The sequence below is a fragment of the Mycobacterium sp. IS-3022 genome (assembly GCF_001500065.1).
In the GTDB taxonomy this organism is placed as follows: Bacteria; Actinomycetota; Actinomycetes; order Mycobacteriales; family Mycobacteriaceae; genus Mycobacterium.
In genome coordinates this window covers 280306-393127 of record NZ_LQIN01000023.1, presented here as the reverse complement: position 1 = coordinate 393127, position 112822 = coordinate 280306, and the positions used below count along the sequence as shown (strand labels likewise).

Annotated in this window: 116 protein-coding genes, 4 tRNA genes and 1 pseudogene (2 of these 121 running past the window's edge); 61 read left to right on the top strand and 60 right to left on the bottom strand. The window is 66.8% G+C overall.

All coding sequences use genetic code 11. The features are described from left to right. Positions 1-1733: the 5' portion of an aspartate--tRNA ligase gene (aspS, locus tag AU188_RS16315; RefSeq protein WP_059164697.1), read on the bottom strand. 46 nt of this gene lie to the left of the window's left edge; the window shows 1733 of its 1779 coding nt (coding positions 1-1733); it begins with the start codon at positions 1731-1733; its stop codon lies beyond the left edge, outside the window. A 78-nt stretch (positions 1734-1811) separates the two neighbouring features. Here aspS and AU188_RS25990 point away from each other — a divergent pair, with 78 nt between their 5' ends. Continuing rightward, complete coding sequence (locus AU188_RS25990) at positions 1812-1991, top strand: hypothetical protein (protein ID WP_059164696.1); 180 nt, start codon at positions 1812-1814, stop codon at positions 1989-1991. An 18-nt stretch (positions 1992-2009) separates the two neighbouring features. On the opposite strand, the gene AU188_RS16305 is transcribed toward AU188_RS25990, so the two are convergent. Then, positions 2010-3548 (bottom strand): carboxylesterase/lipase family protein, encoded by a 1539-nt coding sequence (locus AU188_RS16305; RefSeq protein WP_172799516.1) that lies wholly within the window; start codon positions 3546-3548, stop codon positions 2010-2012. Between AU188_RS16305 and ypfJ the strand changes: the two genes are divergently transcribed. From ypfJ to AU188_RS16280, 5 genes are all read left to right on the top strand, one after another. Further along, positions 3547-4443: a KPN_02809 family neutral zinc metallopeptidase gene (gene ypfJ / locus AU188_RS16300; protein ID WP_059164695.1), complete on the top strand. Its 897-nt coding sequence runs from the start codon at positions 3547-3549 to the stop codon at positions 4441-4443. The genes AU188_RS16305 and ypfJ overlap by 2 nt on opposite strands. After that, positions 4436-6082 (top strand): DUF885 domain-containing protein, encoded by a 1647-nt coding sequence (locus AU188_RS16295; protein ID WP_059164694.1) that lies wholly within the window; start codon positions 4436-4438, stop codon positions 6080-6082. Before ypfJ ends, AU188_RS16295 begins: the two co-directional genes overlap by 8 nt. A 40-nt stretch (positions 6083-6122) precedes the next feature. Continuing rightward, the gene (locus AU188_RS16290; RefSeq protein ID WP_059164693.1) at positions 6123-6797 is read left to right on the top strand and encodes an MBL fold metallo-hydrolase; all 675 of its coding nucleotides are present in this window, start codon (positions 6123-6125) and stop codon (positions 6795-6797) included. Between the two features lie 89 nt (positions 6798-6886). Continuing rightward, positions 6887-7633: an SDR family oxidoreductase gene (locus AU188_RS16285; RefSeq protein WP_059164692.1), complete on the top strand. Its 747-nt coding sequence runs from the start codon at positions 6887-6889 to the stop codon at positions 7631-7633. A 14-nt stretch (positions 7634-7647) separates the two neighbouring features. Continuing rightward, positions 7648-8469 (top strand): mycofactocin-coupled SDR family oxidoreductase, encoded by an 822-nt coding sequence (locus tag AU188_RS16280; RefSeq protein WP_156426710.1) that lies wholly within the window; start codon positions 7648-7650, stop codon positions 8467-8469. Positions 8470-8563: 94 nt separating this feature from the next. Here AU188_RS16280 and AU188_RS16275 read toward each other — a convergent pair whose 3' ends face one another. Then, complete coding sequence (locus AU188_RS16275; protein ID WP_059164690.1) at positions 8564-9460, bottom strand: acyl-CoA thioesterase; 897 nt, start codon at positions 9458-9460, stop codon at positions 8564-8566. An 81-nt stretch (positions 9461-9541) separates the two neighbouring features. Between AU188_RS16275 and AU188_RS16270 the strand changes: the two genes are divergently transcribed. The 4 genes from AU188_RS16270 to AU188_RS16255 all read left to right on the top strand — a co-directional run bounded on the left by AU188_RS16270 (position 9542) and on the right by AU188_RS16255 (position 14007). Then, positions 9542-10201, top strand: coding sequence for a TetR/AcrR family transcriptional regulator (locus tag AU188_RS16270; RefSeq protein ID WP_059164689.1), 660 nt, complete (start codon positions 9542-9544; stop codon positions 10199-10201). Positions 10202-10310: 109 nt separating this feature from the next. Then, complete coding sequence (locus tag AU188_RS16265; RefSeq protein WP_059164688.1) at positions 10311-11534, top strand: amidohydrolase family protein; 1224 nt, start codon at positions 10311-10313, stop codon at positions 11532-11534. A gap of 74 nt (positions 11535-11608) precedes the next feature. Next, entirely contained in the window at positions 11609-12754 is a 1146-nt protein-coding gene (locus tag AU188_RS16260) for an acyl-CoA dehydrogenase family protein (protein ID WP_059164687.1), read from the top strand. After that, entirely contained in the window at positions 12751-14007 is a 1257-nt protein-coding gene (locus AU188_RS16255) for an acyl-CoA dehydrogenase family protein (RefSeq protein ID WP_059164686.1), read from the top strand. The genes AU188_RS16260 and AU188_RS16255 overlap by 4 nt, the downstream gene beginning before the upstream one ends. On the opposite strand, the gene AU188_RS16250 is transcribed toward AU188_RS16255, so the two are convergent. Then, positions 14004-15017 carry an Rv2578c family radical SAM protein gene (locus AU188_RS16250; RefSeq protein ID WP_059164685.1) on the bottom strand — a complete coding sequence of 338 codons (1014 nt, stop codon included), beginning with the start codon at positions 15015-15017 and terminating at the stop codon, positions 14004-14006. The genes AU188_RS16255 and AU188_RS16250 overlap by 4 nt on opposite strands. Before the next feature lie 159 nt (positions 15018-15176). Between AU188_RS16250 and helR the strand changes: the two genes are divergently transcribed. Beyond that, positions 15177-17354 (top strand): RNA polymerase recycling motor ATPase HelR, encoded by a 2178-nt coding sequence (gene helR, locus AU188_RS16245; RefSeq protein ID WP_502687620.1) that lies wholly within the window; start codon positions 15177-15179, stop codon positions 17352-17354. A 27-nt stretch (positions 17355-17381) separates the two neighbouring features. On the opposite strand, the gene AU188_RS16240 is transcribed toward helR, so the two are convergent. After that, on the bottom strand, positions 17382-17801 hold the full coding sequence (locus AU188_RS16240) for an Rv2576c family protein (RefSeq protein WP_156426709.1): 420 nt from the start codon (positions 17799-17801) through the stop codon (positions 17382-17384). 131 nt (positions 17802-17932) lie between these two features. Here AU188_RS16240 and AU188_RS25555 point away from each other — a divergent pair, with 131 nt between their 5' ends. Together AU188_RS25555 and AU188_RS16230 are read left to right on the top strand one after the other, a co-directional pair. Further along, positions 17933-18463, top strand: a complete 531-nt coding sequence (locus tag AU188_RS25555) for a hypothetical protein (RefSeq protein WP_172799515.1) — start codon at positions 17933-17935, stop codon at positions 18461-18463. Between the two features lie 18 nt (positions 18464-18481). After that, positions 18482-19126, top strand: coding sequence for a carboxymuconolactone decarboxylase family protein (locus tag AU188_RS16230; RefSeq protein WP_059164684.1), 645 nt, complete (start codon positions 18482-18484; stop codon positions 19124-19126). Here the strand turns inward: AU188_RS16230 and hisS are convergent. Both hisS and AU188_RS16220 read right to left on the bottom strand, forming a co-directional pair. Then, the gene (gene hisS, locus AU188_RS16225) at positions 19123-20388 is read right to left on the bottom strand and encodes a histidine--tRNA ligase (RefSeq protein ID WP_059164683.1); all 1266 of its coding nucleotides are present in this window, start codon (positions 20386-20388) and stop codon (positions 19123-19125) included. The two genes, AU188_RS16230 and hisS, sit on opposite strands and share 4 nt — an antisense overlap. Positions 20389-20397: 9 nt before the next feature. Beyond that, positions 20398-21072, bottom strand: a complete 675-nt coding sequence (locus AU188_RS16220; RefSeq protein WP_059164786.1) for an MBL fold metallo-hydrolase — start codon at positions 21070-21072, stop codon at positions 20398-20400. A gap of 102 nt (positions 21073-21174) precedes the next feature. Here AU188_RS16220 and AU188_RS16215 point away from each other — a divergent pair, with 102 nt between their 5' ends. Further along, entirely contained in the window at positions 21175-22038 is an 864-nt protein-coding gene (locus tag AU188_RS16215; RefSeq protein ID WP_059164682.1) for a peptidylprolyl isomerase, read from the top strand. Next, a complete protein-coding gene (locus AU188_RS16210; RefSeq protein WP_059164681.1) occupies positions 22038-23045 on the top strand; it encodes a peptidylprolyl isomerase in 1008 nt (335 codons plus the stop codon). Before AU188_RS16215 ends, AU188_RS16210 begins: the two co-directional genes overlap by 1 nt. A gap of 14 nt (positions 23046-23059) precedes the next feature. On the opposite strand, the gene AU188_RS16205 is transcribed toward AU188_RS16210, so the two are convergent. The 8 genes from AU188_RS16205 to AU188_RS16170 form a co-directional block, all read right to left on the bottom strand. Further along, a complete protein-coding gene (locus tag AU188_RS16205) occupies positions 23060-23353 on the bottom strand; it encodes a DUF4333 domain-containing protein (protein ID WP_059164680.1) in 294 nt (97 codons plus the stop codon). 98 nt (positions 23354-23451) lie between these two features. Continuing rightward, positions 23452-25803 (bottom strand): RelA/SpoT family protein, encoded by a 2352-nt coding sequence (locus AU188_RS16200; protein ID WP_059164785.1) that lies wholly within the window; start codon positions 25801-25803, stop codon positions 23452-23454. Between the two features lie 45 nt (positions 25804-25848). Further along, entirely contained in the window at positions 25849-26442 is a 594-nt protein-coding gene (locus AU188_RS16195) for an adenine phosphoribosyltransferase (protein WP_502687619.1), read from the bottom strand. Next, on the bottom strand, positions 26397-28064 hold the full coding sequence (locus tag AU188_RS16190) for an ABC transporter substrate-binding protein (RefSeq protein ID WP_082686659.1): 1668 nt from the start codon (positions 28062-28064) through the stop codon (positions 26397-26399). Before AU188_RS16190 ends, AU188_RS16195 begins: the two co-directional genes overlap by 46 nt. A 5-nt stretch (positions 28065-28069) precedes the next feature. After that, complete coding sequence (gene secF, locus AU188_RS16185) at positions 28070-29326, bottom strand: protein translocase subunit SecF (RefSeq protein ID WP_059164679.1); 1257 nt, start codon at positions 29324-29326, stop codon at positions 28070-28072. A 3-nt stretch (positions 29327-29329) separates the two neighbouring features. Next, the gene (secD, locus tag AU188_RS16180) at positions 29330-31105 is read right to left on the bottom strand and encodes a protein translocase subunit SecD (RefSeq protein WP_059164678.1); all 1776 of its coding nucleotides are present in this window, start codon (positions 31103-31105) and stop codon (positions 29330-29332) included. A gap of 78 nt (positions 31106-31183) precedes the next feature. Continuing rightward, positions 31184-31519, bottom strand: a complete 336-nt coding sequence (yajC, locus tag AU188_RS16175) for a preprotein translocase subunit YajC (protein WP_059164677.1) — start codon at positions 31517-31519, stop codon at positions 31184-31186. Positions 31520-31657: 138 nt separating this feature from the next. Then, the gene (locus tag AU188_RS16170) at positions 31658-32497 is read right to left on the bottom strand and encodes an alpha/beta fold hydrolase (protein WP_059164676.1); all 840 of its coding nucleotides are present in this window, start codon (positions 32495-32497) and stop codon (positions 31658-31660) included. Positions 32498-32554: 57 nt separating this feature from the next. Here AU188_RS16170 and AU188_RS16165 point away from each other — a divergent pair, with 57 nt between their 5' ends. Beyond that, positions 32555-33019 (top strand): MarR family winged helix-turn-helix transcriptional regulator, encoded by a 465-nt coding sequence (locus AU188_RS16165; protein ID WP_059164675.1) that lies wholly within the window; start codon positions 32555-32557, stop codon positions 33017-33019. Here the strand turns inward: AU188_RS16165 and AU188_RS16160 are convergent. Together AU188_RS16160 and AU188_RS16155 are read right to left on the bottom strand one after the other, a co-directional pair. Then, positions 33016-33324 carry a cytochrome P450 family protein gene (locus AU188_RS16160; protein ID WP_059164674.1) on the bottom strand — a complete coding sequence of 103 codons (309 nt, stop codon included), beginning with the start codon at positions 33322-33324 and terminating at the stop codon, positions 33016-33018. The genes AU188_RS16165 and AU188_RS16160 overlap by 4 nt on opposite strands. A 230-nt stretch (positions 33325-33554) precedes the next feature. Continuing rightward, the gene (locus AU188_RS16155; RefSeq protein WP_059164782.1) at positions 33555-34310 is read right to left on the bottom strand and encodes a hypothetical protein; all 756 of its coding nucleotides are present in this window, start codon (positions 34308-34310) and stop codon (positions 33555-33557) included. A gap of 73 nt (positions 34311-34383) precedes the next feature. On the opposite strand from AU188_RS16155, the gene AU188_RS16150 reads away from it, so the two are divergent. Together AU188_RS16150 and car are read left to right on the top strand one after the other, a co-directional pair. Next, positions 34384-35010, top strand: a complete 627-nt coding sequence (locus AU188_RS16150) for a maleylpyruvate isomerase N-terminal domain-containing protein (RefSeq protein ID WP_059164673.1) — start codon at positions 34384-34386, stop codon at positions 35008-35010. Positions 35011-35144: 134 nt separating this feature from the next. Continuing rightward, positions 35145-38663, top strand: a complete 3519-nt coding sequence (car, locus tag AU188_RS16145) for a carboxylic acid reductase (RefSeq protein ID WP_059164672.1) — start codon at positions 35145-35147, stop codon at positions 38661-38663. A gap of 24 nt (positions 38664-38687) precedes the next feature. Here car and AU188_RS16140 read toward each other — a convergent pair whose 3' ends face one another. From AU188_RS16140 to ruvC, 4 genes are read right to left on the bottom strand one after another with little or no spacing between them, the layout of a single operon-like run. Beyond that, complete coding sequence (locus AU188_RS16140) at positions 38688-39326, bottom strand: hypothetical protein (protein ID WP_059164671.1); 639 nt, start codon at positions 39324-39326, stop codon at positions 38688-38690. Between the two features lie 11 nt (positions 39327-39337). Then, entirely contained in the window at positions 39338-40402 is a 1065-nt protein-coding gene (ruvB, locus tag AU188_RS16135) for a Holliday junction branch migration DNA helicase RuvB (protein WP_059164670.1), read from the bottom strand. After that, a complete protein-coding gene (ruvA, locus tag AU188_RS16130; protein ID WP_059164669.1) occupies positions 40399-40986 on the bottom strand; it encodes a Holliday junction branch migration protein RuvA in 588 nt (195 codons plus the stop codon). The genes ruvB and ruvA overlap by 4 nt, the downstream gene beginning before the upstream one ends. Further along, on the bottom strand, positions 40983-41549 hold the full coding sequence (gene ruvC, locus AU188_RS16125) for a crossover junction endodeoxyribonuclease RuvC (RefSeq protein ID WP_059164668.1): 567 nt from the start codon (positions 41547-41549) through the stop codon (positions 40983-40985). Before ruvC ends, ruvA begins: the two co-directional genes overlap by 4 nt. A gap of 160 nt (positions 41550-41709) precedes the next feature. On the opposite strand from ruvC, the gene AU188_RS16120 reads away from it, so the two are divergent. Then, positions 41710-42939 carry a mechanosensitive ion channel family protein gene (locus AU188_RS16120; RefSeq protein ID WP_059164667.1) on the top strand — a complete coding sequence of 410 codons (1230 nt, stop codon included), beginning with the start codon at positions 41710-41712 and terminating at the stop codon, positions 42937-42939. Positions 42940-42958: 19 nt separating this feature from the next. Here the strand turns inward: AU188_RS16120 and AU188_RS16115 are convergent, their stop codons facing one another. Both AU188_RS16115 and AU188_RS16110 read right to left on the bottom strand, forming a co-directional pair. Beyond that, on the bottom strand, positions 42959-43717 hold the full coding sequence (locus AU188_RS16115) for a YebC/PmpR family DNA-binding transcriptional regulator (RefSeq protein WP_059164666.1): 759 nt from the start codon (positions 43715-43717) through the stop codon (positions 42959-42961). 84 nt (positions 43718-43801) lie between these two features. Then, on the bottom strand, positions 43802-44236 hold the full coding sequence (locus AU188_RS16110; RefSeq protein ID WP_059164665.1) for a hypothetical protein: 435 nt from the start codon (positions 44234-44236) through the stop codon (positions 43802-43804). Positions 44237-44313: 77 nt separating this feature from the next. On the opposite strand from AU188_RS16110, the gene AU188_RS16105 reads away from it, so the two are divergent. Continuing rightward, positions 44314-45525, top strand: coding sequence for an acyl-CoA dehydrogenase family protein (locus AU188_RS16105; protein ID WP_059164664.1), 1212 nt, complete (start codon positions 44314-44316; stop codon positions 45523-45525). A 65-nt stretch (positions 45526-45590) separates the two neighbouring features. On the opposite strand, the gene pdxT is transcribed toward AU188_RS16105, so the two are convergent. The 11 genes and pseudogenes from pdxT to AU188_RS16050 form a co-directional block, all read right to left on the bottom strand. Beyond that, on the bottom strand, positions 45591-46175 hold the full coding sequence (pdxT, locus tag AU188_RS16100) for a pyridoxal 5'-phosphate synthase glutaminase subunit PdxT (RefSeq protein ID WP_059164663.1): 585 nt from the start codon (positions 46173-46175) through the stop codon (positions 45591-45593). Beyond that, positions 46172-47008, bottom strand: a complete 837-nt coding sequence (gene tesB / locus AU188_RS16095) for an acyl-CoA thioesterase II (protein ID WP_059164662.1) — start codon at positions 47006-47008, stop codon at positions 46172-46174. The genes pdxT and tesB overlap by 4 nt, the downstream gene beginning before the upstream one ends. 10 nt (positions 47009-47018) lie before the next feature. Then, the gene (pdxS, locus tag AU188_RS16090) at positions 47019-47927 is read right to left on the bottom strand and encodes a pyridoxal 5'-phosphate synthase lyase subunit PdxS (RefSeq protein ID WP_059164661.1); all 909 of its coding nucleotides are present in this window, start codon (positions 47925-47927) and stop codon (positions 47019-47021) included. Positions 47928-47993: 66 nt separating this feature from the next. After that, positions 47994-49024, bottom strand: a pseudogene (locus tag AU188_RS16085) (NUDIX hydrolase). Next, complete coding sequence (locus AU188_RS16080; RefSeq protein ID WP_059164660.1) at positions 49021-50223, bottom strand: glycosyltransferase family 4 protein; 1203 nt, start codon at positions 50221-50223, stop codon at positions 49021-49023. Before AU188_RS16080 ends, AU188_RS16085 begins: the two are co-directional and overlap by 4 nt. Continuing rightward, positions 50223-51161 (bottom strand): phosphatidylinositol mannoside acyltransferase, encoded by a 939-nt coding sequence (locus tag AU188_RS16075; protein ID WP_059164659.1) that lies wholly within the window; start codon positions 51159-51161, stop codon positions 50223-50225. Before AU188_RS16075 ends, AU188_RS16080 begins: the two co-directional genes overlap by 1 nt. Then, entirely contained in the window at positions 51158-51832 is a 675-nt protein-coding gene (gene pgsA / locus AU188_RS16070) for a phosphatidylinositol phosphate synthase (protein ID WP_059164781.1), read from the bottom strand. Before pgsA ends, AU188_RS16075 begins: the two co-directional genes overlap by 4 nt. Beyond that, the gene (locus AU188_RS16065; protein WP_172799525.1) at positions 51829-52404 is read right to left on the bottom strand and encodes an ATP adenylyltransferase; all 576 of its coding nucleotides are present in this window, start codon (positions 52402-52404) and stop codon (positions 51829-51831) included. Before AU188_RS16065 ends, pgsA begins: the two co-directional genes overlap by 4 nt. Before the next feature lie 26 nt (positions 52405-52430). After that, complete coding sequence (gene thrS / locus AU188_RS16060) at positions 52431-54485, bottom strand: threonine--tRNA ligase (protein ID WP_059164657.1); 2055 nt, start codon at positions 54483-54485, stop codon at positions 52431-52433. A gap of 64 nt (positions 54486-54549) precedes the next feature. Beyond that, on the bottom strand, positions 54550-54969 hold the full coding sequence (locus AU188_RS16055) for a TIGR02611 family protein (protein WP_059164656.1): 420 nt from the start codon (positions 54967-54969) through the stop codon (positions 54550-54552). After that, on the bottom strand, positions 54966-55595 hold the full coding sequence (locus AU188_RS16050; RefSeq protein WP_059164780.1) for a PaaI family thioesterase: 630 nt from the start codon (positions 55593-55595) through the stop codon (positions 54966-54968). Before AU188_RS16050 ends, AU188_RS16055 begins: the two co-directional genes overlap by 4 nt. A gap of 93 nt (positions 55596-55688) precedes the next feature. Here AU188_RS16050 and AU188_RS16045 point away from each other — a divergent pair, with 93 nt between their 5' ends. Next, the gene (locus AU188_RS16045) at positions 55689-56186 is read left to right on the top strand and encodes a DUF1990 domain-containing protein (RefSeq protein WP_059164655.1); all 498 of its coding nucleotides are present in this window, start codon (positions 55689-55691) and stop codon (positions 56184-56186) included. Positions 56187-56317: 131 nt separating this feature from the next. Then, positions 56318-57019 (top strand): GAF and ANTAR domain-containing protein, encoded by a 702-nt coding sequence (locus AU188_RS16040; RefSeq protein ID WP_156426708.1) that lies wholly within the window; start codon positions 56318-56320, stop codon positions 57017-57019. An 8-nt stretch (positions 57020-57027) separates the two neighbouring features. On the opposite strand, the gene AU188_RS16035 is transcribed toward AU188_RS16040, so the two are convergent. The 3 genes from AU188_RS16035 to AU188_RS25330 all read right to left on the bottom strand — a co-directional run bounded on the left by AU188_RS16035 (position 57028) and on the right by AU188_RS25330 (position 59409). Next, positions 57028-57828 (bottom strand): alpha/beta hydrolase, encoded by an 801-nt coding sequence (locus AU188_RS16035; RefSeq protein WP_172799514.1) that lies wholly within the window; start codon positions 57826-57828, stop codon positions 57028-57030. Continuing rightward, positions 57825-58700, bottom strand: coding sequence for a L,D-transpeptidase (locus AU188_RS16030; RefSeq protein WP_059164653.1), 876 nt, complete (start codon positions 58698-58700; stop codon positions 57825-57827). The genes AU188_RS16035 and AU188_RS16030 overlap by 4 nt, the downstream gene beginning before the upstream one ends. A 235-nt stretch (positions 58701-58935) precedes the next feature. Further along, positions 58936-59409: a hypothetical protein gene (locus tag AU188_RS25330; RefSeq protein ID WP_059164778.1), complete on the bottom strand. Its 474-nt coding sequence runs from the start codon at positions 59407-59409 to the stop codon at positions 58936-58938. Between the two features lie 376 nt (positions 59410-59785). On the opposite strand from AU188_RS25330, the gene AU188_RS16020 reads away from it, so the two are divergent. Continuing rightward, complete coding sequence (locus AU188_RS16020) at positions 59786-60187, top strand: phage holin family protein (protein WP_172799513.1); 402 nt, start codon at positions 59786-59788, stop codon at positions 60185-60187. After that, a complete protein-coding gene (locus tag AU188_RS16015) occupies positions 60184-60513 on the top strand; it encodes a DUF3618 domain-containing protein (RefSeq protein ID WP_059164651.1) in 330 nt (109 codons plus the stop codon). Before AU188_RS16020 ends, AU188_RS16015 begins: the two co-directional genes overlap by 4 nt. On the opposite strand, the gene AU188_RS16010 is transcribed toward AU188_RS16015, so the two are convergent. Next, positions 60510-60926 carry a pyridoxamine 5'-phosphate oxidase family protein gene (locus tag AU188_RS16010; RefSeq protein WP_059164777.1) on the bottom strand — a complete coding sequence of 139 codons (417 nt, stop codon included), beginning with the start codon at positions 60924-60926 and terminating at the stop codon, positions 60510-60512. The two genes, AU188_RS16015 and AU188_RS16010, sit on opposite strands and share 4 nt — an antisense overlap. Positions 60927-61182: 256 nt before the next feature. Here AU188_RS16010 and AU188_RS16005 point away from each other — a divergent pair, with 256 nt between their 5' ends. From AU188_RS16005 to AU188_RS25325, 10 genes are all read left to right on the top strand, one after another. Beyond that, positions 61183-62292, top strand: a complete 1110-nt coding sequence (locus AU188_RS16005) for a tyrosine-type recombinase/integrase (RefSeq protein ID WP_059164650.1) — start codon at positions 61183-61185, stop codon at positions 62290-62292. A 161-nt stretch (positions 62293-62453) separates the two neighbouring features. Continuing rightward, positions 62454-62633 (top strand): helix-turn-helix domain-containing protein, encoded by a 180-nt coding sequence (locus AU188_RS16000; protein WP_059164649.1) that lies wholly within the window; start codon positions 62454-62456, stop codon positions 62631-62633. After that, positions 62630-63010, top strand: coding sequence for a hypothetical protein (locus tag AU188_RS15995; RefSeq protein ID WP_059164648.1), 381 nt, complete (start codon positions 62630-62632; stop codon positions 63008-63010). Before AU188_RS16000 ends, AU188_RS15995 begins: the two co-directional genes overlap by 4 nt. Before the next feature lie 271 nt (positions 63011-63281). Next, positions 63282-64964: an AAA family ATPase gene (locus AU188_RS15990; RefSeq protein ID WP_059164647.1), complete on the top strand. Its 1683-nt coding sequence runs from the start codon at positions 63282-63284 to the stop codon at positions 64962-64964. 617 nt (positions 64965-65581) lie between these two features. Then, positions 65582-65911: a hypothetical protein gene (locus AU188_RS15980; RefSeq protein ID WP_156426706.1), complete on the top strand. Its 330-nt coding sequence runs from the start codon at positions 65582-65584 to the stop codon at positions 65909-65911. A 15-nt stretch (positions 65912-65926) separates the two neighbouring features. After that, on the top strand, positions 65927-66268 hold the full coding sequence (locus tag AU188_RS15975) for a hypothetical protein (RefSeq protein WP_059164644.1): 342 nt from the start codon (positions 65927-65929) through the stop codon (positions 66266-66268). Between the two features lie 566 nt (positions 66269-66834). Then, positions 66835-67185 (top strand): hypothetical protein, encoded by a 351-nt coding sequence (locus AU188_RS15970; RefSeq protein WP_059164643.1) that lies wholly within the window; start codon positions 66835-66837, stop codon positions 67183-67185. A 510-nt stretch (positions 67186-67695) separates the two neighbouring features. After that, positions 67696-68040, top strand: coding sequence for an HK97 gp10 family phage protein (locus AU188_RS15965; RefSeq protein ID WP_059164642.1), 345 nt, complete (start codon positions 67696-67698; stop codon positions 68038-68040). Continuing rightward, the gene (locus AU188_RS15960) at positions 68040-71486 is read left to right on the top strand and encodes a hypothetical protein (protein WP_059164641.1); all 3447 of its coding nucleotides are present in this window, start codon (positions 68040-68042) and stop codon (positions 71484-71486) included. Before AU188_RS15965 ends, AU188_RS15960 begins: the two co-directional genes overlap by 1 nt. 318 nt (positions 71487-71804) lie before the next feature. Further along, positions 71805-71969: a hypothetical protein gene (locus AU188_RS25325; protein WP_156426705.1), complete on the top strand. Its 165-nt coding sequence runs from the start codon at positions 71805-71807 to the stop codon at positions 71967-71969. A 51-nt stretch (positions 71970-72020) separates the two neighbouring features. Here AU188_RS25325 and AU188_RS15955 read toward each other — a convergent pair. After that, positions 72021-72095: transfer RNA gene (locus tag AU188_RS15955), tRNA-Val, on the bottom strand. Between the two features lie 43 nt (positions 72096-72138). On the opposite strand from AU188_RS15955, the gene AU188_RS25805 reads away from it, so the two are divergent. From AU188_RS25805 to AU188_RS26055, 6 genes are all read left to right on the top strand, one after another. Next, positions 72139-72267, top strand: coding sequence for a hypothetical protein (locus AU188_RS25805; RefSeq protein WP_286137508.1), 129 nt, complete (start codon positions 72139-72141; stop codon positions 72265-72267). Between the two features lie 106 nt (positions 72268-72373). After that, positions 72374-72446 (top strand) — tRNA-Gly (locus tag AU188_RS15950). Between the two features lie 27 nt (positions 72447-72473). After that, positions 72474-72544, top strand: a tRNA-Cys gene (locus AU188_RS15945). A 13-nt stretch (positions 72545-72557) separates the two neighbouring features. Further along, positions 72558-72632 (top strand) — tRNA-Val (locus AU188_RS15940). A 339-nt stretch (positions 72633-72971) separates the two neighbouring features. Continuing rightward, on the top strand, positions 72972-73643 hold the full coding sequence (locus tag AU188_RS15935; RefSeq protein WP_059164640.1) for a thermonuclease family protein: 672 nt from the start codon (positions 72972-72974) through the stop codon (positions 73641-73643). After that, positions 73631-74170, top strand: coding sequence for an excalibur calcium-binding domain-containing protein (locus AU188_RS26055; RefSeq protein WP_502687618.1), 540 nt, complete (start codon positions 73631-73633; stop codon positions 74168-74170). The genes AU188_RS15935 and AU188_RS26055 overlap by 13 nt, the downstream gene beginning before the upstream one ends. 314 nt (positions 74171-74484) lie before the next feature. On the opposite strand, the gene AU188_RS15925 is transcribed toward AU188_RS26055, so the two are convergent. The 3 genes from AU188_RS15925 to AU188_RS15915 form a co-directional block, all read right to left on the bottom strand. Continuing rightward, positions 74485-74757, bottom strand: a complete 273-nt coding sequence (locus tag AU188_RS15925) for a WGxxGxxG family protein (RefSeq protein ID WP_059164776.1) — start codon at positions 74755-74757, stop codon at positions 74485-74487. A gap of 975 nt (positions 74758-75732) precedes the next feature. After that, positions 75733-76335 carry a hypothetical protein gene (locus tag AU188_RS15920; RefSeq protein ID WP_286137507.1) on the bottom strand — a complete coding sequence of 201 codons (603 nt, stop codon included), beginning with the start codon at positions 76333-76335 and terminating at the stop codon, positions 75733-75735. Positions 76336-76577: 242 nt separating this feature from the next. Further along, positions 76578-76868, bottom strand: coding sequence for a hypothetical protein (locus tag AU188_RS15915; protein ID WP_286137506.1), 291 nt, complete (start codon positions 76866-76868; stop codon positions 76578-76580). 253 nt (positions 76869-77121) lie between these two features. Between AU188_RS15915 and AU188_RS25320 the strand changes: the two genes are divergently transcribed. Both AU188_RS25320 and AU188_RS15910 read left to right on the top strand, forming a co-directional pair. Next, entirely contained in the window at positions 77122-77292 is a 171-nt protein-coding gene (locus AU188_RS25320) for a hypothetical protein (protein WP_156426704.1), read from the top strand. A 132-nt stretch (positions 77293-77424) separates the two neighbouring features. Continuing rightward, entirely contained in the window at positions 77425-77844 is a 420-nt protein-coding gene (locus AU188_RS15910) for a hypothetical protein (RefSeq protein ID WP_059164636.1), read from the top strand. 5 nt (positions 77845-77849) lie between these two features. On the opposite strand, the gene AU188_RS15905 is transcribed toward AU188_RS15910, so the two are convergent. Then, positions 77850-78203: a helix-turn-helix transcriptional regulator gene (locus AU188_RS15905; protein ID WP_059099872.1), complete on the bottom strand. Its 354-nt coding sequence runs from the start codon at positions 78201-78203 to the stop codon at positions 77850-77852. Positions 78204-78279: 76 nt separating this feature from the next. On the opposite strand from AU188_RS15905, the gene AU188_RS15900 reads away from it, so the two are divergent. Genes AU188_RS15900 through AU188_RS15875 form a run of 6 tightly spaced genes read left to right on the top strand, consistent with a single transcriptional unit; the run spans position 78280 to position 81722 of the window. Then, a complete protein-coding gene (locus tag AU188_RS15900) occupies positions 78280-78768 on the top strand; it encodes an SRPBCC family protein (RefSeq protein ID WP_059164635.1) in 489 nt (162 codons plus the stop codon). Between the two features lie 32 nt (positions 78769-78800). Then, positions 78801-79526, top strand: coding sequence for a Clp protease N-terminal domain-containing protein (locus tag AU188_RS15895; protein WP_059164634.1), 726 nt, complete (start codon positions 78801-78803; stop codon positions 79524-79526). Positions 79527-79561: 35 nt separating this feature from the next. Further along, positions 79562-80044 (top strand): RNA polymerase sigma factor, encoded by a 483-nt coding sequence (locus tag AU188_RS15890; RefSeq protein ID WP_286137505.1) that lies wholly within the window; start codon positions 79562-79564, stop codon positions 80042-80044. Then, positions 80041-80634: a methylated-DNA--[protein]-cysteine S-methyltransferase gene (locus AU188_RS15885; RefSeq protein WP_059164632.1), complete on the top strand. Its 594-nt coding sequence runs from the start codon at positions 80041-80043 to the stop codon at positions 80632-80634. Before AU188_RS15890 ends, AU188_RS15885 begins: the two co-directional genes overlap by 4 nt. Positions 80635-80690: 56 nt before the next feature. Next, positions 80691-81182, top strand: coding sequence for a hypothetical protein (locus tag AU188_RS15880; RefSeq protein WP_059164631.1), 492 nt, complete (start codon positions 80691-80693; stop codon positions 81180-81182). A 6-nt stretch (positions 81183-81188) separates the two neighbouring features. Further along, positions 81189-81722 carry a GNAT family N-acetyltransferase gene (locus tag AU188_RS15875; RefSeq protein WP_059164630.1) on the top strand — a complete coding sequence of 178 codons (534 nt, stop codon included), beginning with the start codon at positions 81189-81191 and terminating at the stop codon, positions 81720-81722. A 48-nt stretch (positions 81723-81770) separates the two neighbouring features. On the opposite strand, the gene zapE is transcribed toward AU188_RS15875, so the two are convergent. Further along, positions 81771-82808 carry a cell division protein ZapE gene (zapE, locus tag AU188_RS15870; protein WP_059164629.1) on the bottom strand — a complete coding sequence of 346 codons (1038 nt, stop codon included), beginning with the start codon at positions 82806-82808 and terminating at the stop codon, positions 81771-81773. A 34-nt stretch (positions 82809-82842) separates the two neighbouring features. Between zapE and AU188_RS15865 the strand changes: the two genes are divergently transcribed. The 4 genes from AU188_RS15865 (at position 82843) to msrB (ending at position 87062) form a co-directional block, all read left to right on the top strand. Continuing rightward, the gene (locus tag AU188_RS15865) at positions 82843-83625 is read left to right on the top strand and encodes a pyrimidine reductase family protein (RefSeq protein ID WP_059164775.1); all 783 of its coding nucleotides are present in this window, start codon (positions 82843-82845) and stop codon (positions 83623-83625) included. Between the two features lie 36 nt (positions 83626-83661). Further along, complete coding sequence (locus tag AU188_RS15860; RefSeq protein ID WP_059164628.1) at positions 83662-85227, top strand: alpha/beta hydrolase; 1566 nt, start codon at positions 83662-83664, stop codon at positions 85225-85227. Positions 85228-85233: 6 nt separating this feature from the next. Continuing rightward, on the top strand, positions 85234-86577 hold the full coding sequence (aftC, locus tag AU188_RS15855) for an arabinofuranan 3-O-arabinosyltransferase (protein ID WP_059164627.1): 1344 nt from the start codon (positions 85234-85236) through the stop codon (positions 86575-86577). 71 nt (positions 86578-86648) lie between these two features. Further along, positions 86649-87062, top strand: a complete 414-nt coding sequence (gene msrB, locus AU188_RS15850; protein ID WP_059164626.1) for a peptide-methionine (R)-S-oxide reductase MsrB — start codon at positions 86649-86651, stop codon at positions 87060-87062. A 71-nt stretch (positions 87063-87133) separates the two neighbouring features. Here msrB and AU188_RS15845 read toward each other — a convergent pair whose 3' ends face one another. From AU188_RS15845 to hemE, 4 genes are read right to left on the bottom strand one after another with little or no spacing between them, the layout of a single operon-like run. After that, positions 87134-87445, bottom strand: a complete 312-nt coding sequence (locus AU188_RS15845; RefSeq protein ID WP_156426703.1) for a hypothetical protein — start codon at positions 87443-87445, stop codon at positions 87134-87136. Between the two features lie 39 nt (positions 87446-87484). Beyond that, the gene (hemQ, locus tag AU188_RS15840; protein ID WP_059164624.1) at positions 87485-88180 is read right to left on the bottom strand and encodes a hydrogen peroxide-dependent heme synthase; all 696 of its coding nucleotides are present in this window, start codon (positions 88178-88180) and stop codon (positions 87485-87487) included. Positions 88181-88184: 4 nt separating this feature from the next. Continuing rightward, positions 88185-89540, bottom strand: coding sequence for a protoporphyrinogen oxidase (locus tag AU188_RS15835; protein ID WP_059164623.1), 1356 nt, complete (start codon positions 89538-89540; stop codon positions 88185-88187). Next, positions 89537-90601, bottom strand: a complete 1065-nt coding sequence (gene hemE / locus AU188_RS15830; RefSeq protein WP_059164622.1) for a uroporphyrinogen decarboxylase — start codon at positions 90599-90601, stop codon at positions 89537-89539. Before hemE ends, AU188_RS15835 begins: the two co-directional genes overlap by 4 nt. 165 nt (positions 90602-90766) lie before the next feature. Here hemE and AU188_RS15825 point away from each other — a divergent pair, with 165 nt between their 5' ends. Beyond that, entirely contained in the window at positions 90767-91303 is a 537-nt protein-coding gene (locus tag AU188_RS15825; protein ID WP_231740335.1) for a DUF3000 domain-containing protein, read from the top strand. Positions 91304-91305: 2 nt separating this feature from the next. Continuing rightward, the gene (locus AU188_RS15820; RefSeq protein ID WP_059164621.1) at positions 91306-92580 is read left to right on the top strand and encodes an HRDC domain-containing protein; all 1275 of its coding nucleotides are present in this window, start codon (positions 91306-91308) and stop codon (positions 92578-92580) included. Here AU188_RS15820 and AU188_RS15815 read toward each other — a convergent pair. The 4 genes from AU188_RS15815 to nhaA are packed head-to-tail and all read right to left on the bottom strand — an operon-like array spanning position 92577 to position 97961. Then, positions 92577-93488, bottom strand: coding sequence for an alpha/beta fold hydrolase (locus AU188_RS15815; RefSeq protein ID WP_059164620.1), 912 nt, complete (start codon positions 93486-93488; stop codon positions 92577-92579). The genes AU188_RS15820 and AU188_RS15815 overlap by 4 nt on opposite strands. Before the next feature lie 13 nt (positions 93489-93501). Further along, positions 93502-94698 carry a prolyl oligopeptidase family serine peptidase gene (locus AU188_RS15810; RefSeq protein ID WP_082686655.1) on the bottom strand — a complete coding sequence of 399 codons (1197 nt, stop codon included), beginning with the start codon at positions 94696-94698 and terminating at the stop codon, positions 93502-93504. Positions 94699-94741: 43 nt separating this feature from the next. Continuing rightward, the gene (dxs, locus tag AU188_RS15805) at positions 94742-96655 is read right to left on the bottom strand and encodes a 1-deoxy-D-xylulose-5-phosphate synthase (protein ID WP_059164619.1); all 1914 of its coding nucleotides are present in this window, start codon (positions 96653-96655) and stop codon (positions 94742-94744) included. 28 nt (positions 96656-96683) lie between these two features. Further along, positions 96684-97961, bottom strand: a complete 1278-nt coding sequence (nhaA, locus tag AU188_RS15800; RefSeq protein WP_059164618.1) for a Na+/H+ antiporter NhaA — start codon at positions 97959-97961, stop codon at positions 96684-96686. Positions 97962-98095: 134 nt separating this feature from the next. Between nhaA and AU188_RS15795 the strand changes: the two genes are divergently transcribed. From AU188_RS15795 to AU188_RS15780, 4 genes are read left to right on the top strand one after another with little or no spacing between them, the layout of a single operon-like run. Next, positions 98096-99019 carry an ABC transporter ATP-binding protein gene (locus AU188_RS15795; RefSeq protein WP_286137503.1) on the top strand — a complete coding sequence of 308 codons (924 nt, stop codon included), beginning with the start codon at positions 98096-98098 and terminating at the stop codon, positions 99017-99019. Beyond that, positions 99016-100644: an ABC transporter permease gene (locus AU188_RS15790; RefSeq protein ID WP_059164616.1), complete on the top strand. Its 1629-nt coding sequence runs from the start codon at positions 99016-99018 to the stop codon at positions 100642-100644. The genes AU188_RS15795 and AU188_RS15790 overlap by 4 nt, the downstream gene beginning before the upstream one ends. A 40-nt stretch (positions 100645-100684) precedes the next feature. Next, the gene (locus AU188_RS15785; RefSeq protein WP_059164615.1) at positions 100685-101128 is read left to right on the top strand and encodes a CBS domain-containing protein; all 444 of its coding nucleotides are present in this window, start codon (positions 100685-100687) and stop codon (positions 101126-101128) included. Positions 101129-101133: 5 nt separating this feature from the next. Then, positions 101134-102423: an ArsB/NhaD family transporter gene (locus AU188_RS15780; protein ID WP_059164614.1), complete on the top strand. Its 1290-nt coding sequence runs from the start codon at positions 101134-101136 to the stop codon at positions 102421-102423. Here the strand turns inward: AU188_RS15780 and AU188_RS15775 are convergent. Next, positions 102420-103286, bottom strand: a complete 867-nt coding sequence (locus AU188_RS15775; RefSeq protein ID WP_216636188.1) for an SAM-dependent methyltransferase — start codon at positions 103284-103286, stop codon at positions 102420-102422. The two genes, AU188_RS15780 and AU188_RS15775, sit on opposite strands and share 4 nt — an antisense overlap. A 118-nt stretch (positions 103287-103404) precedes the next feature. On the opposite strand from AU188_RS15775, the gene AU188_RS15770 reads away from it, so the two are divergent. Next, positions 103405-103869 carry an Rv1443c family protein gene (locus AU188_RS15770; RefSeq protein ID WP_059164772.1) on the top strand — a complete coding sequence of 155 codons (465 nt, stop codon included), beginning with the start codon at positions 103405-103407 and terminating at the stop codon, positions 103867-103869. On the opposite strand, the gene AU188_RS15765 is transcribed toward AU188_RS15770, so the two are convergent. From AU188_RS15765 to AU188_RS15755, 3 genes are read right to left on the bottom strand one after another with little or no spacing between them, the layout of a single operon-like run. Then, entirely contained in the window at positions 103851-104609 is a 759-nt protein-coding gene (locus AU188_RS15765) for an Rv2686c family ABC transporter permease subunit (RefSeq protein WP_059164613.1), read from the bottom strand. The genes AU188_RS15770 and AU188_RS15765 overlap by 19 nt on opposite strands. Continuing rightward, complete coding sequence (locus AU188_RS15760) at positions 104606-105346, bottom strand: fluoroquinolone export ABC transporter permease subunit (RefSeq protein WP_059164612.1); 741 nt, start codon at positions 105344-105346, stop codon at positions 104606-104608. The genes AU188_RS15765 and AU188_RS15760 overlap by 4 nt, the downstream gene beginning before the upstream one ends. Then, entirely contained in the window at positions 105343-106248 is a 906-nt protein-coding gene (locus AU188_RS15755; protein ID WP_059164611.1) for an ABC transporter ATP-binding protein, read from the bottom strand. Before AU188_RS15755 ends, AU188_RS15760 begins: the two co-directional genes overlap by 4 nt. A gap of 134 nt (positions 106249-106382) precedes the next feature. On the opposite strand from AU188_RS15755, the gene AU188_RS15750 reads away from it, so the two are divergent. Then, on the top strand, positions 106383-106871 hold the full coding sequence (locus tag AU188_RS15750) for a GbsR/MarR family transcriptional regulator (RefSeq protein WP_059164610.1): 489 nt from the start codon (positions 106383-106385) through the stop codon (positions 106869-106871). On the opposite strand, the gene AU188_RS15745 is transcribed toward AU188_RS15750, so the two are convergent. From AU188_RS15745 to AU188_RS15730, 4 genes are read right to left on the bottom strand one after another with little or no spacing between them, the layout of a single operon-like run. Then, entirely contained in the window at positions 106826-107305 is a 480-nt protein-coding gene (locus AU188_RS15745; RefSeq protein WP_059164609.1) for an MSMEG_6728 family protein, read from the bottom strand. The two genes, AU188_RS15750 and AU188_RS15745, sit on opposite strands and share 46 nt — an antisense overlap. 4 nt (positions 107306-107309) lie before the next feature. Then, entirely contained in the window at positions 107310-109418 is a 2109-nt protein-coding gene (locus AU188_RS15740) for a catalase (protein WP_059164608.1), read from the bottom strand. Between the two features lie 19 nt (positions 109419-109437). Then, positions 109438-110640 carry a class I SAM-dependent RNA methyltransferase gene (locus tag AU188_RS15735; protein WP_059164607.1) on the bottom strand — a complete coding sequence of 401 codons (1203 nt, stop codon included), beginning with the start codon at positions 110638-110640 and terminating at the stop codon, positions 109438-109440. Positions 110641-110672: 32 nt separating this feature from the next. After that, a complete protein-coding gene (locus AU188_RS15730) occupies positions 110673-112667 on the bottom strand; it encodes an APC family permease (RefSeq protein WP_059164606.1) in 1995 nt (664 codons plus the stop codon). Between the two features lie 86 nt (positions 112668-112753). Between AU188_RS15730 and AU188_RS15725 the strand changes: the two genes are divergently transcribed. Next, positions 112754-112822, top strand: the 5' portion of a protein-coding gene (locus AU188_RS15725) for a potassium channel family protein (protein ID WP_059164605.1). Its footprint extends 603 nt past the window's final position; 69 of the gene's 672 nt are visible here — the first part of the coding sequence; it begins with the start codon at positions 112754-112756; its stop codon lies beyond the right edge, outside the window.

Genomic DNA, 112822 nt, shown 5'->3' with positions numbered 1-112822 from the left:
TCCTTGCGCTGTTGCGCGGTGATCGGGGCGGGTGCACCGGTCAGCGGGTCGACACCACCGCCGGACTTCGGGAACGCGATCACTTCGCGGATCGAATCCGCCCCCGCGAGCAGCGCAGTGGTGCGGTCCCAACCGAATGCCAGCCCGCCGTGCGGCGGCGCGCCAAAGCTGAACGCTTCCAACAGGAATCCGAACTTCTCCTCGGCTTCGGCCTTGTCCAATCCCATCACCGCGAACACTCGCTCCTGAATGTCGCGGCGGTGGATACGGATTGAGCCTCCGCCGATCTCGTTGCCGTTGCACACCACGTCGTAGGCGTCGGCCAGCACACTGCCCGGGTCGCTCTCGATGCGGTCCTCGAACTCCGGCTTCGGCGCGGTGAACGCGTGGTGCACCGCGGTCCACGCACCGGATCCGACCGCGACGTCGCCGTGAGCCGTCGCGTCATCGGCGGGCTCGAACAGCGGCGGGTCCACGATCCAGGTGAACGCCCACGCGTTCGGGTCGATCATGTCCAACCGCTTGGCGACCTCGATGCGCACAGCGCCCAGCAGCGCCCTCGAACTCTTCGCCGGACCGGCGGAGAAGAACACACAGTCGCCCGGCGATGCGCCGACATGGGCGGCCAGGCCGTCGCGTTCGGCATCGGACAGGTTCTTGGCGACCGGACCGCCGAGCGTGCCGTCCTCGCCGATGAGCACGTAGGCCAGTCCTCGGTGCCCGCGCTGCTTGGCGAAGTCCTGCCAGGCGTCCAGCGTGCGTCGGGGTTGAGTTGCGCCGCCGGGCATGACGACGGCCCCGACGTACGGCGCCTGAAACACCCGGAACGGCGTGTCCCTGAAGTACTCGGTGCACTCGACGAGTTCGAGTTCGAAGCGCAAATCGGGTTTGTCCGAACCGAATCGGCGCATCGCATCGGCGTACGTCATCCTCGGCAACGGCAGGGGCACGTCGTAGCCGATCAACCCCCACAGCGCGGCGACGATCTCCTCGGATACCGCGATCACGTCCTCGGCGTCGACGAAGCTCATCTCCAGATCCAGCTGGGTGAACTCCGGCTGACGGTCGGCGCGGAAGTCCTCGTCGCGGTAGCAGCGCGCAATCTGGTAGTAGCGCTCCATGCCCGCCACCATCAGCAGCTGCTTGAACAGCTGCGGGCTCTGCGGCAGGGCATAGAACGATCCCGGCTGCAGCCGGGCGGGCACCAGGAAGTCGCGGGCGCCCTCCGGTGTCGAGCGCGTCATCGTCGGCGTCTCGATCTCGACGAAGTCGTGACGCGCGAGCACTTCACGGGCGGCGGCATTCACCTTGGAGCGCAACCGAATCGCGTGCCCTGGACCGTCGCGGCGCAGGTCGAGGTAACGGTACTTCAGCCGCGCCTCCTCACCGGCCTGTTCGTCGAGCTGGAACGGCAGCGGTGCGCTCTCCCCCAGCACGGTCAACGACGTCGCGTTGACCTCGATCTCCCCGGTGGGAATCTCCGGGTTGGCGTTGCCTTCGGGACGGATCTCCACGACGCCGTCGACCGCGATGCAGAACTCAGCGCGCAACCGGTGCGCCGCCTCGAGCACGCCGGCCTCGCGGAACACGACCTGCGAGACCCCCGACGCGTCGCGCAGGTCGATGAAGATGACGCCACCGTGGTCGCGGCGGCGCGCCACCCAGCCGGCCAACGTCACCTTCTGGCCGGCGTCGGTGGGCCGCAACGATCCGGCGGCATGACTGCGCAACACTGAAAACTCCTGAGGAAATCGCCCGACGAGACAACTGCCCAAGTGTAGAGGGGGCGATTCCGCCGGTACGTTGGCGCTGTGGATGAGCGCTCGCGCCAAGACCGTGTGCGGCTGCGGACTCCGGCGCGCCTGGTGCTTCCCGATACCGCCGCCGCCAAGCTCGGGATGACCCTTGGCCGGCCGCTGATGGCCTGGATGTTCCAGAAGTTCCTCTACAACTTGCGCGACTACTCGGCCAAGAGGTTCACCACCGCGTGATCCGCGCCGGGCAGACGCTCAGTACAGCCCGGCCCACGCCCGGCGACGCTCGGCGTCGGGGTCCTCGACGATGTCGTCGCGGGCCGACATGATGATGCGGGTGTAGCGGTGCTCGGTGTCGTACACCGGCCAGTCGTGCCCGCTGGACCACCGGATCTCGCCGGTTTCCCACCCCTTGGCGGCGAAGTCCAGCCAGGTCCGCTGCATGCGCCGTCCGACTGACGGCTGCAACCGGCGGCCGAGTGGGTGCATCTTGCGGCCGAGGTACGACGTGTAGCTGTGTTGAATGTGCACGATCTCGCTGCCGTGGGTCGCCCCGAGGCCGAGCATCCGCAGGCTGAAGCCGACGTGGTCGAAGCGGTACATGTGCGTCGGAGCGTGGCCGCTGTAGGCGTCGGCGAACGCCCAGGCCGGTCCGCCGAACATCACGTCGGAGCCGAATGCGATCAACGCCCTGCGGCGCGGATAGTCGGGATATGCGGCCAGCACCCGCTTCTTGGCGTCCGGGGCGACGCGCTCGAAGTAGGCGTCGATCGATGCGCGGGTGGTCGGCAGCATCGGCGGTTTGGTCCAGGCGAACATCGACGCTTCGTGGCTGTTGGTGCCGATGATCAGCGGCACCCGCGGCAGCCTGCCGTCGCGGGCGGCGTCGACCGGATGACTCGGCAGCAGGTCGCCGCCGTAGGTCAGCCCGTAGAGCAACGTCGGCGTGGTGGCGGCACTTTCGAGTTGCAGGCTGCCCGCGGCGCGACGCAACTGGCGCTGCGGTAGCCGCTTGACCTCGGCGACGGGCACGCCCAGGCGGCGCAGGAACTCGTGGGCCTGGTTCGCCCGGGCCTCCCGGTCGGCGATCAGCGGCAGTGCCGGGCTCTGCGCGATCGCCCGGGTGAACAACCCCTCGGCGGCCGGGCTGGCGAGCAGTGCGAGCACCGACGTGCCACCGGCGGACTCACCGAACACCGTCACGCGGGCCGGGTCGCCGCCGAACGCCGCGATGTGGTCACGAATCCAACCGAGCGCGGCGATCTGGTCCCGCAACGCGAGATTGTCGTCGAACCCTTCGCCGAGGTCGCCGAGCTCGAAACCACCGAAGACGCCGATGCGGTAGGTGATGTTGACGACGACCACGTTGCCGTTGGCGGCCAACCGTGAACCGTTGTAGAGCTGAAACTGCCCGGCGCCGTAGACGAAGGCACCGCCGGGGATCCACACCATCACCGGCAGCGATGCGCTGGTGTCCGGAGACCACACCGTCAACGTCAGGCACGCTTCGTCGCGCACCTTGGGGTCGTCGCGGCCGCCGCCGACAAACGATTTGCCCTGCGGTGGCAGCGGTCCGTGCTCGATTGCGTCCCGCAGACCCGACCACGGCCGCTTCGGCTCGGGGCCGAGGAATCGGCGATCGCCCACCGGTTGCTCGGCGTAGGGAATCCCGCGCCAGACCCCGACGCCGCCCTCGGTGGTGCCGCGGAGATCGCCGAGGTCGGTGTGCACGACGCTCGAATGTCTGACAACGAGTGCCACGACCGAATCGTAGTGTGCAAAGCTGAACGTCATGACCTTCAACGAAGGTATGCAGATCGACACGAGCACCACCTCGTCGAGTGGCGGTGGGGGCGGCCCGGGCCGGGGCATCGCGGTCGGTGGCGGAGTCGGCGGCCTGGTGATTCTCGTCGTGGCGTTGTTTCTCGGCGTCGACCCCAGCTCGGTGATGCCCCCGCAGGGCCAGTACGACAGCCAGGGCGTCGAGACACCGGGCTTCGATCTGAGCCAGTGCAAGACCGGCGAGGATGCGAACGAAATCGTGCAGTGCCGAGTGGTGGCGACGGGTAACTCGGTCGACGCGGTGTGGGAGCAGTTGCTGCCGGGTGAGTACGTGCGCCCGCACATGAAGTTGTTCAACGGATCGGTACAGACCGGCTGCGGTCCCGCCGACACCAGCGTGGGGCCGTTCTACTGTCCGCCCGACCAGACCGCATACTTCGACGTCGAGTTCTTCGATGTGCTGAAGAACCAATTCGGTTCCAGCGGTGGCCCGTTGGCGCAGGAGTACGTCGTCGCGCACGAGTACGGACATCACGTGCAGAACCTGTTGGGTGTGCTCGGCCGGTCACAGGGTCCGGGTGCTGCAGGCGCGACGGGCGCGGGGGTGCGCACCGAGTTGCAGGCCGACTGCTATGCCGGTGTCTGGGCACACTTCGCGTCGATCACCAAGCAGGAGGGCACCGACGTGACGTTCCTGGAGCCGTTGACCGACAAGGACATCGCCGATGCGCTGTCGGCGGCGGCGTCGGTGGGCGACGACCGCATTCAGCAGCAGGCCACCGGCCGGGTCAACCCCGAGGCGTGGACGCACGGTTCCGCGGCGCAGCGGCAGAAGTGGTTCACCGAGGGCTACCGGACCGGCGACCCGAAAGCGTGCGACACCTTCGCGACCAACGACCTTGGGTAGGGCACCCACGGCCGTCGACGCCGTCGCCGAACGCTACCTCGCGACGTTGGCCGAGCTGGACCCCTGTGCGGCAACGGAAATGGGCATCGCCGGCTACGACGACGAGATCACCGACTACTCCCCCGACGGTGTCGCGGCGCGTGCCGACGCAGCGCGCAACGCGCTTCGTGAACTCGATACCGTCGCTGGAGTCGACGCGGTCGACGAGGTGACGGTGGCCGCGATGCGCGAACGCCTCGGCATCCTGGTCGAAATCAACGACGCCGGCCTCGACGTCGGCGAAATCAACGTGATCGCCTCGCCGCTGCAGTCGATGCGCGACGTGTTCGATCTGATGCCGACGGAAACCGACGAGGACTGGGCGGTGGTCGCCCGCCGGCTGGCACGGGTTCCCGAGCGCGCGGCCGGTTACGCCGACGCGCTGCGTGCCGCGATCGCGAGCGATCATCCGCCGGCGGTGCGTCAGGTGGTGCGGGGCATCGATCAGGCCGCGAGCATCCAGCACCTGTTGGTGGTGATGGTGGCCGACGCCGCGCCGCGTAATTCCGCGCTGCACGACGAACTTCAGCACAACGCCGCCGCCGCCGCGAACGCCTACCGTGAACTCGGCAGGGTCCTCGGGGACGAGATAGCGCCGCACGCGCGTGCGGAGGACGCGGTCGGCCGCGACCTCTACCGGTTGCGGTCGCGGTCCTTCCTCGGCGCCGAGGTCGATCTCGACGAGACCTATGAGTGGGGCCTGGCTCAGTTGCAAAGCATTGTCGCAGAACAGGAAGGCCTCGCGCAGCAGCTCTATCCGGGCGCCTCGATCGCAGACGCACTGCGCCGCCTCGACGGCGAAGAGCGCTACCTGGTGCACGGCGTGGAAGCGCTGCAGGCCTGGATGCAGGACCTGTCCGACCGTGCGGTCGAGTCGCTCGCCGACACGCACTTCGAGATCGCAGAACCGTTGCGGCGTCTGGAATGTCGTATCGCGCCGACGCACACCGGTGGCATCTACTACACCGGCCCCTCGGAAGACCTCAGCAGACCGGGCCGCATGTGGTGGTCGGTTCCGCACGGAGTGGAGACGTTCCACACCTGGCAGGAGACGACGACCGTGTTCCACGAGGGGGTGCCCGGCCATCACCTGCAGATCGGCCGCGCCGTCGTGTTGGCCGACCAACTCAACCGCTGGCGCAGGCTGGGCTGCTGGGTGTCGGGACACGGCGAAGGCTGGGCGCTGTACGCCGAACGGCTGATGGCCGAACTCGGCTGGCTCGACGATCCCGGGAACCGAATCGGAATGCTGGACGCACAACGGTTTCGCGCCGCTCGAGTGGTCATCGACATCGGCGTGCACTGCGGGCTGACGGCTCCCGACGGCGGCGTATGGGACGCCGAGCGGGCATGGGAGTTCCTGGTGTCGCACAGCGCGATGAACGAGGAGCACCTGCAGTTCGAACTCGACCGCTACCTCGGGTGGCCGGGCCAGGCGCCGTCGTACGCGATCGGCCAGCGGATCTGGCAGCAGCTGCGCGACGAGACGCTGAGCCGAGGCATGTCGCTCAAGGATTTCCACAGCCGCGCACTGGATCTCGGCGGTCTACCGCTCGACGTGCTGAGGTCGGCGCTGTCGGGCGGTTTCGCCTCCAGCTGAGTCCCTTCTTTCGCCGGCCGAGAGTCTCTACCGTTAGCGCATGCAATCCGTGACCGTCACCCCGAACCTCACCATGCTCGTCGTCGACGGCTGGCAGGTCTACGTATGGCGGGACGGGGATTCGGTCACGCTGATCGACACCGGCGCACCCGGATCGGGTGCGGCCATCAGCGACGCAGTACCCGGTATCGACCGAATCGTGTTGACGCACGGGCACGTCGACCACACCGGCTCGGCGGCCGAGCTACGGGGGCCGACCGGGGCCACGGTGATGGCCGGCGCCGGCGACGCCGCGGCGATCCGCGCTGGCTCCGCCCTCCCCCCACCGGTGTTCGAAGAGTGGGAGGTGCCGATCCACGAGCGGGTCGCGGCCGGACTGCCCGCTGCGGCGGACCCCGTGCCGGTGGACCGGGAGCTGCACGACGGCGATGTCCTCGACTTCGGTGGCGGCGCCGAGATCCTGTCCGTGCCGGGGCACACCGAAGGCAGCATCGCGATCCATTTGCCGCGCCACGGCGTTCTGCTCACCGGCGACACCATCGCCAACGTGGGAACGGTCATGCTGGGCACCTTCAACCAGGACCGCGCACGTACGGTGGCATCGTTTGGACGGCTCGCAGCGCTCGACGTCGACACCGCGTGTTTCGGGCACGGCGAGCCGATCGTCTCGGGTGCCGGCGCCCGCCTCCGCGAAGTGGCTGCCACACTGAAGTGATTTCGGTGTAGTTGGTTGCGCAGAACGCACCCAACTACAGCCGAATCGCCCAGCGAGTACCGTCACACCGTCACCGAAGGAGTCCAGCCATGCGCATCGCTGTCGCGGGAGCGACGGGCAACATCGGCGCCCGCACCGCCGCCGCACTCGAACGCGACGGCCATGAGGTGGTGAGGATCAGCCGCTCAGTCGGCGTCGATCTGATGACCGGTGCGGGTCTCGACGAGGCGCTCACCGGCGCGGACGCGGTCATCGACGCGATCAGCGCACCACCCACCGACCGTGAGAAGACGACCGAATACTTCGGGGCCACCACGCGCAACCTGCTTGCCGCCGAACATCGGGCAGGAGTGCGCCACCACGTCCTGCTGTCGATCGTGGGGATCCACGGCATCGAGGGCAACGCCCACTATGCGGGTAAACGTGAACAGGAACGCCTCGTCGCCGAGGGACCGGTGTCCTGGACGGTGGTGCCGGCCACCCAATTTCACGATTTCGCAGCCATGGTCGCCGGTTGGACCGAGCATGACGGAGTGGCCACCATCGCGCCGCTGCTCGTGCAGCCGATCGCGCCCGACGACATCGCCGAGGTCCTCGCCGAGGTCGCCACCGGCCAGCCCCAGGGCCGGTACGTCGACGTCGCCGGACCCGAGCCGCAAGACCTCGTCGACATGGCCCGCCGCACCCTCGAAGCTCGCGGCCGCCGGGTCAAGCTCATCCCGACCTGGGATGGCATTTTCGGCCCGTCGATGGCCGGAAACGTGTTGCTACCGAGCGAGAATGCCCGCATCGCTGCGACGACATTCGACGACTGGCTCGCCGCGGGCGCCGAGTAGACAGGAGCACCAGCGTGACGGAACTTCCCTTGGCGGGCAAGGTGGCCTACGTGACGGGCGCCGCCCGCGGCCAAGGCCGTTCGCACTGTGTCCGGTTGGCCCGCGCCGGCGCCGACATCGTCGCGATCGATGCGTGCGGACCGGTCGCCGAACACAACGGCTATCCGCCCACAGCACCCGAGGACCTGGCCGAGACGGTGAGCCTCGTCGAGGGCGAAGGACGCAAGATCGTCGCCGACCGAGTCGACGTCCGCGATGCGGCCGGACAGCAACGCGTCGTGTCCGACGCGCTCGAGCAGTTCGGTCGCCTCGACATCGTGGTCGCCAATGCCGGCGTGATGAATTGGGGCCGCCTGTGGGAGATCTCGGCACAGCAGTGGCAGGACGTTCTCGACATCAACCTGACCGGCGTCTGGAACACCATCAAGGCAGTGGTGCCACCGATGATCGGGGCGGGCAACGGCGGGTCGATCATCAACATCAGCTCGGCGGCGGGCATCAAGGCCGTTCCGGGTGCGGGCCATTACTGCGCCAGCAAGTTCGGCGTTGTCGCATTGACCAATTCGCTCGCCATTGAACTGGGCGAGTTCGGCATTCGGGTCAATTCCGTTCATCCGTACGGCACCGACACCCCGATGGGCAACGACACGTCGATGTGGCAGACCTTCGCCGACCATCCGACCTATATCCACAGCTTTTCGCCCGGCGCGCTGCCGACCGAGTCGCTGGCCGACCCCAACCTGATCTCCGACATCGTGGTCTGGCTGGCCAGCGACGCGTCGTCACTGGTGACCGCCGCCCAGATCCCAGCGGACAAGGGCTATCTCAAGATCTGACCCCACGCGTAAGCAGGGGACAGACGCAAATTGGCCCATTCTCGCGGCGTGTCGGGGCAATTTCCGTCTCCTCGCCGATAGTGGTGACGCCAGCTTAGAGCCGGGACTGTTCCTTGATGGCCGTGTCGGTCGTGCGCAGCGGCCGGATCAGCGCGTCCTGTGCGAACGATGCGATCAGCTCACCGGATTCGGTGTGCACCGTGCCGCGCACGTACGACATGCCCGCCCCGACCTGAGTGCTCTCGTGGCCGTACAGCAGCCAACCGTCCCACCGGAACGGCTCGTGGAAGCTCACCGACACCGTCATCGGAGCGGTCGACACGGTCAGGTGCGACTGCGCCGTGCCGATGCCCTCGTGTGCCCGCATCGTCGTCGAAATACCCAGGTGCCCAGTGAGATAGGCAATGAGCGCCTTCGCGAGCTCGTCGCGGGTCGGGATCGGGTCGTAGTGCACCCAGGCGTACAGCTCCGGCGGCCCCACCTCGTCGGGGCTGTTCACGTCGACCACGTCGATGAGCCGGATCTCCCTGCCGGTCATGGGCATCCGGGCGTCGTTCGCCTCGGCGGGCGGCTTGACGTCGGGCCGCGGCAACGCGTGGCGGATGACGTCGGGCGTTGGCACGTCGGTCAGCACCGTGACCGTCACGCACCGCTTGCCGTTCTGCTTGGCCGACACGATCGCGGTTGCGGTCGACCGGCCTTCGTTGACGACGTCGATCTCCAACTCCAGCGGACCGGCCCCGACCATGACCGCACGCGAGAAGACCGCGTACACCGAGCGCACCGACTTGCCCCCGAAGCGTTTCGCCACCGCCACGATGACCTGGGCGAGCACCTGCGTGCCCTCCACCACCTGCCGGTCCTGCTCGCCGGCGGGACCGGTTTCGGCGATGAATCGGTTCTCCCCGTCCGGCCGCACGTCGAACAGGTCGAGCAGCTCCTCGACCGTCCAAAGCTCCTGGGCTGGCTTCTGCGCTGAGTCTGTCGTCATGACAGGGAACAGTAACCGAGCTTCTACAAAAGCGGTAACGTCATTACCAGCGAACCACCGATGAGCGGGAAGGTGCCGACGATGGCGAAGGCGAGCGGACGAACGGCGGCCGGAACCGCCCGGCCCGCCACACCGGACGACCCCGCCGACCCCGAATCCCGGCCCAAGCGCTTCATGAAATCGGCGCTGGCGATCCTCGGAGAAACCGGCCGCACGGACTTCACGGTGCTCGAGGTCGTCGAGCGCTCCAAGACGTCGCTGCGGTCGTTCTATCAGCACTTCTCCACCAAGGACGAGTTGCTGCTGGCACTCGTCGACAAGATCATGTCCGAGTCGACGCGCCGGTGGCGCGAGGACACCGCCGGGCTGCCGGCGACCACCGCCCTGCGTGTCCTCGTCGACCGCATCTGCACCCCGCCGGAGACGACGACCCAGGACAAGGTCAACCGCGGCCTGACCAACTACAACGACCGGCTCGCCGAGACGTTGCCCCGCGAGTACGCCCGGGTGCTCTCGCCGGTGCACGAGCTGATCAAGGACATCATCAACCGCGGGATCGCCGAGGGCGTCTTCCGCGCGGACGTGAACGTCGAGGCGCGAGCGGCGCTGATCATGCAATCCGCGCTGGGTGCGATCCGGCTGCAGGTGCTCGGCGCCGAGCTCAACGGCGTTCCGATCGGCGCCGACGACATCTACAACTACTGCCTGAGCGGGCTCACCGGCCCGGCCGACCCTGCCTGACCTGCGTCGCACCGACGAAAAATCACCTTCTCGACGCCGCTGTTTTCGCTGGTACGAAAGTGGTAATGTCATTACCACGATCAGCCAAGCAGACTTCCAGGAGGCGCAAATGGCCCGCCAGCTTCCCTACCCGGTGTTCGACGCCGACAACCACTTCTACGAGCCGAAAGAGGCGCTGACCAAGTTCCTTCCGGAGCACCGCAAGCACGTCATCGACTACATCGAGGTCCGCGGACGCACCAAGATCATGGTTCGCAACCAGGTCAGCGACTACATCCCGAACCCGACCTTCGAGGTCGTCGCCCGACCCGGTGCGCAGGAGGAGTACTTCAAGCACGGCAGCGGCGGCAAGAGCTTCCGCGAGGTCATGGGCAAGCCGATGAAGGCCATCCCCGCCTTCCGCGAACCCGCCGCGCGACTCGAGGTGATGGACGGGTTGGGGCTCGACTATTCACTGATGTTCCCGACGCTGGCCAGCCTCGTCGAGGAACGGATGAAGGACGACCCGGAACTGATCCTTGACGTCATCCATGCGCTCAACGAATGGATGTACGAGACCTGGCAGTTCAACTACGAGGACCGCATCTTCTCCACGCCGGTCATCAACCTGGGCATCGTCGACCGCGCCCTCTCCGAACTCGAGTGGTGTCTGGAACGCGGCGCCAAGACCGTCCTGGTCCGTCCCGCCCCGGTGCCCGGCTTGAAGGGCACCCGGTCGTTCGGTCTGCCGGAGTTCGACCCGTTCTGGCAAGCGTGCGTGAAGGCCGGTATCCCGGTGTCGATGCACGCCTCGGACTCCGGATACGCCGAGTACCTCAACGACTGGGAGCCCGCCGACGAATACCTGCCGTTCAAACCGACGGCGTTCCGCATGGTCTCGATGGGCAAGCGCCCGATCGAGGACTCGATGGCCGCGTTGGTGTGCCACGGCGCGTTGACGCGGAATCCCGATCTGCGCGTCCTGTCGATCGAGAACGGCGCGGACTGGGTGCCCTACCTGTTCAAGCAGTTCGACGGCGTGTACAAGAAAATGCCACAGGAGTTCCCGGAGAATCCGATCGAGGCCTTCAAGCGCGGGGTGTACGTCGCGCCCTTCTGGGAGGACGACTTCAAGCAGATGGCCGATCTCCTCGGCGTCGACCGGGTGATCTTCGGTTCGGACTGGCCGCATCCCGAGGGGTTGGCCGAGCCGACGCACCTTATCGACGACCTGCAGGGTCTCGACGCGGAAGGGCAGCGGAAGGTCATGGGCGGCAACATGATCGACTTGTTCAAGGTTCCGAACGAGATCGTCCACAACCCCGACGTGCCTGCGCTCGTCATCCCGGCCTGACCTAGGGCCACCCGTCACGAACGTGCGTGTCGACCCGTCGGCACGCACGTTCACACCACCACGAAAGCGAGCCCGTGACCGACAGCGCGAACAATCCCGAGGTGCTGCTCTTCGCCTCGACGGCTCAGTCATTCCTCGAAAAAGAGGTGCCGCTGAGTCGAATACGCGAATTGCACGACGCGGGAGCCGCGTTCGATCGCGACTGGTGGCGCCGAGCCGCCGAACTCGGCTGGACCAGCCTGCTCGTTCCCGAGGAGCTCGGCGGTGGCAGCGTGTCCGGCGGCGTCTCCGGCGGCGTCAGGGACCTGGCGCTGGTGGCCGAGATCGCCGGAAAGACCGTCGCACCCGGTCCGCTGCACCCCGTCAGCACCGTGCTGGCCGGGCTGGCCGAGGCGCCCGACAACCATCAAGACACCATCGAAGCGCTGATCACCGGTGAGTCGGTGGCCACCTGGGCGGTCTACGAACCCGGTCGGCCGTGGTCGCCGCTGACGCCGTCGGTCACCGCGACACCCACCGGCACCGGCTTTCGCATCGACGGTGTCAAGGACCGGGTCGAGGCCGGCGCTGTCAGCGAAATATTCCTCGTCACAGCGCAATCCGACGGTGCCGTGCGCCAGTTCCTGGTACCCGCGGATGCTCCCGGGGTGCGGGTGGAATCGCAGCGCTCGATCGACATGGTGAAGAGCTACGCGCGGGTGCAGTTCGACGGCGTCGAGGTCGGCGAGACCGCGGCCGTCGGGTCGGCCGAGCAGACGCCCGCGTTGATCGAGCGGCAGAGCCAGCTCGCGGTGCTACTGCAGTGCGCCGAGATCGTCGGCATCCTGGAGACGGTGCTCGCCTTCACGATCCAGTGGGGTTTCGACCGACATTCGTTCGGCCGTCCGCTGGGCTCGTATCAGGCGCTCAAGCACAAATTCGCCGACCTGAAGATCTGGTTCGAAGGCTGTCGCGCAACGACGAACGCCGCGGTGACCGAGGTGGCATCACGCTCCCCCGGCGCCGAGATGGCGGTCAGCGTCGCGAAATCCTATGTGGGCGAACATGCACCAGGAATGCTTCAGCTGTGCGTGCAACTGCACGGCGGCATCGGGGTGACCTGGGAGCACGACCTGCACTTGTTCCTGCGACGGGCCACGCTGTACCGCTCGCTGTTCGGCACACCCGAGGACCACAACCTGCGCGTCTATTCGCTCACCAAGGCGGAGCAAGCCTCATGACCGACACGACATCCGCCCGCGCGACCACGCAGGAGTCGGTCGAGGAGTTCGCCGCCCGCGCCGAACGGTGGCTGGCCGAGAACATGCCACCGATCGACCCGAACGACCCACCCGAACACGACCGCGGCGAGGAAGAACCCTGGCAGCGGGCTCGGGAACTTCAAAAGAAGCTGTGGGACGGCGGATTCGCCGGCATCTGCTTCCCGAAGGAATACGGTGGTCTCGGCCTGCCGATCGCATATCAGAAGGCGTTCGACAACGTATCCCGCTGTTACGAGCTGCCGGTCATCCTCAACACCCCGACGTTCACGATCTGCGCGGCCACCATTCTCGACACCGGCAGCGAGGAGCAGAAACGCCAGCACATCTCCGCCGTCCTGCGTGGTGAGGAGGTGCTCGTGCAGCTGCTGTCCGAACCCAGCGGCGGCTCCGACCTCGCCGGCGTGATCACCCGCGCCGACCGCAAGGATGACAAATGGGTCATCAACGGCGCAAAGACCTGGAGCACAAGCGCATTCGCGGCCGACTACGGGTTGATGCTGGCCCGCACCAACTGGGATGTGCCCAAGCACGAGGGCCTGACCATGTTCCTGGTGCCGATCAACAGTCCCGGCATCACCTTGCGCCGCATCAAGCAGGTCAACGGTTCGGTCGAGTTCTGCGAGGAGTTCTTCGACAACCTCGAACTCGGCGACGACGCCGTCGTCGGTGAGGTCGACGAGGGCTGGCATGTGGCATCGCGCCAGCTGTACCACGAACGGCGCGCGGTGGGTGGCGGCTCGGAGTTCGCCAGCGGCGTTGGCGCCGAGGGCAAATCCGACGTGCCGATCGACTACGTCGCGCTGTTGGAGAAGATCGGACACCCCGACAACGAGCGCCTTCGCGAGATGGCGGGGCGCGCGCTGGTACACCGCGCGGTCCGCGAGCAGTTGATCGACCACGTGTACCACGGCGTACTCGACGGCTCGCTGCCTCCGGCGGCGGGTTCGATCATCCGCATCGCGCACGCCGACATCCACCATCTGGAGTTCGACACCGCGTTGGCCATCACCGGCAGCGCCGGCGTGGTCGACGTCGACGGTGACCTGATCCGCTACGGCGAGCGGTATCTGTCCCGGCAGGCCGCAGCGCTCGGCGGCGGGACCACCGAGATCGCGCGCAACATCATCGGCGAGCGAGTTCTGGGCTTCCCCCGCGAACCGGCCGCCGACCGCGGTGTGCCGTTCAAAGAAGTCAGGCGTAACAGGGGCTAGAACAGTGTGGGCTGCACCTCGGCCGGCGGTGCGGGCGGTGGGTCCGCGACCCGGAACGATCGGCGGTCCGGCGCCAGCCCGTGCTTCGCGACGAGGGGTGTGGCCCTGTCGCGCAACATCTTTCGGTAGTCGGGCGGCAGGTAGGCCCCGCGGCGGTAGAGCTCGCGATACCTTGGCACCAGTTCGGGGTGATCGCGGGTCAGCCAGTTCATGAACCAGCCGCGCGTGGAGCCACGCAGATGAAGTCCGAACACCGTCACGCCGGTGGCGCCGGCCGCCGCGATCTGGGCGAGCAACGCATCGAGATGCTCGACCGAGTCGGTCAGATACGGCAACACAGGCGCCACCATCACATGACAGTCCAGCCCGGCATCACGGATCGCGGCGATCAGGCCGAGCCGAGCCTGCGGTCCAGGCGTCCCCGGCTCGACCCGCTTGTGCAGCTCGGGGTCGCCTACCGCGAGCGAGACCGCGACGCTGACGTCCACCCGCCGCACGGCCTCGCTGAGCAGCGGCAGATCACGTCGCAGCAGGGTGCCCTTGGTGAGAATGGAGAACGGCGTGCCCGAATCGGTCAGCGCCGAGATGATGCCCGGCATCAGCGCGTAGCGGCCTTCGGCCCGCTGGTACGGATCGGTGTTGGTGCCGAGCGCCACCGTCTCGCGTCGCCACGACTTGCGCGACAGTTCGCGGCGCAGCACGTCGGCGACGTTGGTCTTGACCACGACCTGGGTGTCGAAGTCGCTGCCGCAGTCGAGGTCGAGGTACTCGTGGGTGGGTCGGGCGAAACAATAGCGGCAGGCGTGCGAGCAGCCGCGATAGCCGTTGACGGTGTACTTGAAGGGCAGCGCCGATGCGTTGGGCACCTTGTTCAGCGCCGACTTGCACAGCACCTCGTGGAAGGTGATGCCGTCGAACTGCGGCGTCCGCATGCTGCGCACGAAACCGATACGCTGCAGGCCGGGCAGCGCGCCATCGTCGACGCCTACGCCCTGACCATCCCACCGCATGCATTCGATTCGAACTCATGTTCGATGCGGTGTCAAGGTCGACCGGTTCTCTCTTCAAGGTATAACGCGCCAGGGGACTTGCGGCAAGGCCGGGGTGATGGCTCAAAATCGCTGGCCTGACCCGAAACTCGGTGGTGGGCTGGAAGAAAGTGGGGCGGGGTGTCGATCAACGGCTACGACGGCGAATTGCGGTCCGAACAGCGTTACATAACCGGTTTGTATGCGCGCCTCGACGCCGAGCGCGCCCGAGTGCAGGAGCGCTACAGCGCGGCGCTGCGTGGTGACGGCGGGTCGCTCGTCGACCGCGACGCGGAGGTGCGAGCGGTGGCCAAGCGGATGAATCGCCTGGACGTGGCCGATCACGGATTGTGCTTCGGCCGGTTGGACAGCGTCGCAGGCGACCGCCTGTACATCGGTCGGATCGGGTTGTTCGACGAGGCCGACGAGTACGAACCGCTGCTGCTCGACTGGCGGGCGCCGGCGGCGCGCGCGTTTTACGTCGCGACCGCCGCCAACCCCAAGGGCATGCGTCGGCGCCGCCAGTTTCACTCCCTCGGGCGTCGCGTCACCGACTTCACCGACGAAGTCCTGGGCAGACCCGCCGGCGGCGAGCGCGGCGACGCGGCGCTGCTGGCGGCGGTCAACGCGCCGCGCGGCGACGGGATGCGCGACATCGTCGCGACGATCCAGGCCGAACAGGACGAGATCATTCGACTCGACCACCCGGGCGTCCTGGTGATCGAAGGTGGACCCGGCACGGGTAAGACCGTCGTCGCCCTCCACCGCGTCGCGTATCTGCTCTACACCCAGCGGGAGCGGATGGAACGCCACGGGGTGCTGGTGATCGGCCCGAACGCGGCGTTCCTGCGCCACATCGGCCGGGTGCTGCCGTCGTTGGGCGAGACCAACGTCGTCTTCATGACGACCGGCGACCTCGTTCCCGGTGTGCGGGTCACCGCCGAGGACGAGCCGGATGCGGTGCGGGCGAAGGGCTCGTTGAAGATGCTCGACGTGCTGGCGGGCGCGATCGCCGACCGGCAACGCGTCCCCGAGCGGCCGCTGCCCGTCAAGCTGGCCGACGTCACCGTGCGGATCGATGCCGAGACCGCCGAGTGGGCCATTCAGGAGGCGCGGGAAAGCGGTCTGCCGCACAACGACGCCCGGCCGGTGTTCATCGACGTCATCACGTGGGTGCTGACCGAGCGCGCGATCGCCCGGATCGGCAAGGGCTGGTTGACTCGCGACGACAAGCAGGCATGGGAGCACCTGCGGGCCGAACTGCTCGACGAGCTCGGTGATCACGATGAGTTCGCTGCGGCGCTCGACCGGCTCTGGCCCGAGTTGACGCCGCAGGCACTGTTGGCGGAGCTTTACGAATCCCGTCAAAGACTCACTGCCGCAGGGGCGGACGACTCGCTGTGGCGCGCACAGGGCGACGCCTGGACGGTGTCGGATGTGCCGCTGCTCGACGAACTGGTCGACATGCTCGGCGGTATCAAGCCCGATGTCGCCGCGGACAAGGAACGGCAGGAGGAGGCCGCCTACGCCGCCGGGGTGCTGGACCTGATGGTCGCCCGCGAGGATTTGATGGACGACGAGGACCATCTGATCGCCGCCGACCTGCTCGAGGCCGAGGAGCTCGCCGACCGCTTCGTCGAACGCGATACCCGCGACCTCGCCGAACGCGCTGCCGCGGACCGCGATTGGACGTACCGGCACGTCGTCGTCGACGAAGCACAGGAGTTGTCCGAAATGGAGTGGCGGGTGTTGATGCGTCGCTGCCCGAGCAAGTCGTTCACCGTGGTCGGCGATCTTGCGCAGCGCCGATCGGCGGCGGGCGCGACGTCATGGGCCGCGATGCTCGATCCGTATGTGGCTGGACGTTGGGTCTACCGGCCGCTGACGGTGAACTACCGCACGCCGGCGGAGATCATGGCCGTCGCCGCCGGCCTGTTGGGCGAGTTCGCTCCCGGGGTGCAGCCGCCCGAATCGGTTCGCGCCAGCGGTGTCCGGCCGTGGTCACGACACGTCGATCAGGACGAATTGCCGCGGGCCATTGAGGATTTCGTCTGCGACGAGGCCGGCCGCGAGGGCACCTGCGTCGTGATCGGGCCACCGGGGGTGCCGGGAACGGTGTCACCGGCCGAGACGAAAGGCCTGGAGTTCGACGCGGTTCTGGTCGTGGAGCCGGACCGGATCCTGGCCGCCGGCCCTCGCGGCACCGCCGACCTCTACGTCGCTCTGACTCGCGCCACCCAACGACTCGGTGTGCTGCACTGCCAACCGTTGCCGCCGGCCCTGAGTGGACTGTGCCAGGTGGAAGCCGTGGCCGACTGACCGAACGTCAGACCGCCAGCGACGCGTTCACCACTGGCTCAGCTGGCACTGCACGGTGTAGGGACCGTCCTGCTGCACGGCGATCTCACCGTCGATCGTGATCTCGCAGTGCGGGTTCGGCGGGGCCGTCATCGCGTGCACGCCGGTGCTCGCGGTAAGGATCGCCCACTGCGGGTCCTCGAGCGTGGTCTCGAACACCCACGGCACGCCGGGCGCCAGGTTCACCGTCTCCTTCTTCAGGTAGGCGTACGCGTCGGCGTTGTAGGCCTCCTTGCTCGGAGGTTGCGCTATCAGATAGTTGAGCTGGAAGTCGGCGGCGCCTGTCGACGTCAACGTGTACCGGACCTGATGACCGGCCGACTGAGCGTCCGCCGTCGCGTGGCTGACCGCGACCGACGCCGCTGCCACCATGAAGGCCGCCCCGACCTTGGCTGTAGCTGTTCGCATGACCGTCACATCGCCGGACGGTACCAAACCGTTACAGGCGCCTTGGGCGAGCGCCCGCGTCTGCGCGCGACACGCCGCCATCATTCGACGGTTTGCGCACGTTCGCGACGGGCGAATGGCACAGTTCACCCGTGGACAGCCCAACCGAGAGCCGCGTGCTCGCCGACACCGGCGGGCTGGTCGTCACCGACGACGGCCGGCGGGTACTCCTCGTCGACCGAGGCACTGGACCGCTGACTGTGCTGGCATTCGTTCTCGGGATTCTGACACTCGTCGTGGCGGGTTTCGGTGTCGTCGCCGTACTGTCTGGCGTTCCGTCCCGTGCGTTGGGAGCGGCGTTCGTGGCGGTCGGCGTGGCACTTGCGGCGGTGACGTTCGTCATCGTGCGCAAGTTCCGTCGCATGCGGTGTCGACCGCTGCACGAGTGCCGACCGACAGCGGTACTCGACCGCAAGCTCGGACTGTTCAGCTATCGCGGCGGCGCGCTGGTGCAACTCGACCAGGTGCGGTTCGCCCGGAAATTTCAGATCGGTTCCAGCTCACCGAAACTCGTAGCGCTGACTCCGGGCGGGTCGAAGGTGCTCAAGCGCGGCAATCCGTTCGACGGTGGGGTCGGCCACCTGGATGAGCTGCTCAACTCCGTCGCCCGCGGCGCCGGCTGAACGCACCAGGAGAGCACCGTGCCACGACTCGATCCGGTTCCGCGCGCTGAGGTCAGCGACGAATTCACGCTGAACATGTACGACTTCATGTTCGGCGATCGTGATCCGGTCGCCGAGCCCGGCGCCATCGGCGGGACGACCGGGGACGGGTGGACGGTGTTCGCCCAATCCCCTGCGGCGTTACGGCACGCGGTGCGCGGCTTTCGGCTCTACCGCGAGGAGGTCACGATCCGGCCGGACCACCGGGAGCTGGGCCAGATTCGTGCCGGCTGGGTGGTGGGTAGCCAGTTCGTCTTCTCCCAGCACTGCAAGGCATGTCGGTCGGCGGGGCTGTCGGAGGAGAAGATCGCGGCGATCCCGTCCTGGCAGACCGCCGACTGTTTCGACCACACCGAACGCCTACTGCTCGCCTACTCCGACTGCCTGGCCGGTCAGCAGGGCCGAGTGCCCGAGCGGCTGTTCGAACAGCTGCGCGAGGTCTTCAGCGATCGCGAGATTCTCGAATTCACTTACACCACCACGATGTACGTGATGCATGCGATCATGTCGCGCGCCCTGCGGCTGGAGTTCGACGACCGCGACGACCCGGTCGTCGAAGTGAAGGGCGCCGACGGCAGCGACACACTCGACATCGGCGCCGCCACCTCCGGCGGCGAGAATTAGGCGCGGTTGAGGCGTGAAAGCACCTCGGCCAACACGCCCTCGACCGCGACGTCCTTCTGTTCCCCCGTCGCCAGGTTCTTCACACCGATGGTGCCCGCCTCGATATCGCGGTCACCCGCCACCAGAGCAAGCAACGCACCCGAGCGGTCCGCGGCGCGCATCGCACCCTTGATGCCCCGATCGCCGTAGGCCAGGTCGACCCGCACGCCCGCCGCACGTAATCGCGCAGCCAACACCGCCAGTTGCATCTTGGCCTGCTCCCCCAGCGGAACACCGAACACGTCGACCCGCGCCGTCCCGCCGACGCTCTTGCCCTCCGCCTTCAGCGCCAGCAAGGTGCGATCGACACCCAACCCAAACCCGATGCCGGACAGGTCTTTTCCGCCGAGTTGGGCCATCAGCCCGTCGTAGCGCCCGCCGCCGCCGATACCCGACTGGGCACCCAAGCCGTCGTGCACGAACTCGAACGTGGTCTTGGTGTAGTAGTCCAGCCCGCGCACCATGCGCGGATTGATGACATACGGCACGTCCAACGCGTCGAGATGCGCCAGCACACTGTCGAAATGCTGCTTGGCGACATCGGACAGGTGATCCAACATCACGGGCGCGTCCGCGGTCATCGCGCGCACCGCAGGGCGCTTGTCGTCGAGCACCCGCAGCGGGTTGATCTCCGCGCGCCGGCGTGTCTCCTCGTCGAGGTCGAGCTTGAACAGGAACTCCTGCAACAACTCTCGATACTGCGGGCGGCAGGTGTCGTCGCCCAGCGAGGTGATCTCGAGACGGAAGCCGTCGAGCCCCAGCGAGCGGAACCCGGCATCGGCGATCGCGATCACCTCGGCGTCGAGGGCCGGGTCGTCGACACCGATGGCCTCCACGCCCACCTGCTGCAGCTGGCGGTAACGGCCCGCCTGCGGGCGTTCGTACCGGAAGAACGGGCCGGCGTAGCACAGCTTGACCGGCAACGGGCCACGGTCGAGCCCGTGCTCGATGACGGCGCGAATCACGCCCGCGGTGCCTTCGGGTCGCAGGGTCACCGACCGGCCACCGCGATCGGCGAAGGTGTACATCTCCTTCGACACCACATCGGTGGACTCGCCCACCCCGCGGGCGAACAGCGTGGTGTCCTCGAAGATCGGCAGTTCGATGTCGCCGTAACCGGCACGCCGGGCTGTGTCGAGCAGACCGTCGCGCACGCCGACGAACTGTGCCGAATCGGGCGGCAGGTAGTCCGGGACGCCCTTGGGCGCCTGAAAATCACTCACTGGAGCTCACTAGGTCAAGCCTTCGAGGAACGGGTTGGTGCGGCGTTCGACGCCGATCGTGGTCTTCGGGCCGTGTCCCGGTAGTACCACGGTGTCGTCGTCGAGCACCAACAGTTTGTTGACGATCGAGCCGAGCAGGTCCCGGCCGCTGCCGCCCGGCAGGTCCGTGCGGCCCACCGACTGCCGGAACAGGGTATCGCCCGTGAACACCACCGAGCCGGGGCCCGACCCGATGGCCGAGTCGACGCGGAACACCACCGACCCGCGGGTGTGGCCCGGCGTGTGGTCGATGGCGACCGTGACGCCACCCAACTCGACCTTGTCGCCGTCCCTGTCGAGTTCGACGACCTGCTTCGGCTCCCGGAAGAGGGCCCCGAACGCAACCTGCGCAAGCTTCGGCCCGAAGTCTTTGATCGGGTCGGTCAGCATGAAGCGGTCCTCGGGATGGATATAGGCCGGGCAGCCGTAGGTGTCCGCCACCTTCTGTGCCGACCAGATGTGGTCGATGTGCCCGTGGGTCAGCAGCACCGCCGCGGGTGTCAGGTGGTTGTCGTCCAGGATCCGGCGCAGCGGCCCCATCGCCCGCTGACCGGGGTCGACGACGATGGCGTCGGCCCCGGTCCGTGGGGCCAGCACGTAGCAGTTACACGCCAGCATGCCGGCCGGAAACCCGGTGATGAACACGACCACCAGTTTCCCATCCCGCGTGACGTGGGCGGCAGCGCCACACTCAGCAACGCCTGGCACACTCGTTTCCGACCGATCGACACGAGGAGGACACCGGCGGTGCCGACCAACGAACAGCGGCGGGCGACAGCGAAGCGCAAACTCGAGCGGCAGTTGGAACGCCGCGCCGAGAAGGCACGTAAGCGGCGCCTGTACACGATCATCGCCTCGGTCGCGGGCGCGATCGTCGTGATCGCCGCGGTGGTCGCCACGGTCGTCGTCAACAGGGATTCGGACAGCCAGTCCACTGCCGCCACCGAAAGTTCTCCCGCCACGCCGTCGGCGCCAGGAGCGCTGCCCGCGTTCGACCCACCGGCCGGCCTCGGCGAGAACTGCCAGTACCCGGCCTCGGCGGAGAAGGCCAGCAAGGACGTCAAGCCGCCGCGCACCGGCAAGGTACCCACCGACCCCGCCGAGGTCAGCGTCAGCATGTCCACCGACCAGGGAAACATCGGCCTGGTACTCGACAACGCCAAGGCCCCGTGCACGGTCAACAACTTCGCCAGCCTCGCCCAACAGGGCTACTTCGACGACACCACCTGCCACCGGCTCACCACGGCCGAACAGCTCAAGGTGCTGCAGTGCGGCGACCCGACCGGCGACGGCACCGGCGGCCCGGGTTACTCGTTTGCCAACGAGTATCCGACCAACCAGTACCAACCCGGCGACCCGAAGCTTCAAGAGCCGGTCACCTATCCGCGCGGCACCGTCGCAATGGCCAACGCCGGTGCGAACACCAACGGCAGCCAGTTCTTCCTCGTCTACCAGGACTCGAAGCTGCCGCCGAACTACACGGTGTTCGGCACGATCGACGAAACCGGCCTGGCCACGCTGGACAAGATCGCCAAGGCCGGCGTCGCCGACGGCGGTCAGGACGGTGCACCAGCCACCCCGGTCAAGGTGAAGTCGATCCTGCTGGACTGATGACGACACCACCGAGCGGCGGACTCCAGCCGCAGCCACCGCCGTACGGCTATCCGCCGCATTACTACGGTTATCCGCCGCCCAAGCAGACCAACACGTTGGCCATCGTGGCGCTGGTGTGCGCGTTCGTCTTTGCGCCGCTGGGCATCCTGTTCGGCCACCTTTCGCTGTCGCAGATCAAGAAAACCGGCGAGGAGGGCCGCGGCCTGGCGATCGCCGGCCTGGTCATCGGATACCTGGTGACCGTGGCGACGGTGCTGATCATCGTCGTCAGCGTCATCTTCGTCGCGACGGTGGCGCGCGAACTCGAGTCGCTCGACGGCACGGACCCGAGCTACCCGGACATCACGGTGACGCCGGGCCTGCAGACCGACGAGCTTCCGCAATTCGAGCCGCCTGCCACGCTCGGCTCGAACTGTCATTACCCGGCGGCCTCCGAACCGGCCAGCAAGCCGGCCAAGCCTCCGCGTACCGGCCCGGTGCCGACCGACCCCGAGCTCGTCAGCGCCAGCATGACCACCAACAGGGGCAACATCGGCCTTCAGCTCGACAACGCCAAGGCCCCGTGCACGGTCAACAACTTCGCCAGCCTGGCCCAGCAGGGTTTCTTCGACGACACGCCATGTCACCGCCTGACCACGAGCGACACCCTCGGCGTGCTGCAATGCGGCGACCCGAGCGGCACCGGCATCGGTGGGCCGGGCTACCAGTTTCCGAACGAATATCCGACCAACCAGTACCGGTTGAGCGATCCGGCGATCAGGACGCCCGTCCGCTATCCGCGCGGCACGCTGGCGATGGCCAACGCGGGCGTCGGCACCAACGGCAGCCAGTTCTTCCTCGTCTACCAGGACTCGCAGCTACCGCCGACGTACACGGTGTTCGGCACGATCGACGAGACCGGCCTGGCCACGCTGGACAAGATCGCGGCCGAGGGCGTCGCCGACGGCAGCGAGGACGGCGAGCCCGCCGCCGCCGTCTCGATCGAGTCGATCCGACTCGACTGACCCCCGACTGTCGGCTATTCGCTGGGCGCCGTCTCGATGTAGAACTCGACGTCGTCACCTTCGACCTTGGTCACCCGCATGTTCGCGGTGTACTCCTTGCCCTCCGGCCCCGTGAACGTGCACTCGAACTTCGTTCCCTCCTCGGCCTCGACACCCTCGGGGCACTTCACATCTGTCGGCTTGAACCCAGTCTGCTCCGAGACGAGGTCGACCACCGATTTCGCGGCCCCTTCCGGCTTGATCGTGGAACTGCAACCGGCGAGCACGACGCCGAGCGAAACGAGAACAACGAGCAAGGCGTGACGCATCGTCGCAGTATCGCAGACCTGGCAAAAATTGACGGGTGTCATCTCAATTTGCCGGCGGAGCCCCGATTGCGGCTCACGCCGCTTCTGCCCATTGCGGCTCACGCCGCGGAAGTGACCCGGTAGACGTCGTACACGCCTTCCACATTGCGCACCACGTTCAGCACATGGCCGAGATGCTTGGGGTCGCCCATCTCGAAGGTGAACCTGCTGATCGCCACCCGATCGTTGGATGTCGTCACAGACGCGCTCAGGATGTTGACCTTCTCGTCGGCCAGCACCCGCGTGACGTCGGACAGCAACCGATGCCGGTCCAGCGCCTCGACCTGGATCGCGACCAGGAACACCGACGACGGCGACGGCGCCCACTTCACCTCGATGATGCGCTCCGATTGCTGCTGCAGCGACGAGGCATTCGTGCAGTCGGTGCGGTGCACGCTCACACCGCCGCCGCGCGTGACGAAGCCCATGATGTTGTCGCCGGGTACCGGCGTGCAGCACTTGGCCAGTTTGGTCAACACACCCGGGGCGCCCGGAACGGCAACCCCGACATCGTCGCTGGTGCGGTGGCGCACCGGCATCGTCGCCGGTGTGGAGCGTTCGGCGAGTTCGTCGGAGGCTTCCTCGTCACCGCCGACCTGGGCGACCAACCGCTGCACCACATGCCGCGCCGAAACGTGACCCTCGCCCACCGCGGTGTAGAGCGCCGAAACGTCCACATACCGCAGTTCGCGGGCCAGCGCGCCCATCGATTCGGCATTCATCAACCGCTGCAACGGAAGTCCGCCACGACGGACCTCGCGGGCGATCGCGTCCTTACCCGCCTCGAGCGCCTCCTCCCGGCGCTCCTTGGCGAACCACTGCCGGATCTTGGCCTTCGCGCGCGGCGACACCACGAAGGTCTGCCAGTCACGCGACGGGCCGGCGTTGAGCGCCTTGGACGTGAAAACCTCAACCACTTCCCCGTTTTCGAGCTTCCGCTCGAGCGCGACGAGGCGGCCGTTGACCCGTGCGCCGATACAGCGGTGACCGACCTCGGTGTGCACCGCGTAGGCGAAGTCGACGGGTGTCGACCCGGTCGGCAGCGTGATCACGTCGCCCTTCGGGGTGAACACGAAGATCTCCTGCACCGCAAGGTCGTAACGCAGCGACTCCAGGAACTCGCCGGGGTCAGCGGCCTCACGCTGCCAGTCGAGAAGCTGTCGCATCCAGGCCATGTCGTCGATCTCGGCCGACGAGTGCTGGTTCGGAACGCCGTTGCGCCCCTTGGTTTCCTTGTAACGCCAGTGCGCAGCGATGCCCAGTTCGGCGGTCTTGTGCATGTCGTGTGTGCGGATCTGCACTTCCAGCGGTTTGCCCTCGGGCCCGACGACCGTGGTGTGCAACGACTGATAGACGCCGTACCGTGGCTGCGCGATGTAGTCCTTGAACCGCCCGGCCATCGGCTGCCACAGTGAATGGACGACGCCGAGAGCCGCGTAGCAATCTCGGATCTCGTCGCAGAGGATGCGCACGCCGACGAGGTCGTGGATGTCGTCGAAGTCTCGGCCCTTGACGATCATCTTCTGGTAGATCGACCAGTAGTGCTTGGGGCGTCCTTCCACGACCGCATCGATCTTCGACGCGCTCAGCGTCGCGTTGATCTCCGCACGCACCTTGGCGAGGTAGGTGTCGCGCGACGGCGCCCGGTCGGCGACCAGCCGCACGATCTCCTCGTACTTCTTCGGGTGCAGAATCGCGAATGCCAGGTCTTCGAGCTCCCACTTGACCGTTGCCATGCCCAGCCGGTGCGCAAGCGGAGCAATCACTTCCAGCGTTTCGCGCGCCTTGCGCGCCTGCTTCTCGGGCGGCAGGAACCGCATGGTGCGCATGTTGTGCAGCCGGTCGGCGACCTTGATCACCAACACGCGGGCGTCGCGCGCCATCGCGATGATCATCTTGCGGATGGTCTCGCCCTCGGCGGCGGTGCCCAGCGCCACCTTGTCCAGCTTGGTGACGCCGTCGACCAGATGGCCGACCTCGGTGCCGAACTCCTCGGTCAGCGCTTCCAGCGTGTACCCGGTGTCCTCGACGGTGTCATGCAGCAGCGCTGCGATCAGCGTGGTGGTGTCCATGCCGAGCTCGGCGAGGATGTTCGCCACGGCCAACGGGTGGGTGATGTACGGATCGCCCGAGCGGCGCAACTGATCGGCATGGCGCTGTTCGGCGACCTCGTAGGCCCGCTGCAACAGCTGCAGATTCGCCTTGGGGTAGATCTCCTTGTGGACCGCGACCAGCGGCTCGAGGACCGGGTTGATCGCGCTGCGCTGCGACGTCATCCGGCGCGCCAGCCGGGCGCGCACGCGGCGCGACGCGCTCGCCGAGGCTTTCGGCGTCTCCGGGGTCGGCGTCTCGGGCTGCGTTTGCGGCGGCGGCGACTGCACGGCTTGGCCCGTGCCGGGTTCATCAGCCATGGTCACCTCCTCCAGCGATGTGTGGCCCGCCTCCGAGGATATCCCTCAGACCCGGTGCAACGACGTGACCGGCAGCGGCTCGAGCACCTCGCGACCGTTGAGCGCCGTCAGTTCGAGCAGCACCGCGGCACCGGTCACCGACGCGCCGGCGTGCTGCAGCAACCTGACCGCCGCGGCCGCTGTTCCGCCTGTGGCCAGCACATCGTCGATGATCACCACATTCCGGCCGCCGATGTCGATTCCGTCGGCCGGAATCTCCAGCGTCGCCGTGCCGTATTCGAGCGAATAGGTCTCGCTGTGCACCGGCGGCGGCAGCTTGCCGCCCTTGCGGATCGCCAACACACCCGTCCCCAACCGCAGGGCGACCGCCGCGCCGAGCAAGAAGCCGCGCGCGTCGATTCCCGCCACCAGGTCGGCGCCGCCGGCGGCTTCGGCGAGCGCATCGGTGACCGCGGCCAACCCGTGGCCGTCGGCCAACAGCGGGGTGAGGTCCTTGAACGCGATGCCCGGTTCGGGGAAGTCGGGTACCTCCCGCATCCTCGCCGCGATCAGCGTCGAGATGTCTTCCGCCGCCGGCCGGTCGGGTCCGTCGCTCACCGCTCGAGCACCCAACGGTCCATGTTCCATCCCGCACCCCACCGGGTCGGGTTGCTATTGACCCCGAACATCTTCTTCGACGTCAGAACGGTGCGCTGCTGTCGGTACAGCGGTAGCGTCGGCATATCGGCCCACAGCACCGGACCGCCCTCGCCGAGTAGTCGGGCCAGCTCCTTGGGGTCGTTGGTGATGGCCATCGTCGCGATGATGCGGTCGATCTGCGGGTTGGAGTACCGCGGCAGGTTGTTGCCGTTGCCGGTGTGGAACTGGTACGCGTCCATCGCCGACGAACCGGACGACCCGCTGCCTGCCGCACCACCTGTGCTGGCGAGAAGCACATCGATCTCGTTGTTGCGCAACGACAGTGGGCCCACGGTGTTGCTCGCGACGTCCTGAACGGTGATGCCCGCCGGCGCGCACGCTTTCGCAATCGCCCCGACAGTGGCGGCCAGCCGCGCGTTGGGGCTGTGGTAGCCGATGCGAACCGTCAACGGCCGCGCGTTGAGCGCGGCCCGTGCCGCTTCGGGGTTGGCGGCAACGAACTGCCCCGCTCCGGGACCGCCCTCAGCCGCGCTGTACGCGTCCTCCGCCGCAGGGTTGAGCCGCGAGTTGGCGATCGGCACTTCGGCGTTGCGGGCAATCTCGTCGCGCGGCGTGCACAGGGCCAGCGCACGGCGGGCAGGTGGGGCCGCCATCACGCCCCGCGGCGCGAAGATGAGCTGTTCGATGCCGGCCGACGGGGCGTCCGTGCGCACGTAGTCGTCGGGCATGTTCAGCGTGCCCGACGAACCGGTGGCGATGTCGACGATGTCGTAGGCGCCCTGGTTGACCTTTTCCTGGATGTCGGCGCCGCGCGGCCACACCGTCACCGTTTCGGTCACGGGTTCGGCGCCCCACCACTTGTCGTTGGCGACCAGCACGACCGCGCCGTCCTCGGTCACCTCGTCCAGCTTGTAGGGCCCCGACGAGGGGAACTTCTTCAGGTCGACGCCGGGTTTGAGGTTCCACCCGGTGTTCCAGACCTGGGAGATGCGCTCCACCGCCGGACCGTCGTTCGCCAGGATGGCCTTCGTGACGCCCCCGTCGCCGAGCCCGAGCTGATCGGCGATGACGTGCGACGGCATCATCGCCGTCGCGGAGAACAGCTGGCCGAAGTCGACGAACCCGCGATCCGGCGCGAACGACACCCGCGCCTTCTTCTGTCCCGGCGTGCAGTCCACTGACGCGATGTCGCTGTAACCGGCGCGGCTGGCGGCGTCGAAGGTTGGGAACCTGCCGGACTGCGATGCCCATGCCAGCACGAGATCGTCGCAGGTGATCGGCTTGCCGTCGGAGTAGACCGCGTTGGCGTTGATCTCGTAGTCGAGCACCAGAGGTTGCCTGCCGACCACGGAAATCGTTCCGAAGTCGTGATCTCCGACGATCTGCCCGTCCGGTCCGTGGTAGTTGAATCCGGTCAGCACCCGTGCGAACGCCTGCGGGCCGCCCGAGGCGGCGCCGGCGACGGTGTTGGTGTTGTAGGTGATCAGCGAGCCGTCGACGGCATAGTCGACGCTGTCGGCGGGGCTGGACGTGCACGCCGACGCCAGCGCCGCGGCCAGCACCATGACCAGCGCCAGCGCGCCGCAACGTCGCACCGGCCCCGGCCTCTTGCCGACGATCATCTCTCCTACCGCCGCCGGGCGTCGCGCTTGCCCGACGGTCGCCCGGTGCGGCTGCCGGTCGGCCGCACCGGACGCGCACCCGGGGCCGGTTTGTCCGGCGGCGGCGTCGTGTCGGCCCGCGCGCCGGCGGTGGCGCCGACGGTCTCCGGTTCCTCGGCGGTCCCGGTTTCGGCGGCTCGCGCCGTCGCGCCCTTGCGGCGGTTCATCACCCGGCGGGTGTGGTTGCGCACCAGTTCCGTTCGCTCACGCAACGACACCAGCAGCGGCGTGGCGAAGTAGATCGACGAGTACGTCCCGACGATGACGCCGACCAGCTGCACCAGCGCCAAGTCCATCAGCGTGCCCACGCCGAGCAGCCACACGGCGACGACCATCAGCGCGAGAATCGGCAACACCGAGATGAGGCTGGTGTTGATCGAGCGCATGAAGGTCTGGTTGACGGCGAGGTTGGCGTGCTCTGCGAACGTGCGCCGCGTCGTGTGTTCGAAGCCCTGGGTGTTCTCCTCGACCTTGTCGAACACGATGACGGTGTCATACAGCGAGAAGCCGAGGATGGTGAGCAGGCCGATCACGGTCGCCGGTGTCACCTCGAAGCCGACGAGTGAGTAGACCCCTGCCGTCACCACGAGGTCGAACACCAGGGTGGCCAGCGCCGCGATCGCCATGTAGCGCTCGTAGCGCACGGTGATGTAGATGGCCGCCAGGACCAGGAACACCACCAAGGCGATCAGAGCCTTCTGGGTGATCTGGCCGCCCCAGGTTTCCGACACCGCCGAATCGCTGATCGCCTGCTTGCTCGGCTGGCCGTCGGCGCCTTTGGGTTTGAAGGCGTCGAACAGCGCGGTGCGCAGTTCCTCGGTCTCGGCGTTGGTCAGGTGCTCGGACCGGATCTGCACGGTGGCCGATCCGCCGCTGCCGACGACCACCACCGACTCCGGGCTCGTGCCGAGTGTCTTGCTGAACACGTCCTCGACCTGTTGCGTCGTCACGGTGCCCGACTCCGTCGCGGTCGGCATCGACACCTTGGTGCCGCCTTCGAAGTCGATGCCGAAGGTGAAGCCGCGCAACAGCATGCTGGCCAGGCAGACCGCGACGATCAGGCCGCTGACCGTGTACCACAGCTTGCGTTTGCCGATGACCTCGAACGCACCGGTGCCGGTGTAGAGCCGGACGAAGAACCCGTGCCGCGGTGTTGCGGCCGCGAGGTCGGGCGCCTCCACCGCGCTGGTCTGCTGTTCGTCCGATGATTGCTTGGCCGCCATGTGTTAATCCCGTCCCGTCGCGTGCGCGGCTGCCCGTCGCTCCCTGGCGATCTGTTGCACCGCACCGAGGCCGTTCAGCGAAGGCTTGGCCATGGTCGGCGACTTCGACGCCATGTACACCAGCGGCCACGTCACGAGGAAGACCACCACCACGTCGAGAACCGTGGTCAGGCCGAGGGTGAACGCGAAGCCCTTGACCTGGCCCACGGCCAGGATGTACAGCACAACCGCGGCAAGCAGTGTCACCGCGTTGCCGGAGACGATGGTCTTGCGCGCGCGTGCCCAGCCGCGCGGTACGGCCGACCGGAACGAACGGCCTTCGCGGATCTCGTCTTTGATGCGTTCGAAGAACACCACGAAGGAGTCCGCCGTCATGCCGATACCGATGATCAGACCGGCGATGCCGGCCAGATCGAGCGTGTAGCCGATCCACCGGCCGAGCAGCACCAGTATCGCGTAAACCATTGCGCCGGAAGCGACGAGCGACAGCGCGGTCAACACCCCGAGCATCCGGTAGTAGAGCAGAGAGTAGAGCAGAACCAACGCCAATCCGACCGCGCCGGCAATGAGACCGGCCCGCAGTGACGACAGACCCAGTGTGGCGGAGACGGTTTCGGCCTCCGACGACTCGAACGACAACGGCAACGAGCCATACTTCAGCACGTTGGCCAGTTCACGCGCGGTCTGCTGGGTGAACTGACCGGTGATCTGGGTGCGTCCGCCTGGGATCGCCTCCCGGATCTCGGGTGCGCTCATCACTTTGGTGTCGAGCACGAACGCGGTCTGGGTGCCGACGTTGGCGGCGGTGAAGTCCGCCCAGGTCTTCGCGCCCTCACCCTTGAACTGGAGGTCGACGACGTACTCGCCGCGCTGCTGGTCCAGACCCGAGGTGGCGTCCTCGATCTGCTCACCGTTGATGATCGACTTGTCCAGCAGGTACACCTGGCTGCCGTCGTCCGAGCAGGTCACGAGCGGAAGGTTCGGATCGTCATTACCTGCGAGGACATCTTCCTCGTCGCAGCGGGTGGCCTGGAACTGCAGGGCCAGGATCTGGATCTGCTGGTCGGTGCTCTGCCGCAACTGCTTTTCGTCAGCGATGCGCTGCTCCAGCGGAAGGTCCTCTGGTGACTGCGGCTCAGCCTGCGGCGCCGCGGGCGCGGGCGGTGCCGGCGAGGGCGCCGGAGTGGGAGGCGGCTCGGGTGCCGGTTGCTGCGGATAGGGCCGCGGCTGCGGGGCAGGCGGCACCGCGGGGGCGGCGGGCGGCGCGGCCGGTGGCTCGCCCGGTTGGGCCGGAACACCGGGCTCGGCGGGTGCGCCCGGCGGCTGGCCGGGCAGCATCGGGCCACCCGGTGGTGCGCCCGGCGGGGCTTCCGTCGGCGGCTGCTGGCCGGGGCTCTCCGCGGGGATGACGTGGATGACCGGCCGGATGTACAGCCGCGCGGTCTGGCCCAGGTTGCGGGCGTCGCTGCTCTCGCTGCCGGGCACCGTGATGACGAGGTTGTTGCCGTCGATGATCACTTCGGAACCGGACACCCCGAGCCCGTTGACTCGGTCGTTGATGATCTGCTGCGCCTGGTTCAGCGCGTCACGGGTGGGCGGCGACCCGTCGGGCGTGCGAGCGGTCAGGGTGACGCGGGTGCCGCCCTGCAGGTCGATGCCGAGTTTCGGCTCGGGCTTCTTGTCCCCGGTCAGGAAGACCAGGCAGAAGGCGCCGACGAGCAACACCAGAAACAGCGACAGGTAGCGGGCAGGGTGCACCGGCGTCGAAGACGATGCCACGTTTCCTCAGGTCTCCTCGAGATCGGTTCGTCAGCACCGCAAGGGTACGGGCTCCAGCTGTGTCCTTGGGTCTCGGACTCAGCCGTCGGTCTTGGTGTTCGGGCTTTCGGTGAGCTCGGTGGCCGTCGACTCGGGCTCGACGTCGTCGAACTCGTCGTCGTCGGTGATGCGGTCGCGCACGGCGAGCTTCATCCAGGTGGTGACGACGCCGGGCGCGATCTCCAGCTCGACGTCGTCGTCGGTGATGCCGGTGATGGTTCCGACCAGACCCGACGTGGTGTGCACGCGGTCCCCGATCTGCAGCGAATTGTGCAGGTCGATGGTGGCCTGCATCGCCTTTTTCTGGCGGCGCGACGCGAAGAACATGAATGCCCCCAACACGATGAGCAGGGGCAGGAAGACGACCAGATCCATGGCAACAAAGTCTTTCGTTAGGTCTTGTGGTCACGGCGCAGCGACGGAGGGGCCGCGCGCCCATAACTGACCAGTGTGCCATTGCGCGTGTCCGCGCCGATGGGCCCGCCCTCCAGAGCCATCGCGATTTGTGGAGTCCTAACGGCGCTGACCGCCGGTACGACTCCACAAATCACTCAGTAATCGGATGATTCGGTCGCGGTCGATCAACAGCGGCGAGACATGCCCGGTGCCTGCGACCTCCTCGACGCGGCAGTCCGGGATGGCCGAGCACGTTCGCCGCGCCTCCTCGGGCCGCCAACCCATCACGTCCTCGCGGACGGACAGCACCAGGGTGGGCACCTTGACGTCGGCCAAAAGGCCTTCCACGCCGGCGCGATTGAGCATCATCGACCGCATCGCGTGATACATGCCGCTGCGGTCGGCATCTCGGAATGCCGCCAATGTCACCTGAGCCTGTTCGGGCTCAGCGGTCACGGATTGGACGCCGAGCAGCGAGTCCGACAGCTGCTTCATGATGAAGCCGTTGGGTCCGGCGAACCGGTACATCGCGACGAGCGGCCACCCCTTCGTGAGCTTCTCCGCCATCGTGAACCCCCGCACCGGCGTCCCGATCGTCGTGAGCGTGCGCAACCGCGGCAATTCCGCGGCGGCGAGCCGGATACCGATGTGCCCACCCCACGCGTTACCCACCCAATCGACGGGTTCGACGATGCCGAGACGATCCAATGCCTGCTCTGCTGCGGCGACGACTTCTTCGAAGGCGAAGTCGCGCCGGACGGCCTCGCTCTTGCCGTGGGACGGACCGTCGATCGTGTAGACGGTTCGCTCGCGGGCGAGTGTGTCCACCAGCGCACTCCAGGACCGCGAGTCGACGAAGAGGCTGTGCCACAACACCACCGGCGGTCCTGCTCCCATGCGACGAACGTGCAACCGGCAGAGGTCGGTGCTGACGAAATGCGCGCTGGAGGCGATCATGGGCCCTCTATTACTTCGGAAACCGAAACTTCGGTAACCGTAGTATCCTCGGAGGCCATGGCTTCGTCAAGGGATCAGCCGCCGCACCGTCAGGCGGTCGGACAATTACTCCTCCGCCTGCTGCGGGAGTTTCGCGACGATTTGGCTGCTCCCCGCGCCGAGGCCGGCTACGGCGACGTACGCGAGCCGCACTTGGCGATCTTCGGCAATATCCGGTCGGGCGGCATCCGGCTCACCGAACTCGCCGATCGCGCGCAGCTGAGCCTCGCTGCGACCTCGGAGCTCGTCAACGACCTCGAGTCGCTGGGCTACCTCAGCCGACGGCCGGATCCCGCGGACGGCCGAGCCAAGCTGATCGATCTGACCAACCGCGGACAAGCTCTCATGGCCGACGCCGGCGCCCGCGTCACCGACATCGAAGCGCGCTGGTCGGGCGTAGTCGGTGAACGGAGCTTCGCTCAGATGTGCCAGACGATGCAACGCCTGCTGGACGAACTCGACCCTGAAGGTGCAGGACGCTAGAAGGTGGCGGCGCCCACCAGCGTGGCGACGAAACGATGGATGTCGTCGGCGGTGAGTTCGAGCCCGTCGACCTCGAGGTCGATCAGGTGCGAAAGGAGATCATCGGTCGGCTTCCAGCAGCGGTCGGCGATCATCACATCGACGTACTGGTACAGCGCTTCCTCGTCGTGCGGCGTCATCGGACCCGCAGCCCACCGGGCGAACATCGGCCAGTCCTCTTCAGGGAAGCCGAATGCCTCACACACCGCAGTGGCCGAATGTTGGCGTGCGGCAATGGAATCAGTGACGCCGCGCCTCTCGGACATCCGGGGTCTCCTAAGCAATGAGTGAAAAGTCGCCTATCGGTGCCACCGATGCGGGCGGTTACATAGCCAGGCTAGCTTCTGCGCAGGCCCCGTTCAGTCATGCAGATCACAGCTAGCCGGTGAGACTCGTCGCACGAGCGACGACTTGGGACATACGTCACGCGAGCCCGGACACGACGAGACGCACAGTGCCCCGAAGTGTCGGGGCACTGTGCGTCTGATACGGGCAGTTACCGGTGTGCGAAGCGGCCGCGACTCCCGCCACCGCTGCGGAACCTGTCCAGCAGGCTGCGGCGGCGCGGCGGCGCGGTGTCGGCCGTGGGGCCGATGACCTCGGTCCGCTGCTCGGCCATCGCGGGCTGTGCAGTCGCCGCGGGTTGGTCCGTCGACGTCGTGCGGTGCTCTGCCACAGCGGGCTCACCGACGACAGGAGCAGGTTCGTCGACGGTGCGAGCCGGCTGCTCGGCGACCGCGCCCGCAGCCACGGGACGATCCGCCCACTCGACGTCGCGCACGCTACGCACCGAGATCCGCCCCAGCGCAGCCGCGCCGAGGAACACGATCAGCGCGCCGAGCCCGTAGAAGTACGTCAGCTCGAGCGCGACCGCCTTGCCTTCGGTCGCGGCGACGGGCACACCCGCGTCGCCGATCCCCAGCGGTCCGGCCAGGGCACGGCCGATGATGAACCACGCGCCGCCCGCGACGGCCAGCCAGCCGCCCAGCATCGCCGTCGCGCGGTTACGCGACATGAGTAGAAGCAAGCCGCCCAGCACGGTCACCACGCCCGGCAGCACCTCCAGCCAGCCACGCCCGGTCGTCCACGTCCACGCCTGGTCGGGACTGTACGCGAAATCGAACATCGGGCCGACGAATGGAGCCAGCGCACCCCACGCGCCCAACAGAATCAACAGGAATCCGCTCATGGCGCCGCGGCTGCGCGGCATCCGCATCCGCCCACCCCGCGGCCGTACACGCGTATCGGTCATCATGCCTCCTTGGTCGCTGGCTGAATACCCACGTTGACGGCCCCGTAACCGGTGTTTGGCTACGTTTGGCCCTATGCGACTCGACGGTGACGCAGCCCGCCGCGTTCTGGCCGACGCGTGGGACCGCTGGGCACACCGGTGCGCGCAGCTGACAGCGCAGGAGTGGGCGGCGCCGACCCGCTGCGCCGGCTGGGACGTGGCGGCCCTGCTCGCCCACGTCACCCCCGAACCGGCCATGTTCGACCGATTCGCCGACGCGGTCATCGGAGGGCCCGCCGCGGTCACCGATGCGGCAGTCCTGTTGCGCCGCTTCAACGAGCCCGACGGGGTTGCCAACACGAACGCCGAGAGCCTCGCCGAGGCGGCCGCGTCCGAAGCCGCAGGCCTGACCCCGCAGGCCGCCTCCGACCGGTTCACCGAATGCACGCAGATCCTGCGCGCCACCCCGATGCCGGCGGACATCGTGATCGCGTATCCGTTCATCGGCAGCACCACGTTGGCGGTCGTCGCCGAGACCGCCTTGATGGAGGCGACGGTGCACCTGCTCGACCTCGCCGACGCGGTCGGCGGGGTCGAACCATCCACCGAAGCCTTGACGGCGACGCGCGACTTGCTGATCGCCGTGCCCGACCCCACCGCCGCGGTGGAAGTGCTCGCCGGGCGCTCAACCCCAGAAGCGGCCGTCCCGGCGATTCGCTGACCAGGCGCTACGTCAGACGCAAAGGCCGGTCGCATGGCCGGCGAGCATCAGGAATACAATTAGTTTTACTAACGATGTAATTGGTGGACGCAACGGCGCGCCCCTCATATCCATGCTCTTCGAAAGATTCCGTGATGACTTCTGATATTCGTGAAACAAGGTTGGCCCGCCGCATCTCCCACCTGTTCGCCAGCGATCCACAGTTCGCCGCCGCCCAACCGAACGAACACATCGCCCACGCGATCGAAGCGTCGGACCTGACCCTCCGCCGTGTTCTCCACACGATCTTCGACGCCTACGCCGACCGGCCAGCGCTCGGACAACGCGCGGTCGAGTTCGTCACCGATGCCGATACAGGTAGGACATCTGCGCAACTGCTTCCGCGGTTCGACACCATCACCTATCGCGAACTGTCCGACCGCGTCGACGCCGTCGCCGCCGCGCTGACGCACAACGGCGTCCAGCCCGGTGATCGGGTCGCCATTCTCGGCTTCACCAGCATCGACTACACCACCATCGACATGGCACTGCTGCGTGTCGGCGCGGTTTCGGTGCCCTTGCAGACCAGCGCCCCGGTCGGACAACTGCGGCCCGTCGCCGCCGAAACCGAGCCCGTCGCGATCGCCTCGAGCGTCGATCTCCTCGACGACGCCGTCGAGGTGATGCTCACCGGTCACCTCCCGCAGCGACTGATGGTGTTCGACTATCACGCAGAACTCGATGACCACCGCGACACACTTACGGCCGCGCGATCCCGGTTGGCCGAAACCGACGTCGTGGTCGAGACGTTGGGCGACACGCTCGCTCGCGGCCGGGCACTGCCGACTCCGACTCCGTTCGACTTCGGCGACGACGACCTCGCGCTGCTGATCTACACCTCGGGCAGCACAGGAACGCCGAAGGGCGCGATGTACCTGGCCAAGATGGTGGCGGGCTCCTGGCGTCGATCGAGCATGGCCACATGGGGTGCCGGAGAAGCGCTTCCGTCGATCACGTTGAACTTCATGCCGATGAGTCACATGATGGGCCGCGGCATCCTATACGCGACGCTGGGCGCCGGGGGCATCGGTTATTTCGTTGCCAGAAGCGATCTTTCGACGTTGTTGAATGACCTCGCGTTGGTGCGGCCCACCCAATTGAACTTCGTCCCGCGGGTCTGGGACATGATCTTCCAACAGTTCCAAAGCGAGGTCGACCGCCGAACCGCCACCGGCGTCGACCGCGGGACCGCCGAGACCGAAGTCCTAACCGATCTACGTCAGAACCTGCTCGGCGGCCGGTTCGTTTCCGCGATGACGGGCTCCGCGCCGATTTCGGCCGAGATGACGGCGTTTGTCGAATCCCTGCTCGACTTGCACCTGACCGACGGCTACGGCTCGACCGAAGCCGGCGCGGTGTTCGTCGACGGGCAGGTGGCCCGGCCGCCGGTCATCGACTACAAGCTCGCCGACGTCCCAGATCTCGGTTACTTCCGCACCGATCGGCCTCATCCGCGAGGCGAATTGCTGATCAAGTCCGAGACCATGTTCCCGGGCTACTACAAGCGCCCGGAGACCACCGCGGAGGTGTTCGACGCCGACGGGTACTACCGGACCGGTGACGTCGTCGCGGAATTGGGCCCCGACCGCCTGGCCTACCTCGACCGGCGCAACAACGTGCTCAAACTGTCACAGGGCGAGTTCGTCACGGTGTCCAAACTCGAAGCGGCGTTCGACACCAGCCCGCTTGTTCGCCAGATCTTCGTCTACGGCAACAGCGCTCGCTCGTACCTGCTCGCTGTGATCGTGCCGACCGAGGATGCGCTCGCCCGCCACGGCGATGCCTCGCTGAAGAGTGCGATCACCGAATCCCTGCAGGACGTGGCCAGGACCGCGGGACTGCAGTCCTATGAGATCCCGCGCGACTTCATCGTGGAGACAACGCCGTTCACGCTCGAGAACGGTCTGCTCACCGGTATTCGCAAGTTCGCGCGCCCGAAACTCAAGGAGCGCTACGGCGAGCAGCTCGAACAGCTCTACACTCAGCTGGCCGACAGCCAGGCCGGCGAGTTGCGCGAATTGCGCCTTCACGGCTCCGACCGACCCGTCATCGAGACCGTCAGCCGCGCCGCAGCTGCGCTCCTCGGCGCCGCGGCAGCCGACGTGCAGCCCGATGCGCATTTCACCGATCTCGGCGGTGATTCGCTGTCGGCGTTGACTTTCGGCAATCTGCTGACCGAGATCTACGACATCGACGTGCCGGTCGGCGTCATCGTCAGCCCGGCGAACGACCTGACGGCGCTGGCGGAGTACGTCGAGGCGGCCCGGCGCGGCTCCGTGCGCCCGACGTTCGCATCGGTGCACGGCCGCGACACCGTCGAAGCCCACGCCGGCGACCTCACGCTGGACAAGTTCGTCGACGCCGAGACGCTTGCGGCGGCACCGTCGTTGCCCGGTCCGGCCTCCGAGGTGCGCACGGTGCTGCTGACCGGCGCGACGGGTTTCCTCGGCCGGTATCTGGCCCTCGAATGGCTCGAGCGGATGGAAATGGTCGACGGCAAGGTGATCTGCCTGGTTCGGGCCAAGGACGACGCGTCGGCGCGCGCACGGTTGGACGACACGTTCGACTCGGGTGATCCCGAATTGCTCCGGCACTACCGGGAATTGGCTGCCGAGCACCTCGAGGTCGTCGCCGGCGACAAGGGCGAAGCCGACCTCGGCCTGGATCGGCACACCTGGCAGCGGCTGGCCGACACCGTCGACCTGATCGTCGACCCGGCCGCGTTGGTCAACCACGTGCTGCCCTACAGCCAACTGTTCGGCCCCAACGTCGTCGGCATCGCCGAGCTCATCCGCCTGGCGCTCACCACGAAGATCAAGCCGTTCGTCTACGTCTCGACGATCGGGGTGGGCGCGGGCATCACGCCCGGCCGGTTCACCGAGGACGGCGACATCCGGGTGATCAGCGCGACGCGCAAGGTCGACGACAGTTACGCCAACGGCTACTCCAACAGCAAGTGGGCGGGCGAGGTACTGCTGCGCGAGGCGCACGATCTCAGCGGGTTGCCGGTGTCGGTGTTCCGCTGCGACATGATCCTGGCGGACACCACCTATGCGGGCCAGCTCAACCTGCCCGACATGTTCACCCGGTTGATTCTCAGCCTGGTTGCGACCGGTATCGCGCCGTTCTCGTTCTACGAGGTCGACGGCGACGGCAACCGGCAGCGGGCGCACTACGACGGGCTGCCGGTCGAGTTCATCGCCGAGGCCATCTCGACGCTGGGCGAGCAGGTGGGCCATGCACCCGCTGCGGCGTTCGAGACGTATCACGTGATGAACCCCTACGACGACGGTCTCGGCCTCGACGAGTTCGTCGACTGGCTCATCGACGCGGGATATCGGATCGAACGTGTCGGTGACTACGCCACCTGGCTGCACCGGTTCGACACCGCGGTCCGCGCGTTGCCCGAACGGCAACGTCAGGCGTCGCTGCTTCCGCTGCTGCACAACTATCAGCGACCGGAAACTCCGATAAGGGGGTCGATCGCGCCGACCGAGCGTTTCCGGACGGCGGTTCAGGACGCGAAGATCGGCCCGGACAAGGACATTCCGCACGTGACCCGCGGCGTCATCGTCAAGTACGTCACCGATCTGGAGTTGCTGGGACTGGTGTAGGCCGCTCGCCGAACATGCGGCGCATCACGCGCCGACACTTTCCACATGCACGACCGGCGGGATCGCCAGCATCAACAGCCCGGTCAGCGCGATCCACACGATCACGCTGTACGCGGCCGGCAGGCCGATCCAGGTGTGCAGCAACGCCGGCACGCCCAGCACCGCCAGCGCCGCCGACCACTTCGGCAGCACGCCGGTGCGCCAGACGATGTATGCGGTGGCGAATATGAGTGCCGCAGAACCGATATGGCTGTAGTGGTACAGCCAGACCGCCAAGTCCAGGAACGGTTGAGCGTAGGCCGTCACGGTCATGTCGTCGAACCGCACGATGGCGGCCGGCACGGCGACCTCGGCGGCCAGTCCGGCAGCGGTCAGGGACAGAAATACCGCCCCGCCGAGCCCGGCGGTGTACACCGCGCCCGTCGGCCCGGCGGCCGACCGCAGCATCGACACGAGCACGCCGAGGAACAGCAGACCGAACAATAAGTGCAGCAACGGCAGCGTGCCGTTGACGGTGAGAAACGTAGCGGCGTCGTCGAAATAGGCCTGGACACTGTTGGCGTCGTTCGGCGTCTCCGGAGAGCCGGCCAAAAACGCCGGTACCACGACGCCTGCGGAGGCAACGCCGAGTATTCCGCCGAGCCTGATCGTGCCGCTTCCCATCGCCGTCCTCCTCAGTCGAACAGGCCGACCTGCCCGAGACCACCGACACCGCTCGGCGGCGTCATGCCGAGATGCGTCCACGCCTGCGCGGTGGCGACGCGACCGCGGGGGGTGCGTGCGAGCATCCCGGCCCGCACCAGGAAGGGCTCGCAGACCTCCTCGACGGTGGTCGCCTCTTCGCCGACGGCGACGGCCAGCGTCGAGACGCCGACGGGCCCGCCGCCGAAACTGCGTATCAGCGCGGACAATACGGCCCGGTCGAGGCGGTCCAGCCCGAGTTCGTCGACGTCGTAGACCTCCAGCGCCGCCTTGGCGATATCGCGGGTGATCACCCCGTCCGCGCGCACCTCCGCGTAGTCGCGGACCCGGCGCAGCAGGCGGTTGGCGATGCGCGGTGTGCCGCGCGAACGACGTGCGATCTCGGCCCCCGCATCCGAACCCAACTCGATGCCGAGGATCCCCGCCGAGCGCGCCAGCACCCGCTCGAGTTCGGCGGGTTCGTAGAAGTCCATATGAGCGGTGAAACCGAAACGGTCCCGCAGCGGGCCCGTCAGCGCGCCGGACCGGGTGGTCGCCCCGACGAGCGTGAACGGCGCGACCTCGAGCGGAATGGACGTGGCGCCAGGGCCTTTGCCGACGACGACGTCGACACGGAAGTCCTCCATCGCGAGGTAGAGCATCTCCTCGGCGGGTCGGGCGATGCGGTGGATCTCGTCGATGAACAGCACATCGTGCTCGACGAGGTTCGACAGCATCGCCGCCAGGTCGCCCGCGCGCTCCAACGCCGGACCGGAGGTGACCCGCAGCGACGACCCGAGTTCGGCGGCGATGATCATCGCCAGCGAGGTCTTCCCGAGGCCCGGCGGGCCCGACAACAGGATGTGATCCGGTGTGCCGCCGCGGTTCTTGGCGCCCTCGATGACCAACTGCAGCTGCTCCCGGACCCGGGGCTGGCCGATGAACTCGCCCAGCGACCGCGGCCGCAGGCTGGCGTCGATGTCGCCCTCACCGACGGTCAGCGCCGGGGAGACGTCACGGTCCTCGGACTCGGCGTCGTCGTCGGTGAACCGGCTCATTTGTTCCCCAGCATGGACAACGCCGCCCGCAATGCAGTCGACTGAGAGGCTTCGGGCTCGTTGGCCAACACCTTGTCGGTGGCCTCCTCGGCCTGCTTGGCCGCAAATCCAAGTCCAACAAGCGCTTCCACCACCGGACCGCGCACCGAATGCCCGTTCACCGTTGCGGCCCCCGCCAGTGAACTCATGCCGACCTTGTCACGCAGGCTCAACGCCATGAATTCGGCGGTCTTCTTGCCCACCTTGGGGATCCGGGTCAGCGCGGTGATGTCGCCGTCGCCGATGGCCTGGCGAAGGGTGGGCCCGTCATACATCGCCAACGCCCCGAGTGCGATGCTCGGTCCGATGCCGGAAACCCCGAGCAGCGTGAGGAAAAGGTCACGCGCGTCGGCATCGGCGAAGCCGTACAGCGTCTGGGAGTCCTCGCGCACGATCATCGCGGTGATCAGCCGGGCCTCGGTGCCGCGTCTCAGCGTGGCCAGCGTCGACGGGGTCGCCATCACCTTGTAGCCCACCCCGGCCGCTTCGATCACGACGTGGTCGAGCGCGATGTCGAGAACCTCACCGCGGATGGATGCGATCATCGTGCCGCCTTCGTTTTCGCCTTGAGCGTCGCTTTGTACTTGCGTTGCTGTTCGGCGGCGAGAGCCTCCGCCGCCGCCATCCGGGCGATCATCGGTGCCCGCCAGCAATGACAGATCGCCAGCGCCAACGCGTCGGCGGCGTCTGCCGGTGTCGGTTTGGTCTGTAGCGCAAGGATTCTGGTCACCATAGCGGTGACCTGGGCCTTGTCCGCGTTGCCGTTGCCGGTGACCGCCGCCTTGACCTCGCTCGGCGTGTGGAAATGCACGTCGATGTCGCGCCTGGCGGCGGCGAGTGCGATGACGCCGCCGGCTTGCGCGGTGCCCATCACGGTCGACACGTTCTGCTGGGAGAACACCCGCTCGATCGCGATCACGTCGGGCTTGTGCGTGTCCATCCAGTACTCGACGGTGTCGCTGATCGCCAGCAGGCGCCGGTGCAGCGGGTCGCCGGACGGGGTCCGTACCACGTCGACATCCAACGCGATGACCTGCCGGCCCTTGCCGCCCTCGATGACGGACAGCCCGCAGCGCGTCAACCCGGGATCGACTCCCATCACCCGCACGCCATGCCCTTCTGTGAACACTTGTTCGAGAGCTTAGCCGCCCGGGAGGACGACGCCCGGTAGGGACACGCCCTCGCCGATCGTGATGTGACGGCGGGCGGGCCCGCCGCTACCGTCGCGGAGAGACCGTGTTCCCGATTCGTGGAGTTGACCTCATCCCATGCCGGACGAGACCGAACTGCAGACCGCAAGCAACATCGCCGTCACCTTGGCCTGGGCAGCCGGAGCAATCGCCGCCGTGTACGTGTTCGGGGTGGTGTTGACCTGGCTGATGGCGCGGATCAGTCGCCGCAGCGCGCTGATCAAGGACATCGAGGTGCTCACCCGAAAGCCCGTGCGCCTGCTGCTGATGGTGCTCGCGGCGACGATCGCGGTCCGACGAACCTCCGACACCGCCGACTCGTGGCGCGGGTGGGTGGATCACTGGTTGCTGATCCTGCTGATCGCCTCGATCACTTGGCTGCTCACCGGTCTTGTCCGCGTCGCCGAACAGCGCATGATCGCCCGCTACGGCGGCGGTGCTGAGGAGATTTCCGACGCCGACCGGCTGTGGCGCCGGGTGCGGACACAGGTCACGGTGCTGCGCAGGCTCGCGATCGCGATCGTCGTCATCCTCGGCGGCGCCGCGATCTTGATGACGTTCCCGTCGTTCTCCGACATCGGCACCACGGTGTTCGCCTCTGCGGGGGTGTTGTCCGTGGTTGCCGGCCTGGCTGCACAGACGTCGCTGGGCGCGGTGTTCGCCGGTATGCAGATCGCGTTCTCCGGCGCGATCCGCGTCGGCGACATCGTTCAGCTCGAGAACGGCCAGTGGTGGGGCCGCATCGAGGAGATCACGCTGACCTACGTCGTCGTACGAATCTGGGACGAACGCCGGCTCGTGCTGCCGTCCACCTACTTCACCACCGAGCCGTTCGAGAACTGGACCCGCAGCGCCACCGAGATCATGGGCGCCGTGGAGTTCGACGTGGATTTCAACGTCCCGTTCAACGACATGCGTGCCGAGTTGGACCGCCTCCTCGCCGAGAGTGACCTCTGGGACGGCCGACGCGGCGTGTTGCAGGTGACCGACGCGGTCGGCGGTGTGGTGCGAGTGCGGATCGTCGTCAGCGCGCGCAACGCCGGCGCGCTGTTCGACCTTCAGTGCGCGGTGCGCGAAGGCCTGGTCGACTGGGTGCAGCGCACCGGCGGCGTGGTGCCCATCCAGCGCATCGAACCCGCAGCGCCGGCCCCGGAAGCACGGACCGACCGCGAAGTCGCCGGCGAGACCAAACGCGTCGCGGCGGGGATGTTCTCCGGAAGCCCCGAAGCCGAGGAACGCGCCAAGGCGTTCGATCACACCATCGAGTGCGAGGACGACGAGCTCGTGCGGTCCAACGGCAGCCGCTGAGCCTCGACTGTTCGACTCTCTAGTCGTCGTTGTCGAGTTCGGCCGCGACCTCGTCGGGGATGTCGATGTTGGTGTAGACGTCCTGGACGTCGTCGAGATCCTCGAGCGCGTCGACCAGCTTCATGATCTTGCGTGCGCCGTCGACGTCCAGCGGCACGGTGACCGACGGCTCGAATCCGGCCTCGGCCGACTCGTAGTCGATGCCGGCGTCCTGCAGAGCGGTCCGTACCGCCACGAGATCGCTTGGCTCGCAGAGGATCTCGAAGGAGTCGCCGAGATCGTTGACGTCCTCGGCCCCGGCTTCGAGCACCGCCATCAGCACGTCGTCCTCGGTGAGGCCGTTCTTCTCCAGCATGATGACGCCCTTGCGGGAGAACAGATAGGACACCGATCCGGGGTCGGCCATGTTGCCGCCGTTGCGGGTCATCGCGACGCGGACCTCTCCGGCCGCTCGATTGCGGTTGTCGGTGAGGCATTCGATCAGCACCGCGACGCCGTTGGGGCCGTAGCCCTCGTAGGTGATGTTCTGGTATTCGGCGCCGCCGGCTTCCTCACCGCTGCCGCGCTTGCGGGCCCTTTCGATGTTGTCGTTGGGCACCGACGACTTCTTGGCCTTCTGGATCGCGTCGTACAGCGTGGGGTTGCCCGCCGGGTCGCCGCCGCCCACGCGGGCCGCGACCTCGACGTTCTTGATCAATTTGGCGAACATCTTGCCGCGGCGGGCATCGATGACGGCTTTCTTGTGCTTGGTGGTGGCCCACTTGGAATGGCCGCTCATGCAGGTAGTACCTCTCCGTGCGCTGTTCGTGCGCCAAGTTCGTGTGCTCAGTCCGCCCGACGAGTCTACGTGGACGTTTGCGCCCTACCGAACAGCGTCGGGCGACGTCAGCGCGACGACGCGGTAGCCCACGGCGGCCGGCCAACCCAGGTGACCATGAACGTGCAATTGAAGCCATGTCGGTGCGCCCGACGGGTCGTCGGTGAACGTCGCCGCGGCGTCGACGATCGCCCCCGTCTCCCCCGCGGCCCGCAGGACGACCGAGACGGACAGCGTTGGGCTCCCCAGCGCGGCCCGGTCGTACGCGAGGCTGTCCGGAATGAAAAACGACACCGAGAAGTTCGGCGTGCGGATGCCCTTGGGTGTGCTCGGCGGTCGGCGCAGCATGAGGCCCGACACGATGGGCTTGCCGTCGAACCAGGCGGTTCCGACGTATTCGGTGCGCCGGGCGTCGCCGCCGCTCGCGAGCCGCGCGATCGTGTCGATGCGCGGCTGCGGCTCCACTTCGACCATCGTCATGCGAGTTCTCTCAGAAGTGCTGTTACCTCGGACACAGTACTTCGCAGCTATCTTACTCTGGAGTAAGGTATTGCTTCATGTCCTTCTCCCTGGAGCTGTCGCCCGATCTCGTCCACATCCGGGATTGGGTACACGATTTCGCCGCCGACGTCATCAGGCCCGCCGCCGCCGAGTGGGACGAACGCGAAGAGACGCCGTGGCCGATCATTCAGGAGGCCGCGAAGGTCGGGTTGTACTCGATGGAGATGTTCGCCGAGCAGGCCGCGGAGCCGTCCGGCCTCGGCATGCTGGTGGTCTTCGAGGAAATGTTCTGGGGCGACGCGGGCATCGCACTGTCCATATTGGGCACCGGCCTGGCGGCGGCATCACTGGCCGCCAACGGAACTCCCGAGCAGATGGCCGAATGGCTGCCGCAGATGTTCGGCACCGTCAACGAGCCGAAGGTGGCGTCGTTCTGTTCGTCCGAACCGGGCGCAGGTTCCGACGTCGGCGCCATCCTCACCCGCGCCCGCTACGACGAGGCCAAGGACGAGTGGGTCCTCAACGGTGTGAAGACCTGGGCCACCAACGGCGGAATCGCCGAGGTGCACATCGTGGTCGCGTCGGTGTATCCCGAACTCGGCACGCGCGGACAGGCCACGTTCATCATCCCGCCGAACACACCCGGATTCCGGCAGGGTCAGAAGTTCCTCAAGCACGGCATCCGCGCTTCACACACCGCCGAGGTGGTACTCGAGGACGTGCGCATCCCCGGCGGGTTGATCGTCGGCGGCAGAGACAAGTTCGAGGAACGCATCGCGCGGGTGCGCGAGGGCAAGAAGGCCAAGGGGCAGGCGGCGCTGGCGACGTTCGAGCGCACGCGCCCCAGCGTCGGCGCGATGGCGGTCGGCGTGGCCCGCGCGGCCTACGAGTACGCACTCGAATACGCCCGCCAACGTGAGCAGTTCGGCCGCAAGATCGGCGAGTTCCAGGCGATCGCATTCAAGCTGGCCGATATGAAGGCCCGCGTCGACGCCGCCCGGATGTTGGTGTGGCGCGCCGGCTGGATGGCCCGCAACGGCAAGCCGTTCGACAACGCCGAAGGCTCGATGGCCAAGCTGGTCGCGAGCGAGACCGCGGTGTACGTCACCGACGAGGCGATCCAGATCCTCGGCGGCAACGGCTACACCCGCGAGTATCCGGTCGAACGGATGCACCGCGACGCCAAGATCTTCACGATCTTCGAGGGCACCAGCGAGATCCAGCGCCTGGTAATCGGTCGCGCTGTCACCGGCCTCGAAATCCGCTGATCCTCTTTGGCGATTTGTGGAGTGTTAGCGGCGCTCACCGCCGGTGCGGCTCCACAAATCGCGTCTTAGAGCATGTCGACGAACAGCTTGTGGATGCGGCGGTCGCCGGTCATCTCCGGATGAAACGCCGTCGCCAGCCGCTTGCCCTGGCGCACCGCGACGATGTGCCCGGCCGCCTCGCCCAGCACCTCGACCCCGGGACCGACACGTTCCACCCACGGCGCCCGAATGAACACCGCGTGCACCCGGCCGTCGACGCCGCCGAACTCGATGTCGTCCTCGAACGAATCCACTTGACGGCCAAACGCATTGCGCCGCACCGTCATATCGATCCCCTTCAACGGTATGGCCTCCCGGCCGGGCGCCCCCGCGTCCAGGATCTCCGACGCGAGCAGGATCATCCCCGCGCACGATCCGTAGGCCGGCATCCCGTCGGCCAACCGCGACCGCAGTGGCTCCAGCAGGTCGAGTTCGCGCAACAGGTGGCTCATCGCGGTGGACTCCCCGCCGGGAATCACCAGCGCGTCGACGGCCTCCAGTTCACGCACCCTCCGCACGGTCGACGCCTCCGCGCCCGCTTCGCGCAGCGCGGCCACATGCTCGCGGGTGTCCCCCTGCAGAGCGAGCACGCCGACATGCCGAGCGCTCACGGCCGGTAGTCGCGCTTGTAGCGGGTGAGCCCCTCCTGCATGACCGCCGCCACCATCTCGCCGTACTGGTTGAAGATCTTGCCCTGGCACAGCGAGCGGCCGCCCGACGCCGACGGCGACGATTGGTCGTAGAGCAGCCATTCGTCGGCGCGGAACTGGCGCATGAACCACATCGCGTGATCCAGCGAGGCCACCTGCAGATGCCTGCGTTTGTCGGCGTGATGCACCTGCGCCGAACCCAGCAGGGTGAGATCGCTCATGTAGGCCAGCGCACAGATGTGCAGCACGTAGTCGTCGGGCAGCGGGTCCCGGTGCCTGAACCACACCTGCTGCTGAGAAGCCTTGCCGGGCAGCAGGGTCATCTTCTCCTGCGGAACAATGCGGACGTCCCACTCGGCGAACTGGTTGAAGCCCGCGTCGTCGAACGCCTTGATCTCGGTCAGCCCCGGGCAGTCGTCGGGCGGCGGCGCCACGGGCATTGCGTCCTGGTGCTCGATTCCGCTCTGGTCGGTCTGGAAGGACGCCGACATCGAGAAGATCGTCTCGCCGTGCTGAATGGCGTTGACGCGGCGGGTGATGAAGGAGCCCCCGTCGCGCAGCCGCTCGACGATGTACACCGTCGGCGCCTTGGCGTCGCCTGGACGAAGGAAGTATCCGTGCAACGAATGCACCTGGAACGTCGGATCGACCGTTCGCACCGCCGAAACCAGTGACTGTCCGGCGACGTGTCCGCCGAAAGTCCGTTGCAGGAAACCGGATTCGGGGCTGAAGACGCTGCCACGGTAGATGTTGACCTCGAGCTGCTCGAGGTCGAGGATCTGTTCGATCGCCATCTAGGAAGTCTTACCAGCCTCGCTCCGCGAGCCGGTGTGGGGCTGCGACGTCCTCGACGTTGATGCCCACCATGGGTTCGCCCAGGCCGCGCGACACCTTGGCGAGCACGTCGGGATCGTCGTAGAACGTGGTCGCTTTGACGATCGCGGCCGCGCGCGCGGCGGGGTCACCGGATTTGAAGATGCCCGAGCCGACGAACACGCCCTCGGCGCCCAGTTGCATCATCATCGCCGCGTCGGCCGGGGTCGCGATACCGCCCGCGGTGAACAGCGTCACCGGCAGCTTGCCGGCCCGCGCCACCTCGACGACGAGGTCGTACGGCGCCTGCAATTCCTTTGCCGCGACGTACAATTCGTCTTCCGACAACGACGTCAGCCGGCGGATCTCGCCGCCGATCTGACGCATGTGCGTGGTCGCGTTGGACACGTCGCCGGTGCCGGCCTCGCCCTTGGAGCGGATCATCGCCGCACCCTCGGTGATGCGCCGTAGCGCTTCGCCCAGGTTGGTCGCACCGCACACGAACGGCACGGTGAACTTCCACTTGTCGATGTGATGGGTGTAGTCGGCGGGGGTGAGCACCTCGGACTCGTCGATGTAGTCGACGCCGAGGCTCTGCAGGATCTGGGCCTCCACGAAGTGGCCGATGCGAACCTTGGCCATCACCGGGATGGTGACCGCGGAGATGATGCCCTCGATGAGATCGGGATCGCTCATCCGCGCGACGCCGCCCTGGGCGCGGATGTCGGCGGGCACCCGTTCGAGCGCCATGACCGCCACTGCACCGGCGCCCTCGGCGATGCGCGCCTGCTCCGGGGTGACGACGTCCATGATCACGCCGCCCTTGAGCATCTCCGCCATGCCGCGCTTCACCCGGGCGGTTCCGGTCTGGGTCACCGACCCGTTAGGTGCGGTATCCACTGCTATCTCCTCCGAATCGCTACTGATCCAGTCTAAACGCGGTCGCAAATGTATTGATTCCGCAAGTCAGCGGATCGATTGCAACTGCTGGCGCGGACCGCCCCCGCGCGCGTCGGCGAACGCATTGGCGTCTTTCAGCAATTCGCCGAGTTGCAGCGGGTAGACGGTTTCGCCGTTGGCGACCAGCTCTCGGATCATTGTCTCATCACACCAGCGGTGGCCGTGAATCGTGCGCCGTTCCAGGGCGGTGTGGCCTCCCGTCGACGGCTCGAACCGGGTGGTGCGGTGCACGAAGAACAACTCCTCGCTGCGGATCACCGCGCCGGCGAACTCGAACACCGCCTGACGGCGCCACAGCGGACCGACGAGGTCGGCGGCGGCCACCCGTAGACCGGTCTCCTCCCCGATCTCGCGCGCCGCGGCGTCGGCCAGGCTCTCGCCCGGCTCCACCGCGCCACCGACGGTGAACCACCAGCGCGGGGCGTCGACCGTCGAAGGATCCGAGCCACTGAGCAGCAGCACCGCACCGGACTCATCGAGCAGCACCACCCGCGCCGACGTGCGCCAGCTCACCGGCGACCGACCTCCGGGGCGGTTTCAGGCCGCTCGACGATCTCGAAATACGTTGGCAGCGCCGCGGTTCCGCCGAGCCGCAAGATGCGCACCGCACGCCGTTCGCGCAGCGCAAGGGTGTCGCGCACGGCGTCGTTGTGGAAGCGGCGGGCCAGCACCACCCGCGCTTCGGCGTCGGCCATTTCGGTGATCAGCGGCTGCGGCAGCGACGCCGGGTCCACGATCGCCAGCGCGGCGGACAGTTCGTTCTCGGCGGCCTCACGCGCAGCTCGCGGTGCCCGCTCGGCCGCGTCGGCCAGCGCCGCCAGCCGCTTCGCTTCCGGACCGTCCCCGTAGGCGTCGACGGCGACCGCCCGTGCGACGACGGCACGGCGGGCCAATGCGCCGTCGAGTGCCTGCCAGGACAGGTCGTAACGGACGTGCAGCCGGTCCAGCCGGTTGGCGGTCTGCAACGCCCACGCGCCGATCGCCAGGATCACGACGAGCAGCACCGCGAGCGTGATCACCACGATCCAGGTGATCACCGGACGCCTCCGGTCGCCTTCCCTGTCCGCGCCGTCCGTGCCGCCCTCGCGGCCTTGGCGTTGCCGCCGCTCTCACCGCCGGCCACCCTCACCTTGGCTCCCGAACCGGAGACCGTCTCGTACACCCGCATGATCTGCCGGGCCACCACCGACCAGTCGTAGCGTCGGACCGCTTGCGTCGCTGCCTCGATGTAGCGCTCGCGCAGCCCGTCGTCGGCCAGCACCTCGATCAACCCGTCGGCCAATGCCGACGCATCGTCGACCGGGACCAAGCGCCCAGCCACCCCATCGGCGAGCACCCGCCGGAACGCGTCGAGGTCGCTGGCCACCACCGCGGTGCCCGCCGCCATCGCCTCGACGATCACGATGCCGAAACTCTCGCCACCGGTGTGCGGCGCGCAGTACACGTCGGCGCTGCGCATCGCCGAGGCCTTGGCCGCATCCTCGACCTGACCGAGAAAGCGCAGATGTGCGGCCAGGTCACCGGCATCCTCGCGCAGCTCGTCCTCGTCACCGCGGCCGACGACGAGGATTTCGACGTCCGGGAACCGCTTCACCAGCTTCGGCAGCGCGCGAAGCAGCACGGCCATGCCCTTGCGGGGTTCGTCGAAACGGCCCAGGAACAGCACCGATTTGCCCGCACGCGGGTAGCCGTCGAGCAGCGGCGCGGAGGCGAACGACGCCACGTCGACGCCGTTGGGTATCTCGACCGCGTCACTGCCCAACGCCTCCATCTGCCAGCGCCGCGCGAGGTCCGACACCGCGATGCGGCCGACGATCTTCTCGTGCATGGGCCGCAGGATCGGCTCGAACACGGTGAGGGTCAACGATTTCGTCGTCGAGGTGTGGAACGTCGCGACGATCGGGCCCTCGGCGATGTTGAGCGCAAGCATCGACAGGCTCGGCGCGTTTGGCTCGTGCAGATGCAGCACATCGAAGTCGCCGTCGGCCAACCACCGTTTGACCATGCGATGCGTGGCGGGCCCGAACCGCAGCCGCGCGACCGATCCGTTGTACGGAATCGGCACGGCCTTGCCGCCCGAAACCACGTAGTCGGGCAACGCCATTCCCGGCGACGACGGCGCGAGCACGCTGACGTCGTGGCCGCGGTCGTGCATCACCGCGGCCAGCTGAAGCACATGCGACTGCACGCCGCCGGGCACGTCGAACGAATAGGGGCAGACCATGCCGATGCGCACTAGCCGGCCTCCAGCTTCGCGCGCCGGGCCGCGGGCAGGTCGGCCAGCCACTGCGGTTGCATCATGTGCCAGTCGGCCGGGTGCGCGGCGATGTTGCGCGCGAACCGATCCGCCAGCGCCTGGGTGATGACGGTGACGTCGCCGGACGAGGTGTCGACGTCGGGATACACCCGCATGCCCCAGCCGTCGCGCTCGTACCAGCAGTGCACCGGAAACAGCGCCGCGCCGGTGGCGATCGCGAGCTTGGCCGGGCCCGCCGGCATACGGGTGGGTTCGCCGAAGAAGTTCACCTGCACCCCGCTGCGGCTCAGGTCGCGGTCGGCCATCAGGCAGACGGGCCGGTTGTCGCGCAGGCGGTCGGCGAGCACCTCGAACGGGGGCCGGTCACCCCCGGTCAGCGGAACGACCTCGAAGCCGAGGCCTTCCCGGTACGCGACGAACCGGTTGTACAGCGACTCCGGCTTGAGCCGTTCGGCGACAGTGGTGAAGGTGCCGTAGTTCTGCGCCAGCCACACCCCGGCCATGTCCCAGTTGCCGCTGTGCGGCAACGCCAGCACTGCACCGCGGCCTGCGTCCAGGGCGGCCCACAGGCGCTCGATATCGTCCACGACGAGTTCGCGGCCGAGCGCCTCATGGTCCATCGTCGGCAACCGAAACGCCTCCCGCCAATATCGGGCGTACGAGGCCAGCGAATCACGAATCAGCGCATCCGGCACCTGTTCGGGCGGTACGCCGACGACACGGGCCAGGTTCTTGCGTAATTGAGCCGGCCCGCCACCACGCGCCGCGTAGAGTGCACCGGCCTCGAAAGCGTTGCGCGCCACGAATTCCGGCATCGCGCGGACCAGCCGCCAGCCCGCGGCGTACCCCCAGTCGGTGATCCAGCCACCCAACGGGTTAGCGAATACCGCCGTCGGCCCGGAGGGTGTGCTGGTCACGGTTCGTTCGCCTCGGTCTCGTCCCCGGTGCCCGCCCCGTCGCGCTTGGTGATCTTGTCCATCGCGCCAGGTGAGGTGCGCACGCTGTGTACCCGCTGGCCCAGCGTGACCAGGCTGGTCACCGCGAGCGTCCACATCGCGACGTGCAGCAGCCACACCACGCCGAACAACCCGGACAGCCCCGCTCCGACCAGCACGATGATCAGCCGCTCCGGACGCTCGATCAAACCGCCCTCCGCGGACAACCCGCTGGCTTCGGCGCGCGCCTTGATGTAGGAGATGACTTGCGACGTCACCAGGCAGATCGCGGTCGCGACCACCAGCGAAGTGCTCCGCAGCCCGAACGCGGCCCACCACAGCAGTCCGCAGAAGATGGCGCCGTCGCTGATCCGGTCGCAAGTGGCGTCCAGCACGGCGCCGAAACGGGTGCCGCCGCCGCGCTGACGGGCCATCGCGCCGTCGAGCATGTCGGCGAGTACGAAGAGCCACACGGCGACCGAGCCCCACCACAACTGGCCGATCGGGTACAGCGTCAGCGCGCCCAGCACCGAACCCGCGGTGCCGAGGATCGTGATGCTGTCGGGCGTGAATCCGGCCCGTAGCGCGCCCTTGGCGATGGGCGTGCTGAGCTTCTCGTACGCCGCGCGCGTCATCAGGTAGAAGTTGCTCACCGCTGTTTCGCCCACTCCGTCGCCAGCAGTTCACGAGTCTCGCGCAACAACTGCGGCACCGCTTTCGAGCCGCCGATGATCGTGATGAAGTTCGCGTCCCCGCTCCAGCGCGGGACGACGTGCATGTGTAGATGGTCGGCCAGCGAACCGCCCGCCGACTGGCCCAGGTTGAGCCCGACGTTGAAGCCGTGCGGCCGGGACACCGACTTGATCACCCGAATCAGTTTCTGGGTGAACGAGATCAGCTCAAAACTCTCATCGGGGTTCAGGTCCTCCAGCTCGGAGACCCGCCGGTAGGGCACCACCATCGAGTGCCCCGGGTTGTAGGGGTACAGGTTGAGCACGATGTAGACGGACTCGCCGCGCGCGACGACCAGGCCTTCCTCGTCGGGCATCGTGGGGATGTCGGTGAACGGCTGCGTGGATTTCGCTGACCCCGCCGACCCGGCCTTCATCGGCGACTCGGCGATGTAGCTCATCCGGTGTGGCGTCCACAGCCGTTGCAGGTGGTCGGGTTCACCGACGCCGCGGTCGATTATTGTCCTCTCTTCGCGCAAGCGCTCATCGCCAATCGTCCCCTCTTCGCGCTCTTCGCGGCTCACTTCGACGCGCCCACCTCGAGCAGTTCTGCGGTGGGAGCGGCGTTCTGCCGGCTCGCGATCCAGTCGGCGATCGCGGCGACGGCCTCCTCCCGCGGTACGCCGTTGAGCTGGCTGCGGTCACCGAAGCGGAAGCTGACGGCGTCGGCCTCGACGTCGCGGTCCCCCGCCACCAACATGAACGGCACCTTCTGGTTGGTGTGGTTGACGATCTTCTTCGCCATCCGGTCGTCGCTGGCGTCCACCTCGGCCCGGATGCCTTTCATCTTCAACTGTGTCGCAAGGCCGTTCAGATACGGGACGTGGTCGTCGGCGACGGGGATGCCGACCACCTGCACGGGCGCCAGCCAGGCGGGGAACGCACCGGCGTAGTGCTCGGTGAGGATTCCGAAGAAGCGCTCGATCGACCCGAACAACGCGCGGTGGATCATCACCGGCGGCTGCCGCGACCCGTCCGCGGCGGTGTACTCCAGCTCGAAGCGCTCCGGGAAATTGAAGTCCAGCTGGATCGTCGACATCTGCCAGCTGCGGCCGAGCGCGTCTTTGACCTGTACCGAGATCTTGGGACCGTAGAACGCCGCGCCGCCGGGGTCGGGCACGAGTTCGAGTCCCGACGCGGCGCCCACCTCGGCCAGCACGTTGGTGGCTTCCTCCCACAGCTCGTCGGAGCCGACGAACTTCTTGGGGTCCTTGGTCGAGAGCTCAAGGTGGAAATCGGTCAGGCCGTAGTCGCCGAGCAGGTCGAGCACGAAGCGCAGCAGCGAGGTCAACTCGCCACGCATCTGATCACTCGTGCAGTAGATGTGCGCATCGTCCATCGTCAGCCCGCGCACCCGGGTCAACCCGTGCACCACGCCGGACAGCTCGTAGCGGTAGACGGTGCCGAACTCGAAGAGCCGCAATGGAAGTTCGCGATACGACCGCCCCCGCGAGCGGAAGATCAGGCAGTGCATCGGGCAGTTCATCGGCTTGAGGTAGTAATCCTGGCCGGGCTTGCGCACGGTGCCGTCGGGGTTGAGTTCGGCGTCGAGGTGCATCGGCGGGAACATGCCGTCGGCGTACCAGTCGAGGTGCCCGGAGATCTTGAACAGCTCCGCCTTGGTGATGTGCGGAGTGTTGACGAACTGGTAGCCGGCCTCGGTGTGCTTACGGCGCGAATAGTCCTCGAGCTCGCGGCGGATGATCCCACCCTTGGGGTGGAAAACCGCCAGCCCCGAACCGATTTCGTCGGGGAAACTGAACAGGTCGAGTTCGGCGCCTAGCTTGCGGTGGTCGCGCCGCTGCGCCTCTTCGATGAACTCGAGGTGCTTGTCGAGGGCTTCCTGCGACTCCCACGCCGTGCCGTAGATGCGCTGCAGGCTCGCGTTGTCCTGATTGCCGCGCCAGTACGCCGCCGAACTGCGGGTCAGTTTGAACGCCGGGATGTATTTCGTCGTCGGGATGTGGGGCCCGCGGCACAGATCGCCCCACTCCCGTTCGCGCGTGCGGGGATTGAGGTTGTCGTATGCGGTCAGCTCGTCGCCACCGACCTCCATGACGTCGGGGTCGCCGGACTTGTCGTCGACCAGCTCGAGCTTGTAGGGCTCGTCGGCGAGCTCTTGGCGCGCTTGGTCTTTGGACTCGTAGACGCGCCGGGAGAACAGCTGGCCTTCCTTGACGATCTGGCGCATTCGCTTCTCGAGCGCGGCCAGGTCCTCGGGCGTGAACGCGCGTTCCACGTCGAAGTCGTAGTAGAACCCGTCGGTGATCGGCGGTCCGATGCCGAGCTTCGCCTCGGGAAACAGGTCCTGCACGGCCTGGGCCAGCACATGGGCGGTGGAGTGCCGGATGACGCTGCGGCCGTCGTCGGTGTCGGCGGCCACCGGAGTCACCTCGACGTCGGCGTCGGGTATCCACGACAGGTCGTGTAGCCGGCCCTCGGCGTCGCGGACCACCACGATCGCGTCGGGCGCCCCCCTACTCGGCAGCCCCGCCTGGCGGACCGCCTCGCCCGCGGTGGTCCCGGCAGCGACCCGGATCGGGGCTGCGGAGGCGGGGCGGGCGGCGGCGCTCATCGGGGGATCTCCAGTTTCGTTGTCAGCAGAGTCGAGGACGCGACCATGCTATCGGGGTGAGTCGTCAGTCTCCGATGCCGATCGGACTGTTCAGCCACTCGTGTTCGAACCCGACGAATTCGGCGGACCAGTCGAGTGCGCCCAGCAACCACAGCGTCAGCGCAACGACGAGCGCGGTGAACACGCCGCCGAGAATCTGCACGATGGCGTGCTGGCGGTGAAACCAGTCCATCACTTTGTCGTAGCGCTCCTTGGCGTAGGCCAGCAGTCGTCGGGCCCAGTCGAACTCGGTGGCCAGGATGCCCAGCCCGATGAACACGATTGCCCACCCCGGCCCCGGATACGGGATGGCGAGGATGCCCGCGCCCAGCACGATCAGGCCCACGACCCCGACGACGATGCGGTAGACGAACTCCGCTCGGCGGCGTTCGCGCAGCCGATCGCGCCACCGTGCCCAGCGTCGTTTGACCTCGGGGCCGTTCACGGCTGCCCCGGCTTGAGCTTGACGAACAGCGCATGTGCTTCGGCGAGCACCGTGCCGCCGTCCTGCAGCCGCCCGGAGACGAAGATCTTGCGGCCCTCGATCCGGTCGATGCCTGCGTCCACTTGGAACTGCTTTTCGACATGTGCGATCTTGCGGTAGTCGACGTGCAGGAACGCGGTGCGCTGTGCCCTGCTGCCGCTGAGTTTGAACGCGGTGAAGCCGAGCAGCGAGTCGAACAGCATCGCGACCGCGCCGCCGTGTGCGGCGCCGTTGCGGCCGAGGTGGAAGCGGCGGAACTCCGCAGTGCCGACGATGCGCTGGTCTTCGGTGACGTGCACGTCGAGCGGCACCGCCAGGACGTTGCCGCGGTTCGGCAGGTCCATCCGCCGGCCGGAGGGCGAGACCCACTCGTCGGCGTAATAGGGCGCAAGCAGCTGCGACACTTTCTCGATCTGATCCGCCGCTTCGGTGATCACCTCGTCGGGCGCGTCGGCCGCGCGGGCGTGGTCCTGCAGCGTGCGGACGGCTTCGATGAAGCGTCCGTAGTCGGGTCCTCCGCGCTCGGTGGGAACCGGCGGGTTGAAGCCCCCACCGGGTTCCGGCGCCACGGGCTGCTCAAAGGTCACCGGACCACCGTATTGCCTCGCTCGGTCGCCGGCCGCTCCGGCGTTGCTCGTGGTCACCGCGCAACGCTACGGCGACGATGACAAGGTAGCCGGATGAAGCTGAGCGATCTAGCCACGCTGCCGCTGACTTATCCGGAGGTGGGAGCCACCGCGCACGCGCTGCCGCCCGGGTATCACCACGTGCACAAGACCGCCGTCATCGGCCGCGGCCGAAGCCGCTTCGAGCAGGCCGCCGCGGCGGGCATGCGATGGGGCATGCTGCGCGGTGCCGGAGTACGCGTGGAAGCGACGACGGAAGTCGCGCAGGTGGGATCCGAGGTGATCGTGCACCTCGGTCCGATCGGGGCGCCGTGCCGCGTGGTGTACGTCGTCGACGAACCCGACCGTCGCGGGTTCGCCTATGGCACCCTTCCCGGCCACGCAGAGTCGGGCGAGGAGCTGTTCCTGGTGCGCTACGACCCCGGGTCGGAGCAGGTGTCGGCCGTTGTGACGGCGTTTTCCCGGCACGCGACCTGGTGGAGTCGCCTTGGGTCGCCGGTGACGTCGCTGGTGCAGCGCGTCGTCACGGAGCGGTATCTGCGGGCGCTGTAACGGATGTAGTCTGCGGTGTAGGCCTTACTCTGCACTGACGGTTGCTTGCGTCGCCGATAATTCCCATCCGAACGCAAGGTCAATCGCGGGCTCGTGCGCGTAGCCTTGAACGACTGGGAGAAGGACTTCAGATGGTGATGGCGAACGAACCCGACGAGCGCGAGGGCACGCACCTGCGCATCGCAGAACTTGTGCGCGGACTCTACAACCGGCCCGACGCCGATACGGTGATCGCCGAGCTGGCCGAACATGCGGCTGTCGAGATCCCCGGCGCCCAGTACGCCGGCATCACCATCACCCGCAAGTCCAAGAGCGTCGAGACCCCCGCAGCAACCCATCTGTACCCGATGCTTTTGGACAAGATCCAGCAGCGGCATCAGGAGGGTCCGTGCCTGACCGCGGCCTGGGAGAAGAAGATCGTTTACGTCGCCGACCTCGAAACTGAGGACCGGTTCCCGAACTATCGCCGAGATGCTCTCGCGGAGACGCCGATTCGGTCGATCATGGCGTTTCAGCTTTTCATCGAGGGTGAGACGATGGGTGCGCTCAACGTCTATTCGGAGGAGCCCGACGCTTTCGGCGACGAATCGAGAAGCATCGGAATGGTTTTCGCGGCGCATTCGTCGGTGGCGTGGAATGCGGTGCGTCGCGACGAACAATTCAGAAAGGCCTTGGCCAGCCGCGACACCATCGGTCAGGCGAAGGGCATGATCATGGAGCGCTACGGCGTCGACGCTGTTCAGGCTTTCGATCTGCTGCGCAAGCTGTCTCAGGACTCCAATGTGCCGCTGATCAAGATCGCGACGGAGTTCGTGAAGAACGCCCAACCCTGAGAGTCTGGTCAGCCGACGAGGTCGAGCTGTTTGTTCAGCCAGTTCAGCACCGGCGGCGCGACGTCGTCGACCGCGGACTGCGCGATGATCCAGTGCGGCAGGTTGGGATGGACCTGGTGCTCCGCGTTGTAGCGTGCGGCGATCCGTCGTGAGATCCATTGTGCGACATTCCGATCAGCACCCGCGCTGACGCACAGCACGGGGCACGTGACGTCCCGGGCGCTCACCTTGGTGGACGACGCTCCCATTGACATCTCGCGGAAGACCCGGCCCGAGTCGCGAACCAGTCGGGGCAACAGGTCGTCCTGTTCGGCCCGGTCGAGCGTGCTGAGCGGGACCTCCCGCATGGTGCGCTCGGACGGCAGGAACGGCTTGCCTGCGAGGATGCGCGGAAGTAGCGGGAACAGGTGTGGCAGGACGCGAAGTTGCGGCCAGAGCACGCCGGGCGGGATGGACGCCAGCAGCACCGCAGCACGCGGATCGCGTGCTGCGGCGATCTTCTGGGCGAGCAGGCCGCCCATGCTGTGACCGATGACGATCGGCGCGTCGCCCAGTTGGTCGTATGCCGCCAGCGCCACCCGGAAGCAGTCCTGGATGCCGGTACGTGCGAGCACGTCGTCATTGGTCGGGTCACGGCCCGGCAGCACCGGCGCGTGGCATTCGAAACCGGCGTTCTCCAGAAATCGGGTCCACGGCTGCAACAGTGACGGTCGACCGAACACGCCGTGCAGAAACAGAACGGGAGGCTTGGCCTTGTCCACTTCGGTCGGTGTCCTTCCGGTCGCGGTGACGGCGCGAAGCCTTGTCAACGGGCGATTACTCGAGGAACCTCCGGGTTGTCCGGTTCGACTCTCGGCCGTGGCACCTCGACGCTGTTCTGTTGCACGATAACCGGATCCCCGACCTTGACGGTGTTGAAATACCATTCGGCGTCCTCGGGGCTGAGACTGATGCACCCGTGGCTGACATTCTCGTAGCCGAGTGAATTGACCGCCCACGGTGCCGAATGCACGAAGATGCCGCGTCTGGTGATCCGGACGGCCCATTCGACGTCGAGCAGGTAACCGTCCTCCGAGTTGACCGGGATGCCGACGCTGCTCGAATCCATCATTACGTTGCGCTCTTTGGCCAATACGGTGAAAGTGCCAACGGGCGTTGGATATTCGGGCCTTCCCATTGACGCCGGAAAAACGCCGGGCTTGCCGAAGTGTGGCCGGTGATGTGGAGCCGGCAGGATCGAGGGTGGCCCTGCGTCGACGCCGTCAATCGTCACGGTGAAAGTGTGTTCCGAGGTATTGGCAACACCGACGACCGCCGGACCCGTCGCGACGTTCGTCTTCAGGTTGCCTACGGAAAGGGCGATGGTGCTGTGCGCCGGCCAGAATCGGTCCGGAACCCACTGCACGGTCTCGTTGTCGAGCCATTCGAACTTGCCCGTCATGGCGGGCGCCGATGTGATGTCGAGAAACCGCTCGGCGGCTCTCTTGTCGACGACGGGCGCCTCGAACGTCACCACTACGGGGTGCGCCACCCCGACGATCTGGCCTTCCGCGGGCAGAATGGAGGCGATGGCGCTTCGCACCGATTGGCTGGCAGCTGCCGCGCCTTCGTCGACCGGCCCGGCCACCACACAGGTAGCGACGACGACCGCAGCAAGAACACACCGGATGACCGCACGCAATCTTGGTGCCTCCCTTGAAATTACAACGATGTCAATAATGCTAAGGGAGCCGCGGCTTATTAAGTCCAAGAGTGCGTAGGCAATTCGATTAAGTCTGCATCACGTTTGGGCCACGGCCGACCGGACGAACCCTCTTCGGAGAAGTTGTAGCTCGTTGTCCAGGAATGGATTTGGCCCGGCGGCAAGTCGTGCTCACCGCCGGGCCCAACCCGGAGGGTCTGTCCTCAGCGCACCGTTAGCCCGCAGGACCAGGCGGTGTGGGCTGACCCGGCGCGGGCGCGCCCGGCCGCGGTGAGCCGACAGAGTCGCCCTTGCCGCCCTTACCGGCGGCGCCACCCATCGTGGTGAGTGGGGCGCCGGCTGCCACCGGAGCACCGGCCGCAATCGGCGGCACGACGGGCGGGGGCACCAGGGGCGGAGGCACGGCCGGTGGCACGAGCGGCGGGGGCACGATCGGCGGCACCAGCGGCGGTGGCACGACCGGTGGCGGCGCGACGGGCGGCGGACCGGGGAACGCCATCGGCACGCCGGCCATGTCGGTGAGCGGAGCGCACACTGCTCCGGGCGGTGCACCTGTAGGGGCTTCCCCAGTCGACGTCTGGACACATTCGTAGCCCCCGGCCAGCGCCGCCGGGCTCAACGCCATCGCCAACCCACACAATCCAGCCCCGATGGCTGCCGCGATGTTGACTCGTTCAAAGGTCGTCATCGACGTTGATCCCTTCATTCACGCTCGTACTTTCGTTCAACTGAGGCAGCAGACCTGCATGCCGCATTGAAGTCGCGCCTCTGCGACCGCGTTAATATCAGCAGCGAACGGCCGGCGACGCACCACGCCGCACCGCACCGTTTCCAATTGGTGACCGGTTCGGAATGGTCGGACGACCGGGCATCCCGCCGCCGGCGCGGCCGGCGTCCTGCCAATCGGTCTCACCTGCGGTTCTGCGTTGGGTCGACCGCTGCGCGCGCGGTTGTGCGCGCCGTCGCAGGTCTCGATGCATTCAAAGTCGACACGGGGTTTCGGGGCCGTTGACCACGGGCATCACTGTCGCGACAGGTCAGGACAAGTCAGAGGTTGGTATGTGATGACGGTGGAATCGAGGTCTACCGCAGACCCGTCGATCGGCGAATTGATGAGCCAGTTGTCGACGCAGACGTCGCGGCTGATTCGCGACGAGATGCGGTTGGCGCAAAAGGAATTTCAGGAATCAGCAAAGCACGCCGGAATCGGCGCGGGCTTGTTCAGCGTCGCGGGCTTGTTGGCCTTCTTCGGCGCGGCGACGTTGATCGCCGCGGCGGTGGCGGCGCTGTCGCTGGTGCTGGAGGTGTGGGCGGCGGCGTTGATCATGGCCGCAGCGCTGTTCGTCGTCGCGGGTATCGCCGCGCTGATCGGACGCAAACAGGCGCGGGAGGTCACTCCCGCGGCCCCGAAGACCGTCGAGACGGTGAAAGCCGACATCCAGGAATTGAAGGACACCCGTTCATGACCGCACCGGATCCACGCCCCGAACCAGGCCCGGAAGCGGGCGTCGACGATATTCAGGCCGACATCGAGCAGACCCGTAGCGAGCTCGGCGAGACGGTCGAGGCGCTGCAGGCCAAGTTGGATGTGAAAGGGCGCGCCAAGGACAAGGTCGACGAAACCAAGGAACGCGCCAAGGACAAGGCGACCGAGACGAAGGAGCGCGTCGTCGAGAAGGCGGACACGCTGCGGCATACGGCCACCGACAATCCGAAGCGGACGGTGCCCGTGGCGGCGGTCATCGCCATCCTTGCGGTGCTCGGGATCGTCGTCTGGCGTCGCCGCCGTTAGCCTTCCGACGGTCCGAACCGGAAGCGGCGGCCGGTGACCCTTGTCGGAAGTATGCGGACGTAGTGCTGTTTGACATTCGAAGTCCACGACAGCAGTTGCGCCCGTTCGGCCTCCGCGACGTCGTCATCGTCACGCACCGGACGAGCGACGCCCCGCACGACCACACTCCAGCCTTCGGCGATGTTGTGATCGTCGGCTTCGAACACCACGTCGCGGTTGATCGCCGTGCTGACCAACTTGGTGCCCTCGGCCGTACGGAACAACAGCGTCCGTCGTTGAACGACGAAGTTGACGGGAAAGATCTCCGGGTTGCCGTCGGCGCTCGTGACGAGTCGTCCCAACGACGCGCTGCCCAGCAGCTTCCAGCATTCGCTTTCCGGAAGGATCACCACGGGCTGGTCCGCTTCAGACATGGTCACCCGCAGCCGCCGGGCCGATCACGCAAGGCATGGTCCGAGTCTAGGGAGGCGCGGGGTCGGCGTGAGCGCCGAAGGCTGTGGCGGAGTGGTCCCGGCTGGGTTCGAACCAGCCGACTAGATAACCCCGACCTGCACTGTTACCGCCCTCTACCTGCGGCGATGCAGCTTCATGTTCTCGTGAGTTAACCTCTGTAGACACGTGTAATCACACGCAGATGGTCTGACAGATAGCACGAGACGGGGTGCTGAGATGGCCGGTAAGGCAGGCAGGCGCGGCTGGGGATACTTGCGTCGGCTGCCCTCGAAACGTTGGCAGGCGAGCTACATAGGCCCCGATCTGACCCGCCACAGGGCACCGCGCACCTACACCGCCAAGATGGACGCCGAGCATTGGCTGGCCGACGAGCGTCGGCTGATCGAACGCGACGAATGGACACCGCCGTCCTACCGGGCGGCAGCTAAACAGGCCAAGGCGGTCACCGTGGCCCGCTTCGCCGAGCAGTGGCTAGAACACCGCGACCTGAAGCCGCGCACCCGGCGGCACTACGACGCATTGCTGACCGACCACATCAACCCGGTCCTTGGTCCGGTGCCGCTGCGCAACCTGACCCCCGAGGCGGTGCGCGCCTGGCACGCCGCCACGCTGAAAGATCGACCGACCTACCGGGCGCACGCCTACGGGCTGCTGCACGCGATCCTCGGCACCGCCGTGACGGACGGGCTGCTCGACGTCAACCCGTGCCATATTCCGCGCGCCGCCGCCGCCAGGAGCACGCGCAAGCCGACCATCTTGGCGGTGGCCGACGTCGCCGCGCTGGCCGACGCCATCGACAGTCGCTACAGGGCACTGGTGCTGATCTCCGCGTGGTGCGGGCTGCGCTGGGGCGAGGTGACCGAGCTTCGCCGCAAGGACATCGACGGCGACGTCATTGCGGTGGCCCGTGGTGTCACTCACCGGAACGGCCAGTGTCATATCGACACACCCAAGTCGGGCCGGGTGCGGGCCGTGGTGATGCCGCCGCACATCCGCGACGACATCGCGGCGCACCTGTCGCGGTTTGTGGCCGGGTCCGACGATGCGCTGTTGTTCCCCGCCGACCGTTCCTGTCATCTATCGGATAAGACGTTCCGGCGCTATTTCGCCGCCGCACTCAAAAGCATTGGGCACGAACACATCCGCATTCACGATCTGCGCCATTTCGCGGGGACGCAGGCAGCACGGGTTGGGAATCTACGTGAGACGATGGACCGGCTCGGTCATACCACGATCACCGCGTCGTTGCGGTATCAGGGCATTGTGTCCGGTCGGGACGCCGCCGTGGCCGAGGCGTTGTCGGAGTTGGCTAACGCTGGCGGCTAATTGCCGAAACACGGCCCGAGATCACGTAGCGCGCACACTATCTGAGCGGGCCTGATCCTACGGGCGGGCGTGACAGGCGCTCTACGATCACGGTATCACCTACCGTTACTCCGGTAAGCGTTGGCACACTTGGGAAATCACCCGCCAACACGGAGAAACACATGCCCGATCTCACCATGAACGAAGCCGCCGCCCGACTGGGGGTGCACCCAATGACAATCCGCCGCTACATCGCGGCTGGCCGTCTGCGCGCCTACCGTCTCGGCCCGCGACTGGTCCGCATCCACGCCGAAGACGTCGAGAGATTGCGCCAAGGCGAACCGGTGGGCGGTGCCCGGTGAAGCGCGCGATACTCGCTGCCGCCACTGTCACGGCGGCGCTTACGGCACTGGACAAGCTAGACAAGCTCATCTCAGCCCGCGTCACCTACGCCGACATTTGGCGCGACGTCATCAACGCGGTGTACCCCTTTGCCCGCGAGGACTTCTCAGAGTTCGACGTCGGGGCGATTTGCCTCAAGGCCGCTGAATGCCTGCGAGACGGCAAGACTCACACGTTCGACGGTGACGAGCTGGACATCATTCGGCACGTGATGCCCGCGCACGAAGTCGGCCAGTCCGGCGCAAAGCGTTGGGTGCTGGACGAATTTGGTCTCACCAGCTCCCCGTTGGGGATGGCAGAGGATGAGATTGACGAACTGCTGGGCGGTGAGCGGTGAGCAGCACCCAAGACAGTGCCTTACACGCCGAAGTGCTACTACGGGAAAAGGACCCAATGACCGCGCTGGTCAATGCTTGCCTCGCTGTGGCCGATGAAATCTCGGAGCTGAAAGACGAACTCTCCGACCTGAAAGAGGCTTACCGCGAGGTCAACAACTACCACGGCTGACCAGCCCCCACACCACAACTTCACAAACAACAGGCCCCCGGCGACGTTGATCGCCGGGGGCCTCGGTTGCGTACCGACCTTGAGTGAAAGGACCACTCACCATGCAGGATACCGCATACACGCGGCTACTGGACAAGCTCGACGGCGTACAACGCAACGGCAACACCGCGTCAGCGCGGTGCCCGGCGCACGACGACCGTAGCCCGTCGCTGTCGATCACGGGGACCGACAGCCGGGTGCTGCTGCACTGTCACGCCGGATGTGACACCGACGACGTGCTCGCGGCGATGGGTCTGACGTACCGCGACCTGTACCAGCAGCGCAACGGCGACGTGCTGGCCAGCTACCCCTACCCCGATGGCCCGGTCGTGGAGCGCCGCGCGTCCAAGGGCGGCAAGGATTTCCGGCAGCGCAACGTACCCAAAGGCGGCGGCAAGCGAGCGTTGTTCCACGCCGACCGCATCGCCGACGCCACCACGGTCTACGTCACCGAGGGCGAGGAAGACGTTTACGCCGTGGAAGCGGTCGGCGGCACCGCCGTGTCTCCGGCGCAGGGCCGCAACACCAAACCGGAGCGGTTCGACTGGGAACCGTTGCGCGGCAAGGACATCATCATCATTGCTGACAAGGACGACGACGGCGGCGGGTTCGCACACGCGCAGCGGATCGCCGACGTACTGGGCGGGACCGCCAAGTCCGCGACAATCGCCGAAGTGATCGTGGGCAAGGACGTGAGCGACCACATCGCGGCGGGCAAGACACTTGACGAGCTGGTCTATCACTCACTGCTCGACAAACTGTCGGTGACCGGAGACTGGCTCGACGCGCAAGAGTTTGCCGAACTGGAATACGTTGTCCCCGAACTAATCCCCGAAGGGATGGGTTACCTCGGCGCACCGCCGAAAAAGGGTAAGAGTTTCCTCGTCGGTAACGTTGCGCTTGCGGTGTCATCCGGCGGCACCGCACTGCAACGTGTCCGCGTCACGCAGCGACCTGTGCTGTACCTGGCGCTCGAAGACGGACACCGTCGATTGCAGGATCGGCTACGCAAGATGAACGGCGGGCAACCCATACCCGCCGCGCTGACCATCGTCATCAAGGCCACCCCGCAAGAGGCGATAGCTGTCATCGGCGAGTACCTGGCCCGCCACGGGCAGGACAGGCCGCTGGTCGTGCTCGACACGTTGGGAAAGGTGAAGCGCGCCAAGCGTTCCGGTGAGGATGCCTACGGGGCCGACTACGCGATCAGTAGCCAACTCAAGGGCCTGGCCGACTCCGCGCCCGGTTCGACCATCCTGGTTGTGCACCACACGCGCAAGGCCGCGAGTGACGATTTTGTTGCAGACCTGTCGGGAACCTACGGCATCGCGGGTGCCGCCGACTTTCTGATGGTGCTTCAACGCCAGCGCGGCGGCGACGACGCCGTGCTGCACGTGACGGGCCGCGACGTGATGGAGTCGGAGTACGCATTACACGCCGACGACGGGATGTTGTGGCGGCTGGCCGGGTCGCTCGACACCGACGACGCGGCGTCGGTGCTGAGCAAGGCGCGGACGGCAGCCGAACAAGTCGGGCGTCTGGTGAGACTGATGGACAAGCACGGCCCGCTGTCTGTGAAGGTGTGGCACTACGTCAACGACGACGGTGGGCAGATCGTGTCACCGGAGGACGTGAGCGCGGAGTTTGGTCTGGACCGTCGCCGCGCCAGCGAGGTTCTGACCCGACTGGCAAACGATGACTACGTGACGAAGCTGGCACGCGGCGAGTACGGGCCGGGAATATGATTGCGCTCCAGGAGTTAACACGCGCAACACCGACTTGCGCACTGCAACTGCGGACTGCGGACAACACGGACATGCGGACAACAGTGTCTAACAGGCATTACCGCACTGTCCGCACTGTCCGCACTGTCCGTATATACCGCAGTGTCCGCAGTAGTAGTAGTAGTAGTAGAGGAACGGGTAAACACCGTCCACAGCAAACCGCCGCGCCGCGCTTTCGCGCTCCACGTCCCGTAGGGTTCCCCTCAATTTGGTTGGGGGAACTGCGGACAACGCGGACAGTGCGGACCCACGACGGTTGCCGACCGGTCGGCAGCCCCGTTGACCCAATCCCCCACCCCTGGCCGGTTTCGTCCATCAGCGTTGATCTGGGGGCCGGGAATCGGGGTGTCTGGTGAACGCCGAGACGCTGCGCCACATGGCTGCCTGCACCGAGCACGTGCATCGGATGAACGGCCAGCCGATGTCACCCGACGTCGCCGCCACCGTGGAGGAAATTCTCAGCGGAAGTTCCCGACCGGGAACCGATTACGTGACAGCGACCCAAGTTGCCGCCAAGCTCGGAATCACCAAGCGCGCCGTCAACAAGCGCGCACCGAGCTTAGGAGGGGTGAAGGTTGGTGGCCGGTGGCTCTTTCACCGCGAGCACGTCGCACGTGCCGTCGCGGCCACGGGGCCACGATGACACCGAACTGCACTTCGACGTCGACATCGACGCCTACGTCGAGGCCGAACACCATGCGCTGCATTGGCTGCGCGGCGACTGCGGGACCATCGGGCGCACGGTGGCGCGGCTGTACGGCCAAGGCGACTACGGGGCGTCCGAGATCGTGGACGCGATTGTTGTCAACTGCATGCTGGACCGCGACGCCATCACGGTCACCGAGGTCCGCAAACCCGATCCCTCACCGCGACTGCGCACCCGCGCAGCGACCGGGCACCGGCACTGAGAAAGGAAACCGATTGTGGGCGAACTGATCCGGCTCGTTGACTTGAGCATCGAGGGTTTCGGCACAATGGACGACCTGGAACGCCAGTTGATCCAGCACGTCGAGCACGACGCCATCGGTTTCCGCTGCGTCCCCGCCGACGTCGCCGCCGACCTGTTCACCGAACGCGCTAAAACCCAAGCGGCACAACGGGAACGGGAACGCCGGCGACTTGAGGACGAAAAGGCGAAAGCCGCCGCGGCCAAGGCACGTGACCTCGCCTACCGGGCGGCACTCAAAGCGCGGGCAGACAGGCAGGCGGCGCAAGTAGCCAACGGGGCCAGCGCATTTGAAGTGATGATAGGGACGAACGAATGAGCATGGGCGTTACGGTCTCAGGTCGGTGGCCTGGGGCCTTCTACAACGAGTCCACCGACTCCACCGCCACCGCAGAGCTGGCGCATCGTGCTTCCGCACGTGCGGCCACCGCCATCGAGAGTCTGGATAGGGTTCTCGGTGCACGGCGTGCACAGCACTTCACTTTCGGGGACGGCACACCGTTACCGCGTGACCAGTGGGCGTGCCGGTGCGGTGGGTCGATTGACCTGCGTTACGGAAGGTGTGACCGGTGCCAGCGCAGGATGTGAAATCGTGGGCCGCCTCACGCCTGGGGGCGGTGTGGCCTGCCACGCGGTCGGCGGGCATCCCGGCTGGCCGGGGTTTTGATCTGTGGCCCCGGCCAGCCGCCACCCTTCCGCAGGTGCGTCACATGTCGCACACCACAACGGGTTTGAAGACCAGTGGGCCGCCCTTTCCTGGGGGCGGTGTGGCCTGCCATGTTGGTGAGGAAAGCACCAACGTCAACAGGTTGGCAGGCGACCGGCTGGCCGAGGGGCGACTACTCCCCCCGGCCAGCCGCCATCGCAACGGCTTTGGGGGCTGACATGACGGAACCACTGGGCGGGCAGACCGTTGACTTCGTGAAAATCAGCAGCGACGGTCCACGGGATCACCTGAACATTCCAGCCAAGGTGGAAACCGTCACGCCGGTGCCCGGTTGTCTGCTGCGTACGCTGTCGGCCACCGAAACAGACCAGCAGTTGGCCAACCGTGCCGTCGTGCGCGTCAGGTGCACTGTGCGGCCTGATCTTCCGGTCACCACGACCATGACGGCCAATGACTACCTGCGGTACGAGGGACAGGACTACGCCGTGGTCGGCGGCTCGCAGCTCAACCGCGACCTCGATGGCGTGGTCGATCACGTCGTCATCGAGGCAGAGCGGAGCGTGGCGTAATGGAGTCGGCGCATAAGAAGCTGTACAAGACACGGCGCTGGCAGGCGTTGAGTCGTCTCGTAATCAAAGAGGAACCGACGTGCCGACTGCGCTTGCCGAATTGCACCGGCGCGTCGACCACCGCCGACCACATCATCCCGGCGCGCGATGACATCAGCTTGTTCTATGTTCGGGCCAACGTCAGGGGTTCTTGCCGGTCGTGTAATAGCTCGCGGGCTGCTGGCCGGACTGACCGGGACCGGCGACGGCCCCCGGCGTTGGCGTTCTTCGACACGCCGGGGTGGCCATGATGGGGCGGCTAGCAAACACGGTCGCCGCGTCAGCAAATACCAGTAATGCACGTACCCTAACATCTGTTCCGCCCGACGTGAGTTACATGTCCGTCTTTTTGCAGGTCAGAGGTCTGCCGACCCTGGGTCGACTGTGCGATCTACATAGTGAAAAAACGCAACGCAACAAAAACGAAGCGAACAGCAAACCAGCAAACAGCGACAGCAAAGGGGTGAACTGATGGCACGGGTCCGCGTCAAGCAGTCCACCAAGGACATCGAGGACATCATCGCAGACAAGCTGCGCGACCCCCGCGAGGGCCGTCCGGCCATTGACGCCGCGAACCGCGAGCTGGCCGAGGATGCCCGCGACTACTGGAAGTCGGTCAGCCCGGTCGACACCGGGGCCTACAGGGACAGCGTCCACGTCGAGGGCCGACCGGACGTCGACAAGCTGCCTGCGCGCGCCGTGGTGGCGTCGGACTGGAAGGCGAGCTGGATCGAGTTCGGCACCGGGGGCGACACTCCGACACCGGAGTTCGCGCCGCGTGGCAAGACGGTCATCCGGTTCGGGGGTGATGACTGATGGCCAGGAGTGAGCGTCCCGGTCAGAACATCGAATTGGAGGTTCTGACCGACCTCGACAAGCGCGCGCTGCGCCAGACCGCCCGCGACATCGAACGGACCTTTGAGCGCACGGGCCGCGACATCGGTAACACCTATGAGCGCAACGTGGTTGACACGATGCGCCGTGGAAACCGCGCCGTGGCAGCCGATGTGGAGCGTGCACGCAAAAGCGATCTGGCGGCGATCAAGGTGCTTACCCGCACCGAGCAGGATCGGATTGCTGACCGTCTCAATGGGTTACGCGACATCGAGGCCCGTCGAGTGCGGGACCACAATGCGGAAATCCGCCGCATCAGTGCGGAATCCCGTGCCCGCGAACGGGAACGCCGTGCGCAGATTCGCTTCGCGCAGCAGCAGGCCGACCGCACCGAGCGTATCCGGATCAAGCGTGACCGTGACATGTTGGGGCGGGCCGGTGCCGGTGCTGTGGGCGGGCTGGCCAGCGTCGGAACAACTTTGGGCAGTCTCGGTAAGGTCGCTGGGCCAGCCGGAATCGCGGCGTTGGTGCCCGCGCTGACCGGAGTTGCCGGTGCGGCAAGCACTCTCAGCGGCGTGGTTGGCGTCCTGCCTGGTGTTACCACCGCAGCCGCCGCCGGGTTTGGCACCTTGAAACTGGGCGTTATGGGTTTCGGCGGGGCCATGGAGAACATCCGTGACCCGGAGCAGTTCGCGGAGGCGATAGGCAAGCTCGCTCCCTCCGCGCAGCAGGCCGCGCGTGACATCCAAGCGCTGGTGCCGACGTTCGACCGGCTGAAAATCGCCACGCAGCAGGCGCTTTTCGCAGGTGTCGGCCCGATGATTACCGAGCTGTCCAACACGTTGATGCCGACGATTCAGGCGACGACGACCGGCATCGCCAACGCGATGAACAACATGTTCGCGCAGTTCGCCACGCAGTTGCAGACGCCGGAAACCTTTGGGGCTATTCAGGAGATCGGACGTAGCCTGGTCAACACGTTCGAGAATTTGGCGCCCGCCGTGGCACCGTTTACGCAAGCGTTGACCGAAATCGCCCGCGTGAGTTCGGGTTTCCTGCCGCAGCTCGCGCAGTCGCTGTCGGTGGCCGCGCAGGAGTTCTCAACATGGATCAGTGACATCTCGGCCAGCGGTGAACTGGAACAGTGGATTCAGAGGGGCATCACGGCAGCGGGCCAATTGTGGGACATCACAAAGGATTTGGTCGCCGCGTTCTTTGAACTTGCGCCTGTCGGTGAGAAGATCATGCCGATGATCGTGGACGCGGCGCAGATTCTCGCGGATGTCATGCCAACCATCAGCACAGTGGTGAGCGAGATTTCACCCTTCTTCACCATTTGGGGGCCGGTGATGGAGAAAGTCGCATCCGCAACGGAACGGTTAGCACCGGCGATGGAAGCGGTTGCCAATGCGGTGATGGCGATGTCGCCGGGATTGCAGATTCTAAGCCGCGTTGCCGACCTATTGCCCGGCGGTGGCCCAGCCAGTGGCGGGCGTTCGATACCGAAGATGCCGGGTGCCGGGTCGTTGTCGACCCCGTTCGGGTCGGCTATCGGCAACGCGGCTAGCGCAGGGGCACAGACAGGCCCGTTCATCATGCCGCCGTCGTTCAATCCGCCGTCGTCGTCGGGTTCGGTGGCAGGCGCGGGCGATGCGGTGGCCAAGGAAATGACTCGCGCTCCGTTCGTGGACCCGTCACGGTTCGCCGCGACGTCTCCGCTGTCGTCGCATCCCGATGTGGCGCAGGCACTTCGAGCGCTGGAAGAAGCGCGGCTGCGTGAAATCAACCTCAAGGCAATGGGCAATGCCGATCAGCTCGAATTGCTCAGGGCGAGAAACGATGTCGTAGCGGCCGAGCAGCGGGTCCGTGAGGCTGAGCAGCAGGTGATTGACGAGACGATCAACGCCATGGAGAAGTCGCTCCCGAAGCTGGAAACACTGGCCGACTCTATGGGCCAGGTCGGCGCGGCGCTGGACAAAGACCTCGGCTTCTCCAAGGGATTGCCGGGATTAGCGGACAACTTGGTGAGATTCCTTGCCAGCCTTGCGTTCGCACCGGCTGTCGGCGCGCTTTACGGTGCGCAGGCCCGCGCGGGGTACTCCAACGGCGCAGCCGGTAGCGGTCTGTTCGGGATGCTGGCCGCGCAAGGTGCTTTCGGTTCGCAATTCCAGATCGCGCCGCCGGACTTCGCCCGCGCGTCGGCGGACATCTCACGGTTGGGTCCGGAAGCCTTGATGGTTCCGAACATGATGAGCATGACCGGGACCGGGACCGGTGTCACCAACCCCAACCTGGCCGCGATGTATCGTCTCGCACAGAATGCCAACGGTGGTCAATACGACTGGGGCGGAACTGATCTGGTGAACGGCCTGGCCGACTGCTCCGGCGCGGTGTCCGAGCTGACGCAGGTTCTCTTGGGACGCGGCACCGGTCAGGGGCGGCTGTTCACCACAGAGAGTTTCCCGTCCGTGGCACCAAATCTGGGTTTCCGCAAGGGGTTCAAGCCGGGCGCGTTCAACGTCGGCGTGTCCCACGGTGGGCCGGGTGGCGGTCACATGGCCGCGACACTCCCGAACGGGATGCCGTTCGAGGCCGGTGGCGACGTCGGGGGGATCGCCTTGGGGAAGGGTGATGGCGCGCTGGACCCCAACTTCACCGAGCAGTGGCACCTGCCGGTGGGCGGCGGCGGGTCAGTGCTGCCGGGGATGAACATGCCGACCAGCATGCCGATGTCGACGGACCTCGGTAATCCCGGTGGGCCACTGACCCCGAATGTCGGGCTGCCCGGTGGGGCACCGACTGCCAACGTCGGCATACCGGGCGCGCTGAACTTCGCCACCGGCCAAGGCCCCGGCCCCGCGCCTGGTCCGCCCAAGGTGCAGGGCCACATGCCGGGTCGCGGTGGCTGGCAGCCAGCGGGCGGCGGCGGCAGCCAGGGGCTCGTCGGCGGGATGCCGATGGCGGCGATTCAGGGTGCCATCAGTTCCGCTGGCGCGGCGGCTGCGCCGTTCGGCGGTCAGGCCGGGGCGGCGGCGGCGCAAATGGTGGTCCAACTGCTCAACCGCGCGGCGGCGTTCGGCGGTCAGGTGGCCGGGATCGGTGTCCAAGGGGTGATCGACACACTGACCCCCGGCGGCTCCCAGCGGGCCGACCTGTCCAACAACCTGCTGATGCGTATTGCGGGCGGGTTCGCCAGTGCCCGACCCTCGATCCCGACCACCGCTGGACAGCAGGAGGTCCCGATGAAGGACGGCCAGGGTGGCGGGCAGTCGCAGCACGGCACCAAGAAGGGGGCTGCGCCGGGGCCGGACGGCGGCGGCAACAACATGGTGTTCAACCAGGTGTTCAACAATGCGTCCACGAACCAGGAGGTTGCGCGTGATGTGTCGCGGCAGATCAACGCGCACGGAGCGGGGATGCCGCGATGATCGTTCCTCCGTGCCCGGTGTCACGTGTTCGCTGCGCGCCCGGCGGCTGGCCGACGCACAAGGCGCGGGCGCGGGAACGTCGGCGGCGTAGGCGTCAGAAGCGGCGGGGCCACTGATGAAGTCGCGGACGAACTGGAAGGCCGTTGGGCAGCGGGTGCGGTGCCGGTTCTGTGGGTCGGACTACCCCACAGACCGGTGCCCGTGCCCGTCAGCGCGTCTCCGGTTTCCGGAACAAGATTCCGCTGACCAGCATAAACGTCCGGATACCGGATGAAAGTTCTTGTTGCGCAACAGCTTTCGTAGGCGTAAGTTGCCGCCATGAACACAACCACGATTCACCGATCAGCCGCCACCGACCCCGACGAGGTTGAGCGGGTGGAGCGCTTCTGCCGTGCCCTGTCTGAAATGGTGAGACGCAACTACCTGACCGCTGACGAGGCGTCAGCCCTGGTCGACGCGGCGCGGGCGGCGGTGGCCGGATAGCACGCCAGATAGCACGCACCTGGCGAATGCCGGTATATGCGCAGGTCAGGGTGGTGGTCCCGGCTGGGTTCGAACCAGCGACCTTCCGCGTGTGAGGCGGACGCTCTCCCACTGAGCTACGAGACCGGAGAGTCGACCGAATGGCCGAACGACGTCGAAGACTAGCACGGTGAAGGGTCGCGACCCGAATCCGCCCGAGGTTTCAGCAGCGGCCACGGCCGCGGATTCCGATGCGCGCCGCGCGGCCGGCTCGGCCCGCGGCTTCTCCATCTTCTGCGAGTACTACCAGTCGTTTTGAAACACAAACGGGCGGAGACGCACCGGCAAACACGGAGATTTGTGCAGCTACACTTTGGTGGACTATCGTCGTGCTTCGCGACGGGCGACGATGTCGTTCGTGGCGCGCGGATGTAGCGCAGTTGGTAGCGCATCACCTTGCCAAGGTGAGGGTCGCGGGTTCGAATCCCGTCATCCGCTCGAAGGTGCAGTGGCATCAACCCCAGCGGTGGAGTGGCCGAGTGGTGAGGCAACGGCCTGCAAAGCCGTGCACACGGGTTCGATTCCCGTCTCCACCTCAACGATGATCTGGCGCGATTAGCTCAGCGGGAGAGCGCTTCCCTGACACGGAAGAGGTCACTGGTTCAATCCCAGTATCGCGCACCAGTACCGCCGCACTTCAAGGACTGATTCTTACGCCCGAACCGCTGGCATGCGACTCCCAAGACTGGGACTTGTGTCCCAGGTCACACATTAGCTAGAGTGCCTTTCAGGCCGGGGGGCTAACTTCACCAAGATCGTTATTCATGTGGGGGAACACATGCTTCGAGTCGTGGTTTGTGCTGTCACCTTTGCCGTAGCTGGCTCAGGGTTCGCGCCGGCGATCGGCTCCGCTCCCTACGATTCCGGCCTGGACCGCGACAGCGACGGAATCGCGAGCGAATCGAACACGTGAGGTTCGCAGCTTCTGCAGCGTGGCGCGCCTGCGCTGCAACCGTCGGCCTGATGGCAGCCGTTCACCTGGCGCCGTCGGCGGCGGCTGAACCGGTCGCCGCCACGGCGACAGTCCTCGAGATAGTCGATGGCGACACCATCGACATTCGCGACGACAACCGCGGTCACTTGCGCGTGCGGGTCCTCGGCATCGACACCCCCGAGACAAAGAAGCCTGGTTCTCCCGTCGAGTGCTGGGGACCCGAGGCCACCGAGTTCGCCACGTCGAACCTCCTCGGAAGCAGAGTTGCGGTCGTCATCGACCCGACACAAGATCGAACCGACCGCTACGGCCGCACCCTCGCGTACCTTGTGCGAGCCGACGGCTGGAACTACTCGATCGAAGCAGCCCGCGCGGGTGCGGCCCGGTCGTACATCTACGGGGGTAACCCCGTCAGCCTCTACGACGAGATAAAAGCCGCTGAGCAAGAAGCCAGAAACGCTCCGCGTGGGCTGTGGGCCCCACCGTGCAACGGCGACACGGCATCGACGGCCATCGACACAGGAAATACGTCTCCACCGCCGGCTCTGCCAGCCGCTGACATCCCGCCGCCGTCCTCGAGCGCTTACTACGACGACTGCGACGCGGCGCGCGCAGCCGGCGCCGCACCTCTGCGAGCCGGCGAGCCCGGGTATCGCGCCGGCCTCGACGGCGATAGGGACGGGGTCGCATGCGAAAAGTGATGTTGCGACAGGCTTTTCAGATCACCGGAGCCGCGACGGTGGTGATGCCGCTTATGTTCAGTCCTCCGGCCGTGGCGGTCCCCTTCAGCACCTGCGATCAAGCCGAGGCGGCGGGCGCGGCGCCACTGTTCGCCGGGCAACCCGGTTACAGTGCCGAACTTGACCGCGACGGAGACGGCGTGGCATGCGAACAAGCCAACGGCCCTGCCCCCTCTGGTCCCCCACTGATCCCGTCCGCGAACACATATACGACTCTCATCGCCTGGGACGGAGCGCCGTGCATCGATGTGATCTGGCCGAACAACAACCAGATGGTTCGGGAGAATATTTGCCACGAACCTGGAGAAGTCAAGCTGATTTTCCACACAGCCGCCCCAGGTCAGTTGATCGGCGCCGACCCGATCATCGGCGCCGCGAATGGCGTCGCCTGCTCAGTCATGCGCGACTCCGACAAGACGATCCTGATCCGAAGCGACGCTGATGCGGGTGACGGCAGAGACGTTGACTGCACCATCGCCGCCTCCTGAGGGAGTCGGCCCGCGGTCGACACGCTGTTACGTCCCGCCTAGCCGGCGGCACCAGTTGGGGTTGCTCGCAGGCGACCACGTCTCACGCGAACGACGACATCGACTGACGACATTAAGGATGTGGAGTCGCAACACAATGGAAAGCGAGAACTCTTGCTGCCCTCCTGCTTTCATCGGGTTTCGTTTCCCGGCTCCCAAACAGCGTGTCCGTGGCACTAGCGCCACCTGCTCTACCGGCGGCGAGCCGGAAGACGACGCGAGCCCCCCGTGGTGGCGTAGCACCTGGCGGGGGGCTCGGTCGTTGAAAGTGGTGACTAAGCGCGCGGGTTCGTTATGGTGCCGCCACCGCGAGTCGCCGGGTAGTCGGCATCCTTGCGACGCTTCAGCCCGGCCAACCCAAGGAGACCAAGAAGTCCGGCAAGGCCCCACAGGCCGTTGTCGCCGCCGTCGTCTTCTTGCTCCGCTTGCTGAGCCAGGGTGGTCGTCGTCGCCGGGGCCGGGGTTGAGAGTTCGGTGGCGTGAGCCACGCCAGCCCCGCCGAACAACAGGGTGAGAGTGGTCGCGCCGACCACAAGAGTCTTCTGCACGGTGAATGCTCCTTGAGAGTAGAACTTCGAACCGACGGGAACCTGTTCGCTCAAGAGTTCCGGCTCGCAAGCCACTATTTACCCGTCAGCGCAGAGCTAAACTTCAAAGCAGTTGAAAGTGCAGCACTCGAGTGCATAATTGCTGCTCATCACCGACTGTGATCAGTGACACAGGGCCAAACTCGTTAGCTCAGTTAACACTGATGCATCGATCACGCATCAGCTGACTATGTTGGACTTCTCCGCGACCGTTGGCGACTTGCCGAACGAGGCTCTTTTTGTGCTTATGCGCCGACGCCACTGCGAGCTGCTGCTCGTCAATTCCAATGGTTGATCGATGGTTTCGGAGAATATGCGTTCGGGCACTAGCAACTGCAGCGTCGACACTGGAGGTTGGTCACGTCTCTGGTCGACGTGAGGCGTCCGGCGGGGTGACCCTGAGAGTTCAGCAGCGAGCCTGGCCCGCCGACGCCGTCCCCCTCTCCGTTTCGTATTGACTACGCGAAAACCGCTAAACGGCCGCTCCGTTGGTCCAGCAGATGCAGCCGACGCTATGAGCAACGCCAGCACCTTGGGGTGATCACCGAAGCGTTGGCGCGTCCAAGCCACCGGATCAGCAGGTCGAAAATTCGCAACGGCAACTGAACTCGAGGCGCTGGCTGTTTGCTGGCGGATACTTCAACCTATGGCCGATGACGCTCATGATGATTCGATTCAGTACCCGAACGACCCCGAGAACTGCACCCACTTACGCGTCAGCGTCAAGGGCTCGGGAGCAATGCAGGACGCCCAAATCGACGCTGGCACATCAAATTGGGGGACGTGCCAGGACTGCGGAAAGCGGGTTCCCAATCCGGCGCCAGGAGTCGGCGGGTCGACCGGCGCCGCGGACGATAAGCCTTGAGGGGTGACCGCATCCGACTGTCTATAGGCGTCACCGCTGCCAACAAATCAGTTGCGGAAGCCTTGCGTCAGTCAGGCTTCTACGCCGTAGCCGCCGCGGAGATCCTTGTGGGCGGCTTTCAGAATGGTCTTGCACAGCTCCACCAGCGCCTCGACGTCGATGTCCGCCTCATCGCCCAGTCGCTTGAGCCACTGTCCTTCTTCTTCTTTCAGCTCGGCCCACTTGCGCTCCGCGAAGATCGCCTGTTCATCGGTTGGTGGGACGTCCCCCGCTGTCTGAACCAATCGTCGCTTGCACGCATCCAACTGCGCCAACGAGTAGCCGTGCTCACGGAACTGGCGGTCCCATTCGTCAAGCACCACTTCGGTGAGGTCACGAACCGGTTCTGCGGCATACATCATCAACTCGGCAATTCCGTCGTCCATACCCAGCCGAACACGAAATTCGTACAGCTGCCGAATGGCTTCCGCCCGCCTTTGGCTCAGGCTCTGTTCGGTCGCTTCGGACCCGGCGAGTTGTTCTGCCCCGCGCTTGAGGTGGAGGGTCGCTGAAATGAGACGCTTCAGCGCGGCCTTCTTGTCTTCCCCCGCCCGCTTCTCGTAGTCCAAGACCAGAGCGTGGTCTCTTTCTTCCTTCTTGGTCTTCGCGTCGATGCGTTTCGTCCAAATCGCCACGGCCGCAGTGGATACGACGGATGCGAACGGCACCAAGGTGGCCGAGACCATAGTTGCCCAACTCATCGCGTCGCAACTCCTCGCTGGGCAGACACGACTCCCCCGTATTCGCACACTGTCGTCATTTGCCCGTGATTCAGTCTGCCTGACTGCGCCCAAGCGCATGCAGTTTTGACGCTTCCGCCAATAGCTACTTCACGCCGGAACTTTCCGAATGCAAGATTCCTAGGAGCTGTCTGTCGTCAGACCATGGCAGCGATGATCGCCAGCAGGGCAAGCACGACGACGATGAGCCCGACCATGACGAAAAACGCGCCGGTCGCCGTCAGCTGCTGGGCGCGGCTTGCCTCGTCGTTGAGCATGTCTTTGATCGACGTCTTCATCCGCGCAAAGAGGTCTTTCCACGAGATGCGCGCCAGGCCCCGCCTGGTGGCTGCCGGCTCGCGGCCCGGTTCATCGGGAACTTCGCCGACACCGTTGCCGTACAGCACGAGGCCGAACACGATCATGACAGCCGCCAGGATCAGCAGCACCACCGCGATTGCAATCAATTGCCGCTCTATCCGTCGAGTCGAAAGTCGTTACTGCGCTGATCGTCTCATTCGAATCGAGCAAGTTCAATGACATCCCGTCAGCCCCGGCAAAGAACTTCCGAAGCGGCATTTCCCCCGATCGGTGGAGTCGATGTCATCCGGAAGAACGGCCGATCAGCCGACGCGTCCAAGCCCGAAACGTCAATACCTTCATGCCCGTATCCGTCGTCCCCAAACACAGAAAGGATTTCCGATGACCACCACCAATCTGATGGACGATCACTACACCGTCATCAGCCGAGCCGGCGGAGTCCAGACCTCCCGCGTCGTCATCGCGGGCAGCTGCGCCGACGCTGCGGAGACACATCGTGAGCATTACCCCGGCGGCGACATCCTGCGCGTCTTTCACGATCCGCCTACATGACCTCAGTGCCTGGACTACCGGCGGGCTCAGGGTCCACCGGTGCCCGCGTGTCGGGAAAACGCTCGGCGGTGGCGGTTCACCTACTACGCTTTGCTGCAGACCGACCGGTCATGACGACCCAAAGGGTGGGACATGATTCGCCAACTATTCGCCGCCGCTGCGATCGCCTGCGCCGCCGTCTGCGCGGCCCCGTTCGCCGCCGCTGACGACAGGGACTACCCCGACACGCCCGGCCGCTACGCCACCGATGTGCCGGGCATGAACTACGACGCGCACCTCACCGCTCCATGCACCAACATGGAGCGCTTCACGTTCGGCCGCGGACCCGGCGGCGAAGTCTTGCAGTGCCGCTGGATCGAGAACCAGTGGCCGCCGGTCTACACCGGCTTCTGGGTCGCCGCCTACGAGCTGTACGGCGTGCAGGAGGTCGGATCGCCCTGCCCCAAGCCACAAGCCGCCGCCCAGGCGCCCGATGGACGGCCGATGCTGTGCCTCGGAGCGCGCGGCTGGCAGCCCGGCTTCTTCACCCGCGAAGGTTTCTTCCCGAGATAGGAACCTCAGGTGCGTAGCGTCTCGCTGGGCGCGGTCCCGAAGGTCCGCTTGTAGACGCTGCTGAATCGGCCGGCGTGACTGAATCCCCACCGGCCCGCAATCGCCATCACGGTGTCCCTGCGCGGGTCCGCAGTTTGCAGTTCCCGGTGCGCGCGATCGAGGCGCACCCGCCGGAGATACTCCAGTGGAGTCATGCCGAGGTGCCGCCGAAACGCGTACTGCACCGAACGCGGCGTCACGTTGACGGCGGCGGCAATATCGCTGAGTGTTATTTCCCTGTGCGCGTTCTCGTTGATGAACGTGATCGCGCGACGCAAGACGGCAGACTGTACGCGGGCCGGGTCAATGTGGTTGCGCATAGCAACTTCCGGATACCCCGGCCGCATTGACCAAAACGACTCCCCCCAAGTTCTGCAACCTTGACATGATTTGCCAATGGCCGACCGAATCGAAGTTCAACGCACCATCGACGCACCCGCGTCCGACATATTCGCCGTGCTGACCGACCCTCACGGGCACGTCGCAATCGACGCGACCGGAATGCTGCAGGACGCCGAGGGTGATCGGGTCCGCGCAGCCGGTGACACCTTCGTCGTACACATGGACCGCGAGGCGCTCAACGACTTTCCGATGGGCAAATACGACGTCACCGTGTCGATCCGCGACTTCGAGCAGGACGCCCTGATCTCGTGGACCATTCTCGGCCGGATTCGCCCGCAGATCGGCCACGTCTACGGCTATCGCTTGGAACCCGCCGCCGACGGCACGCAGGTGACGTCGTTCTACGACTGGTCCGACATCGACCAGCACTGGCGGGACGCCGGCATCTTCCCCGTCGTGTCCGAAAATGCGTTGCGGGCGACACTGGGCATCCTCGATCGCACGGTCAAGCGCGGATACCCGCGATCGTCAACCAACGGTTGACGCAGCGTCCGCCGTCAACCTAAGGTTGACACATGACGGAGAACGCGAAGATCACCAACCCGGTACGGCTCGACGACCTCATCGACGTCATCAAGGAAGTGCACTCCGAGCCCCTCGACCAGCTCACCGACGCGGTGTTGGCCGCCGAAGCCCTCGGCGAGATCGCCGACCACCTGATCGGCCACTTCGTCGACCAGGCCCGCCGGTCCGGGGCGTCGTGGACGGAGATCGGCAAATGCATGGGCGTCACCAAGCAGGCCGCCCAGAAGCGCTTCGTCCCCAAAATGCCGACCGACGCCGATGTGCTCGACCCGAACGCCGGGTTCAGCCGGTTCACGCCCCGCGCTCGCAACGTCGTCGTGGAGGCGCAGAACCTGGCCCATGCGGCCGGAAATCCGGAGATCGGCTCCGATCACCTGCTTTTGGCGTTGTTCAAGGACCCCAACGGCCTGGCCGCCAAGTTGCTGGCCGCACAGGGCGTCGACGTCGACGCGGTGACCAAGGTGGTGTCGCTGCCGGAGCGGACCGCGGATGAGCTGCCCACGCTCATCCCGTTCAACGCCGCCGCGAAGAAGGCGCTCGAGCTGACGTTCCGTCAGGCACTTCGATTGGGACACAACTACATCGGCACCGAGCACATCCTGCTCGCGCTGTGGGAAGCCGAGGACGACGACGGTCCCCTGCACCGCGTCGGCGTCGACAAGGACCGCTTCGAAAGTGAACTCGTCGCCGCACTGGAAGCCTTCACCAAGGACTGATCTCACACCCGGCGACGCCGCGGCGTCTTCATGATGTGAGAGTGCGACCGTTCGAAGAGGTGGTGGCCCAGCACGGACCCACCGTGCTGCGGGTCTGCCGCGCGGTCGTCGGCCCCGTCGACGCCGAGGACGCCTGGTCCGAGACGTTCCTGTCCGCGTTGCGCGCCTACCCACAGTTGCCCGCGGACGCGAACGTCGAGGCTTGGCTCGTCACCATCGCCCACCGCCGCGCCCTCGACGTCGGCCGCGCCCGCTCGCGCCGGCCGACGCCCACCGACCCGATGCCGGATCTGGCGTCACCGCGCGCGGACCCGGCGGCCCGCGACCACGACCTGTGGGATGCCCTGGCACGCCTGCCCGCCAAGCAGCGACAGGCCGTCGCCTATCACCACATCGCCGGCCTGCCGTTCAGCGAGATCGCCGATTTGCTCGGCAATACCCCCGACGCCGCGCGCCGCGCTTCGGCTGACGGCATCAAGACCCTGCGCAAGTTCTACCGGGAGGACCAAATTTCATGACTGCCAACGTGTTTGACGCTCTGCACGCCGATCACGAAACGCTCGACCGGCTGCACCGACGACTGGAACGCGCCGCCGATGACGACGGCACGCTCGACATCGCCTACCGCACTATCGACAGTCCCGTCGGTCCTCTGCTGCTGGCCGCCACCACCGCCGGGTTGGTACGCGTCGCCTTCGACATCGAGGGCCACGACACCGCGCTCAACCGACTGGCGGAGGCCGTCAGCCCCCGCATCCTGCGCGCGCCGGGCCGACTGGACCCCGTCGCACGTCAACTCGACGAGTACTTCGCCAAACGTCGCACGGTGTTCGACGTGCCGATCGACCTGCGGCTCACCGCGGGCTTCCGGCGCAGCGTGATCGAGCACCTGCGCGACATCGGCTACGGCCGGCGCGAAAGCTACGCGACCGTCGCCGCCGCCGTCGGGAATCCGCGCGCCGTGCGCGCCGTCGGGACCGCATGCGCGCACAACCCGCTGCCGGTGGTGATCCCGTGCCACCGCGTCGTGCGGTCGGACGGATCCACCGGGCAGTACGTCGGTGGCCCGGCGGCCAAGTCGGCGCTGCTGGATCTCGAGGCCGCCTGAGCGTGCCTGACGCGGAAGCAGCTGTAACACGTTTCAGTGTGTGCGATCATGCGGGGATGCGTCGCTGGTTCGTGCTCCTCGTCGCCGCGATGGCGACTGTCGCCGGGATAGTCGCTGCGCCTGCGTCGGCGGTCACCGCTCCGATCGGCAGGCTGGGCGACACGTTGCAGGTCAAGTTCAAGGGCCTGGTCGCCGACATCACCGTGCACAGCGTGGACCCGTCTCCCATCCCGCCCGGCTTCGGCTATCCGCCGCGGCCACCGCGCCACCAGGTGTGGCGCGCCTGGGTGACTGTGCATCCGATTCAGGTGCCGACGCCGTACGCCCAGTCGATCACCTACAGCTTCCGCGGCGTCACGGCGACGGGCGACAGCTACGAACCGCGCAACACCGATGCTCCCGACGCGCTGCAGCGCGCGCTGGGCAACGCGCCCGCGGGGTCGACGGTCAGCGGTGCGGTCTTCTGGGACTGCTACCGCGACCTGGTGTCAAACGTGGTGTTGCTCGACCGGGTCACCGGCGAGCACCTGGCTCAATGGAACGTGTAGTCGCCGTTGGACATTGACGTCGCGACGGCCGTCGACACCGACCTGGCCGAAGTCGCCGACGTCGCGGCCCGCACCTTCCCGCTCGCCTGTCCGCCGGGGGCGACACCGGACAACATCGCGGCGTTCATCGACGAAAACCTGTCCGAAGCGCGCTTCCGCGAATACCTCGCCGAGCCCGACCGGGCGGTACTCGTCGCTCGTGCTTCCGATGGGCCAATCACCGGCTACGCGCTGCTGATTCGCGGCGTGCCCGACGACCCCGATGTGCAGCGCGCCGTCGAACTGCGACCAGCCGTCGAGGTGTCGAAGATCTATGTGCTGCCCGAACGTCACGGCGCCGGCGTGGCGGCTGCGCTGATGTCCGCGGCGCTGCGGGAGGCGGAGGATCTCGGCGCCAAGGTGGTCTGGCTCGGCGTCAACCAGGAGAACCACCGCGCGCAGCGGTTCTACGCCAAGCACGGGTTCGCGGTCACCGGCACGAAAACCTTTCGGTTGGGCGCCGGCATCGAGAACGACTACGTGATGGTGCGGACCATCTGAGCGCGAGCAGAAGCCAAGTGCCCGAAAAACCTGCGGTTTCGGAGCATTTCACGTCTGCTCGCCGAGGGGGGTGCCCTCCCTCGACAGCGCGAGCAACCGCGAGATCGCGCGCAGGTACTTCTTGCGGAAACCGCCCGCCAGCATGTCCTCGCTGAAAATGGTGTCGAGCTTGGCACCCGACGCCACCACCGGTATCCCCGCGTCGTACAGCCGGTCGGTCAGCGACACCAGGCGCAGCGCGACATTCTGGTCGTCGACCGTGTGCACGCCGGTGACGAAGACCGCGCTGACACCCTCGATCAGCGTCAGGTAGCGCGAAGGGTGCATGGTGGCCAGGTGCGCGCACAGCGCATCGAAGTCGTCGAGCGTCGCGCCGGCTGTCTGCGTGGCGCGCTCGCTGACCTCGGCGTCGCTCAGCGGCTCCGGCGCGGGCGGTAGATCGCGGTGCCGGTAGTCCGGTCCGTCGATGCGCACCGTCTCGAAAATCGCTGCGAGAGTGTTGATCTCGCGCAGGAAGTCCTGCGCGGCGAAGCGGCCCTCGCCGAGCTGCTCGGGCAGGGTGTTCGAAGTCGCCGCCACCGACACCCCGCGTTCGACGAGCTGTGACAGCAGCCGTGAGATCAGCGTCGTGTTGCCCGGGTCGTCGAGTTCGAACTCGTCGATGCACACCACGACGTAGTCGGCCAGCAGGTCGATGCACTCGACGAAGCCGAAAACACTTGCCAGCTGCGTCAACTCGCCGAACGTCGCGAACGCCTTCGGCCCCGGCAGCCGGTAATACGACGACGCCAGCAGGTGCGTCTTTCCGACGCCGAAACCGCCGTCGAGATACAGCCCGACTCCGGGCAGCACCTCACGGCGGCCGAAAATCTTCTTCTTGCCCGCCCGTCGCTGCTCCGCCTGATCGCAGAACCGCAGGCATGACTGCACCGCCGCGGCCTGCGACGGCTCCGCGGGGTCTGGGAGGTAGGTGTCGAAGCTGACGTCGGAGAACGTGGGCGGCGGGACCAGTTGAGCGATCAACCGGTCCGGTGTGACGTCGGGGTGACGGTCCACCAGATGTTGCACCGCGCCGGACCCGTCCATGCAGGCACCTTATCGACGTGCTGCAATCGTGTTCATGCCCGATACCGCCGCTGCGGCGCAGTTCACCGTGCTGGGGACCGACGGCGCCCCGATCGACAGCGCCGACCGGCGGCTCGCCGACTTCTACGCCTACCCCACCGACCTGCAGACCTGCTGGGTGCGCGGCAACATGATCGCGAGCATCGACGGCGGCGCGACCGCCGGCGGCAAGACCGCTGCGCTCGGCGGGCCGGGCGACCGCAGCGTCTTCGAGCTGATGCGCTATGCCGCCGACGTGATCCTGGTCGGGGCCTCCACCGTGCGCACGGAGAACTACTCCGGTACGCAGGTGCCCCTCGAGCAGCGCCGCAACCGGCAGGCCCGGGGTCAGGCCGAGGTGCCGCCGATCGCCGTCGTCACCCGGTCCGGGAACCTCGACCCCGGCGCCCTGTTCTTCACCCGTACCGAGGTGACGCCGCTGATCCTGACGTGCACCACCTCCTATGCCGACACCCGCAGCCGCCTCGGCGCGGTCGCCGAGGTGATCGACGCTTCGGGTCCGCGCCCCGACGCGGTCGACGGCTTCACCGCACTGCGCGTACTGGCCGAGCGCAAGCTGTTCCGCGTGCTCACCGAGGGCGGCCCGCTGTTCCTGAGCGAGCTGATCGAGGACGATCTGCTCGACGAGCTGTGCCTGACCGTGGCGCCGTTGCTGGTCGGCGGCAGGGCGCCGCGGATCGCTGCGGGATCCGGCGAAGTGCTGACCCGCATGCGGCCGGCGCATGTGCTGACCGACGACGACGGCTATCTGTACACCCGCTACGTCCGGCTCGGGTGAGCCGCGGGTGAGCCGCGCATCAGTACTGTGGTCGGCATGAATCGGCGTGGTCAGCTGGTCCGGCTCCTGAGCCTGGCATCCGTCGCGGCGGTCGTCGCGGCGTGCTCGCCGGGCCTTGCCGCCAATCCCCGCTTCGCCACCGACTCCGGCGCGGGCCCGCAAGGCGAGCCGACGTCGACCCAGCAGGAGCAGGGACCGCCGGCCGTCGAGGCGCCGAAGAACGAGCTGGCGTGGCGGGACTGCACGGCCCGTGCGTTCAGCGACGCCGCGGTGCCTGCCGTGCCCGGGGTGACCCTCGACTGCGCCACCTACGACGCCGACCTCGACCCGATCAACGGCGTGTCGGGCTCGGTCAGCATCGGTGTGGTCCGCGCTCGCAGTCCGCAGACCCCAGCCGACGCCGGGCCGCTGGTCATGACGACCGGGACGGACCTGCCGTCGTCGACGCAGCTGCCGGTGTGGCTGTCGCGCGCCGGCGCCGACATGCTCAAGACCCGCCCGATCGTGGCCGTCGACCGGCGGGGCATGGGCATGTCCAGCGCACTGGACTGCCGCGACCTGTTCGACCGTCAGGAGATGCTCGACCAGGCGCAGTTCCAGGCCGGCGACGACCCAGTCGAGAACCTGGGCGCGATCGTGCAGACCGCGACGACAAGCTGTACCGACACCATCGCCCCTGGTGACTCGGCCTACGACAACTCGCACGCCGCCGAGGACATCGAGCGCCTGCGCAGCACCTGGGACGTGCCGGCGCTGGCGCTGCTGGGTATCGGGAACGGAGCGCAGGTGGCGTTGGCGTACGCCGGATCGCACCCCAACAAGGTCGCGCGCCTGGTGCTCGACTCGCCGTTGCCGCTCGGGATCGCCGCCGAAGCCGCGATGGAGCAGCGCGTCAAAGGCGAACAGGCCGCGCTGGACGCCTGGGCCGCGCAGTGCGCAGCGACGAACTGCCCGTTGGCGCCCGACCCGAAGGCCGCGGTCGATGAACTGCTCTCGGCGGCGCGTCAAGGTCGTGGGCCCAACGGCGCCGCGGTCGCGACCGTCGCCAACGCGATCTCGACCGCACTGGCCTACCCGCGCGGAGACCGGATCGCGGCGGGCAATGCCTTGGCCGCGGCGGTGGCCGCCGCACGGTCCGGGGACACGAACCCGTTCACCGACCTGATCGCTCAGGCCGAAACCCTGCGCAACAGCGACGGCCAGTTCGTCAACGGCTGCAGCGACTCGTTGAACCGGCCGACCCCGAACCGGGTTCGCGAACTGGTCGTGGCGTGGGACAAGCTGTACCCGCAGTTCGGCGCCGTCGGGGCGCTGAACCTGGTCGACTGCCTGCACTGGCCCAGCGGGACCACCCCGCAGGAACCGAAGAACCTCGATATCCCCGTGCTGCTACTCGGCACCCAGAACGACCCGATCGTCGGCAACGAGGGGGTCGCCGCGGTGGCGGCCACCGTGATCAACGCCGGGTCGGCCAACAAGCGGGTGATGTGGCAGGGCATCGGGCACGGCGCCTCGATCTTCTCGCCGTGTGCGATGCCGCCGGTGATCGGCTACCTGGACACCGGCAAGCTGCCAGAGACCGACACGTTCTGCCCTGCCTGACGCCTGATGCCGACGGCGGTCGGGTACCGTGCGGTCGTGCGCGATCTTGTGACCGCCGCCTTCCGGCCCCGCAGCTCCCCGCCGAGCGTGGCAGATGTGTTGAAGCTGATCCTGTGGCCGCTGGCGATCCTGTTCATCATTCACCGCAGCTACGTGCTGGCGACCAACGGCTACATCACCGACGACTACGGGCCCGTCTACCGGGCCGTCGTCAATTTCAAGATGGGCTGGGACATCTACAACGAGCACTTCGACCACGTCGACCCGCACTATCTCTATCCGCCGGGCGGCACGTTGTTGATGGCGCCGTTCGGCTATCTGCCCATCGATGCGTCGCGGTACTGGTTCATCTTCTTCAACACGGTCGCGATCGTGCTCGCCGCGTACTTCCTGATCCGGCTGTTCGGCTACACCTACCGCTCGGTGGCCCTGCCCGCCCTGCTGGTGGCGATGTTCAGCACCGAAAGTGTCATCAACACACTGGTTTTCGGCAACATCAACGGCTGCATCCTGCTGTTGGAGGTGCTGTTCTTCCGCTGGCTGCTCGACGGAAACAAGAAACACGAATGGTGGGCCGGTGTCGCGATCGGCCTGACCGTGGTGGTCAAACCCATTCTGCTGCCGCTGATGTTGCTGCCGCTGCTGAACCGCCAGTGGCGACCGTTCGTGGGCGCCGTCGCGGTTCCGTTGGTGTTCAACGCCGCCGCCTGGCCGTTGATCAGCGATCCGATGAACTGGGTCACCCGCACGTTGCCCTACATCATGACCACCCGCGACTACTTCAACAGCTCCATCGCGGGCAACGGCATCTACTACGGCCTGCCGGTGTGGCTGATCCTGTTGTTGCGCATCGGGTTTGCGCTCCTGGCGGCCTACACGCTGTGGTTGCTCTACAAGTACTACCGCACCCGCGATCCGCTGTTCTGGATGCTGACGTCCTCGGGCGTGCTGCTGATCGCGTCGTTCCTGGTGCTGTCACTCGGCCAGGGCTACTACTCGATGATGCTGTTCCCGTTCCTGATGACGGTCGTGCTGCCGAATTCGGTGCTGCGCAACTGGCCGGCGTGGCTGGCGATCTACGGGTTCATGAGCGCGGACCGTTGGCTGCTCGGGCATTGGCCGACGACGGGCCGGTTCCTCGAGTACATGAAGTTCACCTACGGCTGGGGGCTGATGCTCGTGGTCGTGTTCTCGGTGCTGTACTTCCGCTATCTGGACGCCAAGGCCGAGGGCCGACTCGACGACGGGATCGATCCGGTGTGGTTGAAGGAGCGTTCGGCGCCTTCCGCGACCGCCGAGCCCGTCGCGTCGACGGCGCCGGCGAAGCCGACAGCACCGCCGATCAGCTGACGCCAGCCCTGGCGGCGATTTCGACGTCGAGGTACAAGCGCGTCGCCCAGAAAAATCGCTAGCGTGGAGGCATGACCACACCGGCTCCCAAACTTCAGCTGACCGACGACGAGTGGCGCAAGAAGCTGACTCCCGAGGAATTCCACGTTCTGCGCGAGGCCGGCACCGAGCGCCCGTTCACCGGTGAGTACACCGACACCAAGACCGAAGGCGTCTACGAGTGCCGTGCCTGCGGCGCCGAACTGTTCCGCAGCACCGAGAAATTCGAATCGCACTGCGGGTGGCCGTCGTTCTTCGATCCCGCCGACTCCGACGCCGTCATCCTGCGACCGGACGACTCGCTGGGCATGCGGCGCGTCGAGGTCATCTGCGCCAACTGCCACAGCCATCTCGGGCACGTCTTCGAAGGCGAGGGATATCCGACGCCGACCGACCAGCGCTACTGCATCAACTCGGTATCACTGCGCCTGAAGCCCAATTCCTGATCGCCGAGCGTGCGCTCACTGCGAAAATCCGAGCGGAAATTCGCAGTAGCCGCACGTTCGACGCACAAACGCTACGCCGGGTAGACGGCGAACTCGGCGCGGTCTTCGGTGTCGGCGACACATTGGAACAGCAGCGGCGCGGTCATCGCGTTACCGGAGTAGCAGGTGAACGGGCCGATGACCTGGTACTTGTCGCCGTTGAGGTCGTACTGAACGGCGTAATCCGATGCGGTGATGCAGTCGATGTCGCCGGCGGTGATGTCGATGACCTGACCGAACCGCGGAGCGCATCGCTCGCTGTCCGGTGACTGCGCGAAGCCGCTGGGTGCCGCGACCAGCGCAGCAATCGACATCGTTGCGGCAACCAGAGCCTTCGTCCTCATCGACCCATGATGAACGAGCGCAACCGCCGGTGTGGGCTTTTACGGCAGCCGTTCGATCAACTGCTCGGCACCCACCCTCGGGCCCGTGAAGAACGGCGTCTCCTCACGGGTATGCCGTCGTGCGTCAGTGGCGCGCAGGTCACGCATCAAGTCGACGATCCGGTACAGCTCCGGCGCCTCGAACGCCAGGATCCACTCGTAGTCGCCGAGCGCGAACGCCGGCACCGTGTTGGCCCGGACATCCTTGTACCCCCGCGCCGCCATGCCGTGCTCAGAGAGCATGCGGCGCCGCTCCTCGTCGGGCAGCAGATACCACTCGTAGGACCGGACGAACGGATACACGCAGATGTAATTGCCGGGCTCCTCGCCGGCCAGGAACGCCGGGATATGGCTCTTGTTGAACTCCGCCGGCCGGTGCAGCGCGACGCTGCTCCACACCGGTTCGCTCGCGCGCCCCAATGTCGTGGTGCGACGGAAGTCCGCGTAGGTGGCCTGGAGCGCCTCGACGTTGTCCGCGTGCGTCCACATCATGAAGTCCGCGTCGGCGCGCATGCCCGCGATGTCATACAGGCCACGCACGACCACGCCGCGTTCCTCCTGCTGCTTGAGGAAGGTCGCGGTCTCGTCGACGACCGCTGCGCGCTCCTCGCCCAGCTCGCCCGGCCGCACCGAGAACACCGAAAACATCAGGTAGCGGATGGTGGAGTTGAGCGTGTCGTAGTCGAGTTTGGCCATAGCCCTATCGTGCCACGCGCGGAGTGACCAGCGACGCCGCCGCCCTGGTCGCCGCCGACACACACGCGGGCACGCCGATGCCGTCCAAGAATCCGCCCGCCACCGCGATCGTCGGCGGCAGCCCTGCCCGCAACTCCGCCACCAGCTGACCGTGGCCGGGCCCGTACTGCGGCATCGCGTCGATCCACCGCTGCACGTGACAGTCGACCGGCTCCGTCCTCACCCCGAACAGCGTCGCCAGATCCTGCGCAGACCAGGTGAGCAGGTCCTCGTCGCCGGCGCTGCGGGCCAGGTCATCGCCGAATCGGCCGAACGACAACCGCACCAACTCGACGTTGCCGCGCGGACCCCACTTGCGCGACGACAACGTCACCGCTTTCGACCGCAGGCGTTCACCGCTGGCCACCAGCACTCCCGACTGCTGCGGCAGCGGCGTCCCGCCCGGCAGCGCCAACGCCACCAGCGCCGTCGAGGCCACCGGGATGCGTCGCGCCGCGGCGGCGGCACGCGGCGCCACGTCGGCGATGAGCTGCGCCAACCGCGGTGCCGGCACGGCCAGCACCAGCGCGTCCGCGCGATGGCGGGCACCCTCGTCGTCGACCACTTCCCAACCGTGCGGCGCTCGGTGCAGGCTCTCGGCGGTCACCTGCAGCCAACGCAACCCTGCGCGGCGGGCGAGCTCCTCGACCAGCACCGTGTAGCCGCCGTCGACCGCGCCGAAGACCGACCCCGACGCCGCCGGAGGCAGCGCCTCCCGCACGGCGTCGGTCAGGCTGCGCGCGCCGCGGTCCAGTACGGCGGTCAGTGCCGGAACTGCCGCCCGCACCCCGATCGTCGCCGCGGAACCGGCATAGACCCCGGCCAGCAGCGGCTCCACCGATCGGGTCACCACCTGCTCACCGAACCGGTCGCCGATCAGTTCGGCGACGGACGGGTCGGCGCCGGGGCGCCAGGAGAACGGCCGGTGGCGTTCGGCGTGTATGCGCGCGAGCGTCGCGTCGTCGACCAGCCCGGCCAGCGCCGACGCCTGCGCCGGTATCCCCTGCAGCGTTCCCACCGGCAATGGATGCAGGCGGGCCTGGCTGTAGATCAGCGGGCGCGCACCGGTCGTGCCGACCTGACGGTCGGCCAACCCGAGCTCGGCCAGCAACGCGGGGACTTCCGGTCGCCGCGCGACGAACGCCTCGGCGCCCACGTCCATCGGCTGGCCGCCGACCCGTTCGGTGCGCAGTACGCCGCCCAACCGGTCCGCGGGGTCCAACAGCGTGATCGTTGCGTCCGGTCCCGCCGCCACGCGCAGTCGATAGGCGGCGACAAGACCCGAAATGCCGCCGCCGACAACGCAGTACGACGCCGTCACAACGAATGCACCAGCGCCACGACATCGGTGATCATCCCCGGATCGGTGGCGGGCAGCACGCCGTGGCCCAGGTTGAACACATGGCCGGCCGCGCCGGCGTCGACAGCGCGCCTGCCGTCGTCGACAACGGCACGTGCTGCGCGTTCTGCGACAGGCCAGCCCGCCAGCAACACCACCGGGTCGAGGTTGCCCTGCAATGCCGTCCCGGGCACTACTCGGGCGGCGGCGTCGGGCAGCGACGTGCGCCAGTCGACCCCTACGACGGCCGGGGCACCGTGGCCGGAGGCCGCCTGCGACATCGCGCCCAGCAGTTCGGCGGTGCCCACCCCGAAGTGCGTCATCGGCACCCCGGCGCCGGCCAACGCGGCGAACACCCGGGTGCTGTGCGGCAGCACGTAGCTGCGGTAATCGGCCAGCGACAGGGTGCCCGCCCACGAGTCGAACACCTGGATCGCGTCGACCCCGGCGTTCACCTGCACCTGCAGAAACGCGATCGTGACGTCGGTCAGCGCGGTCATCAATGCATGCCAGGTGTCGGGTTCGCCCAGCATCATCGCCTTGGTGCGCTCGTGGTTGCGGCTCGGACCGCCTTCGACCAGATAGGACGCCAGCGTGAACGGCGCGCCGGCGAACCCGATCAACGGCACGTCGCCGAGCTCGGACACCAGCATTTCGACGGCCTCGGCGACCGGCGCGACCTGCTGCGGCTCCAGCGGCCTGAGGGTAGCGACGTCGGCGGCGGCCCGGATCGGATGATCGATCACCGGGCCGACGTCGGGCACGATGTCGAGGTCGATGCCGGAAGCCCGCAGCGGCACGACGATGTCGGAGAACAGGATCGCGGCGTCGACCCCGTGCCTGCGGACCGGCTGCAGCGTGATCTCGGTGATCAGCCCGGCGTCGAAGCAGGCCTGCATCATCGTGTTCTTCGCCCGCAGCGCGCGGTACTCCGGCAGCGACCGGCCGGCCTGCCGCATGAACCACACCGGCACACGACTGGGTTTGCGGCCGCTCGCGGCGGCCAGATACGGCGACTCGGGCAGCTCACGGCGGATGTTCATCGGTTTCAATGCTGCCATGCGGACCGGCGATGACCGTCCTCGCCTCGAGGCGGACCGATGCCCGGCCGAATCGGCGCGCCATGCGCACAGACCAGCTCAGATCAGCTAGCGTGGATCGTCGTGACCACCGCCGAACCGGCTCAGTTCCGCGAAGCGGTGGCGGCAATGACTGCCACCACCGTCCGACCGGAGATCGAGCTCGGCCCGATCCGCCCGCCGCAGCGGCTGGCGCCGTTCAGCTATGCGTTGGGCGCCGAGGTCCGACATCCCGAGACCGTGATCGTCCCGGAGCGCTCGGAGGGCGATGCGTTCGGTCGGCTGATTCTGCTGCACGACCCCGAAGGCGCAGAGGCGTGGGACGGCACCATGCGGCTGGTCGCCTACATCCAGGCCGACCTGGACCCCAGCGAGGCGGTCGATCCGCTGTTACCCGAAGTGGCGTGGAGCTGGCTCGTCGACGCCCTCGAGGAACGGGCCGAACACGTCACCGCGCTGGGCGGTACCGTCACCGCCACCACATCGGTGCGCTACGGCGACATCTCCGGCCCGCCGCGGGCTCATCAGCTCGAACTGCGAGCCTCGTGGACGGCGACGACGCTCGAGCTGGGGCCGCATGTCGAGGCGTTCTGCGAGGTGCTCGAGCACGCGGCCGGTCTGCCTCCTCAAGGCGTCACCGACCTGGGCTCACGTACCCGCGCTTGACGATGACCAAGGCTTCATCGGAGGCATCTGGGGCCGAACACGCCGAGCCGGAAGCCACGCCGCTGCTGACACCGCACGGCGGAGTACCCCCACTGTCGAGCAGCGTCAGCGAAATCCGCAGGGCCGCCGACCTTCTGGCGTCCGGCCGCGGGCCGTTTGCGGTGGACGCCGAACGCGCATCCGGATTCCGTTACTCCAACCGCGCCTACCTCGTGCAGATCCGGCGCGACGGCGCGGGCACCGTGTTGATCGACCCGGTGAGCCACGGCGCCGATCCGGTCGAGACCTTGGCGCCGGTGGCCGAGGTGCTGGCCAGCGACGAGTGGGTGCTGCACGCCGCCGACCAGGATCTGCCGTGCCTGGCCGAACTCGGCATCCGGCCGGTCACCGTGTACGACACCGAGCTGGCCGGCAGACTGGCCGGCTTCGAGAAGGTCAACCTCGCCGCAATGGTGCAGCGCCTGCTGGGCCTGCAACTCATGAAGGGGCACGGCGCCGCCGACTGGTCCCGGCGACCGTTGCCCGACGAGTGGCTCAACTATGCGGCGCTGGATGTCGAGGTGCTGATCGACCTGCGTGACGCGATCGCGGCGGTGCTCGAAGAGCAGGGCAAAACCGACTGGGCAGCACAGGAATTCGAACACCTGCGAAACTTCGAGGCGGCGCCCACACGCCGCGACCGCTGGCGGCGCACATCGGGCATCCACAAGGTCCGCGACACGCGGGCCCTTGCCGCGGTGCGCGAACTGTGGACCACCCGCGACCATATCGCCCAGCGCCGCGACATCGCGCCCGGCCGCATCCTGCCCGACTCGGCGATCATCAACGCCGCCACCGCCGATCCCGACACCATCGAGAAGCTGACCGCGCTCCCGGTGTTCGGCGGAAACCGGCAGCGCCGCAGCGCCAAGGTGTGGCTGGACGCGCTCGCGCGGGCACGCACCACGCAGGACCCGCCGTCGTCGCAGGAGCCCTCGAACGGGCCGCCGCCCGCATCCCGGTGGGTCAGGCGCAAACCCGAAGCCGCCGCCCGATTGGAGGTGGCGCGTGCCGCCATATCCGAGGTGTCGCAGCGGGTTTCGGTGCCGGCGGAGAACCTGCTCTCCCCCGACATCGTGCGCCGGTTGTGCTGGGACTGGGAGCCCGTCCAGGACACGCCCGCGGTGGTCGAGCGGTTCCTGCGGGACGCCGGCGCCCGACCGTGGCAACGCGACTTGACCGTGCCGGTGCTGGCCGACGCTTTGGCGCGCACGCCGACCCCCGGCGAGCCGAGTTAGGCGGTCACCTCCTCGACGTGGGCGAGGAAGTGCCGCAACACTTCTGCGGACGCTTCGAGTTGCGGCCAGTGACCGATGTCGTCGGCAAGCATCACGACGTCGGCATCGGGAACCACCTCGGCGTAACGACGGGCCATGTGGGCGCCCGAGTTCGGGTCGACCGGGCCGTCGATCAGGCGCATCGGCACCGCGGTTTCGCGCATCGCGCGCACCCAGCGGTTGCGATGTGTGTAGCGGTCGCCGAGGAAACGGCCGACCTTGTGCAGCACCCGCTTCCCGTCGTTGTACTCGAGGATCTGGTGGAAGCGGTCCATCAGCTCACGTGACGGTTTGGTGTTCGGGCCGAACATCTCGTTGATCGTGGACTCGAGCAGGCGCCGCGACAGCGGGCTGCCCTGCAGCGGACTCATCAACCCGCCCAACGGTGTTGCCGACATCAGCTTCTGCATGGTGCGCGGCGTGTACGCCTCGTTGAACAGCCCACCGTTGAGCCAGGTGATCGACTGGTACTGCACCGACCCGTAGACCTGTTCGCCAAACTCGCTGCGGGCCAACAGTTCCTGACCGACCGAGTCACCGAGGTCGTGGGCCAGCACGTGGCAGCTCTCGACGCGCAGATGGTCGAGCAGCGCCTCGTGCATGTCGGCGTGATCGCCTACTGAGTACCGGTAGTCACTCGGCTTCGCCGAGAAACCCAGGCCGATCATGTCCGGCGCGATCACGGTGAAGCGCTCGGTGAGCGTCGGCCAGATCAGCGACCAGTCCCACGAGTTGAACGGATAGCCGTGGATGGTCAGCAGCGTCGGCGCCTCACCCAGCGGCGGGCCGTCGACGCGGTAGAAGATGTCGAAGCCGAGGTAATCGAAGTACCGGCCCGCGGCCTTCCAGCTCTTTAGCTCAGCATCCATCACCGCAGCTTAGTCAGTGGAACTGCTGCGCCAGAAACGGCGTCGAATCCGGCAGCGAGGCCAACACGGTGCCGCTGTGGTCCTCGTCCGGGTAAACCTTCAACGTGACGTCTTGACCGTTGGCGGTGAGCCGGTCGTAGAACCGCAACGTCAGGTTCGGCGGCACATCGCGATCGAGCAGACCGACACCGAGAAATATCGGCCGGTCATACCCGTCCGCCGGGATTCCCATGAACGTGTCGACGGCCGCGGTAGCCCCCGGAATCGACGCCAAAGGCTCATCGAAGAAACCGGGCACCGTCATGTCGGCCAACGCCGCGGACAGCTCAGCGACACACACGGTTTCGGCCTGATCGGCGGCGGCGCGGCCGGCCGGAGTGAGGATGCGGTTGATGTCGAGCTCAGGGTGAGCCTCCCGCAGTGCGGCCACGATGTAGGCGGTGTAGGCGTTGGCGACCGGACCGAGTTCCGGAGGGACGACCATGTTCGGGCCCGCCTGCTTGACGATGCTCTCGACATCGGCCGGGGTTCCGGTGGCGACAACTGCGCGATAGTCAAGGCCCGAACCGGCACTGAACTCCGTGGCCCATCGGGCGGTGGCGACGGCTGCTCCACCGCCCTGCGACTGACCCACCACAGCCCATTTAGGTGACATCGGCAGACCCATCTGGTGCGCCGCGATCACCGAATCCACCACGCCTCGGGCCGTGGTGACGCTGTTGAGATAGCTCATCAATCCCGGAGTGCCCAGGCCCGCGTAGTCGCTACCGACCACCACGTAGCCCTGGTTCAGCCAATGTGTCAGGTATTCGTTGTCGCGTTCGCTGCGCGGCTGTGCCGACGGCGTGCAGGCGTCACCCAGCCCGACGGTTCCGTGTGCCCAGGCGACGACGGGCCAACCGCCCTGTGCCGGAGAGCTTTTCGGAGTGAAGACGACCGCCGTACTCACCGCGGGTCGGTCATGCTGATCGATGGTGGCGTACAGGATGCGATAGGCCTCATCGGCTCCGGCCACCGACAGAGCCGGGTCGAGCGGGACCGACTCGATCAAACCGCCCGGCGCCGGGATCGGACCGTCGTAGGCGCGTGCGTCGAGACCCGACCACTGCGGCGCCGCTGCCGATGCCGTGCCGGTCATCCCCACCAACGCGACCGCACACACCAACGCGGCAGTCAGAACACGAACTACCCCAGCGAATTTCATTTCCATAGCCTAGACGCCCGCCCCCTACCGAGCTAAGCGCTGACAACGACTAGTCGAAACGCTCGCTGACTTCGGGTTCGGTGACCGCCGTGCCCTGCGCGGCGACCCACCCGGTGATCTGGCGGGCGACGGTGCGATCGGTCAAGCCGACCTCCGCGAGCACCTCGCTGCGCGACGCCTGCGCGAAGAACTTCTGCGGCAGGCCGACATCGCGGCACGGCACGTCGATCTCCGCGCGACGCAGCGCCGCCGAGACCGCCGACCCCACGCCGCCGTTGACGCCGTTGTCCTCGAGCGTCACGACGAGTTTGTGGTCGCGAGCCAACCCGGCGATCGCCTCCGGCACGGGCAGCACCCAGCGCGGGTCGACGACCGTCACGCCGATGCCCTGGTTGCGCAGCAGTTCGGCGATCGCCAACGCCATTGACGCGAACGGGCCCACCGCCACCAACAGCACGTCGTCGGCGAGGCCGTCGGCGGGCACGCCCAGCACGTCGACGCCGCCGCGCCGTTCGACAGCCGAAATATCTTCGCCGACATCACCTTTCGGGAACCGAATGGCGGTCGGACCGTCATCGATGTCGAGCGCCTCGCCGAGTTCCTCACGCAACCGGGTGCCGTCACGCGGTGCGGCCACCCGGATACCGGGCACGATGCTCAGCATCGACAGGTCCCACATGCCGTTGTGGCTGGCGCCGTCGGGGCCGGTGATCCCCGAGCGGTCCAACACCATCGTCACCGGCAGCTTGTGCAGCGCCACGTCCATCATGACCTGGTCGAACGCGCGGTTGAGGAACGTCGAGTAGATCGCGACCACCGGATGCAGCCCGCCCATCGCCAGCCCCGCCGCCGACGTCATCGCATGCTGCTCGGCGATGCCGACGTCGAAGAACCGGTCCGGGAAGCGCTGGCGGAACGCACTGAGCCCCGTCGGGCCGGACATCGCCGCGGTGATCGCCACGACGTCGCGACGCCGGGCGGCATAGCCGACGAGCGCCTCTGAAAACGTCGACGTCCAGCCGGGGCCGGGCACCGACGTCGCCAACCCGGTCTCGGGATCGATGACACCGCACGAGTGCATCTGGTCGGCTTCGTCGTTCTCCGCGGGCGCGTAGCCCATGCCCTTACGGGTGACGACATGCACTATGACGGGCCTGCTGTAGCCCCGCGCCCGGCGCAGCGCGATCTCCACCGCATGCTCGTCGTGGCCGTCGATCGGGCCGACGTACTTCAGCCCGAGGTCGGTGAACATCACCTGCGGCGACAACGCGTCCTTGATGCCGGCCTTGATGGAGTGCATGCCCTGGTAGCACAGCTCACCGATGATCGGGACGCCGCGCACCGCCTTGCGGCCCTCTTCGAGCACCCGTTCGTAGCCCGGCTGCAGCCGCAGGCCGGCCAGGTGCTCGGCCAGGCCGCCGATCGTCGGCGCGTAACTGCGGCCGTTGTCGTTGACGACGATCACGACCGGCCGTCGCGCGGCGGCGATGTTGTTCAGCGCCTCCCAGCACATGCCGCCGGTCAGGGCGCCGTCGCCGACGACGGCGACCACGTGCCGGTTGCGGTGCCCGGACAACTCGAACGCCTTGGCCAGCCCGTCGGCATACGACAGCGCCGAACTGGCGTGGCTGGACTCCACCCAGTCGTGCTCGCTCTCCTCGCGCGACGGGTAGCCGGACAGGCCACCCTTCTTGCGCAGCGTGTCGAACTCGTGGCTGCGCCCGGTCAGCATCTTGTGCACGTACGACTGGTGTCCGGTGTCGAAGACGATCGGGTCGTGCGGCGAATCGAACACCCGGTGAAGCGCGAGCGTGAGCTCAACGACGCCGAGGTTCGGGCCGAGATGTCCGCCGGTCGCAGCGACCTTGTGGATCAAAAACTCGCGGATCTCACGTGCCAAATCGCTCAGTTGCGACTGCGTCAGGTGCTGCAGATCGGCGGGACCGCGGATCTGTTCAAGCATTCGTTCAGTTTACGCACGCCTGTGGTGGTCAGTCGTGTCGAGCTTCGTAGATGTCGGGCACACCGTCGCGGTCGGTGTCGGCGGTCTCGATCGCTTCGATGCGGCGGTAGGCGGCGTTGCGGCTCAGCAGCACCACGGATGCCAGCACACCTGCGAGAACGGAACCGACAAGCACGCCGATCTTGACGTCGTCGCCTGCAGTGGTGCCGTGGCCGAACGCCAATTCGCCGATCAATAACGAAACTGTGAAGCCGATGCCCGCGAGCAAGGCGACGCCCAGGACGTCACGCCAGGCGAGCTCGTCGTCGAGGCTGGCGTGGGTGAACTTGGCCAGCAGAAATGCGGTCAGCCACACCCCCGCGGGCTTGCCGATGACCAGGCCGGCGATCACCCCGCCGGTGATCGGGTGAAGAAGCGCGTCGCCGAGTCCGGACCAGCCGCCGACAGTCACGCCGGCGGCGAAAAACGCGAACACGGGCACCGCGAACCCGGCTGACAGCGGCCGAAGTGTGTGCTCGAACAGTTCCGCCGTCGGATGCCCGAACCTGCCGAGGACCGGAACCGTGAATCCCAACACCACCCCGGCGACCGTCGCGTGCACCCCGCTCGCATGCACCAGTGCCCAGGCGGCCACGGCCAGCGGCAGGAGCAGCCACCAATGGTGAATGCCGCGCTGCACCGCGAGCCCGAACAGTCCGATCGGAATGAGGGCCAGCGCCAACGGGCCGGGCGACAGATCCTCGGTGAAGAACACGGCGATGACGGTGATGGCCAGCAGATCGTCGACGACGGCGAGCGTGAGTAGAAACGTCCGCAGCGCCGTGGGCAGATGCGTCGACAAGACGGCCAACACAGCCAATGCGAACGCGATGTCGGTGGCGATCGGCACCGCCCAGCCGTCCAGGTTCTCCGGATGACCGGAATTGATGGCGAGGTAGATGGCGGCCGGCACGATCATGCCACCGATGGCCGCGGCGATCGGCAGCGCGGCGCGGCGCGGATCGCGAAGGTCGCCGGCGACGAACTCGCGCTTGAGTTCCAGCCCGACGACGAAGAAGAAGACGGCAAGAAGCCCGTCGGCGGCCCATGCTGAGACGCTCAGATCCAGATGCAGCGACTCCGGCCCGACGGTGTACTCCGAGACCGCGCGATAGGCCGCGGACCACGGTGAATTCGCCCACACCAGCGCCGCGCCAGCGGCGCCCAACAGCAGCATCCCGCCGACGGTTTCCTTGCGCAGAATCTCGGAAAACCGTTGCGACTCCGCCCATGAGCCGCGGGTGAGAAGGCGCAAATTGGTTGGCACCGGCCCGATCCTAGTGAACGCGTCGACGATTCTCGTTAATGGCTAGTGTGCGGCATCGATCAGAGGTAGATTCGGCCGTGGAGCGCCGGGAAGTCGGGTCGGCAGTCATTAGCCCGACTCGTGAAAGGATTTCGGTGCCCGCCTCTTCCTCGGCACGCGCAGAATCTGCGCCCCAGTTCGCTGTTCGCATTGACCGCCTGACGAAGACGTTCGGTGATGTGGTCGCCGTCGACGACCTCAGCTTTGTCGTCGAGCCGGGCGAGGTGTTCGGCTTTCTCGGACCCAACGGTTCCGGGAAGTCCACCACTATTCGCCTGATGCTCGGCCTCATTCGCGCGAACGCCGGTAGCGCATGGATTTTCGGCGCCGAGGCGAACGACTTCGCACGTGCACACCGGCATCTGGCGTACGTTCCCGCCGACGTCGCACTATGGCCGTCATTGACCGGGGCCGAAATCCTCGAGCTGCTCGGCAATGTCGGTCCAAGTGTGGACACCGACTACCGCTTCGAACTCGTCAGACGATTTCAGCTAGAGCTCGATAGACCGGGAAAAGCGTATTCCACCGGCAATCGTCAGAAGGTCGCGCTCGTCGCCGCGTTCGCCACTCGCGCGCCTCTGCTCGTGTTGGACGAACCAACCAGTGGTCTGGACCCGTTGATGGAGCGAGAGTTTCGGAACTGCGTCATCGAAGCGAAGGACCGTGGCCAGGCCGTCTTCCTCAGCTCCCATCAGCTTGCCGAGGTAGAGGCGGTGTGCGACCGTGTTGCCATCCTGCGATCCGGTCGGCTCGTAGAAATCGACACAATCGCCGACCTACGTCGTTTGCGCCGAACCATCGTCGATGTGGCTTATCGCGGAGTCCCACCCGCCTTGGAAAGCATTCCCGGAGTATCCGACCTCGATCGCATCGACGGGAACCGGCTGCGCTTCAATCTGACTGGCGCGCCCGCACCCGCCCTGAGCGCCCTGGCTGCAGCGGATATCACGATGCTCGCGATGCGCGAACCGACTCTCGAGGAGATCTTTCTCGACTATTACGGCGAGCCGGCGCGGTGACCGCCACCGCGTTCGCACCGAACCATACAACGCCGACATCGGCTGCCGGCCATGCGATCACCAAGCTGAGTGTTCGTCAGTTGCGCCGCGGCGCGCTGATCGTCGCTGCCGTGTGCGCGGGAATGTCGGCACTGGTCGCAGTGCAGTACCAGACGACATTCAACGATGCCCTCGACCAGTCCGCGTTGCAGTCGCTGACCGAAAACCCCGCTATCCGAATCCTTTTCGGCCCTCCCGTAGCGCTCGATGATGCCGGCGGCTTCACCGTGTGGCGCACCGGAATGCCGGTGCTGCTATTGGCTGGTGTGTGGATCTTGATCGCGGCGACGCGGATCACGCGCGGAGAGGAAGATGCCGGCCGCGTCGACCTCATACTTGCAGGCAGGGTGTCGCTGCGCGGTGTGGTGCTGCGAACCCTGACCGCCGTCGGCGGCGCCGCGGTGCTGATCGCCGCTGCCGTTGGCGTGGCGATGTTCGCCGCCGGTACGAACGCCACCGGTTCAGCCGTCTACGCGGGCGCGATTCTCGGGTTCACGCTGACGTTCGGCAGCGGCGCTGTGCTCGCTTCGCAGATCATGCCCACACGGTCCGCCGCCGTCGGCGTCACCGTCGGCCTGCTCGGCGTGGCCTTCCTGACGCGGATGCTTGCCGACGGCGTGCCGGCACTGGCCTGGACAGCGTGGACGACTCCGTTCGGCCTCACTGCGCGGGCAGCGCCCTACGCCGACAATCGGGTGGGTCCGCTGCTCGTCATGGGCTGCGTGGCCATCGCATTCGCACTGGCCGCCCCCTATGCGGCGCAGCACCGGGACGTCGGCCACGGGCTGATTCGGGTAGCGACCGGGAGGGCACCGCGAACCACGCTGCTGGGCTCGATCACCGGATTCGCGATCCGCCGTGCGATCCGGCCCACCGCCGGATGGGCGGTGGGCATCGCCGCATACTTCCTGCTCCTGGGTGCCCTCATCGCGTCGATCCTGGAGTTCTTCGACACCAACCGACGCTTCGCAGAACTCGCTGCCGCCGCAGGGTTCGCCGGACTCGATTCGGCCACCGGGTTCGCCGCCGCACTGTTCGGCCTGCTTGCCATACCGACCAGCCTCTACGCGGCCACGCGGTTGGCGGCGCTCGTCACCGACGAGAGGGACCGCCGCTGGACGCCGGTGCTCGCCACGGAGGTTTCACGAATCAGGCTGGCGGGCACAGAGATCGTCGTGACGACGGCGGGGTTGCTACTGCTACACGCGAGCGCCGGACTCTCGATGTGGGCGGGCGCTGCGATCACGGGGGCGCCGCTGACGATGGGCGACGCACTGGGCGGGGCGCTGTACCCCGCGTCGGTCGCCTGGCTTGCGGTCGGTGCGGCCAGCCTGGCCGTCGGCTGGCTACCGTCCGCCGTCGCCGCGATCGGTGCGGTTCCGGTGGCGGGCGGCTTCGTGTTCAACGTCCTCGCGTCGAACGCGGATGCACCGACGTGGGTGGCCGGTCTGTCGCCGTTCGCCCACCTGGCGGCGGTGCCCAACGCGGCACCGGACTGGGCCGCAACCGGGGGCTTCGCCGTGATCGGCGCCGCCCTCATCGCGGCGGGGATGGTCGGCTATTCCCGCCGCGACCTGACCACCTGAAGGGAACAGATGATGTGCGAGACGGTCGTAGGGTGCTGATATGCATGCCGAAGACTTGGCTGAGGATTTCCCGGTGATAACAGTTGACTCGAACGCGCTGGACGCTGCCCGCGTACTCGCCGAACACCGGCTGCCCGGAATACTCGTCACGGATAAGTCCGGAAAGCCCAATGCGGTGCTGCCCGCCTCCCAAGTGGTGCGGTTCATCGTGCCCACCTATGTCCAGGACGACCCGTCGCTGGCCGGAGTGATCAACGAGTCGTGGGCCGATCGTGCCGCGGAGAAGTTGGGCAACAAGAAGGTCCACGATGTGCTGCCGGAACACCTCACCGATATTCCGGCCGTCAACGCCGATGACACCATCATCGAAGTGGCCGCGCTCATGGCCCGGTTCAGAAGTCCGTTGATCGCCGTCATGAAGGATGGCCGGTTGCACGGTGTCATCACCGCGTCGCGGCTCCTGGACGCCGCGCTGAGGAGCTAGCACCTGTGGCCGCCATAGCGATCACCGTTTTCGTGATCGCCTACATTTTGATTGCCAGCGACCGTATCAACAAGACGCTGGTGGCGTTGTGCGGCGGCGCCATCGTGCTGGCCCTCGGGATCGTCGAAGCAGACGACGCGTTCTATTCGCACGAGACCGGAATCGACTGGAACGTCATCTTCCTGCTGTTCGGGATGATGATCATCGTCGGCGTGCTGCGGCAGACCGGCGTCTTCGAATACATCGCGATCTGGGCCGCCAAGCGCGCCAACGGTTCTCCACTGCGAATCATGATCTTGCTGGTGCTGGTCACCGCCTTCGCGTCGGCGCTGTTGGACAACGTCACCACCGTCCTGCTCATCGCGCCCGTCACGCTGCTGGTGTGTGAACGGCTGGAGATCAACCCGATCCCGTTCCTGATCGCCGAAGTGCTGGCGTCGAACATCGGCGGTGCCTCCACTCTCGTCGGTGACCCGCCGAACATCATCATCGCCAGCCGAGCAGGCTTGTCCTTCAACGACTTCCTGATCCATATGACGCCGATCGTGCTCATCGTGATGGCAGTTTTCGTCGCATTGATACCTTTCATCTTCCGCGGAAGCTTCGACGTCGACCCCGAACGCGCGGCAGACGTGATGACATTGAACGAGCGCGAAGCCATTCAGAACCCTCGTCTGCTGATCAAATGCGGCGTCGTGCTCGTCGCCGTGTTCGCCGCATTCATCGGCCATTCCGTGCTGCACATCGAACCCTCGGTCGTCGCGCTACTCGGCGCCGGCGTTTTGATCCTGATATCGCGACTCGAGCAGCGTGACTACCTCGCCAGCGTCGAATGGGAGACCCTGCTCTTCTTCGCCGGCCTTTTCGTGATGGTCGGCGCGCTGGTCAAGACGGGCGTCGTCGAGGAACTGGCACGCGCGGCGACCGAATTCACCGACGGCAACGGTCTGCTCACGACGATGCTGATCCTCGGCATCTCCGCACCAGTGTCCGGTGTCATCGACAACATTCCCTACACCGCGACCATGACGCCGATCGTCAGCGAACTGTCGGCGAGCATCACGGATCTCGCGCACCCGGATGTGCTGTGGTGGGCGCTGGCGCTGGGGGCCGACTTCGGCGGCAACCTGACCGCCGTCGGCGCGAGCGCCAACGTCGTGATGCTGGGCATCGCGCGCCGCGCCGACAATCCGATCTCATTCTGGGAGTTCACCCGCAAAGGTGCCCTGATCACGGTGGTTTCGATCGTGCTTTCCGCGCTTTACCTGTGGTTGCGCTACTTCGTGCTGGGCTAGCGCGCCGCGTACACCGCTCGCTCGATCTCCGAGACGACGTCGTCGCGCCCCGCAGGCCTCAGATACCTCGACGCGTACAACTGGTGTCCGACTTGTTCGATCTCTTGCCAGCCGTATTCGGCGAGGAATCCGCTCACTTGATCGGGATCCAGTCCGAAGTGCCAGAGGCCCCGTTTCACCACGGCTTCTTCGTAGATGCCGCCCGCTCCATACATTTCCTGACCGTCGAGAAAATCCTTGCGGATGAAGGTGAAGGTCAGCATGCTGCCGGGCGCCGCGATCGAAAGGGATTCCATGGTCTTGCGCACCGCCGGCTCGGTGAGATACATGGTCACGCCCTCCCAGATGTAGAAGATGCGCTTGTCTGGCCCGAAGCCTTCTCGCGTGAGAGCCTCGGCGAGACTGTCGGATTCGAAATCGACGGCCAACAACCTCACGTGTGGCGGCACGCCACCGAAGCACCGCCGCACCGCGGCCGCCTTTCGTGCGACGTTGCCGGGCAGGTCGACTTCGCAGACCGGTACGGTCGCCATCTCGGGTAGGCGATACGCGCGGGTGTCGAAACCGGCGCCCAGAATGACAACGGCGTCGATGCCTTCGTCGACAGCGCTGAGCAGTTGATCGTCGACGTATCGCTTCCGGCACAAGAAGTTGGACCAGCCGCCGCTGATGCGCCTGTCGGTTATCGCCTTGAACGCCCGTCGAGCCGCTGCCCAGCGGGTCAGCGATGCGGCAATCCGGCCGCCGAAAGGCAATATCTTCGCGGCCCACGGATCGAAGACCAACGGCGGAGTTTCGTACTGGTCCGCCGCGACGATCACCATTGGACCGATGGCGGTCTGCTCAGCAGGATTCTTCACGATGTGCTCCCTGAAGTCGGAATCGAATTGCCGACCAGGCTTCCCGGCACACCGCTGCCCAACTTAGCAGTGCATGCGGTAGCGCCTCGGGACCCGGCCCCGTCGAATACCGTCAATGGTCATGATCATCGAGCGCCAGAGCATCGTCGAGGCACCCGCCGAAGCGGTATGGGCCCGCGTGGTCACCCCGGAAGGCATCAACGACGAACTGCGGCCGTGGATGACGATGTCGATACCGCGCGGCGCCGGGGATCTGACGGTCGACACCGTTCCGGTCGGCACTCCGGTCGGCCGGTGCTGGCTGCGGCTGTTCGGCGTGCTGCCCTTCGACTACGACGACCTCACGATCGCCGAGCTGTGGCCCGGGCGAGGCTTCCACGAGGAGTCGACGATGCTGTCGATGCGGCGTTGGCGCCACGAGCGCGCGATCGAGTCCACCGCCGACGGCAAAACCATTGTGCGCGACCGTCTCACGTTCGACCTCAGAGCGCCATTGCGACTTTTCACACCGCTCGTCGGGGCAGGCATCGGCGCGCTGTTCGGCCACCGGCACCGACGGCTGGCGCGCTACTTCGCCGAGCGCTGAGCCTTCGCCATGAAGCGCTGGAACAACACCCACGCGACGGTCACGTTGTACACGGCGCCGCCAACGAGATATGGCCACCAGACGCCATGTTCACTGGCCACCCAGAACGCCTTGGCTGCCCAGTAGGGCGGCAACACTCCGAAGGCGAGGTTCCATGCCGAGTCGATGAACCACGGCAGGCAGGGCAGTCCGGCGATCAGCATGCCGAGGGCGCGAATCATTGCGATGCCCTGAATCTTGTTGCTCGCCACCGCGACGATCAGCAGCAGCGTCACCACAGCCGACAACCCCGCCACCAAGCCGATCGGAATGAGGGCGGGAATCAGCCCCGGCGCCAGAATCCCGCTGAAGGACATCGTTGCAACCACATAGATGGTGGTCACCGCCATGACGGTGCCCGCGCGGTAGGCGAAGTAGGTAACCAGCGGCACAGGCGTCACCCGCAGCGCCGCCATCGTGCCGCCGTCCAGCTCGTCCAACACCAACATCGCCGCCAACCCCCCGACGATGATGATGCTCGTCAACAACAAGAACGCGGTGAGCACCAAGGGGTAGTACGGCACCAGATCGAAACCGTAACGCTGCGAGAGCATCTCGGTGAACATCGGCGTCAGAAACGCCACCCCGGCAGTCCAGATGACGGGCGCGAGGACGACCATCACCAGCAGCGGTTCCCGATAGGTGCCGCGAATGTCGTTGCGGCCGAGGGCGGCCAGCGCGTTCGCCGATGCCGCCCTCACAGCACACCCGACCTTTCGACGACGTACCGGTCGAAGGCGGCCTTCGCAACCCAGCACAGCGCCGCTACGCAGACAAGCGGATACAGCACCGCGTAGAGAGCTTGCCAAGGCGCGAGCGTCACCTGACCGTACGCCGACCCCAGCAGCAGCAGCGGGCCCTGTGAAGGGATGAGGTACATCACCGGGTTCGGCCACACACCGGCGTAGAAGAGAATCGGCAAGCTCAACACCGCGAGCGGGATGGTCGCGGAAAGGAACCAGTCGGTCACCGATGCGAACGGCAGTGAGCTGATGAAACTCACCAGCAGCATCAACAGCGTGCCCAGCACGACACCGACGACCACCCGAACAAGGTCATAGCCGAATCCACTCGAGATCGTCGCCACGGCGACCGCCACGAACAGTGAAACAAACACCAGCACTAGGAGTTTCGCAGTCAGGTACTCCCAGAACCGCAGCGGGGTGGAGACGATGGCGCCGATCGTGCGCTCCTGCTTCTCGAAGAACACGATGCCCCCGATGAAGAAGAACCCGATGATCGAGATGTCGCCGAAGAGAACGTAGGGTTCGGCGACCGGACGCAGACTTCGCGGCATCGGCAACAACACCGCCAGCCACATCAGCCCGGAGAAGACGCCCGCGTGAAGGAACTTCTGCCTGTACTGCAGCGTCGCCTCGATGCGCAGCGCACTGATGCACCTGGCCCAACGTCGCCGGAGTCCCGAAGCCGGTGTCATGTCAGTCGCCTTCCGGTGGTCTCGACGAAAACGTCGTCGAGCGTCGCCTCCCTGCTGTGGATGGTCTCGACGTGTTGGTTGCGGAGCACGGCGTGAAAGCCCAGGTCATCTGCGAGCCCGTCCATACCGAACTCGGCCACATCGAGGCGTCCGCCTTCGCCGCGGTACTCCACGCGCACGCGCCGCTGGCTGCGCGCGATCTTGAGCTCGGCGGGGGTATCGAGTGCGACGATCCGGCCGTCGACGACGAAAGCCACTCTGTCGCAGAGCTCATCGGCGGTTGACATGTCGTGGGTGGTCAGAAAGATCGTTCGACCCCGCGCCTTCAGGTCCAGGATGATGTCTTTGACCTTGCGCGCGTTGACCGGGTCGAGACCGGAGGTGGGCTCGTCGAGGAACAGCAGTTCAGGGTTGTTGATCAGCGACCGGGCGAACGTCAGCCGCATCTGCATTCCCTTGGAGTACTTGCCAACCCGCGTGTGCGCGTCGTCGGCCAGGCCCACCGCCTCCAGCAGTGCCATCGGGTCCGCCCTTTGGCCGCTGTAGAGCGAGGCGAAGAACTGCAGATTCTCCAGCCCGGTGAGCTTTTGGTAGTGATTCGGTAGCTCGAATGAGACGCCGATGCGCTCGTAGTAGTCGGGTCCCCAGGCCCGCGGATCCTTACCCCACACCGTGGCCTCTCCTCCATGGCCATGCAGCAGCCCGATCAGCAGTTTCTGGGTCGTCGACTTTCCGGCGCCGCTGGGCCCGAGAAAGCCGAAGATCTCGCCGCGGCCGACGGTGAAGTCCATGCCGCGTATCGCCGGATCGGCGGCCTCTGGATAGGTGAACGTCAGTCCACGGACGCGTATCACGTCAGTTTCCGCACCGCAGGGTGCGCCGGCCGATTCGGCAGTGTGCATCGCTGGTCAGACCCCTTCTGCGAACAAGTCAACAAAGATTCCGACCAGACTTCCCGGAGCGCCGCCCGCTAATATACTGAACTTTCAGAGATTATTGAAGTCCATTGTCGCTCGGGGCTTTGAGAGGAGGCGCGGTGCCGGGATCGCGCGGACAACAGGAGGCCGCCGAACGGCTCGCCCTGGTGTTGACCGATCACGGTCTGCAACGGATGACGGCTCGCGTTCTGGCCACGCTGCTGTGCACCGAGCAATCGGCGATGACTGCCGGCGAGCTCGCGGATCGCTTGCAGGCGAGCTCCGGCGCGATTTCGGGTGCGGTCAAGATGCTGACGTCCGTCGGACTGGTCGAACGCATGCCCGTGCCGGCGAGCCGGCGCGACCACTACCGGTTGCGCGATGACGCGTGGGCCACTTTGTATACCGCACAGAACGACGTGATCGGGGCCATGCAGGCGGCGGCAGATGATGCAATCGCCGTTACCGGCCGCGACAGCACTGCCGGGCGTCGGCTGACGCAGATGCGCGACTTCTACGCCTTCCTGATGGACGAACTTCCGGCGCTGCTGGACCGGTGGCGTCAGATCGACACCCGCCGGTCGCGGTCTGACGCGGGCCAGACATAGGGCAGATCGTCAGGCACGTCGGGGAAGAACCGGCGGTAGTGCTGCGGGTCCTTGCGCACCAGCACCGACTGGTGGCTGCAGTGAAACACCGGATCGCCCAGCCACGGCGGCACCTCCCCCGCCGCCGAAAGCTCCTCCTGCATGCGCGGCGTGCCGATACCGGTGCCGGTGGCGAGGTCGCTGACCATCGTCGCCGCGCAGGTGTCGGCGTGGCCCAGTCGACACCATGCGGCGCAGATGTCGAGCCCGTAGCGAACCAGCGCCTCTTCGTAGCCGGCCCACATCGCCGCGGCGGGGTGATGGCGCCACCCGTAACCCGGGACCGTCAGCGCCCGGACCACCTGGATGGCCTCCACCCGCTGCTTGCCCAGCCGCTTCGTGTCCAGGACGCCGGCGGTGTCGCCGAAGCCCGGGTAGGGCAGGAAGGTCTGCACGCGATCAGGCCGGTACCGGATCGGTCTCCCGGTCCCATGCCCGATGTTGGGCCAGCACCGAAGCCAGCGCCTTGGCGAACTCGTCGGTGAGGTCGCCGGCGGCCGCAGTGGTCGAGACGACGCCGTGGGACACAACGACGTTCGTGTCGTCCGCGAGTTCTTCGGGGATGCCGGCCTTGGGCAGCAGGTCCACGCCGGAACCCCATGCGCCGACCGCCTTGAGATGCTTGTACGCCTCGGTGATGAAGTGCATCGCATACCCGTCACCGGAGAGCGTCTGCGCCGAATCCGGCCCGCAGGGCACGATCACCGCGTCGTACAGCACCGAAGCCATCGTCGTGATCGCGCGGTCGACGGGCAGTTCGCCGCCCGAACCGCCGGACAGCGTGCCGCCCGCGACCGGCGCCAGCACCTCGACCACCGCACCGCGTTGCCATAGCGCCTCGATGGTTCGCTGGGCGCCTTCGACGTCGACGCCGTCCGCGGCCAGCACCGCGATCTTGCGACTGGCGATGCTGTCGGTCGCCGTGTTTAGCTGCGACAACGCCGGCGACGCGGGCATCTTGTCGTCCACCGCCTGCTCGGCGGGTTCGGGTAGACCCAGCTTGCCGGCGACCTGAGCGGCCAGGTCGTGGTCGATCCGGTTGAGCTGTTCGACGGTGCGCGCCCGAATCTCCTCCACCTCGACCTTGCCGAGTTCGAACGCGAACGCCGCGACGATGTGCTTGGCCTCCGGAGCAGACATGCTTTTCCAGAACATGCGCGCCTGACTGTAGTGATCCTCGAAGCTCTTGGCGCGTTGCCGAATCTTGTTGCCGTCGACTTTCTCGGTGTAGTGGCGGAACACGTTCTCGTCGGCCAATGCGGGGCAGCCGCCGCCGAGGCTGTTCGGGAAGTAACTGGACCGTCCCCGCGGGATCGCGTGCTGGCCGTAACCGTCGTGCTGATTGTTGCGGACGTCCGCCAGCGGACGGTTGACCGGCAGCTGCGCGAAGTTCGGCCCGCCCAGCCGGATCAGCTGGGTGTCGAGGTAAGAGAAGTTGCGGAACTGAAGCAGCGGATCGTTGGTGAAATCGATGCCGGGCACCACATTGGCGGTGTGGAACGCGACCTGCTCGGTTTCGGCGAAGAAATTGTCCGGGTTGCGGTTGAGCACCATCCTGCCGACGGGCCGGACCGGAACCTGTTCCTCGGGAATGATCTTGGTGGCGTCGAGCAGATCGAAGTCGAAGTTGAACTCGTCGCTCTCGGGCACAAGCTGCACGCCCAGCTCGTATTCGGGGAACTGGCCGGCCTCGATGCTGTCCCACAGGTCGCGCCGGTTGAAGTCGGGGTCCTTGCCCGCGATTTTCTGGCACTCGTCCCACACCAGCGAATGCACACCCAGGCGCGGCTTCCAGTGGAACTTCACGAAGGTGCCTTCGCCGCGCGCGTTGACGAACCGGAAGGTGTGCACGCCGAAGCCCTGCATCATCCGGTAGCTGCGCGGCAGCGCCCGGTCCGACATCAGCCACATGATCGTGTGCAACGTCTCCGGTTGCAGCGACACGAAGTCCCACAGTGTGTCGTGCGCGGACTGCGCCTGCGGAATTTCGTTGTGCGGCTCGGGTTTGACGGCGTGCACGAAGTCGGGGAACTTGATCCCGTCCTGGATGAAGAACACCGGGAAGTTGTTTCCCACCAGGTCGTAATTGCCTTGGTCGGTGTAGAACTTCGTGGCGAAGCCGCGCACGTCGCGGACGGTGTCCGCCGACCCGCGGGAGCCGGCCACCGTGGAGAACCGCACGAAGACCGGGGTCTGCGTGCCGGGTGTGGTGAGGAACTTCGCGACGGTGTACTCGGCGAGCGAGTCGTCGTACGGCTCGAAGTAGCCGTATGCGCCGGCGCCGCGGGCGTGCACGACCCGCTCCGGGATGCGTTCGTGGTCGAAGTGGGTGATCTTCTCCCGTGCGTGGAAGTCCTCGAGCAGCGTGGGTCCGCGCTCCCCGACCGTCAGCGCGTCGTCGGTGTGGTCGACCCGCACCCCCTGCTGCGTGGTCAGGTAACCCGTCGTCTTGTCGAACCGGGACCCGTCGAGCTGTTCTTGCTTTGCGTTCTGGCCATTGTCCGTCATGCCGGGGCGGGTACCCAGATCAGCGCGTGAGAACCGCGATGCACTCGACGTGATGCGTCAACGGGAACGAGTCGAAGACCCGCAGCGCCTGCACCGCGTAGCCGTGCCCCCGGTACAGTCCGACGTCGCGGGCGAAAGAGGCTGCCTCACATCCGATGTGGATCACCCGCGGCACCGCCGCGCCGGCCAGCAGGTCGATCACCTCGCGACCTGCGCCCGTCCGCGGCGGATCCAGCACGGCGACGTCGGCCCGCTCAGGCTGGGCGGTCAGCGCGCGGCGCACGGAGTCGGTGACCACCGACACCCAACCCATGTCGGCCAACGCGGCGCGCGCCGCCCACGACGACCCCCGCGACGTGTCGACGGTGACGACCTTGCCCGTCTCGCCGACCTGCCGTCCCAGGACCGCTGCGAAAACCCCTGCCCCGCCGTACAAGTCCCATGCCGTCATCCCGTCGCTCAACTGCGTCCACCCGGCGATCAGGTCGCTGTAGAGCTGCGCCGCGTCACGGTGCGACTGCCAGAACGCGGTCACCGGCACTCGCCAGGTCCGGTCCCCGATGCGCTGGACGGCTTCGTACTCGCCCTCGATCACCTGCGTATGGGCCTTGCGTCCACCCTTCTGTCGCGCCCGCGGCCCGGACTGCACGACGTGGCGCGCACCGTCGTCGTCGAGTGCGACGTGCAGCGCCGCGCCGGGCGGCCAACTCCGGTCGGCCAGCCCGTCGAGCATGTCGGCGGACAACTGCGCGCAGTCCAGCTCGGTGATCAACTCGCCGCTGTGGAAGCGGTGAAACCCCGCTCGCCCGTCGCGGGTGGTGTCCAGCCGGACCCGTGTGCGCCACCCCGTGGCGCCGGCGTGTCCGACCGGTTCGGCGGTCGCGTCGGCCTCGTCGCGCCAGTGATAGCCGCCCAACCGCGTCAGCTGGTTGGCGACGACGGCGCCCTTGAGCCTGCGTACCGCCGCGGGTTCGGCGAACGCCATGTCGCAGCAGCCCGCACCGTCCGCACCGGCGATCGGGCACAGCGACGCGATCCGGTCGGGGGACGGCTCGAGGATCTCGACAGCGTCGGCGTGCCAATACTTTCCGTGGTCTGCGCGCACCCGGACCCTGACCCGCTCACCCGGCAGCGCGTATCGGACGAACACGACCCGGCCCTCGTGTCGCGCCACACAGCTGCCGCCGTTGGCGGGCGGCCCGGCGGTCAGAGTGAGTTCCAACGGCGGTCCTGGTGAACCGCCGGGGTCGTCGGTCAATCCAGGAATCCCCTGCGCGCGTCGCCAGGGGCGGACTGCGGCTGCAGCGTCTTGAGCCGCTCCGACGAACTCAACTGCCACGGCACCGAGGTCACCATGACGTTCGGCTCGAACAGCAGTCGACCCTTGAGCCGCAGCGCGCTCTGGTTGTGCAGCACCTGCTCCCACCAGTGGCCGACGACGTACTCGGGGATGAACACGGTGACAACGGTGCGCGGCGACTCTTTGCTGACCCGCTTGACGTACTCGAGCACCGGGCGGGTGATCTCCCGGTACGGCGAGGCGATCACCTTCAGCGGGACGCTGATGTCGCTGTCCTCCCACTTGTGCACGAGTGCCCGCGTCTCGCCGTCGTCGACGCTGACGGTGATCGCTTCCAGCGTGTCCGGCCGGGTGGCCCTGGCGTACGCCAGCGCGCGCAGCGTCGGCAAGTGCAGTTTGGACACCAGCACGATCGCGTGGTTGCGGCTCGGCAGCACCATGTCGCTCTCCGCGGCGGCCTGCTCCTCGAGTTCGCGCGTCACGGTGTCGTAGTGCCGGTGGATCAGCTTCATCATCCCGAAGAGCGCGCCCATAGCCAGAATCGCAATCCATGCTCCGACAAGGAATTTCGATACCACGACGATCACCAGCACCGTCGCGGTGCACAGGCAGCCGATCGAGTTGATCACCCGCGACCGCATCATCTTGCGCCGGATCACGGGTTCGGTCTCGGTGCGCAGCAACCGCGTCCAGTGCCGGACCATGCCGACCTGGCTGAGCGTGAAGGAGACGAACACCCCGACAATGTAGAGCTGGATCAGCGCCGTGACCTCGGCGCGGAATGCCACCACGAACGCGATCGCGGCGAACGCCAGGAACAGGATGCCGTTGGAGAACGCGAGCCGGTCACCGCGGGTGTGCAACTGGCGCGGCAGATACCGGTCCTGGGCGAGAATCGATCCGAGCACCGGGAATCCGTTGAACGCGGTGTTGGCCGCCAGCACCAGGATCAGCGCGGTGACGCCCGCGATGACCCACAACCCGAGCGTGAAGTCGTGGAACACCGTGTCGGCCAACTGCGCGATCAACGTCTTCTGGTGGTAGTCCGGCGGGGCACCGACGAGTTGTTCGTGTGGGCGCTCGGCGATCTGCACACCGGTTTCCTTGGCCAACATGATGATGCCCATGAACAGCGTGACCGCGATCAGCCCGAGCAGCGCCAGCGTCGTTGCGGCGTTGCGCGACTTCGGCTTACGGAACGCCGGCACCCCGTTGCTGATGGCTTCCACGCCAGTCAGCGCCGCGCTGCCCGACGAGAACGCCCGCGCGACGAGAAGAACCAGCGCGAAGCCGAGGATTTCACCGTGCTCGGCATGCATCTCGAAGGCGGCGGATTCGGCCTGCAGTGGCTCGTCGAGCGCGAACAGCTGGAAGAAGCCCCAACCGAGCATCACGAACATGCCGACCATGAACGCGTAGGTCGGGATGGCGAACGCGGTTCCGGACTCCCGGATACCGCGCAGGTTCAGCGCCGCCAGCAGCAGGATCGCGATGACCGCGAACAGCACCTTGTGCTGGTTGATGAACGGCACGGCCGAGCCGATGTTCGACATCGCCGAGGACATCGACACCGCGACCGTGAGCACGTAGTCCACCAGCAGCGCGCTCGCCACGGTCAAACCGGCGGTCGGCCCGAGATTGGTGGTGACCACCTCGTAGTCCCCACCGCCCGACGGGTAGGCGTGCACGTTCTGCCGGTAGCTGGCGATGACGATCGACATGACCGCCACGACGGCCAGCCCGATCCATGGCGACATCGAGTAGGCCGCCAACCCCGCGACGGAGAGCACCAGAAAAATCTCCTCCGGCGCATAGGCGACCGACGAGAGCGCATCGGAGGCGAACACCGGAAGGGCGATCCGCTTGGGCAGCAGGGTGTGCGAAAGCTTGTCGCTGCGAAACGGCCTGCCGAGCACCACCCGCCGCGCGAACCTGGATAGCTTGGACACGAGTGCCAAGAGTAAGCCCAGCGGCAAATGGCCGTCAGAAAGCTGTAGCGTTCCGACTGCGCGGGTTCGACAGGAAGGACCGTGGAGTGCGTGTAGTGGTGATGGGCTGCGGCCGGGTGGGTGCGTCGCTGTCGGACAGCCTGGCCCGGATCGGT

Excerpts from the sequence above, each read along its gene's own strand:
- ypfJ (WP_059164695.1), top strand. The coding sequence starts at position 3,547 with ATGACCTTCAACGAAGGTATGCAGATCGACACGAGCACCACCTCGTCG.
- AU188_RS16305 (WP_172799516.1), bottom strand. The coding sequence starts at position 3,548 with ATGACGTTCAGCTTTGCACACTACGATTCGGTCGTGGCACTCGTTGTC.
- AU188_RS16290 (WP_059164693.1), top strand. The coding sequence starts at position 6,123 with ATGCAATCCGTGACCGTCACCCCGAACCTCACCATGCTCGTCGTCGAC.
- AU188_RS16285 (WP_059164692.1), top strand. The coding sequence starts at position 6,887 with ATGCGCATCGCTGTCGCGGGAGCGACGGGCAACATCGGCGCCCGCACC.
- AU188_RS16275 (WP_059164690.1), bottom strand. The coding sequence starts at position 9,460 with ATGACGACAGACTCAGCGCAGAAGCCAGCCCAGGAGCTTTGGACGGTC.
- AU188_RS16270 (WP_059164689.1), top strand. The coding sequence starts at position 9,542 with ATGGCGAAGGCGAGCGGACGAACGGCGGCCGGAACCGCCCGGCCCGCC.
- AU188_RS16265 (WP_059164688.1), top strand. The coding sequence starts at position 10,311 with ATGGCCCGCCAGCTTCCCTACCCGGTGTTCGACGCCGACAACCACTTC.
- AU188_RS16255 (WP_059164686.1), top strand. The coding sequence starts at position 12,751 with ATGACCGACACGACATCCGCCCGCGCGACCACGCAGGAGTCGGTCGAG.
- AU188_RS16250 (WP_059164685.1), bottom strand. The coding sequence starts at position 15,017 with ATGCGGTGGGATGGTCAGGGCGTAGGCGTCGACGATGGCGCGCTGCCC.
- AU188_RS16240 (WP_156426709.1), bottom strand. The coding sequence starts at position 17,801 with ATGCGAACAGCTACAGCCAAGGTCGGGGCGGCCTTCATGGTGGCAGCG.
- AU188_RS16210 (WP_059164681.1), top strand. The coding sequence starts at position 22,038 with ATGACGACACCACCGAGCGGCGGACTCCAGCCGCAGCCACCGCCGTAC.
- AU188_RS16205 (WP_059164680.1), bottom strand. The coding sequence starts at position 23,353 with ATGCGTCACGCCTTGCTCGTTGTTCTCGTTTCGCTCGGCGTCGTGCTC.
- AU188_RS16200 (WP_059164785.1), bottom strand. The coding sequence starts at position 25,803 with ATGGCTGATGAACCCGGCACGGGCCAAGCCGTGCAGTCGCCGCCGCCG.
- AU188_RS16190 (WP_082686659.1), bottom strand. The coding sequence starts at position 28,064 with ATGATCGTCGGCAAGAGGCCGGGGCCGGTGCGACGTTGCGGCGCGCTG.
- secF (WP_059164679.1), bottom strand. The coding sequence starts at position 29,326 with ATGGCGGCCAAGCAATCATCGGACGAACAGCAGACCAGCGCGGTGGAG.
- yajC (WP_059164677.1), bottom strand. The coding sequence starts at position 31,519 with ATGGATCTGGTCGTCTTCCTGCCCCTGCTCATCGTGTTGGGGGCATTC.
- AU188_RS16170 (WP_059164676.1), bottom strand. The coding sequence starts at position 32,497 with ATGATCGCCTCCAGCGCGCATTTCGTCAGCACCGACCTCTGCCGGTTG.
- AU188_RS16165 (WP_059164675.1), top strand. The coding sequence starts at position 32,555 with ATGGCTTCGTCAAGGGATCAGCCGCCGCACCGTCAGGCGGTCGGACAA.
- AU188_RS16160 (WP_059164674.1), bottom strand. The coding sequence starts at position 33,324 with ATGTCCGAGAGGCGCGGCGTCACTGATTCCATTGCCGCACGCCAACAT.
- AU188_RS16155 (WP_059164782.1), bottom strand. The coding sequence starts at position 34,310 with ATGACCGATACGCGTGTACGGCCGCGGGGTGGGCGGATGCGGATGCCG.
- AU188_RS16150 (WP_059164673.1), top strand. The coding sequence starts at position 34,384 with ATGCGACTCGACGGTGACGCAGCCCGCCGCGTTCTGGCCGACGCGTGG.
- car (WP_059164672.1), top strand. The coding sequence starts at position 35,145 with ATGACTTCTGATATTCGTGAAACAAGGTTGGCCCGCCGCATCTCCCAC.
- AU188_RS16140 (WP_059164671.1), bottom strand. The coding sequence starts at position 39,326 with ATGGGAAGCGGCACGATCAGGCTCGGCGGAATACTCGGCGTTGCCTCC.
- ruvB (WP_059164670.1), bottom strand. The coding sequence starts at position 40,402 with ATGAGCCGGTTCACCGACGACGACGCCGAGTCCGAGGACCGTGACGTC.
- ruvA (WP_059164669.1), bottom strand. The coding sequence starts at position 40,986 with ATGATCGCATCCATCCGCGGTGAGGTTCTCGACATCGCGCTCGACCAC.
- AU188_RS16120 (WP_059164667.1), top strand. The coding sequence starts at position 41,710 with ATGCCGGACGAGACCGAACTGCAGACCGCAAGCAACATCGCCGTCACC.
- AU188_RS16115 (WP_059164666.1), bottom strand. The coding sequence starts at position 43,717 with ATGAGCGGCCATTCCAAGTGGGCCACCACCAAGCACAAGAAAGCCGTC.
- AU188_RS16110 (WP_059164665.1), bottom strand. The coding sequence starts at position 44,236 with ATGACGATGGTCGAAGTGGAGCCGCAGCCGCGCATCGACACGATCGCG.
- AU188_RS16105 (WP_059164664.1), top strand. The coding sequence starts at position 44,314 with ATGTCCTTCTCCCTGGAGCTGTCGCCCGATCTCGTCCACATCCGGGAT.
- tesB (WP_059164662.1), bottom strand. The coding sequence starts at position 47,008 with ATGGCGATCGAACAGATCCTCGACCTCGAGCAGCTCGAGGTCAACATC.
- thrS (WP_059164657.1), bottom strand. The coding sequence starts at position 54,485 with ATGAGCGCCGCCGCCCGCCCCGCCTCCGCAGCCCCGATCCGGGTCGCT.
- AU188_RS16045 (WP_059164655.1), top strand. The coding sequence starts at position 55,689 with ATGAAGCTGAGCGATCTAGCCACGCTGCCGCTGACTTATCCGGAGGTG.
- AU188_RS16040 (WP_156426708.1), top strand. The coding sequence starts at position 56,318 with ATGGTGATGGCGAACGAACCCGACGAGCGCGAGGGCACGCACCTGCGC.
- AU188_RS25330 (WP_059164778.1), bottom strand. The coding sequence starts at position 59,409 with ATGACGACCTTTGAACGAGTCAACATCGCGGCAGCCATCGGGGCTGGA.
- AU188_RS16020 (WP_172799513.1), top strand. The coding sequence starts at position 59,786 with ATGACGGTGGAATCGAGGTCTACCGCAGACCCGTCGATCGGCGAATTG.
- AU188_RS16015 (WP_059164651.1), top strand. The coding sequence starts at position 60,184 with ATGACCGCACCGGATCCACGCCCCGAACCAGGCCCGGAAGCGGGCGTC.
- AU188_RS16010 (WP_059164777.1), bottom strand. The coding sequence starts at position 60,926 with ATGTCTGAAGCGGACCAGCCCGTGGTGATCCTTCCGGAAAGCGAATGC.
- AU188_RS16005 (WP_059164650.1), top strand. The coding sequence starts at position 61,183 with ATGGCCGGTAAGGCAGGCAGGCGCGGCTGGGGATACTTGCGTCGGCTG.
- AU188_RS16000 (WP_059164649.1), top strand. The coding sequence starts at position 62,454 with ATGCCCGATCTCACCATGAACGAAGCCGCCGCCCGACTGGGGGTGCAC.
- AU188_RS15990 (WP_059164647.1), top strand. The coding sequence starts at position 63,282 with ATGCAGGATACCGCATACACGCGGCTACTGGACAAGCTCGACGGCGTA.
- AU188_RS15970 (WP_059164643.1), top strand. The coding sequence starts at position 66,835 with ATGACGGAACCACTGGGCGGGCAGACCGTTGACTTCGTGAAAATCAGC.
- AU188_RS15965 (WP_059164642.1), top strand. The coding sequence starts at position 67,696 with ATGGCACGGGTCCGCGTCAAGCAGTCCACCAAGGACATCGAGGACATC.
- AU188_RS15960 (WP_059164641.1), top strand. The coding sequence starts at position 68,040 with ATGGCCAGGAGTGAGCGTCCCGGTCAGAACATCGAATTGGAGGTTCTG.
- AU188_RS25325 (WP_156426705.1), top strand. The coding sequence starts at position 71,805 with ATGAACACAACCACGATTCACCGATCAGCCGCCACCGACCCCGACGAG.
- AU188_RS15935 (WP_059164640.1), top strand. The coding sequence starts at position 72,972 with ATGGCAGCCGTTCACCTGGCGCCGTCGGCGGCGGCTGAACCGGTCGCC.
- AU188_RS26055 (WP_502687618.1), top strand. The coding sequence starts at position 73,631 with ATGCGAAAAGTGATGTTGCGACAGGCTTTTCAGATCACCGGAGCCGCG.
- AU188_RS25320 (WP_156426704.1), top strand. The coding sequence starts at position 77,122 with ATGACCACCACCAATCTGATGGACGATCACTACACCGTCATCAGCCGA.
- AU188_RS15910 (WP_059164636.1), top strand. The coding sequence starts at position 77,425 with ATGATTCGCCAACTATTCGCCGCCGCTGCGATCGCCTGCGCCGCCGTC.
- AU188_RS15905 (WP_059099872.1), bottom strand. The coding sequence starts at position 78,203 with ATGCGCAACCACATTGACCCGGCCCGCGTACAGTCTGCCGTCTTGCGT.
- AU188_RS15900 (WP_059164635.1), top strand. The coding sequence starts at position 78,280 with ATGGCCGACCGAATCGAAGTTCAACGCACCATCGACGCACCCGCGTCC.
- AU188_RS15895 (WP_059164634.1), top strand. The coding sequence starts at position 78,801 with ATGACGGAGAACGCGAAGATCACCAACCCGGTACGGCTCGACGACCTC.
- AU188_RS15885 (WP_059164632.1), top strand. The coding sequence starts at position 80,041 with ATGACTGCCAACGTGTTTGACGCTCTGCACGCCGATCACGAAACGCTC.
- AU188_RS15880 (WP_059164631.1), top strand. The coding sequence starts at position 80,691 with ATGCGTCGCTGGTTCGTGCTCCTCGTCGCCGCGATGGCGACTGTCGCC.
- zapE (WP_059164629.1), bottom strand. The coding sequence starts at position 82,808 with ATGGACGGGTCCGGCGCGGTGCAACATCTGGTGGACCGTCACCCCGAC.
- AU188_RS15865 (WP_059164775.1), top strand. The coding sequence starts at position 82,843 with ATGCCCGATACCGCCGCTGCGGCGCAGTTCACCGTGCTGGGGACCGAC.
- AU188_RS15860 (WP_059164628.1), top strand. The coding sequence starts at position 83,662 with ATGAATCGGCGTGGTCAGCTGGTCCGGCTCCTGAGCCTGGCATCCGTC.
- aftC (WP_059164627.1), top strand. The coding sequence starts at position 85,234 with ATGCCGACGGCGGTCGGGTACCGTGCGGTCGTGCGCGATCTTGTGACC.
- msrB (WP_059164626.1), top strand. The coding sequence starts at position 86,649 with ATGACCACACCGGCTCCCAAACTTCAGCTGACCGACGACGAGTGGCGC.
- AU188_RS15845 (WP_156426703.1), bottom strand. The coding sequence starts at position 87,445 with ATGAGGACGAAGGCTCTGGTTGCCGCAACGATGTCGATTGCTGCGCTG.
- hemQ (WP_059164624.1), bottom strand. The coding sequence starts at position 88,180 with ATGGCCAAACTCGACTACGACACGCTCAACTCCACCATCCGCTACCTG.
- hemE (WP_059164622.1), bottom strand. The coding sequence starts at position 90,601 with ATGAACATCCGCCGTGAGCTGCCCGAGTCGCCGTATCTGGCCGCCGCG.
- AU188_RS15825 (WP_231740335.1), top strand. The coding sequence starts at position 90,767 with ATGACTGCCACCACCGTCCGACCGGAGATCGAGCTCGGCCCGATCCGC.
- AU188_RS15820 (WP_059164621.1), top strand. The coding sequence starts at position 91,306 with ATGACCAAGGCTTCATCGGAGGCATCTGGGGCCGAACACGCCGAGCCG.
- AU188_RS15815 (WP_059164620.1), bottom strand. The coding sequence starts at position 93,488 with ATGGATGCTGAGCTAAAGAGCTGGAAGGCCGCGGGCCGGTACTTCGAT.
- AU188_RS15810 (WP_082686655.1), bottom strand. The coding sequence starts at position 94,698 with ATGGAAATGAAATTCGCTGGGGTAGTTCGTGTTCTGACTGCCGCGTTG.
- dxs (WP_059164619.1), bottom strand. The coding sequence starts at position 96,655 with ATGCTTGAACAGATCCGCGGTCCCGCCGATCTGCAGCACCTGACGCAG.
- AU188_RS15785 (WP_059164615.1), top strand. The coding sequence starts at position 100,685 with ATGCATGCCGAAGACTTGGCTGAGGATTTCCCGGTGATAACAGTTGAC.
- AU188_RS15770 (WP_059164772.1), top strand. The coding sequence starts at position 103,405 with ATGATCATCGAGCGCCAGAGCATCGTCGAGGCACCCGCCGAAGCGGTA.
- AU188_RS15760 (WP_059164612.1), bottom strand. The coding sequence starts at position 105,346 with ATGACACCGGCTTCGGGACTCCGGCGACGTTGGGCCAGGTGCATCAGT.
- AU188_RS15755 (WP_059164611.1), bottom strand. The coding sequence starts at position 106,248 with ATGCACACTGCCGAATCGGCCGGCGCACCCTGCGGTGCGGAAACTGAC.
- AU188_RS15740 (WP_059164608.1), bottom strand. The coding sequence starts at position 109,418 with ATGACGGACAATGGCCAGAACGCAAAGCAAGAACAGCTCGACGGGTCC.